The organism is Sphingobium sp. V4, from assembly GCF_029590555.1.
Classification (GTDB): Bacteria; Pseudomonadota; Alphaproteobacteria; order Sphingomonadales; family Sphingomonadaceae; genus Sphingobium.
On the sequence record NZ_CP081001.1, the window covers coordinates 1,797,423 to 1,912,765 of the forward strand.

A 115,343-nucleotide genomic window follows, 5' to 3' on the forward strand; every position below is an offset into this window, starting at 1 on the left:
GCCATGCGCGGTTTCCGATCTTTTCAGGCGCCAAACCCGACATCGAACGGATCGAGACGATCTGGACGGAATGTCTGGACGATTATGGCGGCCCCTGGCTGTTCGGTGACGCGCCGACGGTAGCCGACGCCATGTTCGCGCCGGTCGCGCAACGCTTCCTGACCTATGCCGTGCCCGTCACACAGAAATGCGCCGCATATTGCCAGACCATCAACAGCTGGGCGCTGATGCGGGAATGGATCGAGGCGGCGCGGGCCGAGCCGGAAGAGATGGCGGAGCTGGAAATCGAGTTCTGACGCCCCCTTCCCCCTCCGTCATGGCGGGGCTAAGGCATCGCCATGACGATACGCACCCTTGCCCTGGCCCTTGGCCTGACCGCCGCCCTGCCTGTCCAAGCCGAGACCATCGAGCCACAGCGGCTCGAACAGTCCGTCCGCACGCTGGCCTCCGACCTGTTCGAGGGACGCGCGCCGGGCACCATCGGGGAAGAGCGGACGATCGGCTATCTGGTGGCGCGCTTCGAGGCGCTGGGACTGGAACCGGGCGGCCCTGACGGCCAGTGGGTCCAGACCGTACCACTGCTTCATACCCGGCTCGGGAAGGCCGAAACGCTGGGCCTGACTCAGGGAAGCGCGACGACGCCATGGACCTTCGGCAGCCAGGTCTATCTGTCCACCCTCCAGCCCAGGGACCATGTCGCACTGGAAAAAGCGCCGCTGGTTTTCGTCGGTCATGGCGTGTCCGCACCCGAACGGGGCTGGGACGATTTCAAGGGCGTCGACCTGAAGGGCAAGGTTGCAGTCTTCCTGATCAACGATCCCGACTTCGAGGCCACCGAGGGGGAAGATGCCGTCGGCAAGTTCGGCGGGCGGACCATGACCTATTATGGCCGCTGGACCTACAAGTTCGAGGAAGCGGCACGGCGCGGCGCGGTCGGCGCACTGATCGTGCATGACACGCCAGGCGCAGGCTATGGGTGGAACGTGGTCGTCAGCCCCGGCGGCGAAAATTACGACCTTGTGCGCGCTGCGGACAAGCTGACCAGCCTCCAGGTCCAGGGCTGGATCGAGGGCGAGACCGCAAGGACGATGTTCGCCGGCGCGGGGCTGGATCTGGCGGCGCTGCGCCGGCAGGCGAGAAGCCGGACCTTCAGGCCGGTGGAACTGAAGGGTGCGGCCTTCTCCGCCGCCTTCCCTGTCAGCCAGGAGGTGGTGAAGAGCGCCAACGTCCTCGCCCGCATTCCCGGCGCCAGTCGGCCGGACGAAACGGTGATGTATGGCGCGCATTGGGATGCCTATGGCAAGGGCGCGCCCGACGCGCAGGGGCGCATCTACCGCGCCGGCGCCAATGACGACGCGCTCGGCATAGCGGCGATGTTCGAGATCGCGCGCGCGTTCAAGGTCGGACCCGCGCCCGACCGGTCGATCCTGTTCGCGGCCTGGACGGCGGAAGAGCGCGGCCTGCTCGGTTCAGAATATTATGCCTTCAATCCGGTCTGGCCGCTGGACCGGACCGTCGCCAACCTGACGATCGACATCCTCCAGACCGCAGGCAAGGCGAAGGACGTGATCCTGGTCGGCAAGGGACAGAATGGGCTGGAGGATGATCTCGCACGCTTTGCTGCGCAGCAAGGCCGCGTCGTGACGCAGGAAAGCCTGCCCGAACGCGGCCTGTTCTATCGCGCCGACCATTTCTCCATGGCCAAGCGTGGCGTGCCGGTGCTGCTGCTGATGGGCATCGCCGGCGCTTCCGATCTGGTCGAAGGCGGTCGCGCGGCCGGACAGGCGTGGGTCGATGCCTATACGGGCAAATGCTACCACCAGGCCTGCGACGCGGTGGACGAGACGTGGAAACTGGACGGCGCCGCGCAGGACGTGGACCTGATGCTTGCCATTGGCCGCGATCTGGCCGGATCGACGCGCTGGCCCGATTGGAAGGCCGGCTCCGAGTTCAAGGCGATCCGCGACAAGAGCGCGGCGGCGCGTAACTGATCCGGCCTCCGTTCGTTTCGACTGAGGGGATGGTTTAGCCGAGCCGATACAGCGCGCTGCCATGCGGCGGCAGGGTGGCGCTCACCCGCTCTGCCTGCCGACCAAGCGCCTTGCCTTCCCACAGGTCGCGCACGGCGACCGGCCCGGACAGTCCGAGGTCGCGCAGCCTGATCCCCACGTCGCGCCGCTTGTCCCCGGGATTGAACAGGGCGAGATAGCGGTCGCTGCCGCCGTCCGCGATCGCCGACCATACCCGGACGCCGTCCTCGACGAAATGCGGGCAATTGCCGTTGCTCGCCTGATTGACGGCCAGCACCTCCCGATTGGTCAGCAACGCCAGGGTCGCCGCATCCAAATGGCGCAGGTCGCCGCCCATGATGAGCGGAGAGCGCGCGATCGCCCAGAGCGTCATCAAGGTTCGCTGCTCGTCCGGGGTGAAGCGCGTGTCGCGCTCGCCCAGCGCCAGGCGGCCCAGGGGCAGCATGTCGGCGTCTGGCCAACTCCCCGGAGCACGGTACGGCGTCCAGTTTTCTAGCCGCGTGAACTGCGCCTCCAGCATCGCCCAATCGTCCCAGAAATCGTCCGAGATGCGCCACATCTGTGCGAAGCGACGGACATGGTCGCCCCGGATCACCGGCGTTTCGCCGGGCGAGAGGCTGAGGATGATGGGGCGGCCGGTGGCGACGATGGCATTGTGCGCCGCCTCGACCTCCGGCGCATGAGCGTCATAGGGGCGGCTCATATCGTCCATCTTGACGAAATCGACGCCCCAGTCCGCATAGAGGCGGAAGATGCTGTCATAATAAGCCTGAGCGCCCGGCCGCGTCATGTCGACCCCATACATGTCCGGATTCCAGGAACAGATGCTCGTAGGGTCCGCGATGTCAGCCGCGCGGTAGCGGGTGCCCTGGATCGGCAGGTTCGCCTCCACCGCCGCGCGCGGGATGCCGCGCATGACATGGATGCCGAATTTCAGGCCAAGCGCATGGATGTCCCTGGCCAGCGGTGCGAACCCCATGCCTCCCCCGCTGGAAGGAAACCGGTTGGGCGCCGGAATCATCCGGCCATAGGCATCCATTGCGGGCCTGGGGCTGGCATTATAGGTGTAGCTGGATGCCTCCGGTTCATACCATTGGATGTCGACGGTGAAGATGTCATAGCCGAAAGGCAGCAGCTTTTCCGCCATGATATGCGCGGTTTCGCGCGCCTGCGCTTCGGTGATGGTGGTCGCAAAACTGTTCCAGCTATTCCAGCCCATCGGCGGACGAGGCGCCAGCGGCCCGCGCTTGCCCGGTTGCGTTTCGCCCGCGCGCGCCACGCCGGCGATCGCAAGCCCTGCCATGCCGACGCCAAGCAGATCGCGGCGGCTGGCCTTCCAAGTCATTCTCGTCATTTGTCGGAGTTAATAGGAAGAATGGCGCGAGATCAAGAGGGCGGACCGTTCCCGACCCACGACGATCAGGCTTGGATGCCCGCCAGCCACTCAGCGATCATCGCGCGCCCAGCCGCCACCGCAACGGGACCGTGCAGATCATGATCCTCGCGCAGGGCAATGCCGCACTGCTGCGCAACGTCGAGATCGGCCCAAAAATGCGTCAACCAATCCTCGAAACGGGGATCTTCGCCCATTTCGGCGTGGAATTGCAGGGCCAGAAGGTTAGTCCCACGGCGGAATGCCTGATGGGCATATTTCCGGGTCGACGCCAGAAGTTCGACCCCTTCGGGCAGATCGAACGTGTCGCTGTGCCAGTGGAGGACCGGCACGTCGGCGATATGACGGAGCGGCGATGCGGTCCCGGCGCCGTTCATCATGACGGGCGCGAAGCCCAGTTCCATATGTCCGCCCGGATAGACCCGCGCGCCCAGCGCCGCTGCGATCATCTGGCTGCCGAGACATACGCCCAAGGTCGGACGGTCGGCGGCGAGGCGCGCCGAAAGCTTCTCGATCTGGAGGGGAATCCAGGGGTGTCGATCCTGTTCATAGACCCCCATCGGACCGCCCATCATGATCAGCAGGTCTGGATCGCACAGGTCGACATGCGCGAAATCCGGGCTGGCGACATCGATGCGGTCGATATGGTAGCCCGCCGCCTCGATCGGCTGGAGATACCCTGCCGCGCCTTCGCGCGGCACATGACGGACGATCAATGCTCTTTTCATTGCTGATTCGGAGGCTAGACAATCGCGCGTGCCGCCGCCACCCCAGCCCTTCTTGACGACCGGCAATCAGCGCTATCTCCGGTCTTGCGTAAAGCAAAAGGCTTCCCCCTATGGCAGAAGCCTTTTGCCTTGCGCCAGCGCGTCAGCCGATCAGGCGGCCAATTTGCGCAGCACATATTGGAGGATGCCGCCGTTCAGGAAGTAATCCAGTTCGTTGACGGTATCGATCCGGCACAGCGCGGTGAAGGTGAAGGTCGAGCCGTCGGCGCGCTTTACGATCACGTCCACATCCTGGCGCGGCTTGAGGCCCGCGACATTCTGGATGGTGAAGGTTTCGTCGCCCGTCAGGCCGAGCGTATCCTTGTTCTCGCCAGCCTTGAACTGCAGCGGGAGCACGCCCATGCCGACCAGGTTGGACCGGTGGATGCGTTCGAAGCTCTCAACGATGACCGAGCGGACGCCCAACAGGTTGGTCCCCTTCGCCGCCCAGTCGCGAGACGAGCCGGTGCCATATTCCTTCCCGCCGATGACGACCAGCGGCGTGCCGTCGGCCTTGTGCTTCATTGCCGCGTCGTAGATCGGCAGGACTTCGCCCTCATAGCGGGTCATGCCGCCCTCGACGCCGTCCAGCATCAGATTCTTGATGCGGATATTGGCGAAGGTGCCGCGCATCATGACTTCGTGATGACCGCGACGCGAGCCATAGCTGTTGTAATCGGCCTGGGCGACCTGATGCTCGCTCAGCCATTTGCCCGCAGGGCTGCTCGCCTTGATCGAACCTGCTGGCGAGATGTGGTCCGTGGTGATCGAATCGCCGAAGATGGCGAGCGGTTTGGCTTCGATGATGTCGGTGACCGGCGCCGGGGTCATGCTAAGACCCTCGAAATAGGGCGGGTTGGCGACATAGGTGGAACCAGCGCGCCACTTGTATGTGTCCGAACCTGTCACGTCGATCGCCTGCCAGTGCGCGTCGCCCTTGTAGACATTTGCGTAGCGCGCCTGGAACATCGCGCGGTCCATGCAGCCCGCCATGGTCGAGGCGACCTCGTCATTGGTTGGCCAGATGTCCTTGAGGTAGACGTCATTGCCGGCCGCGCTGACGCCGATCGGGGTGGTGATGAAATCCTCGATCACCGTTCCCTTGAGCGCATAGGCGACCACAAGCGGCGGGCTGGCGAGGAAGTTGGCGCGCACGTCGGGCGAGACGCGGCCTTCGAAATTGCGGTTGCCCGAAATGACGGCCGCGGCGACCAGCCCATTCTCGTTGATGGCGGCGCTGATCGCGGGCGCCAGCGGGCCTGAGTTGCCGATGCAGGTGGTGCAGCCATAGCCGACCAGGTTGAAGCCGATCGCGTCCAGATGCTCCTGAAGCCCGGCCTTGTTGAAATAGTCGGTGACCACCTGCGAACCCGGCGCGAGCGACGTCTTGACCCAGGGCTTGGGTTTGAGGCCCAGTTCGTTCGCCTTCTTGGCGACCAGGCCCGCCGCGACCATGACGCTGGGGTTCGACGTGTTGGTGCAACTCGTGATCGCGGCGATGGTGACGTCGCCGTCGCCGATATCGAAATCCTCGCCCGCGACAGGCACGCGCTGCTGCGCCTTCTTGTAGGTGTTGGCCATGTCGGCGTTGAACACGTCATCGACGTCCGGCAGGGCGACGCGGTCCTGCGGGCGCTTGGGGCCGGCAAGGCTGGGGACGACGGTGGCAAGGTCCAGTTCCAGCGTGTCGGTGAAGACGGGCTCGATCGATGGATCGATCCAGAAGCCCTGTTCCTTGGCATAGGCTTCGACCAGCGCGATATTTTCGTCGGTCCGGCCGGTCAGGCGCATATAGTCCAGCGTCTTGTCGTCGATGCCAAAGAAGCCGCAGGTTGCGCCATATTCCGGCGCCATGTTGGCCAGCGTCGCACGGTCGGCAAGCGACAGGCTGGCGAGGCCGGGACCGAAATATTCGACGAAGCGACCGACCACGCCGCGAGCGCGGAGCATCTGGGTGCAGGTGAGGACCAGGTCGGTGGCGGTTACGCCCTCCTTCAATTCTCCGGTGAACTTGAAGCCTACGACCTCGGGGATCAACATGGAGACGGGCTGACCCAGCATCGCCGCTTCCGCCTCGATACCGCCCACGCCCCAGCCGAGCACGCCCAGGCCGTTGACCATGGTGGTGTGACTGTCGGTGCCAACGCAGGTGTCGGGATAGGCGACGGTGACGCCGTCCGGGCCGGTGCTCGACCAGACGGCCTGCGCAATATTCTCCAGGTTCACCTGGTGGCAGATGCCCGTGCCCGGCGGCACGGCGTAGAAGTTGGCGAGGCTCTTGCTACCCCATTTCAGGAAGTCGTAGCGCTCCATGTTGCGCTGATATTCGATTTCCACATTCTGCCCGAACGCCTTTGGCGTGCCAAATTCATCGACCATGACCGAATGATCGATGACGAGGTGGACGGGCACCTGCGGGTTGATCTTGCTGGCGTCGGCGCCCAGCGCGTTCATCGCGTCGCGCATGGCGGCGAGGTCGACCACGCACGGCACGCCGGTGAAGTCCTGGAGCAGCACGCGAGCGGGGCGATACTGGATCTCGCGCTCGGCCCTGCCTTTGTCATTCTGCCAGTCGACGATCGCCTGGATGTCGTCGGTGGTGACGGTGACGCCATCCTCGAAGCGAAGCAGATTCTCCAGCAGCACCTTCATCGAGAAGGGCAGGCGCGAAACGTCGCCAAGCTTCGCTGCGGCCTTCTTCAACGAATAATAGGCAATATCCTTGCCGCCGACATTGAGCATGTCTCGCGTGCCGAGGGTGTCCTGTCCGATTGCGGTCATAAGATGTGCGTCTCCTCGCATGGGTCCGGCCATGCGGAAGGAAGCGTCGCGTTCCCACCAGAAGCCACCATCAGGCAACAAGGTGGAGGGAGGCGCCCCAACCGATGGTCGAAGCAGGTGTGTCCCGATGAGCGGTGGCTTACAGATTGCCACCGCCGAGTCAAATGGACAAAATGGTCGGAAGAGCCTTTGTTTCCGTCATTTTCACTTACTGAAAATGGTTCGCACCGATCGGCACGACTGGCGCGGGTTCATTGTACGCAGGACCAAGAATTCAGCCTTCGTCCGACAGCCCCCATCGTGCTCACACGCGCGACCGGGCCATGGTCTTTTCGATCCGTTCACTGATGCAGGGCGGGCCTTGCGGCACGCCATCGCATTTGTGCCCCCCTGCAAGAGAGCGGCCGAAAATTGGAAAGGGAGCGATGATGGCGCCCTCACTGCGCGAACCACCCCCGGCAGGGAATGGTTCGCGTCAGCCTGTCGGCAGATTTAGGGTGTCGACTCAGGCCGCCTGGGGCGGTGCGAACTTGGTCAGGTCGATACCGGCGACCGCGCTCTTATACTCGTCCATGTTAGGCGTGCGGCCCAATATGGTCGACAGCACGACGAGCGGGGTCGAGGCGAGGAGCGATTCACCCTTTTTATTCGCCGTGTCTTCCACGACGCGGCCCTGGAACAGGCGGGTCGAGGTGGCGAGGACGGTGTCGCCCTTGGCGGCCTTTTCCTGATTGCCCATGCACAGGTTACAGCCCGGACGTTCGAGATAGAGCGTATTCTCATATTCGGTGCGGGCCGCGGTCTTCGGCGCGACGTCGTCGAACTCGAAACCGGCATATTTCTTCAGCACGTCCCAGTCGCCTTCGGCCTTCAGTTCGTCGACGATGTTGTAGGTCGGCGGAGCAACAACCAGGGGCGCCTTGAACTCGACCTTGCCTTGCGCGGCTTCGATGTTCTTGAGCATCTGCGCCAGGATCTTCATGTCGCCCTTATGCACCATGCACGAGCCGATGAAGCCCAGATCCACCTTCTTCGTGCCACCATAATAGGACACCGGCCGGATGGTGTCGTGGGTGTAGCGCTTGGACACGTCGGCGTTGTTCACGTCCGGGTCGGCGATCATCGGCTCGTCGATCAAGTCGAGGTCGACCACGACTTCCGCAAAATATTTCGCGTTGGCGTCCGGGGCCAGCGCGGGCTTCTCGCCCGAACGGATTTCGGCGATACGCGCATCGGCCTTGGCGATCAGGCCGCGCAGAGTTCCGGCGGCGTTTTCCATGCCCTTGTCGATCATGATCTGGATGCGCGACTTGGCGATTTCCAGCGACTCGATCAGCGTTTCGTCCTGCGAGATGCAGATCGACGCCTTGGCCTTCATCTCGGCCGTCCAGTCGGTGAAGGTGAAGGCCTGATCGGCCAGCAGCGTGCCGATATGGACTTCGATGATGCGGCCCTGGAACACATTTTCTCCGCCGAACTGGGCCAGCATCTGCGCCTGGGTCGCGTGTACGACGTCGCGGAAGTCCATATAGGGCTGCATCTTGCCCTTGAACGTCACCTTGACCGACTGCGGGATCGGCATGGTCGCCTCGCCGGTGGCCAGCGCCAGCGCGACAGTGCCCGAGTCCGCGCCGAAGGCCACGCCCTTAGACATGCGGGTGTGGCTGTCACCGCCGATGATGATCGCCCAGTCATCCACGGTGATGTCGTTCAGCACCTTGTGGATCACGTCCGTCATCGCATGATAGACCCCCTTGGGGTCGCGCGCGGTGATCAGGCCGAAATTGTTCATGAACGACATCAGCTTGGGGATATTGGCCTGCGCCTTCTTGTCCCACACCGACGCCGTGTGGCAGCCCGACTGATAGGCGCCGTCAACCAGCGGCGAGATGACGGTGGCCGCCATCGCTTCCAGTTCCTGTGCGGTCATCAGGCCCGTGGTGTCCTGCGAGCCGACGATGTTGACCTTCACGCGCACGTCCGATCCGGCGTGCAGCACCTTGCCCGGCGTCACGCCCACGGCGTTGCGGTTGAAGATCTTTTCGACCGCGGTCAGGCCAACGCCATCGACGCTGATTTCCTTGTTGGGCGCGAAAACCGGGGTCGCTTCGACGCCGAGCGTTTCGGCGGCAAAGGTCTGGAGCTTCTTGCCGAAGACGATGGCATAGCTGCTGCCCGCCTTCATGAACTCCATCTTCTGCGGGGTGAAAGCGGAAGCGACGTCGACCAGTTCGTTGCCGGCCTCGTCCGTCAGCTTCTTGTTCCTGACGTCGATCTTCAGGACCGTGCCGGTCGCGACCGAGAATTTCTCCTCCAAGACAGGATTGCCGTCATTATTGAGGATAGCCTTGCCATCAGGGCCGGTCATCTTGGCCCAGTTCTGGAGGTTGATGCCGATACCGCCGGTCACGTCCACGGTGGTCGCGAAGATCGGCGAAATGCCGTTGGTGCCAGCGACGACCGGCGCGTAGTTGACGAAGGGAACATAGGGGCTCTGCTGCTTGCCGGTCCACAGCGCAACGTTGTTGACGCCCGACATGCGCGAGGAACCAACACCCATCGTGCCCTTTTCAGCGATCAGCATGACGCGCTTGTCGGGATGCTGGGCTTTCAGCGCCACGATCTGCTGCTGCGCTTCGGGCGAAATCATGCACAGGCCGTGCAGTTCGCGGTCGGAGCGCGAATGCGCCTGGTTGCCGGGGGACAAAAGATCGGTCGAGATGTCGCCTTCGCCCGCGATGAAGGTCACGACCTTGATCTCGTCTTCGACATCGGGAAGCTTGGTGAAGAACTCGGCCTTGGCATAGCTTTCCAGCACGTCCTTGGCGACAGGATTTCCCGACGCATAGGCGTCGCGCAGGCGGAACATGTCGGCATCGTAAAGGAATACCTGAGTCTTCAGGACTTCACCCGCCTGAACCGCAATCGCTGCGTCATTGCCCAGTGCGAGGTCCAGCAGCACGTGGATCGACGGACCGCCCTTCATGTGCGACAACAGTTCGAGCGCAAACGCCGGCGTGATTTCAGGGACGATCGCTTCGCCCAGAATGATCTGCTTGAGGAAAGCCGCCTTGACGGCCGCCGCGCTCGTGGTGCCCGGAAGGGTGTTGTAGATGAAGAATTTCAATGCATCCGGGCGATGCGCGCTACCCGAATCCTGGACCAGGGCGATGATTTCAGTGAGCAGTGCGCCGTCGTCGATCGGCTTGGGCGCAAGTCCCTGAGTTTTTCGGCTGTCGATCTCGGCCAGATAATCCAGGTAAATGCTCATCTTCTTCCCAACGTCATAAAGGGTACGGACTCGACGCGCAGCGCCACTTGCCGACTTTTATGCCCGGTCTGGGAGCTGACGCGCCCCGGTAGGCCAACCGACACGAATTGGCAAGTCGCCGCAGCGCAGCAAAAATGGGGTCGATGATTGATGGTTCGATCGCGGTCAGCGCGCCCTTTCCGCGACGACCCAGGCGTCGATCTGGCTTTCCAGAACGGTGAGCGGGACCGCCCCCTGCGCCAGGACTGCATCGTGGAAACGACGCAGGTCGAACTTCGTCCCCAACGCCTCCTCAGCCCTTTTTCGCAACTCGCGAATCCTGATCTCGCCCAGCTTGTAGCCCAGCGCCTGCCCCGGCCAGCTGATGTAGCGATTGACCTCCGCATCGATGTTGGCGTCCGAAAGGGCGCTGTTGGCCTTCATGAAGGCGACTGCCCTGCCCTTGTCCCAGCCCTTGGCGTGGATACCGGTATCGACCACCAGCCGGCAGGCCCGCCACATCTCGTAAGACAGGCGGCCCATCATCTTTTCGGGCGTGTCATAGAGGCCCATCTCTTCGCCCAGATATTCGGTATAGAGCGCCCAGCCCTCCACATAGGCGGTGAAGCCGGCAAGATATTTGCGGAAGGGCGGCAGCGGCAATTCCTGCTGGAGGGCGATCTGGTTGTGATGACCCGGCACGGCCTCATGCGCGGTAAGTGCGGGCAATTCCCAATAGGGACGCTGGTCCAGTTTCGACGTGTTGACCCAATAGGTGCCGGATATCCCTGCTTCCGGCGCACCCGGGCCGTAATAGGCGGTCGTGGTCCCTTCGGCCTCGGCGGCGGGAATGGGCTTCAGCCCGTAGGGCAGGCGCGGAAGGGTCGCAAAATAGCGGGGCAGCAGCCCGTCAATCACCTTCGCCTGGCGCGCTGCGACGCGCAACAGTTGCTCGGGTGTTTTCGCATAATAGGATGGATCGGTGCGCAGATGCTGGATATAGGCGGCGCGGCTGGGATAGCCGGCCCTGCTTGCGATCTCGTCCATACGCTTGCCGATGCGCGCGACCTCGTCCAGGCCGATTGCATGGATCTGGTCGGGCGTCAGGTCAGTGGTCGTGTGCGCCCTCACGCGGCTGGCATACCAGGCCGCCCCGCCAGGTAGCGACGATGCGCTGTCGCTCTTGCGGCAGCGGGGCAGATAGTCCTTCACGAACAGATCGTGCCATTCGCGATATTCGGGCATCAGCACGTCTCGGATCAGCGTGACGGCGCGGGTCTGCATCGCGCTCCAGTCGGCATCGCTGATGTCGCGCGGCCGGGGCCGTTTGAACGGCTCGTAGAAGCGCGTCTCCTCTGGCTTGCCGTCGACGATGCCGCTGATGGTTTTCGCGTAATTTTGCAGCACCGAACAGGGCTGGACATAGCCGCCCCTGATCGCCTGCCGCGTGATGGCGAGCGCGTCGCCATTCTGCTTCGGGTAAAGGGCCAGGCGCTTCAGATAGCTGTCATAATCGGCGCGATTGTAGAAAGGCAGGCCGTCAGCCATGCCCGAAAAGCCCTGATGCCAGCCATAATAGGTCGTGAACAGCATCAGCCGTTCAGCAGGATGCCGGTCGCCGTCAATGTCGTCGCGCAGCATCCACAGCAGCACGTCCCGATTGACGCGGTCAGTCGCGTCCAGCCCTTGCGCCGGTATCGCCTCCAGCCGCGTGACAAAGCCCCGCTCCGCGCTGATGTGCGCGTCGCGCGCGGCGAGCGACATATCGTAGATGCGGTCGTCATAGTCGCGCACACCGCGCGCCGTCGCCTCGACCGGATGGGTGGACAGATACCAGGCCCAATGGTCATCGATGACTTTGGTCAGTTGATCGTGCGGCGTTTGTGCGTTTGTCACCACCGGCGACGCGACAGCGATCAGGAAAGACAGAATCTTGCGCATGGGCGCAATAGATCGCTCGCAACAGGGCGTTTGGCAAGAGGGTCAAGCCGCCGCCACGCCCTCCGCCTCGACAATGCCGTCACCAGCGTAGAAGCCGCGCACCCGAACCCGCTTTTCCACATGGTCGACCGGCACGCGCAGGAGAACGAGGCGATAGCTGCCGCCCAGATCGCGTTGAAGCAGGAAGCCCGCCTCGTCGCGCAACAACCTGCCGGTCTCGTCCACTCCGGCGCCGATCTCCATCATGATGGTCAGTCTATCGCGTCCTTGATGCCCTTGCCAGCCAGGATTCCCAGGACGAGGAACAGAACAAACATGGCAATCGCAATGAAGAATAGAATCTTGGCGATGCCGACGAAGGCGCCCGCCGCGCCGCCGAAGCCAAGCAGCGCCAGCACGGCGGCGATGACGAGGGAGATGATCGCGAGCTTGATCACAGAATTATCCTTCCGATGGGAATGCAATGCCTTCCCAACGGCCGGCGGGGGAGGCATGTTCCCGCCCCCGAACGGATCAGACCCAGCCTTCGAGCACCTGGTTGGGTGGGCGATGGCCGTCGACCCAGGTGCGGATATTGGCGATGACACGCGCGCCGGTGGCGTCCCGGCCCTCGAAGGTGGCCGACCCCATGTGCGGCAGGAGGGTGACGTTGGAAAGCGCCAGCAACCGCGGGTTCACCGCCGGCTCATGGGTATAGACATCGAACCCCGCTCCGGCGATCCGGCCTTCTTCCAGAGCGACGATGAGCGCGTCCTCGTCCGTCACCTCGGCGCGCGAGGTGTTGATGATATAGGCGTCCGCGCCCAGCAGCGCGATGCGCCGCGCGTCGATCATGCCCCGGCTGTCGGCGTTGAGCGGACAATGAATGGACAGGATGTCACTGCTGGCCAGCAGCATGTCGAGTTCGCCATGCCATACCGCCTCCAGTTCCTGCTCCACCTCGAAGGGCAGCCGGTGCCGGTTGTGATAGGCGATGGACAGGCCGAAGGCGCGGGCGCGACGGGCGACGGCGCGACCGATGCGGCCCATGCCGATGATCCCCAGCTTCTTGCCGCCGATCCGATGGCCGAGCATCCCCGAAGGACTCCAGCCGCGCCATTCACCGGTACGCACCAGCTTCTCGCCTTCCGCCAGCCGACGCGGGACGGACAGGATGAGCGCCATGGTCATGTCGGCAGTGTCCTCGGTCAGGACGCCCGGCGTGTTGGTGACGATAACGCCCTTCCGGCGCGCGGCGGCGAGGTCGATATGGTCGACGCCGCTGCCGAAGCTGGCGATCAGTTGCAACCGGTCGGGCGCGCCCTCGATCAGCGAAGCATCGATCTGGTCGCTGATGGTGGGCACCAGAACGTCGCACTGGGCCATGGCGCGGGCCAGTTCGGTGCGGCTCAGCGCCACATCGCCGACATTGAAGCTGGCGTCGAACAGTTCGGCCATGCGCGCCTCCACATTGGGAGGCAGGCGGCGCGTGACGATGACGCGCGGCTTGGCGGGGCGCGGTTTTCTGGCCATGGACTAGGCCGCTATTCCCCGTCGCGGCGCGGGTCAAGCGGATATGGCGGGCCAGGCCATCGAAACACTGTCCCAGCGACGCGCAACAGGTTATGGGATGGCCATGGGTGACATGGGCAATGGATTTGGGATGAAGCGTTTGTGTTTGGGTGCGGGCGCTGCGGCGGCGCTGGCCGCGGCTGGCGCGACCCTTGCGGCCCCGGCCAAGCCGGTGCCTTACTGGGCCTCTCTGTCCCAGGACGAAGCGCGGATGCGCGTGGGCCCGAGCCTGGATTACCCGTCCAACTGGGTCTATCGCCGCCGGGATTTGCCGGTGAAGGTGGTGCAGGTACTGGGCCTGTGGCGCAAGGTCGAAGACCCCGATGGCGCGCAGGGATGGATGCATGTCCGGCTGCTGAGCGACACGCCCACCGCGATTGTGCGAGCGGAGACGGCGCCTCTGCATGCCTCCCCCAGCGACGGCGCGCCGGCCCTGTTTCGCGCGGAGCGAGGCGTGGTCGGGCGGCTGTCCGATTGCTCGGCTGGCTGGTGCACCTTCGACGTGCATGGCCAGCGCGGCTATGTGAAGGCGGCCGATATCTGGGGCGCGACCGACAAATAGACACGGCGGCCCGCAACGCTCCCCGTGATGCAGGGATCAGGCGTCGGCCCAGCGCCGCAGCAGATTGTGATAGACGCCGGTCAGGCGGATTACCTCGTCATGGTCCTGGCCCATCGCGGCCGCCACGCCCTGCACGCTGCGGTCTAGGTCGAACAGCATCTGTCGCGCGCCATCGTCGCGGATCATCGACTGGAGCCAGAAGAAGCTCGCCACGCGCCGCCCGCGCGTCACCGGCTCGACCCGGTGCAGCGAGGAAGAGGGATAGAGCACCGCATGGCCGGCGGGCAGCTTCACCTGCTGCACGCCGAAATTCGTCTCGATCGTCAGTTCCCCGCCATCATAGGCGTCCGGCGCCTCCAGAAACACGGTGATCGACAGGTCGGATCGCACGCGAAAGCCGGTGCCCACCTGAATGCGTACCGCATTGTCGACATGAACGCCGAACGCCTGCCCGCCGGCATAGCTGTTGAACAGGGGCGGAAAGATTTTGAGCGGCAGCGCGGCGGCGATAAAAAGCGGAGAGCGTCCCAGCGCATCGAGGATCATCTGCCCTGCCCGCTTCGCCGCGTCGCATTCTTCGGGCAATTGCAGGTTGCGCTTGGCGAGCGCGGACTGGTGCCCAGACGTGACATTGCCGTCCACCCAGTCGGCGGCATCGATGATGGCGCGGATGTCGGCGACACCCTGGGCGTCGATCAGATCGGGTATGGCAATCAGCATGGCAAAGGCATGTCCGTCAGGCGGCGTCGGTCCGCAGGATGAAGGGGATTTCGACCACGCCCTTGACCCGCACCGGCTGGCCGCTGCGCAGGATCGGTTTCCAGCGCCAGTTCTTGACCGCGTCGCGCGCAGCATTGTCGAGCCGCGAAAAGCCGCTGCTCTGCGACACGCTGATACTCTCGACGGCACCGTCCAGCCCCAGGATTAGCGTTAGCACGACCGTGCCCTGCTCGCGCTTGCGCCGGCTTTCGACCGGATAGCGGGGCGGCTTGCCCGCCACCATCTGGGCGCCGAGGTCGCCGGCCTGGACGATGCCGGGCGCAACCGGTGGCGCGACGGGCGCCGGCGGACCTGGCACGGAGACGGCGACCGGCACAGCTGCCGGTACCGGAACTGGATCAGGCGTAGTCTGTACGGGCACGGGCGGTGCGGGCGTCTGCACGATCGGCGGAGGCGCAACGACCTGCGGCGTGGAGGGCGGCGGTGGCGGGGCCTGCGCGGCCGGGGGCGGAGGCGGCGGCGGGCTGAGATTGACCACCGTCAGCTTGGCTTCCTCCACGCGTTGCACATGATTACGCACCTGGACCAGCGCGCCGATCGCCACCGCGTGGAGCATCAATATGGCTGCAATGGCGGGCAGATTGGGACGGGACCGGGCGCGATAACGTCCCACCGGCGGGGGCGCTGCCGGCTGCACCAGCGATACCGACGGAGCGGAAACCGGATCGAGCGCCGGTTCCGTCGTGGCCATCTGGTCGTCGATCGGCTGGCTTGCGGCTTGCAGCATGGAAGCGCCTCCCTTTCCGCGCCCATAACGCGAAGCCTAATGCGAATCAATTGCGCCTTGTCAAAATGGCAAGGTTCGGACGGGCGGCGACCCGAGGAGGGATGGCCATCGGCCAAGGAGTGTATCGCCGCCCGCCCGTCACCCCGGCCGGGACGAGGCCGGGGAGATGGTTTCAGTCGTTACAGCTTGTAACCCAGCGTCAGCACCCAGGACCGCCCCTCTCCCGGATTGGCCCAGCCATTATTGCGAATGCTGGTATAATATTTCTCGTTGGTGAAGTTCTGGACGTTGAGCTGGGCGCTGAACCTGTCCGTGACCGGATAGGACAGCATCGCCCGGTGGACGAGATAGTCATCCGCCTTGTACATCGTCGCGCCGGTCACGTTGGTCAGGTACCAGCTACCCTGATAGGTCAGACCATAGCCCAGTTCCAGGCCAAAGGGCAGCTTGTAGGTGGTGAAGAGGCTGCCCGAATGTTTCGGGTTGTTGGTCATCGGATTGCCCGCCTGGGTGTCGATCACGCCCTGCGACTTCTGATAGTCCGAAATGCTCTGGATCACCTTGGTATCCAGATAAGTGTAGTTGGCGAAGATCGTCCAGGCATCGCTGATATTCCCCGTCGCGCCGAGGGACACACCATCCACCCGATTGCGACCGTCATTGACCGGCAGGGCGCCGATCAACGGATCGTTGCTGGCGACGCGGTAGTTGGTGCGTTCGTTACGGAAGAGAGCCGCCGTCAGTTGCAGCTTCGCGTCAAACAGGTCGATCTTGCCGCCAATCTCATAATTGACGGCCTGTTCGGGCTTTGCCTCACAGGCGTTGTTGACGCCGCCGGTCCCTGTGATCAGCAGGCCGCAGCCCGAGCGGACGGTCGTCGCGGTCGGGGTCTTGCTGTTGCCATAGGCGATGTAGAGGCTGGCATTCTCCACAGGCTTGTAAACGAGGCCGATGCGGTAGGAGAAGAGATTGTCGGTCGCGTTCTGCTGCGCCCCGGTGGTGTAGGCGCCGCCTGCCGCGGGCGTGGCAATCGTGTCGGCACGGAAACGGGCGCGATTATGCTCCCAGCGCACGCCGCCGTTGATCTCGATCTTCTCGACGATCTTGACCGCCGCGAAGGCATAGGCCGCGATGTTGAACAGGTCGCCGTCCTGATGGGCGGTGCGGGTCGGGTTGACCGGGCCGGCATAGTCGGTCGGCACGCCGATGATGATCGGCGTCATGGTCGGCGTCGTGCCATCGGCATTGCGCTGCACATTGCCGCTGTCGAGGAGATAATCCTCCTGCAACATCGAGGTACCCAGCACCAGCGAATGGCCACCGGGGATGGAAAATGTCAGGTCCAGTTGGTTGTAGAGCGTCTGGTTCTCGGAATTGCGGAACGTGCCGCGCGGACCGCCGGGCAGGTAGATGCCGGGGGTGGAGCAGGATGCGCCAGCCTGGGTCCGGCCGTTCGACAGGCAGTAGGTACCGCCCTGGGGCGGATTGACGACCAGATTTTGTTCGACCCGCTGCCAGCGCGACAGGTTGCGGATCGACAGAAGGTCGCTGAACTTGTGGTCGAAGATCGCCGTTGCCTGGTCGATCGTCTGATCCTGCCGGTCCATGTTCGCATAGCCCAGATAGGCGCTGTAGGGCACGCCGGGCAGCGCACCGTCATAGACGCCATTCTTGTAATAGGGCACGCCGTAGAGCGGCGTATTCTTGTCCTCCTGATGCGTGTAGAGCAGTGTCAGCGAAGTCGGGCCGTCTACGCCGAACTTGACCGAGGGGGCCACGCCCCAGCGCTCATAGCGATCCACCTGACGGGCCGGCACGTCATTTTCATGATACATGGCGTTGAGCCGTACCGCGACGAAGTCCGACACCCGTACATTGCTGTCGATGGTCGCACGATAATAGTCGGACGTGCCGACGCCCGCCTGCACCAGCGTCTCATCATAGCCCTTGGGTCGCTTGGTGACGATGTTGATGCTGCCGCCGATCGAACCGGAACCGCCGTAAACGGAGTTGGCCCCGTTGGTGACCTCGATCTGCTCGACATTGAACGGGTCGGTACGGCTATATTGCGCGCTGTCGCGCACGCCATCGATGCTGATGTCGGTATTGGCGCTCTGGCCGCGCAGATTGATGCTGTCGCCATAGCCGCCGCCACCTTCGCCCGCGCCGAAGGTGATGCCCGGAATGGTGGACAGCACGTCGCGCAGGGTGAGAAGATTTTGCTTTTGGATGGTCTGGTTGCCGATCACCGTGATGGTCTGCGGCATGTCCAGCAGCGGGCGCACATATTTGGGCGATTCCGGCTTTTCCACCTTCACTTCGGATTCGTCGATCGCGGTGTCGGTCACGGTCATGCCGCCCAGCTTGGGCCCCCGATCGGCCTCTTGGGCATGACCGGCTGCGGCGAAGGCCAGCGCACCGACGCAGCCGAGCGCCAGAAATGATGTCGATGCAGTCTTATTCATGGAGCGGACTCCCCCTCTGTTTTGATTGGGGCGCCTGCTATTGCGAATCGTTCTTATAGTCAACGCTAATGCGAATAATTCTTATAATTGTGATGGAAGCCCATGATCGAAAAGCCAGCATCGGATCGCGCTCGCCAGGTTCGGCGCCGGGTCAGCCGCCAAACGCGCGACGTCGATGCGCGCGATCAGGGCGTTGACCGGCACTTGCTCGTGGGCGGCGACGCGGCGCAGCGCATCCCAGAAAATCGGTTCAAGGCTGATCGCCGTCTGATGACCGGCGATGGTGACGCTCCGCTTCACCGGCGGAGCGAAGGGCGGCCCGGAGGATCGCACAGGACCGCCCTGTTGCATCAATACATATGCTGGCCGCCGTTGATCGACAGCGTGCTCCCGGTCACGAAGCCGCCATCCTCGCTACAGAAGAAAGCGACGCCTCGGGCGATTTCATGGGCCTGGCCGAGGCGGCCGACCGGGATCTTGGCGACGATCTTTTCCAGTACCGGGGCTGGCACCGCCGCGACCATGTCGGTGTCGATGTAGCCGGGCGCGATGGCGTTGACGGTCACGCCATATTTCGCGCCCTCCTGCGCCAGCGCCTTGGTGAAGCCGTGAATGCCCGACTTGGCGGCGGCATAGTTGACCTGACCATATTGGCCAGCCTGTCCGTTGATCGAGCCGATATTGACGATCCGGCCCCAGCCGCGCTCCCGCATTCCGCCGAAGGTCGCCTTCGCCATGTTGAAGCAGCCGCCCAGGTTGATCCGCATCACTTCGTTCCAGTCGTCGAAGCTCATCTTGGCGAGCACGCCATCGCGGGTGATGCCGGCATTGTTGACGACAATGTCGACCGGGCCGAGCGCTTCGGCAACCTGTGCGCAGCCGTCGAGGCAGGCCTGATGATCGCCGACATCCCATTTGAAGGACGCGATCCCGGTCGCGTCGGTGAAGGCCTTGGCCTTTTCCTCATTGCCGCCATAGTTGGCAGCGACCTTATACCCCAGATCCTTGAGCGCCAGGCTGATCGCCTCGCCGATGCCCCGCGTTCCGCCCGTCACGATCGCCACTCTCGACATATTGGCCTCCTCTTCCAACCGGGGTCAGTCCATCCAACCCGAAAGCTCGCGGCTCATCAGCCTCTGGTACAGAGTGATAGCTTCCGGCGATGCGTTTAGACAGGGCAAATAGGCAAAATTTTCGCCACCATGGGCCAAAAAAACATCTTTCGCACGCAGGGCGATTTCCTCTAGGGTTTCAAGGCAGTCCGCCGCGAATCCGGGCGTCACGACCGCAATATTTCTGACACCGTCATTTACCAATTTGGCGAGCGTCGCCTCGGTTTCCGGTTCAAGCCATTTGGCCCTGCCGAAACGCGACTGGAAGCTCATATGAACGGGCAGCGCCAGCGCCTCACGCAGCAGGCGGACGGTCTTCACCGACTGGCAATGATAGGGATCGCCCAGGTGCAACGTCCGTTCGGGCATCCCGTGGAAGCTGGCGAGCAGGGCGTCGGGGCTGAAATCCAGCGTCGCCAGATGGCCTTCGACCGAAGCCTTCAGCGCGCCGATATAGGCCGGATCGTCATGATAAGGCGGTAGGGTGCGGAGGGCTGGTTGCCAGCGCATTGCCTTCAGCGCCGCGAAGGCCGCGTCATTGGCGGTCGCGGTCGTCGCGGCGCTATATTGCGGATAGAGCGGCGCGAGCAGGATGCGATCGCAGCCTGCCGCCTTCATCGCCGCCAGCCGGTCCGATATGGCGGGATTGCCGTAGCGCATCGCCCAGTCGACCATGACTTGGGGCATCGCCTGTTGCAGCGCCTGCGCAGTCGCGCGGGTATGGACGGCGAGCGGCGACCCCTCCCCGGTCCAGACCTGTTGATAGGCATGGGCCGATTTCTTCGGCCGGGTCGTCAGGATGATCCCACGCAGGATCGGCTGCCAAAGGAGCGGCGGGATTTCGACCACACGGCGGTCCGAGAGAAATTCGCCGAGATAGCGCCGCACCGATTTCGGGTCGGGCGCGTCGGGCGTGCCGAGGTTGATGAGCAAGACGCCGACCTTGGGCGTCGGGATGGGCGGATGATCGCTGGGCAGGGTCATGTCGTTCCCAAAAGAGGCAGGCTGCGCAATCGCTGGCCTGTCCAGGTGTAGAGCGCGTTGGCGACGGCGGGCGCGACCAGGGGCGCAGCAAGATCGCTGACGCCGGTCGGATCGGCGGTGCTGCGGATCAACTCGACCGTGACTTCGCCGATATCGGCAAGCCGCGGCAGGTTCATGCGGCCGAGGATCGCGCGGGTGGGAAGGCCACGCTCATAGGGCACGGAAGCCCCCATTGCATAGGCAAGGCCGTAGACCAGTCCGCTTTCGATCTGCTGGCGGGCGATGTCGGGATTGACCTGATCGCCGGCATCGACGGCAGCGACGATCCGGTTGACGGTGAGCCGGTCGCCGCTCATCGCGGCCTCCACCAGGATAGCGGCATAGGCGCCTCCCATCATGTGCGTCGCGATCCCCTGCCCGCTGCCGGCGATGCCGCCCTGCCATCCGCCCATGGCGGCTGCGGTCGAGAGGCAATGGGCAAGGCGCGGATTGCCGCCCAGCATCTGTATCCGGAAGGACATGGCCTCCATCTTCGCCAGATGGGCGAGTTCGTCGATGAAGCTTTCGGTGACGAAGGCACTGGGCAGATGCGCGTTACCGCGCGTGAAACCGACGGGAAGGCCGACATCGGCCGGGTAATGATCGACCGCCCAGTTGGGAATGGAATAGGGCGGCGCCATGCCGGCTACGGCAAGCCGGGTGGCCTTGTTCGCCGCCCCCTCCGCCGCCTCGTGCGGCAGCCTGCCATCGGCGATGCGCGCCCAGGTCTGGGTCATGGCGCAGGGCGTGGCGACCTTTGCCAGCCAACCCTCGATCGCGCCGTTGCGGCCGAGCCTGGCCGCCATGCGGGCATGGACAGGGGCGCTGGGCCGGTCCTGGATCACATCCTCCAGCCGCGACCATTGCAATTGCACCGGACGCCCCATGTCGCGGGCGATGAGCGCGGCCTGCACGCCCGCGTCCCAATCCATCCTGCGTCCGAAGGAACCGCCGGCGTGAAGCGGGTAGAGCGTCACCGCGCTGTCGGGCAGGTCCAGCGCGGAGGCAATGGCGCTGCGAGCGAGGCCGGGCGCCTGCGTAGCCATCCATATTTCCGCGCCCTCGTCGCTCACGCGGGCGGTGGCACACATGGGTTCGAGCGCCAGGTGCAGGCCCGCATCGACCTGATATTCGCTGGCGAGGATGGTTGCGCCCTCGAATATCGGAGCCAGATCGCCCTGCGAATAGAGGCGGCGGCCGGCCGCCCCGGAGAAGGCAGTTTCGAGCGCCTCCCCGATCCCGTCGCTGCTGACTGGACGACCGCGAAGGGTGAAGACGGGATCGGCCAGGTCCAGCGCCTTGTTGGCCGCCCACCAGTTGCTCGCCACCGCCGCGACCCAGCGTTCCTGCTTTACCAGCTTGAGGAACCCCGTGACGCCGCCCGCCGAACGTTCATCCAGTCCGGCCAGCACGGCGTCGCCGATCGGCCCCTGCCGGATCGAGGCATAGACCATGTCGGGAAGCCGGATGTCCGCGGCGAAATTATGGCTGCCGTCAATCTTGGAAGGCGTGTCGAGGCGAGGCAGATCCTGCCCCGAAAGCCGCCCATCCTGCCCCTGTCGCAACGGCAATATATCCGGCAGGTCGAAGTTCACACCGTCGCTGGCGACATCGCCGATCTTCATCCGGCGCTCCCCGCCGTCGGAGATGATGCCGTCCTGAATGTCGCAGCTTTCCCACGGAACGCCCCAGCGCGCCGCCGCCGCCTTGCACAGCAGGACGCGGGCGGCCGCGCCCGCGTCGCGATAGGCGTCATGGAACATCGGGATCGACGTGCCCCCGCCCGTCAGCATCAGCGCGCTGCGCGTCGCATATTGGCCGATCGCCCAGTCGCCCGCACTGCCCAGCAGCCGCGTCCAGTCGCTCGCCAGCCATTCGCGCGCCAGCAGGCTGTTGGCATAGAGCGGGCTGACCGGCGCGGCCTGCACCGCGACCGTGCGCCAGTCAGCGCCCAGTTCGTCTGCCAATATCTGCGGCAGGACGGTGGTAACGCCCTGCCCCATTTCAGTCTGGGGGACGATGACGATGACCTGCCCGGACCGGTCGATCTTGAGGAAGGCGTTGACGATCGTTTCGGTCGGACCAGCGTTAAGATTGGGCTTGTAGCTGCGCGGCCAGGCGCCCCAGGCGACCATCAGCCCGGTAGCCGCCCCGCCCCCGACCAGCAGGGTCCGCCGGCTGATGCCCCCACGCCCACCGACGTTCCTGTCCGATTGCTTCCGCGGTAAGCGCGCCATATCCGCCTGATAGTCGGGCCTTTGCGCGCTGACTAGGACTATTCAGCAGAAATCGGCGCAAGTCCGATCCGGGGAATCTCGATCGCCGGGCAGCGGTCCATCACCACTTTCAAGCCCGCCGCCTCCGCGCGGGCGACGGCAGCCATGTTGATGACCCCGATCTGCATCCAGACGGATTTCGCACCGATCGCGATAGCCTCGTCCACTGCCTCGCCCGCCGCGCCGCTGCGGCGGAAGATATCGACCATGTCGATGGGCACGCCGATGTCCGACAGGCGACCCCAGACGAATTCGCCATGGACATGCTCACCAGCGATCTGCGGATTGACCGGCAGGACGCGATAGCCATGATGCTGGAGGAAGCGCATCACGCCATAGCTGGGCCGGTCCGGCCGGTCGGATATGCCGACCAGCGCGATATTGCGGGTTTCACCCAGCAGCGTGGCGATGTCCTGCGGATCGGTGAGCGGCATGGCGATCTCCTTCGCGGCAAGAGATGGGAAGTCGCGGGGTGCTTGCAAGACATTCCCCTGTCGCTGCGGCTGGGACAGTCCCGCCCGAAGCCTTGTTCGCGCTCGACCTGTCGGGATTCCAACGCGCGGGCGCTTGTCGTGGCGGGAGACCCGCGATCAGGCAGCCCGGCCCAACCAGTCCGCCACCTTTTCCGCGATCGCGCGGAAGGCGTCGGCATCCGGGCCTTCGCCGGCCGCCGGGGGATCGCCCGCGTCGGAACGGCGGCGAATGTCGATCGCCAGCGGGATGCGGCCGAGGAAGGGCATGGACAATTTCCCCGCGGCGCTTTCCGCGCCGCCCTGCCCGAAGGGATCCGAGATTTCGCCGCAATGGGGACAGGCATAGCCGGCCATATTCTCGACCAGGCCCACCATCGGAACGCCCGCCTGATGGAACAGGCTGACCGCGCGGGTGGCGTCGATCAGCGCCAGATCCTGGGGCGTGGAAACGATCACCGCGCCGGCGGGCTTGTGCTTCTGCACCATGGTCAACTGGATGTCGCCGGTGCCCGGCGGCATGTCGACGACCAGCAATTGCGTGTCGCCCCATTCCGCGTCGATCAGCTGCGTCAGCGCATTGCCCACCATCGGTCCACGCCAGGCGAGCGCCTTGCCCGGTTCGACGAGATGCGCCATCGACAGCATCGGGATGCCGGCGACGCCGGTGACGGGGACCAGCTTCTTGTCGCGGGCGACGGGCTTGCTGTCCTCGCTGCCCATGAGTTTCGCCTGCGAAGGGCCGTAAATGTCGGCATCGACCAGCCCGACCCTGATCCCCAGCCGATGGAGCGCAACAGCGAGATTGGCCGACAGGGTCGACTTGCCCACCCCGCCCTTGCCCGAGGCGACGGCGAGGATGCGCAAGGGCGCCGTCCCGCCGTGGCGTTCGGCGGTCATGGCGATGCGGACATCGGTGACGCCCGGCACCGTCAGGCCGCCTTCGCGGATCGCAGCGGCGAGGCCGTCGCGCTGTTCGGGGGACAGGCCGCCCACGTCGAGCGCAAGCGTCATCACGCCATCCTTGACGCGCGGGGCGCTGGCGCGGCCATCGGTCAGGGCGGTCAAACGGGCGGCAAAATCGGCAAGATCGGTCATGGCGACGCCCTGTAGGAAATAATCGCGGCCATTGGCACTGTTTTTCGTGAATAAGCCTTCCTATAGAAGATGCCATGAGAAGAATATTCGGGTGGATGCCCGCGATCGCAGCGATGGTCCAAGGCCCATGGGGCGGCAAGAATGACGGACCGGACGGGGACGGACAGAAGGGCGGCGGCGACAGCGGCCCCCGCAATCCGTGGACCCAGCCGGGCAAGCCCGGCGCGCCCAAGGGGCCTTCGGCCATTGAGGAGCTGCTGCGCCGGGGCCGCGAGAGCTTCGGCCAGGGCGGTGGCGGTCAGGGCGGCGGCTTTGGCGGCCTGCCCCCCCGCGCCAGCGGCAAGGCACTGTGGCCGATCGCCATCGGCCTGCTGGTTGTGCTGTGGCTGGTGCTGACCAGCTTCCACCGGGTCGGGCCGCAGGAGCGCGGCGTCGTCACCTTCCTGGGCAAATATAGCCGCACCCTCTCTCCCGGCATCAGCCTGACCCTGCCCGCCCCTTTCGAGGCGGTGACGACGGTCGATGTCGAGGAGATCCGCGCCATCGACATCGGGTCGGTGAGCGCGGAGAGCGAGAATCTGGTGCTGACCGGCGACCAGAACATCATCGACCTCGCCTATTCGGTGCGCTGGAACATCCGCAACCCGGAACTCTATCTGTTCCAGCTGTCCGACCCGGATTCGACGGTGCGCGAAGTGGCGGAAAGCGCGATGCGCTCCGTCCTCGCCAGCGTCAGCCTGGACGACGCGCTGGGCGCGGGGCGCACCAGCATCGAACAGCAGGTCGAGCAGCGGATGCAGGAGATTTTGGACGGATACCGGTCGGGCATCCGCATCCAGGGCGTCGCCATCAAGCAGGCCGATCCGCCGACTGCGGTGAATGACGCCTTCAAGGCGGTGTCGGCCGCGCAGCAGACCGCCCAGACCTACCTCAACGAAGCGCGCGCCGCCGCCCAGCAGGTGACGGCCAAGGCCCAGGGTGAGGCGGCGGCCTTCGACAAGGTCTACGAACAATATCGGCTGTCGCCCGACGTGACCCGCCGGCGCATGTATTATGAAACCATGGAGGGCGTGCTGTCCAACGTCGACAAGACCATCGTCGAAGGCAATAATGTAACGCCATACCTGCCCCTGCCCGAAATGAAGAAGCGGGCGCAGCCGGCGGCTGCCGCCGCCGCCAGCAGCACGGAGGGCCAGTGATGCCGATCCTGCGCCATCCCGTCGCCCTGGCCATCACCGCGCTGATCGCGCTCATCATTCTGGGCAGCACGATCGCGATCGTGCCCGAAACCCGCCAGGGCGTGATCGTCCGCTTCGGCGAGCCGAAGGCCATCGTCAACCGCTATCGCGCCAATGAGAGTTTCGGCCAGACCGGTGCCGGCATCATCGTCCGGGTGCCGTTCATCGACCAGATCGTCTGGATCGACAAGCGCGTGCTGTCGGTCGAGATGGAGCGGCAGCAGGTGCTTTCGACCGACCAGTTGCGGCTTCAGGTCGACGCCTTCGCCCGCTACCGCATCGTCGATCCGCTGCGCATGTACATCGCCGCAGGAAGCGAGGAACGGGTGTCCGACGCGCTGCGCCCGATCCTGGGATCGGCGCTGCGCAACGAACTGGGCAAGCGGCCCTTCGCCGCCCTGCTCTCGCCCGAACGCGGCCAGGTGATGCAGAATATCGAAACCGGCCTCAACCGCGTCGCCCGCCAATATGGCGCGGAGATCGTGGACGTGCGGATCAAGCGCGCCGACCTGCCCGACGGCACGCCTCTGGAAAGCGCCTTCACTCGGATGCGTACCGCGCGCGAGCAGGAAGCCCTCACCATCCGCGCGCAGGGCGCCAAGCAGGCGCAGATCATCCGCGCCGAGGCCGACGCCAACGCCGCGCGCATCTACGCCGAGAGTTTCGGCAAGGATCCCGACTTCTACGATTTCTATCGGGGGATGCAGAGCTATCGCTATACCTTCTCGCCCGACCGCAGCGGGCAGACCAGCATCATCCTGTCGCCGGACAATGAATTCCTGCGCCAGTTTCAGGGACGGCGCTGATCGTTCCGGGATCATTACGGAACCAGCGCCATTCAATGAGGGTTAAGGCAAGGCGGCGCATGTCAGGATTTCCCCGGAGTCCCGCCTTCCATTTCCTGAAGACCAGAAGAGGACCGTCACGAGTGCGTTACGCTTATGCCATTACCGGCGCCCTGCTGCTCGGCGGCACCGCCATCGCCGTTACCACCAGCTCCAATGTCGGCGCGCAGGTCGCGCAGAATGAAGGGTTGCAGGCGGCGGCCCCGCAGGGCGCCCCGGCCAGCCTGGCCGACATGGTCGAGAAGCTGCAGCCGGCCGTCGTCAATATTTCCACCAAGCAGCGCGTCCAGGTGCAGAATCCCTTCGCCGGCACCCCGTTCGGCGAGCTGTTCGGCCAGCGCGGCGGCCAGCCCCAGACCCGTCAGGCCCAGTCGCTGGGGTCGGGCTTCATCATTTCGGCCGACGGCTATATCGTCACCAACAATCATGTCGTGTCGGCCGGCGCCGAAGGCGCGACGGTCGAGCAGATCACCGTCACCCTGACCAACAAGGAAGAATTCACCGCCAAGCTGGTCGGCCGCGATCCGGCCACCGACCTGGCCGTGCTCAAGATCGAATCGTCCAAGCCGCTGCCCTTCGTCAAGTTCGGCGACAGCACCAAGTCGCGCGTCGGCGACTGGGTGGTGGCGATCGGCAACCCCTTCGCCCTGTCGGGCACGGTGACGGCGGGCATCATTTCCGCGGTGCATCGCGGCACCGGCGGCACCTATGACAAGTTCATCCAGACCGACGCGTCGATCAACCAGGGCAATAGCGGCGGCCCGATGTTCGACATGCGCGGCAATGTGATCGGCATCAACAGCCAGATCCTTTCGCCGTCGGGCGGCAATGTCGGCATCGGCTTCGCCATTCCTTCGGAACAGGCGGCACCGATCGTGCAGACGCTGATGAAGGGCCAGGCCGTCAAGCGCGGCTATCTGGGCGTGCAGATCAGTCCGCTGGGCGAGGATCTGGCCGACTCGCTGGGCCTGGCCAAGAATCGCGGCGAGTTCGTGCAGGGCGTCGAACCCGGCAAGGGCGCCGAGAAGGCCGGGATCAAGGCGGGCGATGTCATCGTCAGCGTCGCCGGGCAGGAGGTCAGCCCCGACCAGAATCTGTCCTCGATCGTCGCAAGCCAGCCGATCGGGTCGCGGGTGCCGATCGTCCTCATCCGCAACGGTCAGCGCCAGACGGTGACGGCCGTGGTGGGCGAGCGCCCGTCCGAGGACGAGCTGAACAGCTTTGCCCCGCAGCCGGATGAGGATTTCAGCCAGCAGGAGCAGAATCCGGGCCAGGCGGCGCAGCAGTCGCTCGGCATTTCGGCGATCCCGCTGACGCCGGGCATCATCCGCCAGCTGGGCATCGCGGCCGACACGCGCGGCATCGTCATCACCGCCGTCGATGCGTCGACCGACGCGGGCACCAAGGGGCTGCGGCGCGGCGACGTAATCATCACCGCCAATAATCGTCCGGTGACGACCCAGGCGGAGCTGGACGCACAGGTCAAGGCGGTGGGCAGCCAGGGCCGCAACGCGATCCTGCTCCAGGTGCTGCGCCGCGGCCAGCAGCCGATCTTCCTGCCGGTGCGCCTGCGCGACAAGTAAGTGAAATTCCTCCCCTTGTGGGAGGAACAGATGTGCGTTTTATTCCGTCATCCCCGCCTTTGCAGGGATGACGGATTTTTTGTTGGGGAAGGATCGGGGATGAGCGACGGTATCTTCATCGGACTGGGCGCGCCGGAAAAGGATGGCGGCGTTCCCCAGACGCTCAACCTGCGCCGCGCCAACCGCCATGGGCTGATCGCGGGGGCGACCGGCACCGGCAAGACCGTGACGTTGCAGGGCATTGCCGAAAGTTTTTCAGCGCGCGGCGTGCCGGTGTTCATGGCCGATGTGAAGGGCGACCTGGCCGGCATCGCCATGGCCGGCTCCCCCACCGCGAAAAATGCCGACAAGCTGGTGGCGCGGGCGACGGAAATCGGCCTGAGCGATTACAGCTATGCCGACAATCCCGCGATCTTCTGGGATCTCTACGGGCAGCAGGGCCATCCGATCCGCACCACGGTGAGCGAGATGGGGCCGCTGCTGCTCGCGCGGCTGATGGGCCTCAACGAAACGCAGGAAGGCGTGCTGTCGATCGCCTTCCGATATGCCGACGAGGAAGGGCTGTTGCTGCTGGACCTGGGCGATCTTCAGGCGATGCTGGCATGGTGCGCGGAGAATGCGGATGACCTGTCGGCCCGCTATGGCAATGTCACCAAGGCGAGCGTGGGCGCGATCCAGCGGCAGCTGCTCCAGCTCGATTCACAGGGCGGCGACCATTTCTTCGGCGAGCCGGCGCTCGACATACATGATTTCCTGAAGGTCGACGATCAGGGGCGCGGCTATGTGAACATATTGGCCGCAGACAAGCTGATGCAGAGCCCGAAACTCTATGCGACCTTCCTGCTGTGGCTGCTGTCCGAACTGTTCGAGACGCTGCCCGAAGTGGGCGACCCGGACAAGCCGGTGCTGGTCTTCTTCTTCGACGAGGCGCATCTGCTGTTCGACGACGCGCCCAAGGCGCTGACCGACAAGATCGAGCAGGTCGTGCGGCTGATCCGGTCCAAGGGCGTGGGCGTCTATTTCGTGACCCAGAACCCGATCGACATTCCCGAGGAAGTGGCGGGCCAGCTGGGCAACCGGGTGCAACATGCGCTGCGCGCCTTCACCCCGCGCGACCAGAAGGCGATCAGGGCCGCCGCCGAGACGTTCCGCATCAACCCGGACCTCGACGTGGAGACCGCGATCACCGAACTGAAGGTGGGCGAAGCGCTGGTGTCGCTGTTGCAGGAGGATGGATCGCCGGGCATCGTCCAGCGCACGCTGATCGCCCCGCCCCGATCGCGGCTGGGGCCGGTGGAGGCGAAGGAACGGGCGATCATCCAGTCCATCTCCCCCTGCGCGGGCACATATGACGAGACGGTCGACCGGGAGTCGGCGGAGGAGATACTGGCGGCGCGCGGCAATGCCGCGGCGGCGGCCGCGCAGGCGAAACAGGCGCAGGCCGAGGCGGAAAAGGCCGCCGCCGCGCAGGCCAGGGTGGAGGCGAAACAGCGCGAGGCGGACCTGAAGGAGCAGGCGCGGCGCGACGCGGCCGCGGCGCGGGAAGCGGCGAAGCCCTCCTCCCTCGACAAGGCGGTGCAGTCGGCGGCGCGATCCGCCGCTTCCTCGGTCGGGCGGCAGGTCGCCAACGAACTGGGCCGCGCGGTGTTCGGCGGATCGAGCCGCCGATCCTCCTCGGGCGGAATCGCCGGCAAACTGGTGCGCGGCATATTGGGCAGCCTGTTCAAATAGGGTAGGATGGCGCGCCGGCAGGGAGGCGGCGCGGCATGAAAGCGACTACGATCTGGACAGGTGTGGCGATGTTGGCGACCAGCCCCATCCATGCCCAAATGGTTATTCATCCCCGCAACATCGTGGGCGCCGCGATCGCCAGCGACATCGTGCGCGACCGGCAGGCGGAGCGGGCGGCGCGGCGCACCCCCTATGCGGCGCCCGGCCATGGCCCGATCGCAACCGCCACCGCCGCGCGCGACGCCTGCGCGGCCAAGGCGCTCGACCAGGCCGGCCCGGACGCGAAGCTGATCGGCAAGGCCCGCGCCAGCAGCATGTCGACCGGATGGGAAGTGGAAGGATTGATCGCCCTGCCCGGCGGCGGCGACCTGCCCTTCGTCTGTTCGGTGCGCAACGGATCGGTCAGCGGCGTGTTGTTGCGGCGGTAGGAGGGCAACGGGGCGCGGATGGCCGGGATGCGGGCTGTCGTGGCATAGGGAGCATGGGCCGGTTTGCGCCACAATAGGACGTTGAGCGGCATCATCAGACCTTCCAAAAGCGGTCGTTTAATCTGCTGATGGCGGACGACTAGGCTGGCGCGTTCGCGATGGCTTCGAAAACCACCGGTAGCGCAACGGGGCAGAAAAACGTGTGCTCGGATAAGACATGCTCTATAACCGCCTTCAGGAGTTCGCCCTTACCTCGGTTCTTCCATTTGTTAAGCGCCGGAAATTTCTCTGCCAGAGCAGTTTCGAGTGCATGATCGTCGGTTTCGAGATACGCGCGCAAGACCTTCCCCTTTGCCCCGCCAAGATAGGACACTTCGACGCGGTCTATCTCGTTGGGGAAAACTGCTATCTGGATCGCATCGATCAGTCGTTGAAGCTCTACAGGCCCAAGGCTCAGCGCCCCCGTAAAGCGGTCGATGTCCTGAAGCCCCTCTGGCAGGCGTCGCTCTTTCATCAGAAGCAAGGCTACCAGAAGTGGGTCGAGAAGAACGTTCTCAATACCATTTCGCTCGCCACCAGCCACGACCTTGATCCGATCTGTGGAAACGGCTTCCCCGTCCCAATCGATAATGCCGAAGATTGATGAGTTGCCAAGCTCAGTTAGGCGATCGACCGTCTGTTTGACGATTGTGCAGCCAGCATTGAATTCACCGTTGTTTTTGTCGCGCAGTCCCGTCGAAAGGAAGTTTAGCTCGCGCTCGCATCGAGTGTGCGCCTTGATTAGCGCGTAAACACTTTCATAGATCGCGGCATCGGTGTCACTTTCCGCGAATACTTGACGGCGGCCCGAATAGTTTATCGAAAGCGTTGGAACACCGAAGGTTAGCCCATTGAGGGCGTCCTGCTTAGAAATTTTTGTCAGTCCTGAGTGTCCATCCTTCATTTCAAACAAAGATTCATCAGGCGCGAGGGCGACAGTAGTAGGTGAGTGGGTCGTTATTATGCAGTAAAGACCTTGCTCCTCAACCAGGCCGTGCTGGACGGCTCCAAGCCACCTATTGACCATTTCAGGGTGAAGCGAAGCGTCCATCTCGTCCAACAAAAGAATTTGTGGTCGTGACACCGATATGAAGTGATCATCGTAATGGAATGAAGAGACTGCAAATTGCAGTAGGACTTTCTCACCCGAGGAGAGGTTTTGCGGATTTACAATATGGTCGGTTCCAACCTTCTTAAGGTTTACAGTGACCGGATCGAAATTGAAGAGGCTGGGCGGCGTAACTTCGTAGGGCAGACCGAACGCAGCGAGAGTTTCGTTTATCTGCTCCCATGGCGGGCCACCAAAGCTCGCAATAAAATTTTCTTCGCTCATGGCCAACGCTGTACCGAGTTCGGCGTCGCCTATTCGTAGAAGCCGGTTCTGGACCAGAGCGTCGCGATATTTGCCGAACAAGAGCGGCAGGTTTGTGGAGAACTGATCCGTATTGCCCCATGGCGCGAACAGTTTCATCTGCGTCATGTTGACCTGCAGCGGGGGGATGCCGAGTTTCACCGCGACCCGCTTCGCGACCTCCTGCATCTGCGAGGGTTGCATTCCCCGATGGCCTCGCATCATGGGCGAATTTTTGTGGTAGGGTGTTATGAATGCTTGCTCCGCTGCCGCAAATATACTTTCGATCCGACCGGCATCCGTCTCACCGAGCCTATGGGCGACCTCCGTCGCTCCAAGCCGCCAAACGTCTTCTCCTGGCTGCAATATCAACGCGAGCTGCTGGTTGGCTGCTTCATCGAGTGCTGCGCGCTGCGTCGCCAATATTTCTAGCCGTGTTTGCTCGAAAGTCCCCATCATCAAGGTCGAAGGATCGAGCCCGTTTTGCGCGCCGTTATAAGCCTGTCCTAGGTCAAGGACGCGGCCGTCCTGGCCAAGCAGCTTTATGTGCGGATTGATGTTACCGATAGCGCCGGGCTGGGTCGCGACCACCGAATTAGCAACATGGCCGCTGGCGATAGCCTGTAACAGGTGGCTCTTTCCGCTGCCGTTAAGTCCTACAATCACGGTGAATGGGGGAAGCTCGATATCGGGAAACGCCGATAAGGATAAATGCGGTTGTTTGAACGAAAGCAGCACTCAACGAATCCCCGACTTCAGGTTGTGCCGCAAGTCTATAGGAAGCCCTGATCAGAGAAAGCATCTTTGGTCCATGTTGCATGGCAGTGGGCGGGTTAGCGGGCGCGAATGGTTGCTTTTCCAATTTGGCAACATCGCAGCGGCCAGTCCGCATTCGGCCATTAACGGCCAATGATGGCCGGCAAAGCAAATCTTGTCGGGGCCGGGGCGGCGTGGTGGTTGCCACCGCGCAGCAAGCGCCGCTAAAGCCCTGATCATGACGGCTTCCCTCCCGCATCGGCATCCGCTGCGCTTCGCCAATTTCCGGGCTTATCTGGTCGGCCGCCTGGCGGCCGTGCTGGCGCAATATGGCATGATGATCGTGCTGGGGTGGCAGGCCTATAATATCGCGCGGGAGACGATGACGACGGCGGGCGCTTCGGCGCAGCTGGGCCTGATCGGACTGGCGCAGTTCCTGCCGCTCTTCTTCCTGACCCCGGTCACCGGATGGGTGGCGGATCATTATGACCGGCGCCTCATCACCCGGCTCACGCTGACGATGCTGACCGCCGCGTCGGCGTTGCTCGCCTTCGCCACCCATCAGGGCTGGGTCAGCCTGCCGCTGATCTTCGGCATCGCCATGATCGTGGGCATCGCCCGCGCCTTCAACGGTCCTGCCTATGGCGCGCTGGCCCCCAATCTGGTGCCGACCGAGGTGCTGCCCAACGCGATCGCCATTTCCGCCGTCGTGTGGCAGGCCGGCATGATCGCCGGGCCGGCGCTGGGCGGCTATGCCTATGCGGCGACGCCCTGGGGCGCCTATGCGCTGGCCGCCGCGCTGTTTGCGGTGGCGCTGGTGGCGATGCTGATGATCGGCAAGGTGCCGCAGCCGCCGCGCGACACCAGCCGCCACCCGGTCCGCCAGATGATCGACGGGCTGACCTATGTGCGGGGCAACCGGCTGGTGCTGGCGACGATCACGCTGGACCTGTTCGCGGTGCTGCTGGCGGGGGCGACGGCGCTGCTGCCCGTCTATGCGCGCGACATATTGCATGTGGGATCGGCGGGGCTGGGCCATCTGGCCGCTGCGCCGGGCATCGGCGCGGGGGTGACGGCGCTCTGGTTCTCGTTCCGGCCGATGAAGCGCGAGGTGGGCTTGAAGATGCTGGGCGCGGTCATCCTGTTCGGCGTCGCCACCATCATCTTCGGCTGCACCGCCTTCCTGCCCCGCGGCCTGGCCATGGAGGTCGGCATCGGCGCGCTGGTCGTGCTGGGCGCGGCCGACATGGTGTCGGTCTTCGTGCGCCAGTCGCTGGTGCAGATCCACACGCCGGACGCCATGCGCGGGCGGGTGTCGAGCCTGTCCCAGCTCACCATTTCCGCCTCCAACGAACTGGGCGAGGCCGAATCCGGTTTCCTCGCCGCGCTGGTCGGCCCGATCGCGGCGGTGATCGGCGGCGGCGTTGGCGCTATCATCATCACCCTTATTTGGGCGCGACTCTTTCCCGAATTGCGCCTAGCACGTAGCTTCGATCCACCCGAAATCGGACGAGCGGAGATCAGCCAGGAGAAGCCCTCATGAAAGCTGCCACGATTCTCGACACCATCGGCAACACGCCGCATATTCGCGTCAACCGGCTGTTCGGCGACGCACCGGATGGCACGGAAGTCTGGATCAAGTCCGAACGGTCGAACCCCGGCGGGTCGATCAAGGACCGCATCGCCCTCGCCATGATCGAGGCGGCCGAAGCATCGGGCGAGCTCAAGCCCGGCGGCACCATCATCGAGCCGACTTCGGGCAATACCGGCGTGGGCCTGGCCATGGTCGCGGCGGTCAAGGGCTACAAGCTGGTGCTGGTCATGCCCGAAAGCATGTCGATCGAGCGCCGCCGGCTGATGCTGGCCTATGGCGCGAGCTTCGACCTGACCCCGCGCGAGAAGGGCATGAAGGGCGCGATCGAGCGCGCGCTGGAACTGGTGGCGCAGACCCCCGACAGCTGGATGCCCCAGCAGTTCGAGAACCCGGCCAATATCGACGTGCATGTCCGCACCACGGCGCAGGAAATCCTGGCCGACTTCGCCGACGCGCCGATCGACGTGCTGGTAACGGGCGTCGGCACCGGCGGCCACATCACCGGCGTCGCGGAAGTGCTGAAAAAAGCATGGCCGGGCCTGAAGGTCTATGCGGTCGAACCGACCCTGTCCCCGGTCATCAGCGGCGGCCAGCCCGGCCCGCACCCGATCCAGGGCATCGGCGCGGGCTTCATCCCGGCGAACCTGCACACCCAGCTGCTGGACGGGGTGATCCAGGTCGATCCGGCCGACGCGAAGGAGTATGCGCGCAAGGCCGCGCGCGAGGAAGGGATGCTGATTGGCATATCATCGGGCGCGACGCTGGCGGGAATCGCGCAGAAGCTGAAGGAACTTGCCCCCGGCAGCCGTGTTCTGGGCTTCAACTATGATACCGGTGAACGCTATCTGTCGGTGCCGGACTTCCTGCCCGAATAAGGAACCAGAATACAGGTATGACCGGCAACCCCTATTCTTCACGGCCGCATCCGGCGATGTGGCTGGTGTGGCTGTTGCTGTTCGTCGGTCTCCCCATGGTGGTGTCCGGCTGGGAAAGCCGGCCGCACCATGATCGTGGCGCGCATTTCGGCCGGACGGACGCGGGAACGACCCGCCTGCGCCGTCCAGTCACGCCGCCCCCTTTGGTAGAGCCGGTCAAGGTCTTCGCCCTGGATGCCGATCGGGCGCGCGACCTGAACGCCAGGATTCCCTTCTCCCGCGATCCCAATCCCGCCGCCCGGCCATTCCTCTTCCGTGGATCGGAGATCGACCTCGCGCGGGCGACCGACTGCCTTGCCGCCGCCCAGCTTTACGAGGCCGGCGACGATGCGGTGGGCGAGCAGGCCGTGGCGCAGGTGGTGCTGAACCGGGTGCGTCATCCCGCCTTCCCCAAGACGGTATGCGGCGTCGTCTTCCAGGGGCAGGAACGGGCGACCGGTTGTCAGTTCACCTTTACCTGCGACGGCGCGCTGGCGCGCACGCCCTCTACCGGCGCCTGGGAACGGGCGCGGGAGATTGCCCGAGGCGCGCTAGCCGGCAAGGTGTTCAAGCCGGTCGGCCATGCCACCCATTATCATACCGACTGGGTCGTACCCTATTGGAGCAGCAGCCTGGACAAGGTCACTGCCGTCGGCACGCACCTCTTTTTCCGCTGGCGCGGCTGGTGGGGCACGCCGCCGGCCTTCCGCCGCAGCGACGAGCCGGGCGAACCGCTGATCGCCAAGATCGCGCGCCTGTCTCCGGCACATCTGGGCAGCCCCTTCCCTGTTCCCGGCACAATGACGCCCACCGGCGACAGCGCCGAAGCAATGGTCGCGCAGGCACGGAAGGCGATCGGCCTCGACCTCATCGGGAAGACCGTTGCCGGCGTGCGCCTGATTGCGCTGGCCGATGCGCGTAGCTTCCTCGTGGAATTACCCCGCGGCAGCCGCCCCGAAAGCTGGCCGATGAGCGCTCAGACCTTCTGCGCGGGTCGGCCACAGTGCCGGATCATGGGCTGGATCGCGCGCGACGCGCCCAAGGAGCTGCCGCTGACCCTCGACAATCTGGTGGCCATGCGCTTCTCCTATATTCACGATCTGCGGCATGGCTTGCAGCGCGCCCTGTGGAACTGCACGGCCACGCCGCGCGCAAACAAGGCCGAATGTATGCGCGATCGGCTGCCCGTGGTGGCGCCGGCGCCTCCGGCCACGGCGAGCGTCCCACCACTGAGCGGCGTGCGCCGCGACGATCGGTCCGACCGGATGGTGACACCGGCCAGCTCTGCCCCCGCCGCTACCGGCACAGCGACAACGGTTCAGCCACTTGGTTCAGGTTCCTGAGCCGGGAAGGAAAAGTAGCGGGTTTTGACTCACTGTTCGTCATGTTATTTTATAACAATCTGGCAGTGGGGCGTGATGATTACGCGGCGAGGCTTACTGGGACGGGCTGGCGGCATTCTTGGGTCGACATTGGGCAGCGGGCTGATGTTGAAAGCCGCTGCGACAGCCTCTCCGATCGGCGGCGATGGCTGGCCAGACGATCCGCCCTTCCGTTTTGCCGGCGACATGACCGATTTCGAGGCGGCACAGCGGGGGTTGCTGCCGCTCTATGACGTCAATCGCGATGTCGCGACCTTTGACGCAGCCTATTATGGTGCGATGACGCGGCCGGTGCAGGCAAGCTATGAGGCCCATTCCCGCTGGGTAAACCAGAATCATGCGCTTTTCCTGCGCAATGGTGCGCCCGGCCATCCGCGCGACGGGGAGTTGGACCGGTCGCGCGCGGCGGTAGCAAGGCTGCTCGGCGCATCGACCGGGGAAATTGCGCTGGCGGGCGGCGGGACCGAGGCGCTCTATGCGCTGATCGCCAACTATGCACTGCTGAAGGCGGGCGATGCAGTGATTTACGCCGATGTCGACTATGACGAGATGCAATATGCCTGCGACTATCTGGAACAAAGCCGGGGCGTGCGGATCGTCCGCTTCAGCCTGCCCGAACCGCACAACGAAGCCAATATCCTGGCGGCTTATGACAGGGTATTGACGGACACCCCACGCGCCAGACTGCTGCTGCTCACGCACCTGTCGAACCGCAACGGGCTGGTGCCGCCGGTGAAGGCGATCGTCGCCATGGCGAGGGCACGCGGGGTAGACGTGATCCTGGACAGCGCGCAGGCGTTGGGACATATCCCCTTCACCGTTGATGATATCGGCGCGGACTTCATTGGCTTTTCGCTGCACAAATGGTTGGCGGCACCGCTGGGCACCGGAGGCATCTATATCCGTGAGGAAAGGTTGCGGGACATAGCGCCCTGGCTGGGCAACCGCATCCATGGGCCGGAGGATATTCGCGCGCGCATCCCGACTGGAACCGTCGATTTCGCCGCACGGCTGACCGTGCCGCGCGCGATCGAGGTGCATGAGGCGATCGGCGCCGAAGCCAAATATCGCCATCTGCTCAGGTTGCGCGACTACTGGATCGATCGTGTCCGCGACATCAGGGGACTGGAAATCCTGCTCCCGGAGACCGCCGGTCGCCATGGAGCGGTGATGGGCTTTCGCCTGCCCGGCATGACCGGACCTGACGATGCGAAAACGGCAGCCAAACTGTTCCTGGAAAAATATGGGCTGCTACTGGTGGCGAAGGCGGGGCTGGCGTCGGGACCGGTGCTGCGCGTTACACCCGCGCTGTTCAACACCAGCGCGGAACTGGACCGGCTGGTCGCGGCGATCCGGGCGGAGCGCGCCCGGTTCGCCTGAAACGCTGAAGTCCGATGCGCGGACGTCAGGATGAAAACGGGCTGGACGCAGTGATCTGGCGCCGGCTCTTCCTCGCGACAAGAGCGGCAGGCCTGCTCCTCTCGCTCTTCACCATTCATAGGCCTTGGGCAGTGCGCCTTCGGTGGGTGTGGCGTAACGGTCGCGCAGCTTGGTCTGGCGGTTTTCGACCGGCTGCTGGACACCGTCGATCCAGACCGCGACCGGGGCGGAAGTCATTTCGAGCGGATCGCCGTCCCAGATCACCACGTCGCCCGCCTTGCCGGGCTTGAGCGAGCCGATCCGGTCGCCCAGACCCATCGCCTCGGCCGGGGCGGAGGTGATGGTGCGCAGCGCCTGGCCCCAGCTGAGCCCGGTCGCGCCGGGCACTTTGGTCAGCGCGACCATATTGCCCGCCTGCTGCGTCGCGTGACGCAGTTGCAGCGCGTCGTCGCCGGTCAGCATGCCCATCGAAACGCTGACGCCAGCCTTCACCATGCGACCGACATTGCTCTGGGTCGCGGCCAGTTTCTCGAAACTGGAGGGCAGGTCTTCCAGGCCCGCGGTGATGACCGGCACCCTGGCGGCCGCGATCCGGGGGGCGACCATCCAGCCTTCGGTCGCGCCGGCGAGAATGAGCTTGAGCGCCGGAAAGTCCTGGCGCAGCGCCAGAACAGCCAATATGTCGCGCGCGCTTTCGGCGTGGACCATGAGCGGCATCGCGCCGGTGACGACCGGCACCAGCGCCTGCGCGTCGACGCGGTTGAGGAGCGCATCCTTCGAGTAGCCGTCATAGGTGGCGGGCGCTTTCGCATAGTCCTGCGCTTGCGCCAGCATCATGCGGAAGGTGAGGATCATCGCCGCGCGGCTGCCGCCCGCCTCGCCCGCGCCCGCTTCGCCCATTTCGACATATTGGAAAGCGCGCGCCTTGGTGATCGGATCGAGATCGGCGCCCAGATCGACCACTGCACCCTGGCCGGCGAAGATGTTGGTGCCGGTCGCCGGTGCGACCACCGCGCGGGTGATGCCGGCGGTGCGGCTGACAGCGATGGGGTTGGCGAGCGGGTTGATCGCCGGCGCGACGTCGATCGCGGCGGAGAAGGGCGAGCGGGCGCTGGTGTCGTTGGTTTCCTTGACCGCCGGCACTTCGGCGAGGCCGATGCGCGAGAAGCCCGAGACGAGGCCCGGCGTCACCCATTTGCCGGCGGCGTCGATCGTCTTGGCGCCCGGAGGGACCGCGACGCCCGCGCCGGCCGCAACGACCTTGCCGGCGCTGATGACCACCGTACCGTTCCTGATCGGTTCGGAGCCGTCGCCGATCGCCAGGGTCGCGCCGGTGATGGCGAGGGATTGCGCCAGGGCCGGATGAGAAAACGCCAAGGCCAACACAGCAAGAGCCGTGCGTTTCGAGCCTGGTCGAGAGACTGGAGAACCGGCCTTGGCGCTTATCGACTTCGCGCGAAGCGAACGGAGGTCTTTTGGCACGTTCATTTCACGTCTCCCGCGCCGATCTGGCCCAGTTCGAAGTCGACCACAGGCCGCAGCTTCGGATCGGCGCTGTCATAGAGCAGGGCGCCGTCGATCCAGACCTTTTCGGGGCGCGTATAGGTGCTGAACGGGTTTCCGTTCCACAGGACGACATCGGCCATCTTGCCGACCTTCAGGCTGCCGGTCCGGTCGGCGATGCCCATGGCACGCGCCGGGTTGATGGCGAGCCAGGTCCATGCCGTTTCGTCGGCTATGTCGATGCCCATGCGCCGTCCGGCGCCCAGCGCCTTGGCCGCTTCCTGGTTCAGGCGCTGGATGCCGTCCTGATCGTCGCTATGGACGATCGCGCAGGCGCCCGCCCGATGCACCAGCGGAACATTCTCCCTAATCCCATCATAGGCCTCCATCTTGAAGCCATACCAGTCGCCCCAAAGCGCCGAGCAGATGCCGTTGTCGCGCAGCAGGTCGGCGATCTTGTACGCCTCGACCGCGTGATGGAAGGTCGACACGCGGTAGCCGAATTCCTTGCTCATATCGATGACATTGGCCATCTCGTCCGCGCGGTAGCAATGATTGTGGACCAGGATCTTGCCTTCGAGCACGTCAGCGAGCGTTTCCATCGCGAGATCGCGGGTCTGGTCCTTCCCCGCTGCACGCTTCTTCTGATATTCCCGCGCCTTGATCCAGGTCTGGCGGTTGACCGCCATATTGCCCATGCGGGTGCTGGGTTCGCGGCCCTTGGCGCCATAGACGCGCTTCGGATTTTCACCGCAGGCCATTTTGAGGCCTTGCGGCGCGCCCGGGAATTTCATCCCCTGCATGGTGCGGGCGGGGACATTTTTGAGCGTGACGCTGCGCCCCCCGAACAGGTTGGCGGAACCGGGCAAGATCTGGAGACTGGTGACGCCGCCATTGGCGAGCGCGCGGGTGAAGCCGGCATCCTGCGGCCAGATGCTGTGTTCGGCCCAGACATGGGGCGTGACAGGCGATGTCGCTTCATTGCCGTCGGACAGCGCATCGACGCCGGGCGAAGGATAGTCGCCCAGATGACTGTGGATGTCGATCACGCCGGGGGTCACATATTTGCCGGTGCCGTCGAACACGGCGATGTCGGCCGGGATCGGCGTGTCCGGGCCGCCGATCGCCGTCACCTTGCCATCCGAGAGGAACAGGACGCCATTGTCGATGCGCCCCCCTTCCCCGTCGAAGATGGTCGCGCCACGGATCACCGTCGGACGACCGGGATAGGGCTTGTAGGTGGAAGGATAAGGATTTTCCGGTTCAGCCGATGACGCCTGCGTGGCGGGTGGCGGATCCTTTTCCTTCTTCGCCGCGACCGGCCCCGCGCTGCCCGCCAGCAGCGCCGCAACCAGCAGGAGCCTGCCGCCCTTGCTCATGCCCCGCTCGATCAATGTTTTTCCTCCGAACCGATGCTGTCGAGATGCATCATGCGTTTGACATAGGGCGAAACGAGCAGGACCAGCCCGCCCACGACGACGGCGAACCAGCCAATCCGCGTATAGATGTCCAGCACCTGGGTCACATTCCCCGCCTCGCCGCTGCCGGTCGCGCGGGCGATGAGACCCGCGATGAAATTGCCCGCCGCCATGGCGAGAAACCAGGTGCCCATGACGAGGCCGACCATCGACGACACCGACAGCCGCGTCATGGCGGACAGGCCGACCGGCGAGAAGCAGAGTTCCGCCATGGTGTGGAAGAGATAGATGAGGAAGACGAAGAGGACGGGGGTGAGATTTTCCCCCGCCATCGCCGCGCCCGCCACCAGCACGAGGAAGCCCGCGCCGCACAGGATGAGGCCTATCCCGAACTTGGCAGGCGAGGACGGCTCCAGCCGGCGCTTGTCGAGGAAGGTCCAGAGCAGCGCGAAGAGCGGGGCAAGCAGAATGATGAAGACCGAATTGACCGACTGGAACAGCGATGCCGGAACATCCCAGCCCAGGATGTTGCGGTCGACATTGCGATCGGTAAAGATATTGAGCGACGAGCCCGTCTGTTCGAACAGCCCCCAGAAAAGCGGGTTGAGCGCAATCAGGAAAAGCGCCGCGAACATGCGATCGCGGTCCACCTTGCCCAGCGTGCCGAGGGTGCGCCAGAGGATGTAGACGACAGTCAGCGCCGAAAAGCCGAGCAGCGCGTAGCCCAGCAATTCGGCATAGCGGATCACGAGCCAGATGCCGACGACTCCCAGCGCCGCGCCGAGATAGATGGTCCATTCCTGGCTGAGCCCCGTCGCCGTGGGCGCGCGCAACTGCTGCGGCGCGGGCGGCTCGCCCTTGCCCAGCAGCCAGGGCTTCAGCCACACGAACATGACGAGGCCGAGCAGCATCCCCACGCCTGCCGCACCGAAGCCCCAACTCCAGCCCCACAGCTCACCGAGCAGGCCGCAGACGATCGGCCCGAGCATCCCGCCCATGTTGATGCCCATGTAGAAGATGGAGAAGGCCGGGTCGCGGCGATGGTCGTCGCGCGGATAGAGTTCGCCGACCAGCACGGAGATATTGGCCTTGAGGAAGCCAGTGCCGACGATGATGCTGGCGAGCGCGAGATAGAAGCCGTTGAGAAAGACCGGGTCCTGTCCGCCCGGCCCTTCGGTGACGGCGATCAGGAAATGGCCGATCGCGATAAAAACGCCGCCGACCAGCACCGCCTTGCGCGGACCGAGGAATCGGTCGGACAGATAACCGCCGATGACCGGCGTGATGTAGACCAGCGACGTATAGGCGCCATAGAGAAGATAGGCCTTGTCCTCGCCGAAGAGGAAATGCTTGGTCAGGTAGAAGATCAGGATGGCGCGCATCCCGTAATAGGAAAAGCGTTCCCACATTTCCGCGAAGAACAACAGAAAGAGTCCACGCGGATGGCCAAGCCAGGTCTTGCCCGCTTGCGCCGTTGCCATGTCCGAGGTCGCCATGAGGCCCCTTTTATCTATTTTGTGCGTCGGGCCGCAGCGGCGCCGATCAGGATGGCGCGCAACCTAGGGCGGAACCGATCATCCTGTCAAAAGCCCGGCCCGCAATAGCTCTGCCCTTGCGTTGAGCGCAGCACCGCGCCATCTGTCGCGGCAATGTTCAACGATCTCTCCTCTCCACTCGCCCTGCTCCAGACCCGTCGCTCCGGCAAGCCCCGCGACCTGATCGCGCCCGGTCCCGACGACGCGCAACTCCGGCAGATATTGGAAGTGGCGCTGCGCACCCCGGACCATGGCAAGCTGGCGCCGTGGCGTTTCGTGATCGTGCCGCAGGACCGGCGCGATGCGCTGGCCGCCTTGCTGGAGCAAGCCTATCGCGCCGAAAAGCCCGACGCCGGGCGGCTGGAGATCGAGGCCATGCACCAGTTCGCGCGTCAGGCCCCGACCCTGGTGGTGGCGCTGTCGGCCCCCGTCGCGGGCAGCAAGATACCCGTTGGGGAACAGATATTGTCGGTCGGCGCCGCGATCATGAACCTGCTGCACGGCGCCCATGCGCTAGGCTATGCAGGCGGCTGGCTGACCGGCTGGCCGAGCTATAATGAGGATGTACGCGCGGCCTTCGGTGGCGAGGGCGAGAATATCGCCGGCTTCGTCTTCATCGGGACTCCGGGCCGGCCGCAGGAAGAGCGCCCCCGGCCAGATTATGACGCGATTGTCTCCACTTGGGACAGATAATTACGCAGGCAAAATAATCTGCGTAATGTCGTGACTTGACCCCCGCGGCTGTATTATGGCACTGATGCACCATGGCCGACGACTCCAAACCCGTCTATCTCCGCCTGCGCGAGATCATTGCCGCTTCCATCCTGGATGGGGAATTTTCCGATGGCGACCTGCTTCCGTCGGTGCGGGCCTTCGCAGCGGCGCAGGGCGCCAATCCGCTGACCGTGGCCAAGGCCTATCAAAGCTTTCAGGATGACGAACTGGTGGTCGTGAAGCGCGGCGTCGGCATGTTCGTCGCCGATGGCGCCACCCGCCGCCTGCGCAGTGCGGAGCGCGAGCGTTTCCTGGAGACGGTTTGGCCGCCGGTCGCGGCGCAGATCAAGCGGCTGGGGCTGCGGATCGACGAGCTCGACCTGGCAAAGGCGTAGATTTTACAACGCGGCAAGCGCCGCAAGCACTTCCTGACGCCCGGCGAATCCTGAGACGACTGCTGCGCGATTAAGCGCGAGCTTCGCTTCGCTCTTGCGTCCCGCTGCGGCATAGGCTTGGCCCAGATGCAATTGCAGCGCCGGCACGCCGGGCGCGAGCGTGACCGCCTTTTCAAGCAGATCGATGGCCGCCGGTCCCTTGTCCCCCGTGCGCAAAAGCACCCAGCCCAGCATGTCGGCGGTCATCGGATTGCCGGGCATCAGGCGATAGCCATGGGCGGCATAGGCGCGCGCAGCGGCGCGATCCCCGCTTTCCAGCGCGGCGCGGGCGAGGTCGGCCATCAGTACCGCGTCATTGTCGCCGATTTGCGCACGCAGGATGCGGAGCATCCGCAGTGCGCCGCGCCAGTCCCCCGCCTGAGCCGCGATGCCGGCGGCCAGGCGCAACGCTTCCCCGTCATTGGGATTTTGCGCGAGGAAGAGCTGCACCACCTGGGCGGCGCGCGCGGTATTGCCGGCGCGGCCCCATGCTGCGGCGAGCCGCAAGGCGGCGTCACGGTCGAAGCGGATGTTGGCGGCGGCCTCATAGGCGCGCGCAGCCTCCTGCAGCCCACCGGCAGCGGCGAGCGTATCGCCCAGGACCAGCCATGCGGCGGGTGCACCGGGATTGGCGCGACTGAGCAGGCGAGCGCGATCGACGGCCTCAGCCGCCCGGCCGGTGCTGAGCAGCGCACGGATATAGGGGATATTGTCGCTTGCCGTTGCGGCATTGGCGGGCGGCGGGCCACCGGCAAGCGCTGCGTCGCGGGGACTGGCGAAGGCATCGGCGGTGGCGCGCATCGGCCAGTCGGCGCGGGCGAGCATGTCGGCTGCCATGGCGCGCTGGCCCATGGCCTCCTGCACACGCGCGGCGAGCGTCAGCACATAGGGGTCGGCGTCGCGCTGGGCGACGATCGGCGCCAGCGTCGCGGCTGCGGCTGCGAAGTCACCGTTCAGATAGTGCGCCCGGCCGAGCAGGGTGCGCGCGGTGCGATTGTCCGGCTGCGCACCGACGAGGGGGCCGAGCGCCTCGATCGCCAGCACCGCATTGCCGCCATCCAGATGCAGCACGCCGCGAAGCAGGCGGGTCGCCGGCTCCTCATCGAGGCGTCCGCCCGCGCGTTCCAGCAGAGTGCGCGCGAGATCGCCCTTCCCGGCCCGCGCCGCCATGACCGCCTGTATCATCCAGGCGCGCGGATTGGACGGATCGAGCGCCAGGATGCGGCGCGTCAGGCTGAGCGCCCTGCCCGCCTGCCCCGCGTCGGCGAGCGTCGCGGCATAGGACTCAAGCGCCGGCACCGAATCCGGGTCGTTCGCCAGCGCCCGGTCGAACCAGGGCAAGGCGGCGGTCAGACCATATTGGGCGCGGGTCAGTTCGCCGCGCAGGGTGAGCGCCTTTGCATCGGTGGGCGCGAGCGCCACGGCCCGGTCGGCGGCCTGGATCGCGCCGCCCTGATCGCCGATCGCCAGGTAGAAGCGGCCGAGGTCGATCCAATTTCCGGGGTCGCCGGGAGCCCGCGTCAGAGCGCGTTGCAGCGCCGCGCGCGCACCACCGACATCGCCCAACGCGAGCGACGCGCGTGCAACCATGCGGGCCGCGGCGGCGGCGGAGGCGGCCGGCACGTCCGGCGCCCGCACTTCCCGCAGCGCCGCAGCGGGATCACCCTGAAGCAGCAGCGCCTGCGCCATCACCACGCGACCTTGGGCGGCGGGCCAGCCGAGCGCGCGCGCGCGTTCCGCCTCCGCCAGCGCGCCGGCGCCGTCGCCCAGTTCCGCCAGCGCACGGGCCTGCGCGGCGTGAGCCTGCGCGACACGCCCATTGCCCTTGATCGCGTTCATCAGCTCGATCCGGGCGGTACGGGCGTCGCCCCGGTCAAGCGCAGCAAGGCCACGGGCAAGCGCCGCGCTGCCGTCGCGCTCATGCGTGCGCCACTGCCACAGACCCGCGACGCCGAGCAGAAGCATCGCCGCGCCGGCGAGCAGGACGAGGCGGGAGCGGCGCATGGATCAGCCCTGCATCTGATATTGCTTGAGCAGATCGTAAAGGGTCGGGCGGCTGATCCCCAATATCTTGGCGGCGCCGGAAATATTGCCGTCGGTGCGGGCGATGGCGCGGCGGATGGCGCGGCGATCGGCCATCTCGCGCGCAGCCTTCAGATTGACGACATCGGTGCCTTCGACGCGATCATCGTCCAGATCGAGATCCGCGGCCGTGATCAACTTGCCATCGGCCATGATGATGGCCCGCTTCATGCGATTTTCCAGCTCGCGCACATTACCGGGCCAGGCCCAGGCATCGAGCGCCGCCAATGCGTCTGGCGCCAGCCCCTTGACCTGCGGGTTCATGTCGCGGGCGAAGCGGGTGAGGAAATGACGCGCGAGCAGCGCCGGATCGCCGGGCCGATCGCGAAGCGCGGGGATGCGGACGACGATTTCGGCGAGGCGATAATAAAGATCCTCGCGGAAAGTGCCGGCGGCGATCATCTCGTCCAGATTCTGGTGGGTGGCGCAGACGATGCGGGTGTCGACGGCAATCGGCTGGCGTCCGCCGATCCGCTCGATCACGCGTTCCTGGAGGAAGCGGAGCAGCTTGACCTGAAGCGGCAGCGGGATGTCTCCCACCTCGTCCAAGAAGAGAGTTCCGCCCTGCGCCTGCTCGATCTTGCCCGGCGTGGTCCTGATCGCGCCGGTGAAGGCGCCCTTCTCATGGCCGAACAGTTCCGATTCCAGCAGGGTTTCGGGGATGGCGGCGCAGTTTATGGCGACGAAGCCCTCCTTGCGCCGCGGGCTGGCGTCATGCAGTCCCTGCGCCAGCAATTCCTTGCCGGTGCCGCTCGCCCCGAGCAGCAGAACGGACACGTCGGCATGGGCGACGCGCTCGATCGTGCGAGCGACCTTCATCATTTCCGGCGCGCCGGTGATGAGGCGGCCCAGAACCCGGCCATCCTCCGGCGCGGTCTCGGCAAGACGGGCATTTTCCCGCTCCAGCGCATGGACATGGAAGGCGCGCCGGACGATGAGGCCGAGCTCGTCGATGTCCACCGGTTTCTGGTAGAAGTCGTAGGCGCCGCCCGCGATCGCATCCAGCGCGCTTTCGCGCGCGCCATGGCCCGACGCCACGATGATCTTCGTATCCGGCTTGATCCTGAGCATGTCGGCGAGCGTGGCAAACCCCTCGCTCGTGCCGTCCGGGTCGGGCGGCAGGCCCAGGTCCAGCGTCACGACATCGGGCGTTTCCGACCGCAACATCTCGATCGCTTCCTGACGGTCGCCGGCGATGAAGAGCTGGTAATCCTCATAAGCCCAGCGCAGCTGCCGTTGCAGGCCCGGATCATCCTCGACGATCAGCAATTTGGGGCGGGTATCGCTCATCAGGCGGCCTTTTCCTGTCTGTCTAACCGAGGCGCCAACGGCAGGCGCAGGGTGAAGCGGCTGCCCGCGCCGGGCTGGCTCTCGACTTCGATACGTCCACCCATCGCCTCTGCCAGGCTGCGGGCCTCGAACGCGCCGAGACCGAAGCCGCCCGCCTTGCTGGAGGAAAAGGGCTTGAACAGGTCTCGCCGGATGAACTCGGCACTCATGCCGCGCCCCCGGTCGACAATCTCCACGATCGCCTGGCGATCGTCGGCGGACAGGCGCAATTCGACCGGACTGTCCGGCAGGCTGGCGTCGATGGCGTTCTGCATCAGATGGGTCACGATCTGCTCAACGCGCACCGGGTCGGCAACCGCCATCGGCGCGGCGCCGCTGACATGCACGGGATGCAGCCGGGCGCGGGTCCGGGCGACCTGATCGAGCAGGTCGCGCAGAGCCATCGGGCGCGGTTCTTCGGGCCGGGCCTTGTTATGCTGCGACAGGCGGGCGAGCATGTCGTTCATCTTGCCGACCGATTCCCTCAGCGTCAGCACCATGTCCGCGCGAAACTCCGGATTGTCTGCATGACGCTCGGCATTGCGGGCGAGCAGGGACAATTGGCTGACGAGATTCTTCACGTCGTGGATGATGAAGGCGAAGCGGCGGTTGAATTCGTCGAAACGCTGCGCGTCGTCCAGCGCCTGTTGCCCCTGCGCCTCGCTGATATAGGTTGCCGCCTGCCGACCGGCCGCACGCAGCATGTCGAAATCCTCCCAGTCGAGACGGCGGTCCACCGGCGGGCGGGCGAGCAGGATCGCGCCGATCAACCGGCCATAATGGATGAGCGGGGCCAGCGCCCAGGCGCGCCGGTCCTGGCGCAGCCAGTCGGGCAGGCGATGGGCCTGATCCGCCTTGCCGAGATCGATGATCCAGGCGCTCTCCTCCAGCCGGGCGACCAGATCGGGCGGCAGCGTGGCTGCGTCAGGCAGGTCGCCGCTCCAGTTCCAGTGGGTTTCGAACGACAGACCGCCGCGCTCGTCGCGCAGCAGCAGGATGGCAGCGGGGGAATCGGTGATATCGGCCACCGCCTTCGCCACGCGCTGGCCCAGCGGCGCCGAGTCTTCGCCCGGACGTCCGATCGTCTCCCCGAAACGCATCCATTCGGTGCGATAGTCATAGCGATGCTGGAAGAAATGCTTGGCGACCTGCACCTTCCACAGCGCCCGCATTTGCGGCGAGGGCAGCAGCACCAGCGCGGTGACGGCGGTGAAGAAGACCGCGCCGATTTCCACCAGCCGGGCATAGGGTCCGGCGATCAGCTCGATCAGGAGCGCCGCGGCGGCCACCAGTATGACATAGAGGGCGATGGCGAAGATCGAGAGCGACTGCACTGCGAGCGCGCGCGACAGTTGCAGGCGGCCCGCCATGTCCCGGCGCATCCCGATTGCGATGACCGGCGCGAGCAACGCCATCAACAGGCCGCGCAGGGCGTAAAGTTCGTCCACCCGATGCGGAACCAGATAGCAGAGCAGATAGAGGTTGAGGTCATAGGTCCACATCGCCGCGAGCGCGCCGAACAGCAGAGCCACCCGCCCCCGCTCCCGCAAGGGCCAGGCGGTGTAGAGCTGGTGCACCAGCAGCAGGCAGCTGATCGCCGTCATCATCCGCAGAAACAGCGAGCCGGTGACGAGCGCATGGTGGATGTCGCTGTCCACCGGCAATTGCCGCCAGGTCAGATCGGTGAAGGTCTGGAGCAGTATGAGGCCGGCCGTTGCGGCATAAACCGCCGCGACCGCACCCATCGACCCCGAGCGGCCGGCCGGGCCGCGGCGGAGCATGACGAACATTGCGAGCAGCCATGCCGCATTACGGATGCTTTCGCCCAGGCCCGACAGCGGCTTCGACACGCCGCCGAAGGAGACGTAGAGCGCCCAGCAGGAGGTGAGCAGCAGCGCACCGGCGAGCATCCGCAGTTCCACGGCCTCCTCCCGACGCCGCAGCAGGAAGATGCCGAGCGCGGCGAACAGCACCGCCGCCAGCGCATGGCCCCAGTCGCCGACAAATTGGAGGAGGACGCCCACGACCCGGCCCTCAGCGCGCGCCGTCGGGCCAGAGGACGACCCGGACGGTCTGGAGGAGGATCAGCAGATCAAGGAAGGGCGTGTAATTTTTGGCGTAGTAAAGATCATATTCCAGCTTGTGCCGGGCATCCTCGATCGACGCGCCATAGGGATAGTTGATCTGCGCCCAGCCGGTGATGCCCGGCTTCACCATGTGGCGTTCGGCATAATAACGCAGATGCTGTTCCAGATCCTCCACGAACTGGCGGCGTTCGGGGCGCGGGCCGACGAAGCTCATCTCGCCCTTGAGGACGGTCCAGGTCTGCGGCAATTCGTCGATACGCAGCTTGCGCAGCCAGTAGCCCAGGCGCGTGATGCGCGGATCATCCTTTTCGGCCCATACAGCCTGTCCCGCGACTTCGGCGTCCTGGCGCATGGTGCGCAACTTCACGATCCAGAATTCCTGCCCGTAAAGGCCCACGCGCTGCTGGCGGTAGAAGGCCGGCCCCTTGCTGTCGAGCTTTACCAGCAAGGCGGCGAGCAGGATGACGGGGCCGGTGAGCAGCAGCAGCAGGGAACTGGCGACGATGTCGAACAACCGCTTGGCGATGCTGGAAATGCGCCGCCCCGCCGAAAAACCGTCGGAGAAGATCAGCCAGCTCGGATTGACGCTGGCGAGGTCGACGCGACCGGTCTCACGCTCCAGGAAGCTGGACAGGTCATTGACATGGACCCCCGTGGTCTTGATGCGCAGCAGGTCGGACATGGGAATGGCGTTGCGCCGCTCCTCCAGCGCCAGCACCACTTCGCTTGCGTTCAGACGCACGACGAAATCGGACAGATTGTAGACGGCGTTGCGGTTGATCGCTTCCTCGATCACCTGCGGCCCGTCATTCATCGCGATATAGCCGACGACGAGAAAGCCCGACCCCTTGCGACGCTCGAGTTCGCGAATACGGTTGGCGCGGTTCCCCGCGCCCAGAACGACCAGCCGCCGCTTGAACGCCTCTCCGCCCAGCATCGAACCGAGCATCAGGCGCACGACGAACAGCAGTGCCAGCGCGAGGCCCATGGCGTAGAGCGAGTTGGAGCGCCAGAGCGTCATGCCCGGCAGCAGAAAATAGAGGACGGACAGAAAGATCACGCCCAACGAGACGGCGACGAGCAGGCGCGCAAAGGCGAAGCGAATCGATTGCAGCGCTTCGGGACCATAGACGCCCACGGCGATCATCGCCGTCTGGATCGCAACCGCGAAGCTGAGCAGCGGTCCCATGCGAGTGGCGACATGATCGACGGTCATGCCGATTTGCTGCGCGCGCAGTATCCAGCCCGCTTCCGCCGCGCCGACCAGCAGCATGAAATCGAGCATGCCGAGCAGCAATACTGCGTGCGGCACATAATGTTTGAACAGCCTGATCATCGTCGCGCTTGCTTCCCGCCGTCGTCCGACCGCGAATCCTGGTGGCGCCGGATCGCGCCTTACACTGGCTGTAAGGAAATCCGACGCTGCGCATCCTGTCGGAAAATGACGAAAAAAGTCTGAATCAGGCGGTAAGGCCGTGAAAAATGGCGGACGATCCGCGATTTAGTTGCGGTTACGCAACGTATCGGCGGCGTTCCGGGCTGCATCGCCAACGACACCCGCAGCATCATCTACGGCGCCCGCCGCCTCCGTAACCTTGTCGGCGCGGCGATCTTCGCGCCGGTCATTGGTCAGGTAAAAGAAAGCAATTGCCAGGAGCAATGCCAGCGCCACCAACGCAAAGACCAGCCCGCTGCCGTGGGACCGCATTGGCGGCTCCCTGCGTCCCTGTGGCTCTTGCGATGCGAAGGGGTCTTCGACCATGTCGCTTCTCTCCTCCTGCGACCATCACGCGCCCTTGTGAAACGCTCCGGTCAATCTTCCGCCGCGCGTCTCTCGGCCCCGCGGCTCAGCCGATCCACATCCTCCATGATTTCGTCCAGCACGTCCGTGTCGGTCGTTTCCTGACTGCGGCGCGATGGCAGGTCGCCATTTTCCAATATCTGCTCCAGCGCCGCGCGACCCCGCGCGACCCGGCTCTTGATCGTACCGACGGCAACGCCGCAGATTTCGGCAGCCTCCTCATAGGCGAAGCCGCCCGCGCCGACCAGGATCAGCGCTTCGCGTTGCGGCTGGGGCAACTGGAGCAGGGCGCGCTGCATGTCGCTCAGTTCGACATGCTTGTCCTGTCCTGCCGGCGCGGCAAGAATGCGGTCGGCCGTCAGATCGTCCCAGTCTCCCCGGAAACGCGAGCGGCGCATCTGCGAGAGATAATGGTTGCGAAGGATGATGAAAGTCCACGCGCGCATGTTGGTGCCCGCCTGGAAGCGCGCCCGCGCGGCCCATGCCTTGAGCAGGGTTTCCTGCACAAGGTCGTCGGCCACATCGCGATTGCCCGACAGAGAGCGACCGAAGGCGCGGAGATGGGGAATGACGGCGGCCAATTCACGCTTGAAATCCGTGTCCGACAGCGCGGCCCGTTCAACCGCCTCGCCAACGTCTTCATCCATGGGAACAACCCCCGTGCTGGCTGCCGCCCTCGTCGCATGAATCGACGTCGTCAAAGCCATAAGTGTGCCTGTATCCTAAACCGATTGCCGTCAAAACCTAGTGTCCTGAACCTGCCCCGTCACATCCAGAGCAGAAACAGCATCGCTATGACCACCAGGGCTAAAGAAATGCCAAGAACATATCGAACGACATGTTCGGTGGAACCCGCCCGGGCTTTTTCGGTTGCGATGTGCTGTTCATGATCAACCATGGCACGTCTCCCGATCGTTACGGTTATTTAACGCCACCGCCGACCGGGAGTTCCGTCCCCTCCATAAAAGCTGGGGGTCAGGCAGGCGCGGTCGCTTCGTCGAAGAACAGCGCCTGGGAAATCGCCGCCTTCACCGTCGAGCGCTGGAACGGTTTGGTGATGAGGAATGTCGGCTCTGGGCGTTCGCCGGTCAGCAGACGTTCCGGGAAGGCGGTGATGAAGATCACCGGGACCGAAATCTCGGCGAGAATATCCTTCACCGCGTCGATGCCGCTCGAATCGTCGGCGAGCTGGATGTCGGCCAGCACCAGGCCGGGTGTTTCGGCCATGGCTTCGCGCACGGCATCCTCACGCGTCACGGCGATGGCGGTGACTTCATGACCAAGGTCGCGAACGATGGTCTCTATATCCATCGCGATGATCGGTTCATCCTCGATGATGAGAACCTTGGCGCGGGTCTGCGCCTCGATCTCCGAAAGCGCCTCCTCGACCAGCGCCTCTACATCGTTGCTGTCCAGGCTCATGAGATAGGCGACATCGTCGACCGTGAATCCTTCGAGCGCGGTCAGGAGCAGCGCCTGACGCGGCAGCGGGGTCAGACGGCCCAGCCGCGCCTGCGCGATCAACTCCCGCCCGTCGGCGGACGTCAGCGGCACATCGTCGAGATGCGAGGAGGACCAGATGGCGTGAAAGGTCTTGTACAGGCCCAGCCGGGGATCGACTTCGGACGGAAATTCCTCCGGCGCGGCCACGATCGCTTCCAGCGTCGCGCGGACATAGGCGTCACCATGCGCCTGGCTGCCCGTCAGCGCGCGCGCATAGCGCCGCAGAAACGGAAGATGGGGGTGCAGTTTCTGTCCAAGCGACATCGTCAAATCTTCTCCCTGCCCGATAACAGGCTTGCTTCTCCGGCCCGTGGACGGAGGGAGGGGAGGATGGAATGTCCATGCGTCGATGGCAACCCCCCGCCCTGCTCACCGTCATCCGGCCGTCAGCGTCAAAAAAACGCTTCACTCGTCGGAACCATCGAGTAACGGAATTGTTTCGCAGTCATATGGTTTTTTCAACGATATCGTGAGATTTCGCGACTATCATGGGGGTCAGCGAATTGACGTTCCCGCCGATTATCGCGATTACGGGCAGGCTGGCGTGATTGAGATTGCTTCAGAGGGGCAGATTTTGGTTTCTTCGACAACGGAACGACGGTCAGCGGGAGCAGGCGGGAAAGGCGGCGCGAAATCGTCCTCCCCGCGCAAGGGCCGCAAAGCCAGCCCCAAGGATGAAGGCCATGTGTCGCAGGTGCTTCGCACCGTCTATCAGCGCGCGGTGGATGAAGATATTCCCGCCGAAATGCTGGACCTTCTGAGCAAACTGGACTGACGACATCATGATTGGGGGCAGCCTTCCTCCGGCAGCCCTGTCGCTGACGGAACCGCTCTTCCGCTTCCTTCGCTCGACCGGTGTCAAGATGTTCCTCATCCTGACGCTGGCCTTGCTGCCCCTGGGCCTGATCGCCCTGATCGCCTCGCTCCAGGCGATCCGGACCGCCGATCTGGAAAAGGAAGCCTTGCTCCGCGTCGCCGTCACGCAGAGCGCCCGCAAGCTGACCGCGGACCTGCAATCGGACCGCACCGCACTCCAACTCACCATCAACAGCCTCGGCGCGGCCGACACCCTCATCTGCGACCGGCTTGACCTGTTCCTCAAGTCGAACGACCCGGAGGGCGGCCTCTATTATATCTACGACCGGGCCGGCCGGCGGATATGCGGATCGGACCGGGCCGAGCCGGAAGGACTGGACCGGCGCGAGCGCTTTTCCGGTCCCCACGCCCAGATATTGGGCGGCACGCCCTATCTGGTGAGCCGAGTAAAGAGCCGGGACAACCAACTGGTCGGGCTGATCTATTATTCCCGCGTGCATCTGGAAAGCGTCGCCGATCCGGCGACGGCGCTCCAGAACCGGCAGCTCAGCCTGCGCCAGGGCGACCGGCAGCTCATCATCAGCCGTCCGCGCGTATCGCCAGGCGACGGGCGCACCACCAGCCTGTCCGCCCGGCTGGAACCACCCGACATATTGCTGACGATGACGGTGCGCGATCCGCCGGCGACGGTGGCGCGCACCCTGTCGCTTTTCCTGCCACTGGTCATGTGGTTCGCCGCCGCCGCTATCGGCTGGTTCGTGGTCAACCGCTTGCTGATCCGTCCGCTGGTGCTGCTGCGCCGCGCAGTGGCCAGCTACCATCCCGGCGAGGTGCTGGAACCCATGCAGCGCGTGCGGACGCCGGCGCAGGAAATCGTCGCTCTGGGCGAGACATTTCGCGAAATCAGCGAGGATGTCGCCACCCATGAGGCGGAGATGGCGGAAAGCCTGGAAACGCAACGCAAGTTGACGCGCGAAGTCCATCACCGGGTGAAGAACAACCTCCAGATCATCGCCAGCCTGATCAACCTGCACGCCCGGTCGGCGCATGATCCCGAAGCGGTCGAGGCCTATGCGTCGATTCAGCGACGGGTCGATGCCTTGTCGGTCGTCCATCGCAACCACTTTGCCGAGCTGGAGGAAAATCGCGGTGTAGGCGTGCGCCCGCTGATCAGCGAACTGTCCGCCAGCCTGCGGGGAACGGCGCCGACCCAGGCGCGCCGCTTCGGCATCCAGATCGACAGCGACGACCTGCATATCAGCCAGGATGTGGCGGTTCCGGTGGCCTTCCTGGTCACGGAACTTGTCGAACTGGCGATGCGGCTTGACCCGCAGGGCAGGATGCACATTTCGGTGCAGTTGCAACCGGGCAGCGCAGATCGCGGCCTGCTCCATATCCATTCGCCGGCCCTGCGCGCCTCCGAAGACCTGGCCGGCCATATGGAGGATCGCTACGGCCGGGTGCTGACCGGCCTGTCGCGCCAACTGCGCGCGCCGTTAGAGCAGGACGGCGACGCGGGATCGTTCGCGATCGCCATCAATGTGCTTCCCTGACGGTCAGACCCGACGATAATCCCGCCGGAAGTCGGAAGCGAAGCTCGCGAGGCGACCAGCGGCGATGCTGTCGCGCAGACCCTGCATAAGTTCCTGGTAGAAATGGATATTATGCTGGGTCATCAACATCGCCCCCAGCATTTCGCCCGCCTTCACCAGATGATGGAGATAGGCGCGGCTCCAGGTCGCGCAGACGGGGCAGCCGCAGCGCGGATCGAGCGGCCCCATATCCTCCGCGAACTTGGCGTTGCGGATGTTCAGCGGCCCGGCCCAGGTGAAGGCCTGGCCGTTGCGGCCCGATCGGGTCGGCAGGACGCAGTCGAACATGTCGATGCCCCGTTCGACCGCGCCTACGATATCGTCGGGCTTGCCCACCCCCATCAGATAGCGCGGCTTGTCCACCGGCAGCATGTCGGGCGCGAACTCGAGTGTGGCGAACATCGCCTCCTGCCCCTCGCCCACCGCGAGGCCGCCAACGGCATAGCCGTCGAATCCGATTTCGACCAACTTTTCAGCCGAGATACGGCGCAGATTTTCATCGAGCGAGCCTTGCTGGATGCCGAACAGGGCGGCGCGTTCCGCATGGTCGCCGCCGGCGTCGAACCCGTCGCGCGAGCGCTTCGCCCAACGCATCGACCGTTCCATCGACCTGGCCGCCTCCTCATGGGTGCAGCCGTTCTTGGTGCATTCGTCGAAAGCCATGACGATGTCGCTGTCGAGCAGCCGCTGGATCTCCATGGAGCGTTCGGGCGTCAGCATATGCTTCGACCCGTCGATATGGCTGGAAAAGGCGACGCCCTCCTCGCTCATCTTGGTGAGGGCCGACAGGCTCATCACCTGATACCCGCCGCTGTCGGTGAGGATCGGCCGGTCCCAGCCCATGAAGCCGTGCAGGCCGCCGAGCCGCGCCATGCGCTCGGCGCCGGGGCGCAGCATGAGATGATAGGTGTTGCCCAGGATGATGTCGGCGCCGGTCGCGCGCACTTCGGCAGGGCGCATCGCCTTGACCGTGGCGGCGGTGCCCACGGGCATGAAGGCGGGAGTGCGGATTTCGCCGCGGCGCATCTGGATCGCGCCGGTGCGCGCCTTGCCGTCGGTGCCGTGGATCGAGAAGGAAAAACGAGGCTTGGTCATCGCCGCCCTCTAGGAGCGAACGCGCCCGCGCACAAGGATCGCGGGGGTATCAACCGGCCCTGCGAACCCCGTCGAACAGCGCCATCGCGTCGATATTGAAACCCCTGACGCGGCGATAGGGACCGATGAAGCGCAGGCAGTCGGCCGAAACGCGCAGCGGCCAGGCAGAGCCGGCCTCATCATGCAGCATCAGCGTGACCTGTTTCCGCGAGGGGGAGCGTCCGTTCATGGAAAAAGCAGTAAGAAACAAAGGTTAACAAAGCCCTTTACCGGCCCCGCCAAGACCTCCGCCAGAGCGACGCTTGTGGCAATTGCGCCACATTATCTCCGATTTGGCGGCATTTGGGGCTGCCCCTTTGCAACAGTTCGGAATAAAAATGGTTAACGCACTATTCAGCCTACGCCGGTTGATTGCATCCTGCCATCCAGCCTGTTCAGTTCATGCTTGATGAAAAAACGGGGGCGCAGATGATTGATTCAGGACGGTTTAATCCTTCACGCGAGGCGTCCGAAATGACCGCGGGCGACTATGCGTCAGAGCGCTTTCCGGCAGACATTTCCGCTGCGGAAACCTTGCTTCCGGACGACAGCGCCCAGTCGACCTTGTTCGATCTGGGTCAGATCGACGTTCGCTGGGATGCGGATCTGGCGACGCTCTGGGCCTTCATGACGCCGATCGAACGGCCCAATTCCAACCTGGGCCTGATTCGCGACACCATGGCCTGGCAGCGCGAGAGCCGCCGCGTGTTCGGCGACAAAGGCGGAATGCTCAAGTTCATGGTGCTGGGATCGCGCTTTCCCGGTGTGTTCAACCTGGGCGGCGACCTGGAGATGTTCGCCGAGTGCATCCAGCGCCGCGACCGCGAGACGCTGCTGAAATATGGCGTCGCCTGCTGCGAGATCGTCGACCGCATCTGGCACTGCAACGACATGAACATCATCAATATCGGCCTGGCCCAGGGGGACGCGCTGGGCGGCGGGCTGGAGGCGCTGATGTGCTTCGACGTCATCATCGCGGAACGGCAGGCCCGTTTCGGCCTGCCCGAAGTGCTGTTCGGACTCTTCCCCGGCATGGGCGCCTATTCCATCCTGCAACGCCGCGTGGGACCGGTGCTGGCGCGGCAGATGATCGCCGATGGACGCATCTACACCGCCGACGAGATGTACGACATGGGTATCGTCACCCAGGTGGTCGAGACCGGCGAAGGCGAAGCCGCGACGGCCCGCTGGATCAGGGACCATATGGCGCATCATGCCGGCTATGTCGGCATCAACCGCGCCGGACGCCGGGTCAATCCGATGACTCTGGCCGAACTGACAGACATCGTCGAGATGTGGACGGAAACGGCGCTGTCGCTGTCGGATCGCGACCTGCGCATGATGCGGCGGCTGGCGGCTGCGCAGACGCGGTTGCGCTGAACAGTGAGGCCACGCCGCTTCAGGCGCGGCGGCGGCGCGTCTGGACGATCGGATCGGGGCGCTCTGCGCCCTCCAGCGGGCCGGCGGCGATCATCTCTGCGATGCGTTCGCTGGGCACGGGGCGGCTGAACAGATAGCCCTGGACATTGGTGAAGCCGGCTTCCCGAGCGTGGTGCAACTGATCCTGCGTCTCGATGCCTTCGGCCACCGTGTCCATCGACAGGTCGCGCGCCAGATTGCCAATGGCGCGCACGATCGCGCGATCCTCTGCATTGGCGCTGACCCCGGCCATGAAGCTCTGATCCACCTTGAGCGTGTCGAACCGATAGGACCGCAGATAGGAGAGCGAGGAATAGCCGGTGCCGAAATCGTCGAGCGCCAGGCGCAGGCCGATGCGCTGCAATTCGCGCAATATCGCATTGGTCTGGCCGCTGTCGTCCAGGAAGATCGACTCGGTGACTTCCAGTTCCAGTCGGCGCGCCGACAGCCCGGTTTCCAGCAGCGCCGCGATCACATGATCGGGCAGTTCCTCCGACTTGAGCGATGCGGGGGAGATGTTGATGGCGATCCGCGCCTCGCCCGGCCAAGAGGCGGCGGCAATGCAGGCCTGACGCAGCACCCAGCCGGTCATCGCCTCGATCATGCCGATATTCTCCGCGATCGGGATGAATTCCGAGGGCGGGATCGGGCCGAGCACGGGATGGTCCCAGCGGAGCAGCGCTTCGCAGGCGTCGATTTCCCCGGTCGCCAGGTCGACGATCGGCTGGAACAGCAGCTTCAGTTCGCCAGCGTCGAGCGCGCGGCGCAGGCCCGTCTCGATCTCATGGATGCGGTTGAACCGTTCCTTGAGGGACCAGTTGAAGCTGGCCGAGCGGTTGCGACCTTCGCCCTTGGCTTCGTAGAGCGCGAGATCGGCGTGCTGCATCAGCTCGTCCATGTCGCGCCCGTCCTGCGGCGCGACGGCATAGCCGATCGAGGCTGTCACCTGGAGATGATTGTCGCCCAGGTCGAAGCCATGGGCGAAATAGGTGATGAGTTCCTGGGCGATGCCGGCGGCCGTCACCCGGTCCGTATCGGGGCAGATGATGACGAATTCGTCGCCGCCGAAGCGCGCGATCCGTCCCCTTTCCTGCACGACCTCGTTCAGTCGTTCCGCCACGGCTCGCAACAACTGGTCGCCGACCATATGGCCCAGCGAATCGTTGATTTCCTTGAACCGGTCGAGGTCCATCCACAGGATCGCGACCGCATCGTTGCGCTTCTGGCTGGTCTGGAAGATTTCGCGCAGGCGCATCTGCATCGCCATGCGGTTTTCCAGGCCAGTGAGGCTATCGAACCGGGCGAGCCGCTCGAACTTTTCGGCCAGCAACGACTTGTCACGCTTGCCCAGCAGCGCCTGGACGACGATGCGATGGGTGGTCGAGCTGATCTCCGCGAGGCCCAGCACCATCATCACCATCGCCACCGACAGGACGCGATAGCCGGTCGATGCTTCGAGCCAGAGGCCGGTGGCCGTGGGGAGCAGGGTCAGGCAGACCTGCCCGATCGCGATCTGGACACGGCCGGCATTTCGGCCGGAAATGCCGCCGGCATAGCCGGTCGCCATGGATACGGTGAGCATGTGGATGACGCTGTTGTCCGATCCGATCAGCGTCACGAAAGCCATGAGGCCCAGCAGCCCGGCATAGGCCCAGGCGCCCAGTTCATAGGCAAGTTCCCAGCCGCGCGAGGCGACGGCCGTGCCACGCACCAGTTGGCGATGGAAGAAGACGGCGGAGATGACGCGCAGCGTGGCGACGATGCAGAGCAAGGTGACGACGCCATGAATCGCCGCGCCGTCGGACAGGCTGGCGACGACCAGTCCCACCGCCACGCCCGTCACCGCACCGATCGTCAGCGAGGCCGGCGACGCATAGAGCGATTCGATCAGGCTGCGACGCACGTCCGCATCCTGCGCCGGTCGCTGCACCCATTTTTCCAGCAATGTCTTCAGGGCGCGCAAATCGGCAGGTCTCCAATTCCACCCGGTCTTCGCATTTTCCCTTTATTTTTTCGTTAACCGGAACGGCAGGGCGAAAAAACCGACACCGAACTGGACAGGTAAAACGACCTCGCCAAGGCTTTACGCGCCGCCTGGTTCACCCAATCATCATCAGGCTGGCATTGCCGCCAGCGGCCGTGGTGTTCACCGACGTCGACTGCTCTTCCAGTAGCCAGTCGAGGCAATAGCCATGGCCATGATCGTCGGCATGGACCGATACGATCGGGCCGGGCAGATCAGCGACGCACTGCGCGGTCGCCGCGATCTTGGCAGCGTCGCCCTCGACCAGCGCGGCGGCATAATGGCCGGTCGCGTCCGTGCCGAAACAGGCTGCAACCTCGGCGGGCAGGCCCGGCGGGATGGTCATGCCCTGCACCACGCCATGATTGCCGGTGGCGAGGACGGCCGCCATCTGGCGGAACAGCCCCTGCCGCGTGGCGGGGCGCAGCAGGATGCGGCCGCGCGGATGCAGCGCGTAGAGATTCCTTTCCCCCACCGGACCGGGCAGCGCCAGTTCGACGCCGAGCGCCGACGCATCGCCGGTGCGGCGGGCCTGGATGGCGGCCTCCCCCTCCCCCTGTGCGTCGAGCCAGTCGGCGAAGGCATGGAGCGGGGAGCGCAGATGGCTGACGCGCTCCGCGAACACCGGGGGGGTGGCGACCAGACGGCCGAGATAGAGCGGCCCGCCCGCCTTCGGCCCGGTCCCCGACAGGCCACAGCCGCCGAAGGGCTGGACGCCGACGATCGCGCCGATCACATTGCGGTTCACATAGATGTTGCCGACCCGCACCCGGCTCGTCACGCGGGCGACCGTCTCGTCCAGCCGGGTATGGAGGCCGAAGGTCAGGCCATAGCCCGTGGCGTTGATCTGATCGACCAGTGCGTCCATCCGGTCGCGCCGGAAGCGCAGGACATGGAGGACGGGACCGAAGACCTCGCGGCTCAGGTCCGCGATGCTGTCGATCTCGATGATCGTCGGCGGGACGAAGGTGCCGTGCCTCGCCTCGGCGGGCAGCACGCTCTGCTCCACCTTGCGACCGAGCGCCGCCATGGCGTCGATATGGGCGTTGATCGCATCGCGCGCTTCAGCGCTGATGACCGGGCCGATATCGACCTTGAGCGCGTCGGTGCGGCCGATCCGCAATTGCGCCAGCGCGCCCTTGAGCATGGTCAGCGTCCGGTCGGCGACATCCTCCTGCAGGCAGAGAATGCGCAGCGCCGAACAGCGCTGGCCCGCGCTGTCGAAGGCAGAGGCGATGACGTCGGCCACCACCTGTTCCGCGAGCGCGGAGGAATCCACGATCATCGCATTCTGGCCGCCGGTCTCGGCGATCAGAGGGATCGGCCTGCCGGCCTGCGACAGGCGGGTCGAAAGCTGGCGCTGAATCAGGCGGGCGACCTCTGTCGAACCGGTGAACATGACGGCGGCGGTCTGCGGCGCGGCCACCAGCGCCGCGCCGATCCGCCCGTCGCCGGGGAGCAGTTGCAGCGCGTCGGCGGGCACGCCGGCTTCGTGCAGCAGGCGGACGGCTTCGGCGGCTATCAGCGGGGTTTCCTCGGCCGGCTTGGCCAGCACCGGATTGCCCGCAACCAGCGCGGCCGCGACCTGACCCGTGAAGATGGCGAGCGGGAAGTTCCAGGGGCTGATGCAGGTCACGGGGCCAAGCGCGACCTGCGCGGGGCCGAAGGTGCTGCGGGCCTGCGCCGCATAGTAGCGCAGGAAGTCGATCGCCTCCCGCACTTCGGCGATCGCATTGGGCAGCGACTTACCGGCTTCGCGGACGATGAGCCCAAGCAGGACCGGCATCCGCGATTGCATCGAGTCGGCGGCGCGATCCAGCGCGGCGGCGCGATCGGCGACCGGGCTGTTGGGCCAGCGCGACGCGGCGGCGCAGATGGCCGCGGCGCGCGCTTCCTCGGCCGTTGCTTCGGTGACGCGCCCCACCACGTCGCGATGATCGGCGGGATTGAACACGGTGTGCGACGGGTGCATGCGGCCTTCCGGCGCGGCGGTCCAGGCGATCGTGGCGCTATGCCGCAACGCTTCGCCCAGGCTGGCGAGCGTCGTTTCATTGCTGAGGTCGAGGCCGTCCGAATTGCGGCGGTCGGGATAGAGATGGGCCGGCAGCGCGATCTGGTCGTGGCGATTGCCGGGATGGGCCATGGCGCGCACGACATCGACCGGGTCGGCGATCATCTCCTCCACCGAGACTTCGGGATCGGCGATGCGATTGACGAAGCTGCTGTTCGCGCCATTTTCCAGCAGGCGGCGAACGAGATAGGCCAGCAACGTTTCATGCGTGCCCACCGGCGCATAGATGCGGCAGGGGCGGTTCAGCTTGCCCGCACCGACTACCTGTTCGTAGAGCGGCTCGCCCATGCCGTGCAGGCACTGGAATTCATAGTCGCCGATCGCGAAATCGGGGCCGGCGAGATGGTAGATGGTGGAAAGCGTCTGGGCATTGTGCGTCGCAAATTGCGGGAAGACGGCGTCAGACGCGGCCAATAGCTTTTGCGCGCAGGCGACATAGGCGACGTCGGTATGGACCTTGCGCGTGTAGACCGGAAAATCGGTCAGGCCATCGACCTGTGCGCGCTTGATCTCCGCGTCCCAATAGGCGCCCTTGACCAGCCGCACCATGATGCGGCGATCGGCGCGGCGGGCGAGATCGATGATCCAGTCGATGACGAAGGGGCAGCGCTTGCCATAGCCCTGCACCACGAAGCCAAGGCCGTTCCAGCCGGCAAGGTCGGGATCGGTGGCGAGGCTTTCCAGCAGATCGAGCGAAAGTTCGAGCCGGTCGGCCTCCTCCGCGTCGATGTTGAGGCCGATGTCGTAGCCTTTCGACAATAGCGCCAGCTGCTTCACGGCGGGGAGCAGCTCGCCCATGACACGATCCGCCTGCGCCCGGACATAGCGCGGGTGGAGGGCCGACAGCTTGATCGAGATGCCCGGCCCGGCATAGATGCCGCGCCCGGCCGATGCCTTGCCGATGGCGTGGATCGCCTGTTCATAATCGGCATAATAGCGCTTCGCGTCGGCGGCGGTGGTTGCCGCCTCCCCCAGCATGTCGTAGCTGTAGGCGAAGCCCTTGGCCTCCATGTCCTTCGCGCGCTTCAACGCTTCCCTGATCGTCTCGCCGGTGACGAACTGTTCGCCCATCATCCGCATGGCAAGGTCCACCCCGCGGCGGATGACCGGTTCGCCGGCACGGGCGACGAGGCGGGTCAGCGCCGCGCCCAGGCCGCGATCATCGACGCTGCCGACCAGCTTGCCGGTGACGACCAGCCCCCAGGTGGCGGCGTTGACGAACAGCGACTTGTCGCCGCCCAGATGCGAGCCCCAGTCGCCGTCGGCGATCTTGTCGCGGATCAGCGCGTCGCGCGTCGCGGTGTCGGGGATGCGCAGCAGCGCTTCGGCAAGGCACATCAGGGCGACGCCCTCCTGGCTGGAGAGCGCATATTCCTGCACCAGCCCTTCCACGCCGCTACCCTTGTGATTGGCGCGCAGCGCGGTGACGAGGGTGCGGGCGGTATCCGCAATGGCAGCCCTCGTCGTTTCCGGCAGGGTCGCTGCGGCGATCAGCGGCGCCAGCGCCTCCGCCTCGTCGCGGCGATAGGCGGCAGTGATCGCCTCGCGCAGCGGGGTGGGCTGGCGGATGGCGGGGGCGAAGGCGGCAAAGGGGGGCTGGTCGGTCATGCCGGTCAGAATAATCCAACTCCTTATGTCGTTCCGCCTTATCCAGACCCATGAATCGGACGAAGTGACTTATTACATGGCCCCTGCTAGGCAGATGGCATGGAAAATATGCCAAAATCCGTCGAACTGGATGATTTCGACCGGCGGATCATCGCCGCGCTGGTCGATGACGGCCGCATGACCGTCACCGATCTGGCCGCCCAGGTCGGCCTGTCCAAGACGCCCTGCCAGGTCAGGCTGAAACGCTTGCAGGAGGCAGGCGTCATTCGCGGCTTTCGCGCGATCGTCGATCCGGCAAAACTGGGGATGGACCATATCGCCTTTACCGAGGTGAAGCTGTCCGACACGCGGGAAGCGGCGCTGGGCGAGTTCAACGCGGCGGTGCGGCGCATCCCGGAGGTCGAAGAATGCCATATGCTGGCGAGCAATTTCGACTATCTGCTGAAGGTTCGGACGGCGGACATCCGGCGATACCGCATCGTGCTGGGCGAAAAGATCAGCGCCCTGCCCCATGTCGCCAGCACATCCACCTTCGTCGCGATGGAGACGGTGCTGGAGGCGGGGCACAAGAGGGTCAGTCGAAAAGGCTGAGCGGAATGGCATCCCCCATCGCCCGATAGCCCCCCGGCGAGGGATGGAGCGCATCGCCGCCGTCAAAGGCGGGCAGCAACCGGTCGGGCCACGCCGGATCGCGGGTCACGCGGTCGAAATCCACTACCGCGTCGAAATGGCCCGGCGTCCTGATCCACGCGTTCACCGCCTGCCGGTCCGCCTCATTGCGGGCATCAGCATGATAATAGTCGTTGCCGACGAAGGGCATGACGGTGGCGCCGATCACCTTCACGCCCCTGCCATGGGCGCGGGCGATGATCTGACGATAGGCGCCGATGATGCGGGCGACATGCGCCTTGTGCGCGCCCTCGCCAACCGGCGCGTCGCGGGTCAGGGTGCCAAGGTCGTTGATCCCTTCCAGCAGGATCAGGTGGGTGACGCCCGGCTGGGCCAGCACGTCGCGGTCCAGCCGCGCCAGCGCATTGGGACCAAGCCCGTCGTCGAGCAGGCGGTTGCCGCCGATCCCTTGGTTGACGACGGCGATATCGCGGCGCTTGGGATCGGCCTGGAGCCGCTCCGCCAGCCGATCGGTCCAGCGATCATTGCCATTGGTGGTGGACCCCTTGCCATCGGTGATGGAATCGCCGAGCGCGACGATCAGCTTCGAGGGCAAGCAGCGTTCGACTTCCAGCCCGGCGAGATGGAACCAGTGATCGAAGCTGACGGCCCCAGCCATCGCCGGATCGGTCAGATGATCGCCCGGCAGATGCCAGGAGGTGGCGCGCGAGCCGGGATGCGCGGTCTGTTCCGGCTCGCCATCATAGCGGATCGAGACGGCGATATGATCGAGCGCCCTGGCCGGCAGCGCGACCGGATCGGACAGATAGTCCGCGCCGGGCGGGATAATGACCTCCGGCGCGCCGTCGAAGCGGAGCGAGATGAGCGTCGCGGGATCGACCGTGGGCGCGGCAGCGACCTTGGCGCGGGCGATGCTGGCGCCGGCGATGCGGAGCGGCCTGGTGCCGGCCAGGTTGGAGAAGCGGACGCGGAGCCGGTCGCCCGACACGGAGGGACGGACGATCTGGCGCAATGTCCTGTCGGCCAGCGTCCCGGCGGGCAGTTCCGCATCGCCGGTCGGGCGGAACTGCGACGAGGCCCAGCCCGCCACCCAGGCCGGCGTGCAGGTTCTGGCCTGAGACGGCGCGGCGAGGAGGACAAGCGGCAGACAGAAGAGAAAAGAGAGACGCATCGTCGCCTTCCTTTGCAGGGTCATCAGGGGGTCATGGCCACGAAGTTCACACCGTCGCTGGCTTCGCATTTCCGGGCTTTTCCCTGGAAATGCGGCGGCGGCGCGGCGGCGACAGGCCAGGGACGTCACGGCCACGCGCCCCCGAGGCGCCTTGCGGGTCAGGGCGACGCGACAGCGACGCGCCCCCAGGGTCACGCCGACGCGCCGCCCAGGTCACGGGGCGGGTCGCCGCCGCGTCTATCGGGCCAGCAGAGAGCCAGAATTTGATGGAGCCATGCCGGGTCATGGAACGGGACAGATCAGATAAAATCCAACATTGGAAGCACTGTCCTTTCAAGAAAAAGGGCCGGCGTTGCGGCCGGCCCTGTCAGGTGTCCCTGGGGGAGGATCAGAAATTGGCCCGGATGCCGGCCATGATCGTGCGGCCGGGATAATAGACCGAATAAGCGGCATTATCATATTCGAAGGTGGTGCGGATCGGCTCGTCGGTGATGTTGAGCGCATCGAGCGTCAGGCGCACGCCATTGTTGAGGAAGGGCAGCTGATAGCCGGCCGACAGGTCGAGCTGGCCGCGGGCGTCGGACCGCAGCGACGCATTCTGGATGCCGTTCTGCGGCCGGTTGACCGCAATCGACTTGTCGTTCCAGACATAGTTCAGGCTGACCGACAGCCCGCCATTTTCATAGAAGCCCTGAAGATTGTAGGAATATTTCGACACGCCGGTCGCCACGAGGCCCGACGAGGAGGACTGGTCGAGATAGGTGCCGTTGGCCGAGAAGCCGAGCCCCTTGACCAGGAAGTCGAGCGGCTGGACCCAAGTCAGTTCCAGACCCTTGATCTTGAGATCGCTCAGGTTGACCGGCCGGTTGACGGTGATCGGCAAGTTGCTGACCGAAACCCCTGTCGCCGCCGCGCGATCGTTCAGGGCATTCTGCTGGGTCGACAACAGGCTGTCGAACGGAATGTTGAGCGAGCCGAACGACACTTCGTTCGAGGTGGTGACGGTGAAGCCCTGGATATTCTTCATGAATGCCGAAAGGCCGACATAGCCGATGCCGCCAGTGTAGATTTCACCACCCAGATCGTAATTGTCCGACGTGTAGGGCTTCAGGTCGGGGTTTCCGGCGGTCGCCATCAATGCCGAAGGATCGGAGAATGTGATGCCCGGCAGGATCTGGCCCGCGTCGGGACGGGTCATCGTCCGCGACGCCGAAGCGCGCAGCTTGACATTGTCGGCGACATCATAGGTCAGGTTGATCGACGGCAGGAAATTCTCGTACTTGGACCGCGACGTGATATCGACGATGGTGGTGCCGACCTGGCTTGGCCCCACCACTTCCTGATCGGTGCGGGCGTAGCGCATACCGGTGTTGATGTGCAGATCGCGACCCGCGATGGTGGTGACGCCGTTCAGCTCGAAATAGGCCCCCCACACCTTTTCATCCATGTCGCCCGTGGCGCCGCCAGTGACGGCCCCGCGCGTTTCCGGCGCACTGTCGCGATAGCTGGCATAGTTGGTCGCCTGCTTGATGGCATTGAAGTCAGGCACGATGAAGCCGGCTGTCGAAGAGCTTTTGAGATATTGGGGAATCTGGCTGGTAGTGATCGAGCCGGTGGCGCCGGTGCAGCCGGTGCCACAGACGGACAGCTGATAGGGCGAACTGTTGTCATAGGCGCGGATCGAGCGGGTCGCCTGGTCAAAGGCCGCGCCGACCTTCACGTTGAACAGATCGTCGCCATAGGTGACGTCCAGATGCGCGCCCTTGGTTTCCGTCTTGCGCCGCACCAGCTGGATATTCTGGCGATACCATTGCCAGCTGCCGTTGTTCGGATCGTTCAGGTCGAGATTGGTGGTGATCGACGGGTAATCGCCGCCTGTATTGTCATAATAGACGTCCACGCCCGACTGCGGCGTCGTCTGGAACGCCCAGGTCGGCTGTTCGCGGAAGAAGCGGCTCTTCGAATAGTTGGCGGAAAGATCGACCTTCAGATCGTCGGTCGGCTGCCAGCTGAGGCTGGGGTTGATGTTCCAGAATTTCGTCGTCTGCTTGAACAGGCTGGCTTCGAGGAAGAAGGACGAATTGGCGAAGGTGCCGCTGGTCACGACTCCATTGTCATCGACGGTCAGGTCGATCGGGATCATGCCGCCGGTCGACTGCGCGCTGGTGCCGGGGCCGGAATTGCGGACCTGCCAGTTCATGTTGACCTTGGTATAGTCGCGCTGCGACCTGGCCCAGATGCCGTCCAGGGCAAAGTGCAGTTCGTCACTGGGGCGCCATTCGAGCGACGCCAGGGCCGAGATGCGCGAGCGGGTGCCATCGGTCAGGCTGGGGCGGCCGAGGCGGGGGATGAGCGCGGTGCTCAGCTGGTCGCGGGTCAGGCCCGAGGTCGCGACCACATCGACCGGCTGGCCGGCGACGAGGCCATGGCCCGCGTTGCGCGGGACGACCGACGCCCAGGAGAAATTATTGCCGCCCGGATCGCCGGCACCGAGATTGCCGTCGGTCCAGCCGACCGATTCAAAGCCGTTGACGCGGGTCTTGGTCTTGACCCCGGCGACACCGAGCAGGATGCCGAACGTGTCGGTGGTGTGACTGGCGACGATCGCGCCGCGCGGGGAAATCTTGTCGTTATTGTCGGTATACTGGCCCTGCGCCACAACGGTGACATGGGTGCCCGGCTTGTCGAAGGGACGCGCGTTGCGCAGGTTGACGGTGCCGGCGATGCCGCCTTCCAGCGTCGAAGGCGACGGGCTCTTGGCGAGGTCGAGACGGGTGAAGAGTTCGGACGGGAAGAAGTCGAGATCGACTTCGCGGTTGGCGCTGCCGCCGTTGGTGCCGCCGTCCGACGCGACCTGAAGCTGCGAGCCGTTGAGCAGGACGCGGGTGAAGCTGGGGCCGAGGCCGCGGATGGCGACCTGCGTGCCTTCGCCGTTGATGTCGCGGTTGAGGCGGACGCCCGGCATCCGGTTCAGCGTTTCGGCAAGGTTTGTGGCGGGCAGCTTGCCGATATCCTCGGCGAAGATGGAGTCGCCGAAGGCGACCGCGTCCTTCTTGGCATTGGTCGCGCTCTGGAGCGATCCGCGGATGCCGGTCACGACGATGTCAGCGACGTCGCTATCCTGCGGGGCGGCGGCGACGGCATCGGCCTGCGGCGCGGCATCCTGCGCGACGACGGCCTGGGCCAGCGTCAGCGAACCGAGCGCCGAAGCGGCGAACAACGCAATACGAAAATGATGGTGGCGTGAAGACATGGTCATTCCCTCTCCCTGAGCGCCGCCCCCGACTCTCCGGTGGGCTCCAACTGGTAGCGCTATCAATTTCACTTCATTAAACGCCGCGTGCTTTTTGTCAAGATATGCGCATGGCGTTTATGGTAACGGTATAGTCCGGTTATCGGCCCCGGCGTGCGGCGGCGATCTCGACCTGCGCGTCTGCCAGCCCGGCGCTGCGGGCGCGCACCACGATACGGCCGGATCGGGCGGGATCGCCCTTCACGATCACCAGGGCGAGTCCGTTGAACGCATCCCGCTGATGCGAGGGGAAGGCGGTCATGTCGGTCGGATCGCCATTGTCGGTGGCGACGATCTCCCCCGGCCCCTCGATCGAAAAGTCGATCTTCTGCTTGGCGGCGGGGACGACATGACCGTCCTTGTCCAGTATCTTGAGCGTCACGAAGCTGAGGTCGCGGCCGTCGCTGGCGATGGCGGACCGGTCGGCGGTCAGCGACAGCCTGGCCGCTGCGCCCACCGTGCGGACGGTCTCGGTCGCCCAGGGCTGACCCTTCTTCCAGGTGACGACCTTCACCTCGCCAGGTTCGTAGACGACATAGTCCCAGCGGAAGCGATATTCATAGTCGCGCTTCTTCACCCTGCCCTGCGACTTGCCGTTGACGAACAGTTCCGCCTCGTCCGCAGAGGAGAAGACATGGACGGGGGTGATGTGGCCGACACGATCAGGCCACGTCCAGTGCGGCAGGATATGGGCGAATTTCAGGTCCGGCCGCCAGCGCGCCTGATAGAGCCAGAAACGGTCCTTGGGGAAACCGGCGAGATCGACGATGCCCGAATAGCTGCTGCGCGAGCTATAATAGGGCGTGGGTTCGCCGAGATAGTCGAACCCGGTCCAGACGAATTCGCCCGCGACGTAAGGGTTCTGGTCATCGGCCGCCCAGACACGATCGGGCGAGGAGCCGAAGTCGGCGGCGTGCATCTCGTAGGCGGACACCTGATGCGTGTCGGGATTGCCGCCCGACCAGGGGCGCACCGGACCGCTGATCGCGCCTGCGACGGGAAACATATATTCGCCACGGCTGGAGAGAGCGGAGGCGCTTTCGGTGGACAGGATGACCTTGTCCGGGAATTTCGCGCGGAAGGCCGGATATTGACCCACTATGCCGCGTATCCCGGCGCCCTGATAGTTGAGGCTGATGACGTCCATTTCGGCGGGCAGCGGCATGTCGGCCTTGGCGAAGTTCATTGCGCTGGTGGCGGGACGGGTCGGGTCTTCCTCATGGGCGATGGCGACCAGTTCGCGGCCGATCTTCGCGCCGGCCTCCCCGTCATATTGTTCGCCGACCTCGTTGCCGATGCTCCACAGGATGATCGAGGGGTGGTTGCGGTCGCGACGCAGCATGGCGCGGGCGTCGGCCTCATGCCAGTCGGGGAAGATCAGGTGGAAATCGTGCGGCGTCTTCTTCTTTTCCCAGCTGTCGAACACTTCGTCCATCACCAGGAAGCCCATCCGGTCGGTGAGTTCGAGCAGTTCGGGCGCCGGCGGATTGTGGCTCATACGCACGGCATTGGCACCCATGTCGCGCAGGATTTCGAGCTGGCGCTCGGCGGCGCGGGCGTTGAAGGCGGCGCCCAGCGCGCCGAGATCATGATGATTGTTGACGCCGCGCAGGGGGATATGCTCGCCATTGACGATCACGCCCTTGTCGGGATCGAACCGGATGTCGCGCACGCCGAAGCGGGTTTCATAGCTGTCGATGACCTTCCCGCCCTGGGTCACGGTGGAGATGGCGAGATAGCGGTTGGGCGCCTGCGTGGGTGGCGGTCCCCAAAGGCGCGGATTCGACAGGATGGTGGAGCCGTTCAGCACCGCCTTCGCCCCGGGGGCGATGGTGGCGGACTGGCGGGCGATGCTGGCGACAGGGCCGCCGATGCGCTTGCCCTTCGCGTCGAGCGCGTAAAGGGCGGTCGCGACCTCGACCTGCGCCTGGGTGTCGCCGTCATTGTCGAGGGTCAGGCTGAGGTCGACGGTCGCCTGCTCCTTGCTGACTCTGGGCGTGCGGACGATGCTGCCCCACTGGCCGACATGAACCTTGTTCGTGGTGGTCAGATAGATGTCGCGATAGAGGCCGCCGCCCGGATACCAGCGCGCCGAGGCGGCCGGATTGTCGAGGCGGATGGCGAGCTGGTTCCTGGCCCCCGGCAACGCATAGGGCGTCAGGTCGAGGCGGAAGCTGTTATAGCCATAAGGCCAACCGCCGACGAGCTTTCCGTTGAGCCAGACGGTGGCGTAGGACATGGCGCCTTCGACATCGAGGAAGATCGACTGGCCTTTCGCGCTGGCGGGAATGTCGAGCGTCTTGCGATACCAGCCGATGCCCCAGCTGGGCAGGCGGCCCATGCCGCCATAGGGGCCTTCGGTGATGAAGGGGCCCGTGATCGCCCAGTCATGCGGCAGGTCGACAGGGGTCCATGCGCTATCGTCGAAATTCGCCTGCACATAGGACACGTCGCCGCCGGGATTGCCTGCGGGGCGGACATGATGCTTGGCCGGATCGTTGATGAAGGGATTGGCGCTGGGAAGGATCCAGGGCTTCAGGACTTTCGCGCCGCTGTCGTCCACCTTCACGGCGGCGTCGGGGCGCGCGTCGGCCAGCTTGCCGTCGCCCGTATCCTCGATCGGTGGGCGCACGTCATAGCGCAGGTCGGTGGTGAGGCCCGCCGGGTCGCCTTTGGTGAAGCGCCAGTCCTTGCTGATGGACATGCTCTCGCGCGGCGACGTGGCGGAGGCGACCGGGGTCAGCAGGCAGGATGCCAGCAGGAGCGTGCGGATGGGCTTCATGGCGCGCCTTTCGCTTTCAGAGCCGGGCGAGCGCCGCGCGCGCGCCTTCGGTTTCGAGGATGGCGAGCCAGCGAACGAGTGCCGCACGGAACGGCGCGCTGGTCGCGAGGTCGGGCGGCACGACCGCGTCGAAGGCGAGGATTGCCGCAACGCGGTCCTCGGTCGATGCGGCTCCGGCGAGTGCGGCGGCGATGGCATCGGCCAGCGGATCGTCTACCTTGTGCGCCGCGCCTTGATCGTCCACGCCCGCCTGCCAGCGGACCCAGGTGGCGACGGCGAGCGACAGGGCGTCGATCCCCTGCCCTGCCGCCAGCCGCGCGGCGATGCTGTGGAGCAGGCGCTGGGGCAGCTTCTGCGAGCCGTCCATCGCGATCTGGCGCGTGCGGTGGCGCAGCGTCGGATTGTCGAAACGAGCCATCAGCTCGCGGCGATAGGCGGCGACGTCCAGCTCCGGCGGGGGCGACAGGGTGGTTTCCGCCTCGTCCCACAGCGCCTCCACGAACCGCCGCGCCTCGGGCAGGGCCAGCACTTCATGGACATGGTCGATGCCAGCGAGGCCGCCCAGATAGGCGATGCCGCTGTGCGATCCGTTGAGGAGGCGCAGCTTGGCTTCCTCCCACGGGGCGACCGCCTGCGTCACCTGAACCCCGGCGCCGAATTCGGGGCGCGGGCCGCAGAAACGGTCCTCGATCACCCATTGCAGGAAGGGCTCGGTCTTGACCATCGCCTGATCCTCGACGCCGATGCGCGCGGTGAGCGTGGCGATGTCCTCCGCCGTGGTCGCCGGGACGATTCGGTCGACCATGGTCTGGGGGAACGCCCCCTCCCCCGCGATCCAGTCGGCCAGCCCGGCGTCATGGCGACGGGCGAGCGCGATCACCGCGTCGCGCAGCCGCGTGCCATTGTGCGGCAGGTTGTCGCAGCTGATCGCGGTGAAGGGCGGCAGGCCCGCCGCGCGGCGCATGGCCAGCGCCGCGACCAGATAGCCGGGCGCGGTCTGCGGGCTTTCCAGCGAGGCGATATCGGCAACGAGTTGCGGGTCGCTTTCTATCAGCGCGCCGGTCGCAGGGTCGAGCTTGTAGCCCTTCTCCGTGATGGTCAGCGTCACCATATGGGTGTCGGGCGACGTTAGCGCGGCGAGCAGCGCCTGCGGTTCTTCCGGCGCGACGATGACGCGCTGGACCGCGCCGATCACCCGCGCCTGCTCGGCTGCCCCGTCGCGCACCAACATGGTGTAGAGGCCGTCCTGCGGCGCCATCTGGTCGCGCACGGCGGGCGAGCGCAGCGACGCGGCGGTGATGCCCCAGCGCAGGTCGCCCGCGTTCAGGGCATCGTCGAAGACGACCGCCTGATGCGCGCGATGGAAGGCACCGATGCCGATATGGACGACGCCGCATGTCACGGCGGCGCGGCCATAGGCCGGGCGGACGACATCGGCCGGCAGCCCGGCCAGTGTGGCGGAGGACAGGCGGGTCACAGCTTGTAGGCCGTTTTCACAAGGTCATAGGCCAGCGCGCGCGCGACATCGAACGCCTCATCCTCCTCCAGCCGATGTTCGGCGACAAGCTGGGCGAGCCAGCCGCAATCCATGCGGCGTGCGACGTCATGGCGCGCCGGAATGGAGAGGAAGGCGCGGGTGTCGTCGTTGAAGCCGACCGTATTGTAGAAGCCGGCCGTCTCCGTCGCGCGCTCGCGGAAACGGCGCATCCCTTCGGGACTGTCGTTGAACCACCAGGGCGGTCCCAGCTTGAGCGCGGGATAATGACCCGCCAGCGGCGCGAGCTCGCGCGAATAGACATCCTCGTCCAGGGTGAAGAGGATCAGGGTCAGGCGCGGATCATTGCCATAGAGATCGAGCAGCGGCTTCAATGCCTGCACAAACTCGCCGGCGGTCGGTATGTCCGCCCCCTTGTCCCTGCCAAAGCGCGCGCGCACCGCGTCATTATGGTTGCGGTGGACGCCGGGATGCAGCTGCATCACCATGCCGTCGGCGATCGACATGCGCGCCATTTCGGTCAGCATATGGCCGCGAAACTGCTCCGCTTCCTCGCGCGTGGCCGGGCCGGTCGTCACCCTGGCATAGAGCGCCTCGATCTCCGCGCGCGGCAGGTTCGCCGTGAAGGCGGACGGGTGGCCATGGTCGGTCGAGGTCGCGCCCGCCGCGCGGAAATCGGCGCGGCGCTTTTCATGGGCGCGGAGGTATCCGGCATAGCTGCCTGCATCCTCGCCCGCCATGGCGCAGAAACGCTGCACATTGTCGATGAACTTGGGATCATCGGGGTCGAGCACCGGATCGGGGCGATAGGCGGTGACGACCTTGCCGCCCCAGCCGGATTGCCGGATCGCGCGATGATGGTCGAGCGGATCGAGCGGCCCTTCGGTCGTGGCGATGACCTCGATATTGTAACGCTCGAACAGCGCGCGCGGACGGAAGGCGTCGGTCTTCAGCGCGGCGTCGATGATGTCGTAATAATGATCGGCGGTTGCCGGCTCCAGCCGCACGTCTATGCCGAACGCCTCGGCAAAGACCCAGTCCAGCCACATGCGCGAGGGCGTGCCGCGGAACAGGTGATAGTTGGCCGCGAAGCGATGCCAGATGGCGCGCGGATCGCTTTCGGTCGCACTGCCGTCGATGGTGGGCACGCCCAGTTCGTCCAGCCTCACGCCCTGGCTGTAGAGCATACGGAACACATAATGGTCCGGCACGATCAGCAGGTCGGCGGGATTGGCGAAAGGCTCGTCATAGGCGAACCAGCGCGGATCGGTATGGCCATGGGGGCTGACGATCGGCAGATCCTTGACCGTGGCATAGAGCCTGCGGGCGATGTCGCGCGTGGTCGGGTCCGACGGGAACAGGCGATCAGGGTGAAGGCGAAGCGGTTTGGTCAAGATCATGCTCCTAGGCCGGCTGTGCCACCGGTGGCAACGACCTGATAGCGCGGAATTATGAGATGAATAGTCAAAAGTGCGACGAGATAGGCGCAGGACGCCACCGCGAAGATCGGACCATAGCTGCCGACCGTTTCCAATATGGTGCCGGCGAATTTCGCCATCAGCATCCCGCCGATCGCACCGGCCAGGCCGCCAAGCCCCACGACCGACCCGGCCATCCAGCGCGGGAATACGTCGCCGGGCAGCGCATAGAGATTGGCGGAAAAGCCCTGATGCCCGGCGCAGGCCAGGCCGATCAGGCCGACCGCCACCCACATGGACGGCGCATGGGTGGCGAAGGCGATCGGCACGGCACAGAGGGCCGCGAGCAACATCGCGCTCTTGCGCGCGCGATTGACGCTCCAGCCCCGGCCCATGAAGCGTGAGGAGGCCCAGCCGCCCGCCACCGAACCGACATCGGCCAGAAGATAGACGGCGATCAGCGGCGGACCGAAGTCCAGCATCTTCACGCCATATTGCTTGTTGAAGAAATCGGGCAGCCAGAAGAGGAAGGTCCACCAGACCGGATCGATCAGGAAGCGGCCGGCCATATAGGCCCAGGTCTGGCGATGGCGGAACAGTGTCGCCCATTTGACGGGGCGGCTTTCCTCGACCGGATCGGTTTCGATCCAGGCCAGTTCCTCGGCCGTCAGGCTCTTCTTTTCGCGCGGACGACGGTAGAAGGTCAGCCAGGCGGCGAGCCAGACCACGGTCAGCAGGCCGGTCAGGATGAAGGCCCAGCGCCAGCCCATGGTGACGGCGATGATGGGGACGACCAGAGGCGTCAGGATCGCGCCGACATTCGACCCGGCATTGAAGATGCCGATGGCGAACGCCCGTTCCTTCTTGGGGAACCATTCATTGGTCGCGGCGATGGCGGCGGGGAACGTCCCCGCCTCCCCGATCGCCAGCGGAATGCGCGCGAACAGCATCCCGGCGGTCGAGGTGAAGAAGATGTGCGCGACATGCCCGAGCGTCCACAAGGACACGGCGATGGCATAGCCCGCCCGCGCGCCGACCCGGTCGATCAGGCGACCGAAAAACACATAGGCGATGCCATAGCCCGCCTGGAACCAGATGGCGAGGTCGGCATAGCCGCGCTCGCTCCAGCCATAGCGGGCCTGAAGATCGGGCTTCAGCGTGGGCAGGACGAGGCGGTCGATATAGCTGAGCACCACCGCCGCGAACAGCAGGCCGCAGACGATCCAGCGGACCTTTCCGGAGGGTTTTGAGATGGTGGTCATAGCCCGCTCCTCCCAGGAGAGGGAAGGGGCCCGCGGCCGCAGGCCGTGGGAAGGGTGGGGAGGAGGTGCAGATCGCCCTCACCCTCCCGCCGCTGCGCGGCTCCTTCCCTCTCCCGTTGGGAGAGGGACAGTAGGCCCAACATATCCATCACCAATTATACATGGTGCCGTCTTCGAGCCGGTTCACCGGCAGGAAGGCGCGCTTATATTCATATTGGGCGGCCAGTTCCTCATCGAGATCGACGCCCAGCCCCGGCTTGTCACCCGGATGCATCATGCCGTCGGCGAATGTATAGGCATGGGGGAAGACCGCATCCGTCTCCTCGGTGTGGCGCATATATTCCTGGATGCCGAAGTTCGGCACGCTGAGGTCGAAATGCAGCGCGGCGGCCATGCACACCGGCGACAGGTCGGTCGCGCCGTGGCAGCCGGTGCGGACCTGATACAGGTCGGCGAGGTTGGCGATCTTGCGCAGGTGGCTGATGCCGCCGGCATGGACCACAGTGGCGCGGATATAGTCGATCAGCTGGTTCTGGATCAGTTCGCGGCAGTCATGGATCGAGTTGAAAATCTCGCCCACGGCCAGCGGCGACGTGGTGTGCTGGCGGATCAGCCTGAAGGCTTCCTGATTTTCCGCCGGGGTCGCATCCTCCAGCCAGAAGGGACGATAGGGTTCGAGATCCTTGCCGAGACGCCCCGCCTCGATCGGGGTCAGGCGGTGGTGGATGTCGTGCAGCAGATGAACGTCCCAGCCCAGCGCCTCGCGCGCGGCCTTGAACAGTTCGGGGACGACCCGCAGATATTTGCTGGTGTTCCAGACATTTTCGGTCGGCAGGTCGGCGTCGGCCGGCTCGTAGAAATATTTGTCCTTCGACACGCCATAGGTCGATGCCATGCCGGGGACGCCGCACTGGAGGCGGATCGCCTTGTAGCCCTGCCGCTGATATTCCAGGGCGACATTCACCGTATCCTCGATCGTCGTGCCGTTGGCATGGCCATAGACCATGACGCCTTCACGACTCGCGCCGCCCAGAAGCTGATAGACCGGCAGGCCCGCGACCTTGCCCTTGATGTCCCAGAGCGCGGTGTCGACGGCGGCGATCGCCGACATGGTGACGGGGCCGCGACGCCAATAGGCGCCCTTGTAGAGATATTGCCAGATATCCTCGATCCGGTGCGCGTCCCGGCCGATCAGGCAGGGAATGACATGATCGGTCAGATAACTGGCGACGGACAGTTCGCGGCCGTTGAGCGTCGCGTCGCCCAGGCCGTAAACGCCTTCAGCCGTCTCGATCTTCAAGGTCACGAAATTGCGGCCGGGCGACGTGACGATCACCTTGGCGCCGGTAATGATGGGCATCGGACACTCCGTAAATTGGTAAAGCCAATATCTATGCAATCTGCCTTTTCGTCAATACTGGCCTGACCAATCAGACGATTTCCAGCGTGACAGACTGGAGCGCGGCGCTGTCCGGCCCGACCATGATGTCGAACAGGCCCGGTTCGACCGCCTCCTCCATGTCGAGATTCCATAAGCTGAAGGCGTCGGGGCCGAGCGCCAGACGCACGGTCCTGCTCTCGCCCGGCGCAAGCGTGATGCGTTCGAAGCCCTTCAATTCCTTGATCGGCCGGGTGACGCTGGCGGTCTGGTCGTGGACATAGAGCTGGACGACTTCGTCCCCTGCCCTTGTCCCCACATTGCGGACATCGACCTCCACCGTGACGGTCCCGCCCACGCCGATGCGCGGCGCGGAGAGACGTGGCTTTCCGATCTCGAACTTCGTGTAGCTAAGGCCATATCCGAAGGGGAAAAGCGGCGAGATATCCTCGAACACATAGCCGCGCCGGGCCGATGGCTTGCGGTTGTAGAAGATCGGGATCTGGCCTGCGTCGCGGGCGACAGTGACGGGCAGCTTGGCGCCGGGGTTGACGTCCCCGAACAGGATGTCGGCCATGGCGGTGCCGCCCTCCTGCCCCGGATACCAGCATTCCAGCAACGCGTTGGCGCCATCGACCACGGCGGGATAGCTGGGCGGCCGTCCGTTGATGGCGCATACGACGACGGGCTTGCCGGTCGCCTTCATCGCGGCGAACAGGTCATTCTGTTCACCGACGAGGTCAAGGCTGGTGCGGTCGCCCAGATGGTTGACGGCGAAGCCTTCGCGGCTGGTCTGTTCGGTGTCGCCAATGGCGAGCAGGATGATGTCCGCGCCATTCGCCACCTCGACCGCCTCCGCGATCAGCTGGCGGTTCTTCGACGGGTCGGCCAGGAACACATCGTCCACCGATCGGTCCTCGCTCTGGGTGATGAATACGCCCTGTGCATGGACGACCTCCGCCTTGCCCTTGAGCTTCGCCTTGACGCCATCGAGCAGCGAGACGGCCTGGCGCGGGAAGGAGGAATAGCCGCCCAGCCGCGCGATGGCGGCGTTGGGACCGATCACCGCGACGCGCTTGTGCGCGCCGGCGCTGAGCGGCAGCGTGCCGTCATTCTTGAGCAGCGCGATCGATTTGTGCGCGGCTTTCAGGGCCAGCGCACGCGCCTCCGCATTGCCGGTCAGCGCGTCATAGTCACGACGCGGCCATGGATTTTCGAACAGGCCCGCGCGGAACTTGAGCGTCAACATGCGCGTGCAGGCGATGTCGACCGCTTCGAGGGGCACTTTTCCGCTGCGGACCTGTTCCACGAGCGTCCGATAGGTCATGCCATCGGGCAGCTCGCAATCGACCCCGGCGCGAAGGGCGGCGCGGGCCGATGCCTCCGGGTCGGGCTGGACATGGTGGATGGTGTCGAGTTCGTGGACCGCGCCATAATCGCTGACCACCGCGCCGTCGAAATGCCATTCGCCGCGCAATATGTCGCCAAGCAGCCATGTGTTCTGATGCGAAGGGACGCCGTCGATTTCATTATAGCTGGGCATGACGGCGGCGATGCCTGTGCGCTGCACCACGGCGCGGAAGGGCGGGAAGAAATTTTCGCGCAATTCGCGCTCGCTGATCGGCGCGGGGGCGATATTCTCGCCGCTCTGGGGCTGGCCGTGGCCGGTCATATGCTTGAGCGTGGCCATGACCTTGTCCGGGCCGAGTTGCTTGCTCTCGCCCTGGAGGCCGAGCACGGCGGCGACGCCCATTTCGCCGCAGAGATAGGGGTCTTCGCCGAACGTTTCCTCGATCCGGCCCCAGCGCGGATCGCGGGCGATGTCCACCACCGGCGACAAAGCCAGATGGACGCCGCGCGCACGGACTTCGCGGGCGATGACCGACTGGACATCCCGCATCAATTGGCGGTCGAAACTGCCCGCCAGGCCGATCGCCATCGGGAACATCGTGGCGTCGGTCGCCATGTAACCGTGCAGCGATTCTTCGTGGAAGAGGACCGGGATGCCGAGGCGCGTTTCCTCGATCGCCCATTTCTGGACGGCGGTGACGAAAGCGACCGTGTCGGCAGGCGTGCGCCAGCGCGCGCCGACGCCGCCCGCCTGATTGGAGCCATTGGGCGCGCCGCGTCGGTCGGACGGCCGCGTGATCTGGCCGAATCCGGCGGGATAGGCCCTGCTTGCCTTGCCCGGCGAGAAGGTGAGGTCGTCCATGATGTCGGCCTTGGTCGCCCAGAGCGCGATGATCTGGCCGACCTTCTCCTCCAGCGTCATGCGCGCGAGCAGGTCGCGCACGCGCAGGTCGATGGGCGCGGACGCATCCTTGTAGAGCGGACCGCCCTTCCCCTTTGCGACCGCCGGAGCCGCCGCGAAGAGCGACGTGGAGGCGAGCAGGCCGAGCGCCTGGCGGCGGGCAAGACTCATGGCGTCACCGTCAGCGTGGCGGACTTGAGCGCGACCGAGCTGTTGCCGGTCATGATCTCGAAATCGCCCGGCTCGACCACGCGCTGCATATGGTCGTTCCACATCCACAGGCTTTGCGGGCTGATCGTGAAGGTGACGGTGCGGGTTTCGCCGGGTTTCAGGGTGACGCGCTGGAAGCCTTTCAATTCCTTGATCGGCCGGGTCACGGAGCTGACCTTGTCGCGGATATAGAGCTGGACGACCTCGTCGCCCTCGCGCTGGCCCGTGTTGCGGACATCGACCGAGACCGTCGTCTTGCCGCCCGTGCCGATGCGGGTCGCGGCCAGACGCGGGGCGGACAGGTCGAAGTTCGTGTAGCTGAGGCCGAAGCCGAATGGATAGAGCGGGTCGGTGGTGTCGAACAGATAGCCGCGCCGCGCCGAGGGCTTGGCATTGTAGAACATCGGCAGTTGCCCGACCGAGCGCGGCACGGTGACGGGCAGCTTGCCGCCGGGGTTAACATCCCCGAACAGCACATCCGCCACGGCATTGCCGCCCTGCTCGCCCAGATACCAGCCTTCGAGGATGGCGTTGGCCTGCTCGCTGACCTTCACGGTCGAGGCCGGACGGCCGTTGATGAGGACGACCGTGATCGGCTTGCCCAGCGCCTTCAGCGCATCGAACAGTTCCTGCTGCTCGCCGACCAGATCCAGGCTGGGTCGGTCGCCCAGATGATTGTCGGCCCAGCCTTCGCGGCTCGACTGTTCGGTGTCACCCAAGGTCAGGACGATGCGGTCGACATTGCGCGCGGCCTCCACCGCCTGCGCGATCAGCTTGCGGTTTTCGGCGGGATCGGACTTGGTGACGCTGTCTTCCCACCAGTCGTCATTCTCGGTGATCTTCACGCCCTGCGCGAAGACGATGTTGGCTTTGCTACCGACCTTCGCCTTGATCCCGTCGAGGATCGACACCGTATGCGGCGGCTGGCCATAATAGCCGCCCAAACGCGCGACGGCGGCGCTGGGGCCGATGACCGCGATCGTGCCTTCTGGCTTCAGCGGCAGCATCCCGTCATTCTTGAGCAGGGTGATGGAGCGCTGCGCCGCCTTCAGCGCCAGCGCGCGCGCCTCCGCATTGTTGGTGATCTTCTCCGACGCGGCGGCGTCGGCATAGGGATTCTCGAACAGCCCGGCCCGGAATTTCAGTTCCAGCATCCGGCGCACGGCCAGATCGACCTTCGCCTCGCTGACCTTGCCCTCGCGCACCAATTTGCCCAGCGTCGCATAGGAGAGGCCATCGGGCAGGTCGGCGTCCACGCCCGCGTCGAGCGCACGGATCGCGGCCTCCTCCAGATTGGCGGCGATATGGTGGATGCTCATCAGCTGGTCGACCGCCGAATAATCGGACACGACCGCACCCTTGAAGCCCCATTCCTCGCGCAGCACGTCTTCGAGCAGCCAGCGATTGGCATGGCTGGGGACGCCGTCGATTTCATTGTAGCTGGCCATGACCGCTTCGATGCCGGTGCGCTTGACCACCTGTTCGAAAGGCGGGAAGAAATTCTCGCGCAGTTCGCGCTCCGACACCGGCGCGGGGCCGACATTGGTGCCGCTTTCCGGCTGGCCATGGCCGGTCAGATGCTTGAGCGTGGCGAACACCTTGCCATCGCGCAGGTCGCGACTGCGGCCGACGCCCTGCAAGCCTTCCACAGCCGCAACGCCCATCTCCCCGACCAGATAGGGATCTTCGCCATAGGTTTCCTCGATCCGGCCCCAGCGCGGATCGCGGGCGATGTCGACCACCGGGGACAGCACCATCGGCACGCCACGGACACGTATTTCCCGCGCGATCACGCTGTTGACCTCGCGCAGCATGTCGGTGTCGAAGGAGGACGCCATGGCGATCGACTGGGGGAAGCTGGTCGCGCCGACGGCCGCATAACCGTGCAGCCCTTCCTCATGGAAGAGGATCGGGATGCCGAGCCGCGTCTGCGTCGTCGCCCATTTTTGCAGGGCGTTGACGAGTGCGACCGTCTGGCGCGGATTGCGTCCTGGTGCGACCCGAGGACTGACGGCACCCTTCGCGTCGGAAGGACGGGTGAAATGACCCATGCCGTTGGGATATTGCGCGGCGAGCTTCGCGGGATCGAGTTGCAGCCGGTCGTCGAAAATCTTGACCTTGTCGAGCCAGACGGTGGTGATCTGCGCGATTTTTTCGTCCAGCGTCATGCGCGAGAGCAGATCGTCCACACGCGCCTCCACCGGCGCATTGGCGTCCTTGTAGATCGCCCTGGCCGATGCGGCGGCAGTCGGCGCGGCCTGAACCGGCGCGCAGGGCAGCGCCACGCCAAGCGCCAGCGCCGATACGGCGCAGAGGATTTTGCTGCTATGGTTCACGAAACCCCTCTCCATTTTTCCGGTGCGGCGATCTTTATGCTTGCCGCGACCAAACTGATAGCGTTACCATTGCTCGGACAAAGAGACTTGTCAATGCCCGTCGAACGGGCTTTTGACATCGAAGCCAAGGGAGAGGGTCGAGTGATAGCGCGCCTGTTTTGCTGGATGATTGCCGTGACCGGGGCGCTGCTGTCGCCCATGGCGCAGGCCGAGGACGGCTATGATCTGTGGCTGCGCTATGCGCGCGCGGATCAAGCCCGCAGCGCCGATCTGGCGGCCCATGCGACCGCCATCGTCGCCCCCGGCAACAGCCCGACCCTGACCGCCGCCACCGCAGAATTGCAGCGCGGCGTCGCCGGTATGAGCGGCGCGGCGCCCACCCTGTCAGCAATAGTTCAGCAAGGTGCGCTCTGGCTGGCGACCCCCGCCTCCTCCCCTGCCCTGCCGATCCGGACCGAGGGGCTGGGCAACGAAGGCTATGCGATTCGCTCGACCCAGATGGAGGGCAAGGCCGTCACCCTGATCGCTGCGAACAGCGACATCGGCCTGCTCCACGGCGCCTATCACTGGCTGCGGCTGGCGCAGACCGGCGCACGACTCGACGCGATCGACATCCGCAGCGCGCCCAGAATCGGGCTGCGCCTGCTCAACCATTGGGACAATCTGAATGGCACGGTCGAACGCGGCTATGCCGGCGCATCGATCTGGGACTGGTGGCGCCTGCCCGACTGGAAGGGGCCGCGCTATACCGACTATGCCCGCGCAAACGCCTCGATCGGCATCAACGGCACCGTCCTCAACAATGTGAATGCCAAGGCGGACAGCCTGACCGCGCCCTATATCGCCAAGGCGGCGGGGCTGGCCGATGTCTTTCGTCCCTATGGCATCAAGGTCTATCTGTCGGTCAAATGGACCGCGCCGATGGAACTGGATGGCCTGAAGACCGCCGATCCGCTCGATCCGGCGGTCGCCGCCTGGTGGCAGGCGAAGGCGGACGAAATCTACAGGGCGATCCCCGATTTCGGCGGCTTTCTGGTGAAGGCCAACAGCGAGGGCCAGCCGGGGCCGCAGGATTATAACCGCACCCATGCCGATGGCGCGAACATGCTGGCGGCGGCGGTTAAGCCGCATGGCGGCATCGTGATGTGGCGCGCCTTCGTCTATGCCCATGACAATCCCGACGACCGCGCGAAACAGGCATACACCGACTTCAAGCCGCTCGACGGCCGGTTCGCGGACAATGTGATCGTCCAGGTGAAGAATGGCGCGATCGACTTCCAGCCGCGCGAACCCTTCCATCCGCTGTTCGGCGCGATGCCGAAAACGCCGCTGATGATGGAGTTCCAGATCACCAAAGAATATCTGGGCCAGTCGACGCACCTCACCTATCTCGGCACCCTGTTCGAGGAGACGCTGGACGCGGACACTTATGCCAAGGGCAAGGGATCGACGGTCGCCAAGGTCATCGACGGATCGCTGGATGGCCACGAACTGACCGGGATCGCCGGCGTCGCCAATATCGGCGCGGATCGCGACTGGAGCGGGTCGATCTTCAACCAGGCGGACTGGTACGCGTTCGGACGCCTCGCATGGGATACCAGTCTGTCGGCGGAGAGCATCGCGAAGGAATGGGCGGAGATGACCTTCTCCCCCGATCCGAAGGTCGTGCAGCCGGTCGTCACGATGATGATGGGATCGCGGGAGGCGGCGGTGGACTATATGACCCCGCTCGGCCTCACCCATGTCATGGATACCGGCCATCATTATGGTCCCGGGCCCTGGGTGTCCGATCTGGCGCGGCCAGAATGGAACCCGGTCTATTATCACAAGGCGGATGCGAACGGCATCGGCTTTGACCGCACGAAGACGGGCAGCGATGCCGTAAGCCAATATGCGCCGCCGGTCGCGAAGATGTGGGGCAATGTGAAGACCACGCCGGAGCGCGACCTGCTCTGGTTCCACCATCTGTCCTGGGATCATCGCCTGCGATCGGGCGAGACGCTGTGGGATGGTCTCGTCCATCGCTATGACCGGGGCGTCGCCTATGTCGCCGACATGCAGACGCGATGGGCGGCGCTCAAGCCCCATGTCGATGCGGAGCGTTTCGCGCAGACGCAGACCTTCCTGACGATCCAGCATCGCGAGGCGCTATGGTGGCGCGACGCCAGCATCGCCTATTTCCAGTCGCTGTCGAAGCGCCCCCTGCCCACCGGATCGGCCGCGCCCGCCCATGACCTGAACTGGTACAAGGCGCAGCGCTTCCCCTATGCGCCGGGGCATAACTGATATTTTGCTTCCATCGGCTGTTGTCGCTACCATTTCGATAACGACATCACCCCGCAGAAGGGCCGACATTGACCGATACGCGAACCTCCCGCCGCCAGCGCAACGCCCCCACCATCAACGATGTCGCCCGCCATGCAGGCGTGTCCCCCATGACGGTGTCGCGCGTCATAAATGGCGAGCAGGTGGTGAAGGCCGAAACCCGCGCCAAGGTGGAGGAGGCGATCAAGGCGCTCAACTATGCGCCCAGCGCCGCCGCGCGCAGCCTGGCGGGGGGGGACGAAACGCGGATCGGCCTGCTCTACAGCAACCCGTCCTCGTCCTACCTCAGCGAGTTCCTGGTCGGCAGCCTGGACCAGGCGAGCCGCAGCGGCATCGACCTGGTGGTCGAGAAATGGGACGAGCAGACATCGGTCCAGTCGGTGGTCGACCATCTGCTGCGTGGGCGGATCGACGGCGTCGTGCTGCCCCCGCCGCTCTGCGACCTGGAGGAGATGGTGGAAGCGCTGGCCGCCGCCGATATTCCCGCCGTGGCGGTAGCGACCGGCCGCCCACCATCGGATCTGTCCGCCGTCAGCATCGATGACCGCCAGGCCGCCTATGAAATGACCCGGCATCTGATCGCGCTCGGCCATGCGCGCATCGGCTTCATCAGGGGCAATCCCAACCAGACCGCCAGCGCGCGCCGCTTCGAGGGCTATGTCGCGGCTTTGCAGGAAGCCGGGCTGGCCATAGAGGACGAACTGATCGCGCAGGGCTATTTCACCTACCGGTCAGGACTGGACGCGGCCGAGCATATTTTGTCGCTGATCGATCCGCCGACCGCGATCTTCGCCAGCAACGACGACATGGCCGCCGCGACCGTGGCGATCGCGCACCGCAACGGGCTGGACGTGCCGGGCGACCTCACCGTCTGCGGTTTCGACGACAGCTCGCTGGCCACGACGATCTGGCCGGAACTGACGACGATCCGCCAGCCGATCAGCGCCATGTCGCGCGCGGCGGTCGAACTGCTGGTGCGGCGGGTGAAGGGCCGCCGAGGTCAGAAGACTGGCGAGGCCGAGCATCTGGTGCTCGACCATGCGCTCATCCGCCGCCAGTCCGATGCCGCGCCGAGGGTGCGGCCGCGGATGGGCGGCAGGTAATTCCGCCCGTCTTGCGGCTTACGCCTCGCCGAACACCCGCCGGAAGATCGTATCGACCTGCCGGAAATGATAATCGAGGTTGAACTTGTCCTCGATCTCCTGTGCGCTGAGCGCGGCGGCGACATCCTCGTCGGCCTTGAGCAATTCCATCAGCGACAGCTGGCCGTCCGACTCCCAGACCTTCATCGCGTTGCGCTGGACGTAGCGATAGCTGTCCTCCCGGCTGACGCCCGCCTGGGTCAGCGCCAGCAGCACGCGCTGCGAATGGACGAGGCCGCCCATCTTGTCCAAATTCTTCATCATCCGCTCAGGGTAGACTAGCAGCTTGTCGATCACGCCGGTCAGACGGCCGAGCGCGAAGTCGAGGGTGATGGTCGCATCGGGACCGATGTAGCGCTCGACCGACGAGTGCGAGATATCGCGCTCATGCCACAGCGCCACATTCTCCATCGCGGGCATGGCATAGCTACGCACCATGCGGGCGAGGCCGGTCAAATTCTCGGTAAGCACCGGGTTGCGCTTGTGCGGCATGGCCGACGACCCCTTCTGGCCGGGCGAGAAATATTCCTCGGCTTCCAGAACCTCGGTGCGCTGGAGATGGCGGACCTCGACGGCGAGGCGCTCGATCGAGCTGGCGATCACGCCCAGCGTCGCGAAGAACATCGCATGGCGGTCACGCGGGATAACCTGCGTCGACACCGGCTCGATCGCGAGGCCCAGCTTTTCGGCGACATGTTCCTCGACGCGCGGGTCGATATTGGCGAAGGTGCCGACCGCGCCCGAAATGGCGCAGGTCGCGACTTCCTCGCGCGCCGCGATCAGGCGCGTCTTGCAGCGGCTGAATTCGGCATAGGCTTCCGCCATCTTGAGGCCGAAGGTGACCGGCTCGGCATGGATGCCGTGGCTGCGACCGATGGTCGGCGTCAGCTTGTGCTCGAAAGCCCGGCGCTTGATGACCTCCAGCAGCTTGTCGAGGTCGTCGATCAGGATGTCGGCGGCGCGGGCCAGCTGCACGGCAAGGCAGGTGTCGAGCACGTCGGAACTGGTCATGCCCTGATGCATGAAGCGCGCTTCGTCGCCCACCTGTTCGGCCACCCAGGTGAGGAAGGCGATGACGTCGTGCTTGGTGACCGCCTCGATCGCGTCGATCGCGGGCACGTCGATGGCCGGGTTGGTCGCCCACCAGTCCCACAGCGCCTTGGCGGCGGACGGCGGCACCACGCCCAGTTCGCCCAGCTTCTCTGTGGCGTGCGCCTCGATTTCGAACCAGATTTTGAAGCGGGCTTCCGGTTCCCAGAGGGCGGTCATTTGCGGGCGGGCGTAACGGGGGACCATGGGCGAATCCTGATTGGCTGGATGGGAGTCGCCGCGCCGACTAGCAGCACCTTCCGGCGCTAGCAAATCGCGCACGCCCTGCCGTGCGCCCGCACCGTTTCTTCGCAATTAGCCCAAGCAAAAAAGTCGAACCGAGCCATTTCGCAAGATGAATGGCGCCAGATGAACGAGCGTTCAGGAACAATAGCAGGGACTCGACTATTATTCCGTAACGAATTCAGGAGTCGGGCATGAATGCTCTGCTTCGCAAGAAGGTCGCTCAACAGGAGGTCGCAATGATCCGCACATTTTTGTTCACGACGGCTTTGGTCATCGCAGCTCCCGCCATGGCGCAGCAGACGCCGAGTGCCGATCAGGGCGCCACCCCCAACGCCCCGCAATCGGCGCAGCCGGCAGTGCCCGCAACGCCCGCGCAACCCCAGTCGTCCGCGCCGGCAACCCCAGCCACGCCCGCCCAGCCCGCGACACCCGCCAATCCGGCCGGCTCGGTCGCGTCGATAGTGGACAGCGAATTCCCGGCCTATGACGCGAACAGCGACGGCCAGCTCGACAAGTCCGAATTCTCGCGCTGGATGCTCGCGCTCAAGGACCAGGAAATGAAGGCTACGGGCAAGACGCTGCCGGCGGACCAAGTGACGGCCTGGGCCGACGGCGCCTTTACCAGCGCGGATTCGGACAAGAGCACGACCGTCAGCAAGCCGGAACTGATCAGCTATCTGAGCGGCGGCGCAGCCTGACGCACAATGGAATAAACCCGCCTGTCACGAAGGGCGGATGAAGAGCCCGAAACGGGTCGCATCATGGGATGGCATGGACCGGACAGGGCCATGCCATCCCTTTTTGTGTCGGGATGACGCGAAAACCGCCATTCACCGCCCCCGGCACCGGGGCGCAGCGATCATGCGATATTCGCAGATCCCGCGGGTCGTCCGGCGGGAATCAGCCCTTCTTGCGGGCGTAGAGCAAGGCAGCGACGATCGCGGCGGAACCGATACCGACCGCAGTACCCATCCATACGCCCTTGCCCGCGGACTTGCGTGCGGCGACGGCGAGATCGGCCTTTTCATTGGCGGGCGTTGCGGGAGAAGCGGCGTCTGCGCCGGTTGCCGGCGCGCTGTCTTCGGTCTTGCTCATGGTCCTTGTAGCTATGCCCCAAAGCGGCGCCCCGGAAAAGACCGAAGGCGCGCCGGGCCTACGACTTTCCGCTGACGCGCCTTTTACGCAACACCCCTTGACTCCGCGCCCGGTTCCATGTTGGTAGCGCTATCAATTTACAACCATTCGCTTTAGGAGTTGATGATGCCGGGCGAAGTCTCCCTGCTCGATTGCCTGCCTGCCGACTGGCGCGGCGGCCTGTTCATCGGCCGCGTCCAGACCGCCGCCGGTCCCAGCCCGATCCTGGTGGCGGACGGAATCGCCCATGACATGAGCCGCGTCGCGCCCACCGTCGCGCAACTGGTGGAGGCGCTGCCGCTTTCGCCGGACGCGGGCGAGGCGCTCGGTCCGCTCGAAACGCTGGGCCTGCCGCTGCTCAGCCCGGTCGACCTGCAATGCGTCAAGGCGTGCGGAGTGACCTTCGCCCTTTCGGCGCTGGAACGCGTGATCGAGGAACGCGCACGCGGTGACGCCAGCGCAGCCGCCGGGATTCGCACCCGACTGGAGGAACGCGTGGGCGGATCGATCCGCGCGGTCGTGCCGGGCACTCAGGAAGCCGCCGCATTGAAGGCCGCGCTGATCGAGGATGGCCTCTGGTCGCAATATCTGGAAGTGGCGATCGGTCCCGACGCGGAAGTGTTCACCAAGGCGCCGGTTCTTTCGACCGTGGGCCTGGGCGCGGAGATCGGCATCCGCTCCGATTCCACCTGGAACAACCCCGAACCCGAAGTGGTGCTGATCGTGAGCGCCAAGGGCGAAGCTGTGGGCGCGACGCTGGGCAATGACGTCAACCTGCGCGACTTCGAGGGACGCTCCGCCCTGCTGCTCGGCAAGGCCAAGGACAATAACGCCTCCTGCTCGCTCGGCCCGCTCATCCGCCTGTTCGACGGTGATTTCACCATCGACGATGTGCGCAACGCCGAAGTCGGGCTGACCATCGACGGGCCGGAAGGCTATCGCCTGGAAGGCACCAGCAGCATGAACCAGATCAGCCGCGATCCGCTGGAACTTGTGCGCCAGACCCTGTCGGAGCATCAATATCCCGACGGCTTCACCCTGTTCCTGGGCACCCTTTTCGCGCCGGTGCAGGATCGGGACGAGCCGGGCCGCGGCTTCACCCACAAGGTCGGCGACGTGGTGGCGATCTCGACGCCGCGCCTCGGCAAGCTGATCAACACGGTGGTGACGTCGAAGGACGCCGCGCCATGGACCTGGGGGCTGTCCGCCCTGATGACCAACCTCGCAACGCGCGGCCTCCTGAAAGAGACTGCCGCATGACCGCCATATATCCGAGCCTGAAGGGCAAGCGCGTCTTCATCAGCGGCGGCGGCAGCGGCATCGGCGAAGGCCTGGTCGAGGCGTTCGTCGGCCAGGGCGCCCATGTCGCCTTCTGCGACATCGCCGTGGAGCCGAGCGAGGCTCTGGTCGCGCGCCTTTCCGGCGCGGCCTTCACGCCGATCTTCCACGCGGTCGACCTGCGCGACATCGATGCGGTGCAGGCGATGATCGGCACGGTCGAACGGCAACTGGGCGGGATCGACATCCTGATCAACAACGCCGCCAATGACGATCGCCACACGATCGAAGACGTGACCCCCGCCTATTGGGACGAGCGGATGGCGGTCAATCTTCGGCACCTGTTCTTCGCGGCGCAATCCGCGGTTCCGGCGATGAAGCGCGCGGGCGGCGGCGTGATCCTGAACTTCGGTTCGATCAGCTGGCACCTCGCCCTGCCCGAACTGGCGCTCTACCAGACCGCCAAGGCGGCGATCGAAGGACTGACCCGCAGCCTTGCCCGCGACCTTGGCCGCGACAATATCCGCGTCAACACCATCATCCCCGGCAATGTGAAAACGCCGCGCCAGGAAAAATGGTACACGCCCGAAGGCGAGGCCGAGATCGTCGCGGCGCAGTGCCTCGACGGTCGCATCCTGCCGCAGGATGTCGCCGCTCTGGCGATGTTCCTGGCGTCGGACGACGCCCGCTACTGCACCGCCCATGATTATTTCATCGATGCCGGCTGGCGCTGACATGCCGACCGCCGATCCGCAGAGCGTCCTGTCGGTCGGCGCGATGCTGGGCGAAGGGCCGGTCTGGGTGGCGCGCGACGCCGCCCTCTGGTTCGTCGACATCAAGGGGCACCGCATCCACCGCTACGACCCTGCACTGGACGTCGGGCGAAGCTGGGCGGGGCCGGAACAGGTCGGATGGATCCTGCCCACCGCCGACGGACTGTTCGCGGTAGGGCTGCAATCGGGCGTGCATCGCTTCGATCCCGCCCTGGATTTGACGGAGGGGGGCAGCTTTGCGCTGATCCACGCCCCCGAAGCGCATCTGCCCGGCAATCGCCAGAATGATGCCACCGTCGCGCCGGACGGCGCGCTCTGGTTCGGGACGATGGACGATGCGGAGAAGGCCGACAGCGGCTATTTCTACCGCTTCCATGACGGGCGCTGCATCGAAACCGGTCTGCCGGCGGTATCGATCACCAACGGCCCTGCCCTCTCCCCCGATGGCCGCATACTCTATCACACCGATACGTTGGGCAAGCGCATCTGGCGCACGCAGCTGGCACAGGACGGCACGGTCGGCAACACCACCCTGTTCGCCAAGGTCGAGGAAGGCGCCGGCTATCCCGACGGGCCGACGGTCGATGCCGAAGGCTGCCTGTGGACGGGCCTGTTCGGCGGCTGGGCGGTGCGCCGCTACGATCCGGCGGGCAAGCTGATGCGGGAAATCCGCTTCCCGGTGGCCAATATCACCAAGATCGCCTTCGGCGGCGAAGACCTACGCACCGCCTATGCGACGACCGCGCGCAAGGGGCTGGACATGACAGCGTTGACAGAACAGCCCCTGGCAGGCGATCTGTTCGCCTTCGACCCCGGCGTCGCCGGGCTGCCGGGGCATGTCGCGACGATATAAGAAAGCAGGAAGGAACAGGATATGACAGAGGGGAGCGCCGAAAGGGTCAATATGGCCTTCATCGCCGCGATCGTGGCCGTGGCGACGATCGGCGGCTTCATGTTCGGCTATGATTCGGGCGTCATCAACGGCACGCAGAAGGGGCTGGAAAGCGCCTTCGACCTCGGCAAGCTGGGCATCGGCGTCAATGTCGGCGCGATCCTGGTCGGCTCCTCGATCGGCGCGTTCGGCGCGGGCCGCATGGCCGACATCATCGGCCGGCGCGGCGTGATGATGCTGGCCGCCATCCTCTTCCTCGTCAGCGCGCTGTTGGCCGGCGCGGCCGGTTCCTCCGCCCTCTTCATCATCGCCCGCATCATCGGCGGCCTGGGCGTGGGCGCGGCGAGCGTCATCTCGCCGGTCTACATCTCCGAAGTCACGCCGGCCAATGTGCGCGGCCGACTGTCGAGCGTGCAACAGGTGATGATAATCTCCGGCCTCACCGGCGCGTTCGTCGCCAACTTCGTGCTGGCCCGCTATGCCGGCGGCTCGACCGCGCCGCTGTGGCTCGACTTCCCGGCCTGGCGCTGGATGTTCTGGTTGCAGGCGATCCCCGCCGCCATCTATTTCCTGGCGCTGCTCGTCATTCCCGAAAGCCCCCGCTACCTCGTCGCGCGGGGTCAGGAGGATCGCGCCCATGCGGTGCTGACCCGCCTGTTCGGCGCCGACGCCGCGACGCGCAAGGTGGCCGAGATCCGCGCCAGCCTGGCCGCCGACCATCACCGCCCCAAGCTCTCCGACCTGATCGACAAGGCCAGCGGCAAGGTGCGCCCGATCGTCTGGACCGGCATTGGCCTCGCCGTCTTCCAACAGCTCGTCGGCATCAACGTCGTCTTCTATTATGGCGCGACCCTGTGGGAAGCCGTCGGCTTTTCCGAGGACAACGCCCTCCAGATCAACATCCTCTCGGGCGTGCTGTCGATCGGCGCGTGCCTGGGCACGATCATGCTGGTCGACCGGATCGGCCGCAAGCCGCTGCTGCTGATCGGCTCGGCGGGCATGGCCGTGACGCTGGCGGTGGTCGCCTATGCCTTCTCCACCGCCGTTACCGGTGCGGATGGCGGCGTCACCCTGCCCGGCCATAATGGCCTGATGGCGCTGATCGCGGCCAACCTGTACGTGATCTTCTTCAACCTCAGCTGGGGTCCGATCATGTGGGTCATGCTGGGCGAAATGTTCCCCAACCAGATTCGCGGCTCCGGCCTTGCGGTCGCGGGCTTCGCCCAGTGGATCGCCAATGCCGCCATATCGGTCAGCTTCCCCGCGCTGGCCGTGTCGCCCGGCCTGGTGGTGACCTATACCGGCTATGCGCTGTTCGCGGCGATCAGCTTCTTCTTCGTCCGCGCCATGGTGCATGAGACCAAGGGGCGCGAGCTTGAGGACATGGTCGGCTGAGCACAGACATCATCCTGTTGCGGGCGGGGGCGCTGGAAGCGGCGCTCTCCCCCGCTGTCGGCGGTTCGTTGCTGCGTCTGGCGCTGGACGGGGTCGACCTGCTGCGCCGCGCGCCGGACGGCGCGGGCGATCCGCTGGCGATGGCCAGCTTCCCGCTCGTCCCCTATGCCAATCGCATCGCGGACGGCCGGTTCGCCTTCGACGGGCAGGACTATCAGCTGCCGCGCAATTTCGGCGATCATCCGCACAGCATCCATGGCTTTGGCTGGCAGGCGACATGGACAGAGAAGGCGACAGCCCCCGCCTCCGCCCGACTGGTGCATGAGCATGGCGGCGACGCCGGCTGGCCCTGGCCCTACCGCGCTGAACAACAGGTCGCGCTCACCCCGTCACAACTGTCCATGTCGCTGTCCATGACCAATGTCGGCGACGGCCCCATGCCGGCGGGACTGGGTTTCCACCCCTATTTCCTGGCCGATGGGGCCACGACCTTGCGCTTCGATGCGCGCAGCCTGTGGCTCTCCACCACCGACATGCTGCCCGCGCGCCAAGTTCCCGCCGATGCGCTGGGCGACTGGTCGCGGCCCGCGCCGGTGCACGGCAACAGCCTGATCGACAATGTCTATGGCGGCTGGACCGGCATCGCGACGGTCGAGCGCGGGGATGGCGTGCGCCTGACGCTGTCCGCCACCGGCGCGGACTGGCTGCATGTCTATCGACCGCCCGACAGCGCCGATTTCTGCCTGGAGCCGGTCAGCCACATGCCCGACGCGATCAACCGGGGCGGGATGGCGACGCTAGCGCCGGGCGACACCGCGCATCTTGCCATGACCATCGCCATCGACAAAATCGACCAGACGCTTCCGAAATGGGACGGGATCGCCTAAGCTGCCTCAAACCAGCAGCAAAGGGTCTAGCCTATGCAATTTCTGCGGACAGCCTTCTGGGTCGTCATCGCCGTGGCGCTCGCCTTCTTCTGCATGGCGAATTATGTCCCCGTGACCGTGCGTCTGTGGGGTGATCTGGTGATGGAAACCAAGCTGCCCGTCCTGCTGATCGGCGCCTTCCTGCTGGGCGCGCTGCCCTTCTGGGTCATGGCGCGGGCCACGCGCTGGCGGTTGAAGCGCCGGCTCGACAGCACCGAGCGAGCGCTGGTGGCGGCCACGGCCGCCTCCGCGCCGCCGCCCGCCCCCGCCCTTTCCGATCCGCCCGTGGTCACGACCGTTACGGACTCCCCCATCCCCTCTTCCAATGTTACAGGACCAGCATGAGCAGCCCCATCTATGTCGCCATCGACACGCCCGACCTTGCCAAGGCGCAGACGCTCGCCGGGCAGGTGCGGCATCATGTCGGCGGGCTGAAGCTGGGCCTCGAATTTTTCTGCGCCAACGGCCATCATGGCGTGCATGAGATGATGAAGTTCGGCCTGCCGATCTTCCTCGACCTCAAGCTGCACGACATTCCCAACACCGTGGCGAAGGCGGTGCAGGCGCTGCACCTGCTGGAGCCGGCGATCCTGACCGTCCATGCCGCCGGCGGCCGCGCCATGCTGGAGGATGCCAAGGCGGCGGCGGGCGTCAACACCAAGGTGGTCGCCGTCACCGTGCTGACCAGCCTCGACAATGGCGACCTCCTCGACATCGGCGTGGGTGGAAAGGCCGAAGATCAGGTCCGTCGCCTCGCCGACCTGGCGCAGAGCGCGGGCCTCGACGGCATCGTCTGTTCGGGCGAGGAAGTGGCGCTGGTCAAGCAGGGCTGGAATGACGGCTTCTTCGTCGTGCCGGGCGTCCGTCCTGCCGGCGGCGCGCTGGGCGACCAGAAGCGCGCGGTGACGCCGCGCCAGGCGCTGGACCGGGGGGCGTCGATCCTGGTGGTCGGCAGGCCGATCAGCCTGGCGGAAAATCCCGACCTGGCGGCACGGGAGATCGAGGCGACGCTTTAGGAGGATTGCGAGCAGAGGCAGACAGTTGAGCGCGGTGCGACGCGGGCCTACCGTCCCTCTTCGACCTCATCCCCGGCAAAGAAATGCTGGATCACATCGCGCGCCAGTCGCGCGGGGCGCAGGGTGTCGGCGTCGATGCAGCACCAGCTGGACTTGACCTCCGCCAGGACTTCCTCCCCGCGGCGGATCACCGTTTCATAGAAGGCGCGCGCGCCCTGCACCTTTTCCAGCAGGACGGTGGCAATCACCTCGTCATCGAGGAAAGTGGGCTTGCGATAGGTGATCTCATGCTTGAGCGCGACCCAGAGATGCTGGGCGACCGCCTCCGCCGGGGCCAGCGCACGCCAATGGTCCAGCACCGCATTCTGCACCCATTTCAGGTAGCTGGCATTGTTGACATGACCCATGAAGTCGATGTCGTCCGGCTCGATGCCGACCGGGTAGAGATGGGGAATCGCGTTACTCACAAGGATGTAAATAACACTGCCGCAAGCAGGCTGATAGAGGGGATCGGCGCCTCGCGCGCAAAAAGGCGGCCGATCCGACGACCGGCCGCCTCTTTCCGTCACAGCCTCCGTTCGCTTCGTGCGAAGCCGGAAAGCGGCCAGGACAGTTCTACCTGCCTCGGCCGGGTAGATCAGAAGCGCCAGCCTACGCTGCCGACCACCTGGTGGCGATCGGTATCGATGCCGAATTCATCGCTGGTCGCGCCATTGGCGAAGTCGATATGCGCGTCCTCATATTTGGAATAGCGATATTCGATCTTGGCGAAGGTGTTGGCGTTGATCGCCCGCTCCACGCCCGCACCGATGCGCCAGCCGTCGAGCTTGAAATTGGTGTCGGTTTCCTGGTTTGTGTCGCCGGCCAGCACGTCCAGCTTAGTGTTGGTGTAGCCGCCCTTCACATAGACCAGCGTCGCGGGGTTGGCGAGGATGCCGGCGCGCGCGCCAATATAAAGGTCGCGGCCCTGCTTCACGCGGCCGAAGCCGAACTGGTCGGAAAAGTCGGTTCGGCTGCTCTTGGCGGTCGAGTCGGTATATTCGCCCTCGACGCCGACGACGGCGCTGCCCAGATTAACGTCATAGCCCGCGCCCACGCCGTAGAGCAGGCCGTCGATATTCTGATCGTCATTGCCATTGTCATTGTCCACGTCGCTACCGGCCCCGGTGCGGTCATAGCCCAGGATCGCTTCGACGCGCGGGCCGGTGAAGGTCGGGCCGACATCCTGCGCGAAAACCGGGGTGGCGACAGTGGCGCCGGCCAGAAGGGTTGCGACCATCAACTTACGCATAGGGATTCTCCGTTCTCATTCTCTTCCCCCTCAGGGGGTGAGACGCTCAAGCCGGAAAAGCCGCGTTGGTTTCATGAACAGGAGATAAACATTTGATTATGTGCCATTAATGACACAAGACTGGCTCCGTTCGTCGCAACATTGTGGGGAACGGACGATGAACCGAAACGGCCTGCTCAACATTCCACCACATTGACGGCGAGGCCGCCGAGCGAGGTTTCCTTGTAGCGGCTGGCCATGTCCTCGCCGGTCTGGCGCATGGTTTCGATCACCGCGTCGAGGCTGACGATATGGCGCCCGTCGCCCTGGAGCGCGAGATAGGCGGCGTTGATCGCCTTCACCGCGCCCATCGTGTTGCGTTCGATGCAGGGAATCTGCACGAGGCCGCCGATCGGGTCGCAGGTGAGGCCGAGATTATGCTCCATGCCGATTTCGGCGGCATTTTCGACCTGCCCGTTGGTGCCGCCCAGCACCGCCGCCAGTCCCGCCGCCGCCATCGAGCAGGCGACGCCGACTTCCCCCTGACACCCCATTTCGGCGGCGGAGATGGACGCGCGCTTCTTGTAGAGGAAGCCGATCGCCGCGGCGGTGAGCAGGAAGCGACGCTCCCCGTCGCGGTCTGCGCCGGGCACGAAGCGGCGATAATAATGGAGCACCGCCGGGATCACGCCCGCCGCGCCGTTGGTCGGCGCGGTGACGACCCGGCCGCCCGCCGCATTCTCCTCATTCACGGCCAGCGCGAACAGGCTGACCCATTCGAAAATCTGCGCCGGTCCCAATGCATCCTGTTGCAGCCGCAGTCGCTGGTGGATGGCGCGGGCGCGGCGACGGACCTTGAGGCCGCCGGGCAACAGCCCTTCCTGCGCCAGTCCCCGCTCGATCGAGGCGGACATGGCGTCGATCACGCTGTCGAGAAAGGCGTTGGTTTCCTCCTGCGCACGCCAGGCGCCCTCGTTGCGCAGCACCAGGGTGGCGATCGACAGGCCGCTCGCCTCCCCCTGCGCCAGCATCTCCGCGCCGGAGGAGAAGGGAAAGGGCTGGACGACATTATGGCCGAGCGGCGTATCGTCGCTGACCGGCACGACGCCCGGCAGCACGGCGCCGCCGCCGATCGAATAATAATCGCGCACCAGCGGCTCGTCGCGCCCCGGCATCCACGCCGAAAAGCGCATCCCGTTGCTGTGCGCCTCCAGAAATTCGCCCATCCGGAAAAGGAGGTCGCGCGCCTCCTCGAACGGAACCCAGCGATCGACGGCGCTGCCCGCCTGGATACGGCCGTCGGTACGGATCGCGGCGAGAATGGCGGAGATCGCGTCGGGATCGATGCCCTCGGGTCGATGCCCCGACAGGCCGAGCAGGACCGCGATGTCGGTCGCATGACCCTTGCCGGTCAGCGCGAGCGAGCCGAACAATTCGCACTGCACCCGCGCGGGGATAGCAGGCAGCGTGTCCATGAACATGAGGGCCGCGCGCATCGGGCCGACCGTGTGCGAGCTGGACGGGCCGATGCCGATGGTGAACAGGTCCATCACGCTGATGGCGGTGCCGGCGTCGATACGGCTCTTGGTCAAAGTTAATAATCCCTGGATATGCGGACGTTGGCGCTCTGGCGCCCCAGCGTGGAGATGGCGCCCAGCAGCGAGAGCCAGCGCGTGACCTGATATTCGATACGCGTCGCCGAATAGCCCTGCCCGTCGGTGATGAGTTCCACATAGGTCTTGCGGGTCAGATATTTGCCCGCCGCGATCGACGTGCCCTGCCCCTGGGTCGGATCGGCGGCGATGATGCGCAGCCGGTCGAGGCCCGCCGCCTTGCGCACCGCGTTGATCGGGTCCAGCCCGCTTCCCCCCTGGAGAGAGCCGACCGCCGAAGCGAGCTGGAGCGCTTCGGGCGCGGACAGGTTGGTGATCGACGTGCCGAACAGGATGCGCGAGAGCAGTTCGTCCTGCGGCAGGGCCGGCGTGCTGGTGAAGCTGATGTCGGGGCGCAGCCCGGTGCCGCCGACATGGATGGTGGCGGACAGGTCGCTGACATCGGCTTCGGCGCTGATGTCGAGCGTCGGGTTGACCGGGGTCCGGCCATCGAACTGGATATGGCCTTCGCGCAGTTCGAAGCGGCGCCCGGCAAATTCATAGCCGCCACGCACCAGTTCCGCCCGGCCCGCGATGGCCGGGCTGGTCACGGTTCCGCCGATCGTCAGGTCGGCCCGCCATTCGCTGTCGAGGCCAAGGCCCGTGACGGTCAGGCGATTGCGTGCACGCGCCTTCACCGCCAGCGCCCAGGGCACGGTGGCGCGCTGCTGTTCGATCTCCTCGCCGCGCCGGTTGATCTCGACCACGCGCAGTTCCGGAATCTGCGCCACGGCGGCGGCGCGCCCCATGGTGAAACGGCTGCGGTTGAGCGTCAGGTCGCCGCCGATCGTGCCGCCCACCCCGTCCGATCGCAGGGTGATCGGCCCGGTGACGGTCGCGGCGATATCGTCGCGCTCCAGCAGCGCGGCATTGTCGGCCTGGAGCGCCAGGTCCATGCCGACGCCCGCTATGCCGTTGAAGGTGAAGCGGCCCGTGCCGTTGACCGTGCCGCCATTCTGCGCCGTCGCGGCGAAGCTGGAAATGACGAGCTGGGCACCGGAGAAGCGGCCCCGCGCCCGGACATCGCGCAGCCGCATGCCGGTGACGGGGCTGTTGATCGCGGCCTTGTCGGTCGCTAGCTGCCCGGTGATCAGCGGATCGCCCAGCGTGCCGCGCATGTCGGCCGTCACGCTGACCGGACCGCTGATGTCGACAATCTCGACGCCGGTGAGGCGCCAGAGCGTGTCGGCCGTGCCGCCAAAGCGCAGCTGCGCGAACAGCGGCGCGGCATTCAGCCGCTGCACCAGCCCGCCCTCGCGGCCAAGCGGCGTCAGCAGCGCCTGCCCCCGGCCGATCGTCTTGCCGTCGGCGACGAAGATCATCCGGGTCGCCAGCCGATCCGACGTCAGCGCGGCATTGACGCCGACATCGACCGGCCGTGAACTCAACGACAGGCCGGAGCGGGACAGGCCGCGAATGCGCAGTTCCGCCTTGCCGGTGGGAAGGCCGCCGCGCGGCTGGGCGTAGCTGAGCGATCCGGTCGCCATGCCGCCAAGGCCCAGATTGTCATAGGCGATGTCGAGCAGCGACAGTGGGAGCTTTTCCATGCGCGCTTCGATATGGGTCGATGCGCTGCCCAGTTCGCCAGCCAGTTGCAGTGATCCGCCGGCATAGCTGACCGTCGTCGGCGACAGGCGCCAGCCATCCTCGGTCCGGGTCAGCAGCGCCGCGCGATTGAGGCGGATGGGGCGCTTGTCGATTGTGCCGCCGGCCGACAGGCGGATGCGGTCGGGTTCGACCTGCGCCTCGCCCTGAAGCTCGAAGAGGCGGCCGCGCTGGCCCGACAGGCTGCCGCGTATCTGCCCCTTGCCATCGACCAGTTCGGCGTTTGCCGCGAAGCGGCCGAGCAGCGCGCCGCCCACGCGCAGCCCACGCGCCTGCGCCGTGGCCGTGACCGTCGTGCCGTCGGGATCGAGCAGGATAGTGCCGTCCAGCGTGCCGCGCCGCACCGCGATGATGGTCGGCCCCTCGAAACTGGCGTCATTGGCGGTGAGCTTGAGCTGCACCTGCTGCGCATCGTTCACCGGCCTGAAATTGATATAGCCGGTAACGGGGCCGAGCACGCCGAGCTGTCCGGCCAGTCCGCCCGCGACCGGGCGAATGTCGCCGCTGGCGGTGACGCCGGAGACGGCAAGATTGGCGACCCGCACCACCGCCTGCCCGCCCGGGGGCAGCAGAATCACGCCGCGCCCGGTGAACGGGCCGAGCGTCGATCCGCCATTGGCTGTGTAGCTGTAGCCGTTGGCGTCGGGGATCAGCTTCGCCCGCACGTCGCGCAGGCCCAGTGCGTCCATCGGCCGGGCCAGCAGCAGGTCGATGGTCGGGCGCTCGATCCGGCCGTCCAGCGTCAGGGTGACGGGGCCATAGCGGCCATGGCGCCCGCTGCCCTCCAGATGCAATGTCCCGTCGCGGTGGCGCAGACCCTGCCCCGCCAGCGTCAACAGCGGCGATTCGAGGCGCAGATTGCTGAGCGCCAATTGCCCGTCGGGCCGCAGTTCCAGTCCGCTGCGCGCGGTCGGCAGGCCGCCGCCCAGCGTGCGCAGGAAATCATTGTCGAGCCGCCGTACCCGCGCCAGCGCAGTGCCGCCAAGGCCGAAGCTGCCGTCGCGGCGCGGCACGGCCCGCAGCTTGGACGTCAGGTCGACAATGCCCAGCCCGCGAATGAACAGGTTGCTGATCTGCCCGTCCAGACCGAAATCATAACGGCCGGTCTTGAGGTCGGCGATCATCACCAGCTTGCCGCGCAGCTTGTCCGAACGGAACTGCATCGGATTGCTGACGATCTGCTGCCCCTTCAGTTGCAGCACGCCATCGAGCTGAAAATTGCGGACTATGCCCTCGACCAGTTCGCCTTGCCCGTCCAGCCGGCGCGCGCGCAGCCGGAGCGGGACCATAGCGGAGCCGTTGGCGGCCTGCCTGCCCTTACCTTCGGCCCGCACGTCGCGGATCACGGTCCTGTCGAAGGCCAGTTCGCGCGCCGTCAGCAGATATTCATAGCCCGGCGTGCTGAACGGACCGTCGAGCCGGATCTTCGCGGCGATGTCACGGCCACGCATGGTCCGGAGCAACGCCTGCGGCCGCGACAGTTTCAGGTCGATCAACAGATTGTCGAGCGCATTGTTGCGCAGGTCGATGGCTCCGTCGGCATCCAGGTCGAAGGCGGCGGAGCGCAGAGCCATCCTGCCGTCGATCACCCGGTCGACCATCGTGCCGCTGGCGCGTACCGACAGGCGCGGATCGGCCATGCGGCGCAACAGGCCATTGCCGGCGACAGCGGCCGTCTCGATCGTGCCGCGCGCCGAATAGGCACCGCTGCGCGCCGCCAGAACGAAGTCGGCGGCCGCATCCCCATCGACCATGGCTGCCAGCCGCCCGTCCCAGCGGCTCCAGCTGCCCTTGCCGCCGATGCGCAGATTGGCGTCCTGCTTCAGGCCCGCCATCGCCGCCAGCACACCGCCTTTCGGCGCATTGACGGTAACGTCCAGCTTGAAACGGTCGTCGTCCGGCCGGCTGTCGAGCGCGATCGTGAGCGCATCGCTGCCGTCGAGCGTCCGCGCCGCCAGGTCGATGATCGCGCGGCCGCCGCGAATGTCGGCATCCCCCGTCATCGTCGCGGTCTGGATACGGCCGGTGACGGCAGGCGCGATCGTCAGCCGGCCAACCGAAAACTGCATCAGGCGAATGTCGAAGCCCGGCAGGATCGGGCCGCGCCGCTGGGTCGGATTAAGCCGGGGCAGCTTGTGCAGCGTCGCCTGCGGAATGGCGAGCCGGTCGATGTCCAGCCGGTTGGACAGCCAGGCGAAGGGCCACCAGTCCAGTTCGACGCGCGGCGCATCCAGGAAGCGCCCCCTGGGATCGGACAGGGTCAGGTTGCGCAGTACCGCCTTGCGATAGATGCTGCCCTCGATCGCGCCGACATGGATGCGCAGGCCCGATGCCGACTTGATCGTGGCGATGCGGCCGGCAAGGTAGCGATGGCCGCCCGACGTGTCGAGCCAGGCCAGCGCGCCGACGACGACCAGCAACGCCGCCGCCAGCAGCCCCGCCACCCAGCGCTGCCAGCGCCCATCCCAGGCACGTCGATGGGTCACCAAAGGCGGCGGCGTGACGGTGGCGGGCGAAGGCGCGTCGTCGGCCATCAGAAGGCCTGCCCCAGCGAGACATAGACGGCGACCTTCGGATCACCCGGCTGGGGGTTGAGCGGCGTGCCGACATCGACGCGGATCGGCCCGAAATTGCTGTAATAGCGCACGCCCATGCCCGCGCCGATGCGCAGGTCGCGGAAGCGCGGCAGGAAGCTGGTCGAGATATTGCCCGCATCGACAAAGGGCACCACGCCGAAATTGCCGAACCGGATGCGGCTTTCGAGCGAAAATTCAGCCAGGCTCTTGCCACCGACCGGATCATCATCCTCGCCATAACGCGGGCCGATCGCCTGATAGCCATAGCCGCGCACCGACGCGCCGCCACCGGCATAGAAGCGCCGCGACGGCGCGATCTGGTCGACGGTCGAGCCCAGGATGGTGCCGAAGCGCGCCCGCGCGGCGACGACCACCCGCTCGCCCACCGGCTGGTAGACGCTGCCATCCACCTGTACCTTGGCATAGCCGAAGGTCTTGTCCTGGAAAGACAGTTCCGGGCTGATCCGGCCGCCCAGTCGAAAACCCTTGCTGGGATTGAGCAGGTCGTCGCTGCCGTCATAGGTCAGGCTGAGCGGCACAGCACCGATCAGGAAAGTCCGGCGCGCGCCCCCGGAAAAGGCGTCCGCTTCGTCCGAGGCGATCAGTTCCGCGCCGACGCGCCAGACCCAGTTCTTCTGGAACAGGATGTTGGTCTGCCGCTCCAGCCCGCCCGACAGGGTGATGGTGCGCGCATCATAGGCGTCGCGCTTGATGTTGCTGATCGACACCAGCCCGGTCAGCACATTGTCGCGGCGATGGAAATTGTTGCGGCGATAGGTGAAGGATGCGGTCTGCTCCTGCGTGCCGATCACCCCGCGCAGCGTCACCGCGCCTTCGGGCGGGAACAGGTTGCGATGCTGCCAGCTCACTTCCGCGCGATAGCCTTCGCCGGTGCCATAGCCCAGTTCGCCCGCGATCGTGCGCAGCGGCGCGGGGCGCATGTCGACCGCCAGATCGACATGCTCGCCATCGCCGGCATCCGTCGGCGTCAGCGTGACCGACGACACGAGGCCGGTGGCGACGATCGCGCGGCGCAGATCCTCGACGTCGGACGCCATATAGGTGTCGCCGGACTTGAAACGGGCGATTTCCTGCACATGATGCGCGCTGAACAGCGCGTCATCGTCCATGCGGATCGCCCCGAACCGGCGGAAGCCGCCCGGCGTGACGATGATATCGAGGTCGCCCTTGCGCTCCTCATGGTCGATCCGCACGTCCGGCTCGTCTACCTTCGCGAAAGGAAAGCCGCTTTCGGACAGGACGGCGGCCAGATTGTCGCGCCCGGCCAGGATCGCATCGGCATCGACCGGATCGTCGACCTTGGGCGGGAAGGCGGCGCGGAGTTTCGGCTCCTGCTCGCCGGTTTCCGCAAGCCCCGGAAGATCGACCGACGACAGCAGATAGCGCGTGCCCGGATTGATGTCGAAGCTGACCGCCAGCCGGTCGCTGCCCGCCGCAGGAGGCGCCACGCTGCCGCGGATGCGCGCGGCATAATAGCCCTTGGCACGCAGCAGGCGATCAAGCAGATCCCGGTCTTCCTTTATGCGCCGGTTGATCTGGGCGAGGTTGGCGGGCTTGTCCTGCCCCAGGCGCAGGGCGGACAGCTCATCGAAACGCTGGGTGAACTGGGCGTCCGCGATCGCATCGACGCCGGCCAGGACGACCGTGTAACGGCGCTCCTCGCCAGCGTCAGCGAAGGTCGCCGCATCCTCCACCGGTTCGACGACGGTCGACGCCGCCTCCCCGGACGGGTCGGACGGCGCGGCGGCGTTCTGGTCCGCGGGGTCGGCGGGCAGCGGATCGATCCTGTCGGGCTGCCCCATGTCCGGCCAGTCCAGACCGATGTCCGGCATCGCGTCGAGCGGCGCGTTCACGTCAGGTGCGGCTTCGGGGGGTGTCACTTCGGACGCGGGCGCCTGCTGCGCCTGCGCCATGCAGGGGGCGAGCAGCACCAACGGCGCTAGACAGAGCCGGGTGGGATGCGGGCGGCGGCCGTTAGTGCGGCGTCGGGTCCGCAAACCATGGGTCATGGCGAACGGTCTAGACCAACTTCGACCGCCATGGCCAGTCCAGAAGCGCGATAATGCGCCGCGCAATCAGAAAGCGGTGCTCAGACGATCGAGCAGCGCCCGCGCCGGGCCGGGACCTGATGGGCCGGACAAGCCGTCGAGTCTTTCCTGAAGCCGCATGACCCGATCGTAGAGATCCTGGCTCCCCTCGATCAGCGCGCGCGCAGCGAAGGGGAAATCGGCAGCCAGCGCCGGATCGGTGAGCGTGGCCCGCCCGAGCCGATATTTCTCGTCGCTGAGGTCGGCGGCGCCGATCTCTCCGCGCTGCCAGGCGCGCTGGCTGAGCAGCCAGGCGATGACATGCATCAGCCGGGTCGTCACCTTGAGCGATTCGCAGGCGAAGGCGACGCGGCGCAGCGGATCCTGTATCTCCTGCTCGTCCGGCGTGCCGCGATCGAAATAGGCCCGCGCCTCATCCGCCATCACCATGGCTTCCAGATAGAGGCCGTCGACGAGGCGCCGATGGAGGCCAGGATCAAGAAAGGCTGCGTTCTTCATGGGCAATGACTGACATAATAGTGCAATTCTGTCAGGTCCGTTAATCGCGCCCTGTCCCATTCGGGGGCGACGGACGCGCCGCGGACGAAAATTCGGGCGGGCCGATCAGGCGATGATGTCCGGAACCAGCTGGTCCTCCAGCAATGCGATCTCGTCGCGCAGGCGCAGCTTGCGCTTCTTGAGACGCGCGATCTGCATCTGGTCGCCGCCGCCCGCATCCACCAACGCCATGATGGCGCCGTCGAGGTCGCGATGCTCGACTCGCAGCAGCTCCAGACGGCGCATGATATCTTCCCGGCTCACCGTCCTGCTCTGACCCCATTTGCACCGAACGGCCCCTGATAGCGCCGGAGCGACAGACGGGCTACCGCAAATTCGCGGGCAGCCCATCGCAAAGGATCAAAGAGGGCGAGACAAGCCCCATGATTGGTGATTTACTTCGTCGTCCATCACCCTCGTAAGGAGATTGTCATGGAAAATAGCCACGTTTCAGCTCTTTCAGCCAAGCATGCCGGCCTTGAGGCCCGAATCAAGGCGGAATCGAGTCGGCCGATGCCCGACGCGATCCTGGTGGCCTCGCTCAAGAAGCAGAAATTGCGGCTCAAGGAGGAAATGGCCGGGCAGCACTGAACAGGGCTGCCGCCCTTCCGGGAGGAGGTCAGGAACCGGCGGCGAAGACCGCCGGTCCGACCCCTCGACCAAAAGTATCAAAGAGCGGATCGACCGCACGAAAAGGCCCCGGAACCATCGGTTCGCGGGGTTTCTTATTGGCTGGCGCCGGATTTGCCGGCGACTGATATCAGCGCCGCATGCGAGGCGGCTGATGCGTGCGCAGATAATCCGGCATCTGCGGGGTCGCGCCGGACGTCACCGACCTGCGCGCGAGTTGCGGATCGATCGGCGCATCGAACGCCACTCCGATCTTGTCCCCCCGCGACCAGGCCACGCTGCCGCAGACCCTGCCGACGCCGCGCAGGTCCAGTTCGATGCGGGCTCCGGCCGCCACGGGACGCTCGCAATCCGCCATCAGTCCGGTCGCGGACAGGTTGCGGATTCGGGCCTTGCCCAGATCCTCCCCCTCAGACGAAATGAGGCTGGTCAACAGGAACAGGCTGTCGCGCGGCGCGGATCGCGCCGGCCCTCGGTCGGAAATGCCCTGTTCGTCTTCCATGAAAAACCCGCGAATAGCTATCGTTCAGTCGCTGCCAAGCTATTCGCGGGAAATGGAAAAAAGGTTAATCGTCGCGAGAGACTTTTTCCTGCCGCTCGTGCCGCTCCTGCGCCTCGACGGTCATCGTCGCGATCGGTCGGGCTTCGAGCCGGCCCAGCGAAATGGGTTCGCCGGTCACTTCGCAATAGCCATATTCGCCATCGTCGATTCGGCGAAGCGCCGCGTCGATCTTCGAAATCAGCTTGCGCTGGCGATCACGGGTGCGCAGTTCGATCGACCAGTCCGTCTCGCTCGACGCCCGGTCGTTGAGGTCGGGTTCCCGCAGCGGTTCATTCTGCAGCACGGCCAGCGTGCCCTCCGCTTCGGCCAGGATCTGCTTCTTCCAGTCCCAGAGGCGCTGCCGGAAATATTCCAGCTGCAACGGATTCATGAACTCTTCGTCGGACGAAGGCCGATAGTCAGGGGGAAGCGTTACCGTCGATTTGGGCGGCTTACCGCCGTCTTTCTCGGAATTCAGGACCGATGCCATCTAGCTCTCCGACTCTTTGGCCCCGGCGCTAGAAGTTCCGGGGCGCCCATGACTTTTCATTGAGCGCGCCTCATAACCATGGGTGCGGGGCGACACAAGCGGACATTCAAGGACTTGTATGCCTTGCGGCACGATTCTGTCGCATCGGGACGGCGGACGGGCCGGAAGCCTCGACGGGCGACGCGCATGTTCATGGGCTGGCACGCGGGCGTTCCATAGTGGGACGTTAACCATATCCCTTGAGAAGACAGGCGGATTTCCCTCGACTAGCACCCCGGATTCAGGGTTAACGACATTGCAGTTAACCCTTTCTTTTGCGTTCATGCGCTTAGAGAGTTCCCGTTCGCTCACCGCCAATATCGGATTGGCCAGGGGGCGGGGGACAACAGGACAAGAGTGGACCCTATGTCGGTACGGATGGCATTGGCTAAATTATGCGCCTGCACCTGCGGCGGAGCGATCATCGGCGGCGGCGCCGTGCATGTCGCCGAAAGCGCGCGCCCGGCCGTGGTCCACAGCAGCAAGAGCACCAAGGCCGCGCCCAAAAAACGCTACGCCGTGCGGACCGTGCAGCGCAAGGTCGTCAAGACCGTGACCGCCTGCGCGCCGCAGACGGTGACCGTGACCAGCCAAGCCGCGCCGGTGCCCCTGCCCGCACCCGTCCCGATGGCGGAAATGCCGATGATGTCGGGCGGCGGCGGTGCCGTGCCGGTCGTCATGGGCGGCGGTGGCGGCTTTGGCGGCGGCGGTTTCTTCGGCGGCTTCTTCGGTGGCGGCGGCAGCGGGGGCGGATCGGTGGTGATCTCCTCGACCAGCAGCTCGACCGGCGGCATCAGCAGCTCGACCAGTTCCACGACGGGCGGGGTATCGACCTCCACGGGCGGCGTTTCGACGTCAACCGGGGGCGTGTCCACGTCGTCGGGCAATGTCTCGACCTCGTCGGGCGTCAGCAGCAGTTCGTCATCGTCCAGCTCCAGCTCGTCCTCTTCCTCCTCGTCCAGTTCCTCGTCGAGCAGTTCGAGCGGCGGCAAGCCGGACAAGCCCGATCATCCCGGCTCCACCGGCGGCAGCAGCGGCTCTTCCAGCAGTTCATCCTCGTCCAGCGGATCGTCCTCATCGGGTGGATCGTCGAGCTTCGGCAGCACCGGCAGCTCTTCATCCTCGTCGAGCAGCAGTTCCTCGTCCAGCTCGTCATCGAGCAGTTCGAGCGGCGGGTCGAGCAGCACCGGCGGTACCGACGTTCCGGCTCCACCGATGGTGCTGCTCTTCGGCGCGGCCGCGGTGGCGCTGGTCGCGCGCCGCCGTTTCGCCGAACGCAAGGCGAAGGCGACGGCCTGAAACACGATACCGGTTCCCTCTTCGCGAGGGGTCAAGGAGGGCGGTTCCGGGGGGCCGCCCTTTCTTGCATCCGGCGACCGGTCAGCGGCGATCAGATGGCGGCGATCAGCTTCTCGATCTCCGGCACCGGATGCCCGGTCAGATCCTTGGCGATCTCGCCCACCAGCCGATCCTGCACCACCTTGTGCAGATGCTTGCGCATCTCGCCCAGCGCGGCCGGCGGCGCGACGATGATCAGCTTCTCATAATCGTTGGCGAAGGCGCGGCGCTTGAGCAGGTCGGCCGCCTCGGCCGCAAAGCGCTGCTCCTCCAGATCGTGAAAATTCACCCGCTCCATGGCGCTGCGGTGGTTGCCGACCGAATTGAAGGAGCGCCCCGGCGCGTCGGAAGCCTGGTTCCGGTCGGGCGGATTGTCCTGCACCCGCACTTCTTCCGCCTCCAGCTGGGGGAAGGCGCGGTCGCCCTTGTTGCGGAAGAAGAGCAGCTTGCGCCCGTCCGCCACCAGTACCATCGCGTCATGATCGATCAGCATCGCCTTCTCCTTCAGCTTTTCGGTGATGCCGTACCAACGGACGGTGGCGCGCAGGGTTGCGCGGCCCGTCGCACAGCGGCATAGGGCTGGCCCATGCACGACATCCGCTTCATCCGCGAAAACCCTGCCGCTTTCGACGCCGCCCTCGCCCGGCGCGGCCTGGCGCCGCTGTCCGCCGACATATTGGCGATCGACGAGAAGAGCCGCGCCATCAAGACCGAGTTGCAGCAGGGCCAGGCCCGCCGCAACGAGGCGAGCAAGCTGATCGGCCAGGCCATGGCGGCCAAGGACATGGAGAAAGCCGAAGCGCTGAAGGCCGAGGTCGCCGCGCTCAAGGACCGGATGCCCGCACTTGAAACGGACGATCGCGACACCGGTGAGGCGCTGACGGCCATGCTCGCCGCCATCCCCAACCTGCCTGCCGACGACGTGCCACAAGGCGCGGACGAAGCTGAAAACGTCGAACTGGCCCGCTGGGGAACGCCCCGCACTTTCGACTTCGCGCCGCAGGACCATGCCGATTTCGGTCCGGCGCTGGGTCTGGATTTTGAGGGCGGCGCACGCCTGTCCGGCGCGCGCTTCACCGCGCTGCGCGGCCAGATGGCGCGGCTGCACCGGGCGCTCGCGCAATATATGCTCGACACCCAGGCCGCGACCAACGGCTATGAGGAAACCGCCGTCCCGCTGCTGGTCCGCGACGAGGCGCTGTTCGGCACCGGGCAATTGCCCAAGTTCGCCGAGGATCTGTTCAAGACGACGGACGGCCGCTGGCTGATTCCTACCGCCGAAGTCTCGCTCACCAACCTGGTGGCCGATCAGATCGTGCCGGCCGACAGCCTGCCGCTGCGCCTGACCGCGCTGACGCCCTGCTTCCGCTCCGAGGCGGGGTCGGCCGGGCGCGACACGCGCGGCTTCATCCGCCAGCACCAGTTCGAGAAGGTCGAGCTGGTCGCCATCTGCGCGCCCGAGGACTCGGCGACCGAGCATGAGCGGATGGTCGCGGCGGCTGAGGGCATATTGCAGGCGCTGGGCCTGCCCTATCGCAAGATGCTGCTCTGCACCGGTGACATGGGCTTTGGCGCGCGCAAGACCTATGACCTCGAAGTCTGGCTGCCGAGCCAGAACACTTATCGCGAGATCAGCTCCGTCTCCAATTGCGGCGACTTCCAGGCGCGGCGCATGAATGCGCGCTTCAAGCCGGAAGGGGCGAAGCAGACCATGTTCCTGCATACGCTGAACGGATCGGGCCTCGCCGTGGGCCGCACGCTGGTGGCGGTGCTGGAAAATTACCAGCAGGCCGACGGCAGCGTCATCGTTCCGGACGTGCTGGCGCCCTATATGGGCGGCGTGACGAAGCTGGAAGCGAAGTAACAGATTTCCGTTCGCAACGAACGGATAAGGAGTGTCCGTTCATGCGTATCCTGCTCACCAATGACGACGGCGTTCACGCCCCCGGCCTCAAGGTGCTGGAGGAGATCGCGCGCCGCTTTTCCGACGATATCTGGATCGTCGCGCCCAGCGAGGAACAATCGGGCGCCGGCCATAGCCTGACCCTCACCCGCCCGCTGCGCATCCGCCAGCATGGCGAGCGGCATTACAGCGTCACCGGCACCCCGACCGACGCCGTGATGATGGCGGTCGGCCATCTCATGAAGGATGCCCGGCCTGACCTGATCCTGTCGGGCGTCAACCGCGGCGCCAACCTGGCCGAAGACGTAACCTATTCGGGCACGGTCGCAGCGGCGATGGAGGGGGCGATCTCCGGCATCAAGTCGATCGCATTGAGCCAGGTCTATGCGCGCGAGGGCATGGGCGACGCCGTGCCCTTCGCCGCCGCGACGGCCTGGGGCGAACAGGTGCTCCGCCCGCTGATCGCCATGCCCGCCAGCCCGCGACTGCTTTTCAACGTCAATTTCCCGGCGATCGATCCGGCAGCCGTGAAGGGCATCCGCGTCGTGCGGCAGGGTTTTCACGATGTCGACCGCACGCGCATCGTCGAAGGCACGGACCCGCGCGGCTATCGCTATTTCTGGTTCGGCCTGGGCACCAGCCAGTCGGTGCCGGAGGGGACCGATCTCGCCGCGATCGCGGAGGGTTATGTGACCGTGACGCCGCTGCACTATGACCTGACGCAGGACAGCGCGATGGCAGCGACGGCGGCACTGTTCGATTGACGGCCGCGCTGCTGTAAAAGGCTGGCAAGTCCGGCACGATCGGGTAAATGAGGGGCGATGCAGCGCCTGCCCTTGTCCCTCGCCATTCCCTGTGTTTCGCTGGCGCTGGCCGCCTGTATTCCCGCCGAAGCGGAGCATCCGGCCCCCGCCCCGGCCGGGACGCCCGCCCCGCCGCCGCACAAGCGCGTGGATGCGCCGGGCGTGACGCTGGCCGAACCCGAACCGGTCTGGACCGCGCAGCAGGTCGTGGCCAATGCCCGGACCGTCAGCGCCTCCACCTATGTCGTCCAGCCCGGCGACACGCTGCGCGGCGTCGGCAATCGCACCGGCGCGGGATCGGAAGCGATCGCGCGCGCCAACGGCATCGCCCCGCCCCATGTCCTGCGCGCGGGGCAGCGCCTCTCCATCCCAGGCGGCCGCTATCATCTGGTGGCGGAGGGCGAGACCGGCATCGCCATCGCGGCGACCTATGGCGTGCCCTGGCGGCAGATCGTCGCGGTGAACGGGCTGGAGCAACCCTATGTCCTGCGTCGCGGCCAGCGCCTGCTGCTGCCGGGCGGCACGCCGGCCACCCCGCCCAGCCTGGAGCAGCGCGCCGCCGCCTTCCGCATCGACATTGACGATGTGCTGACGGGAGGCCAGCCTGCGGTGAAGGACAATGCCCCGATCGCCGTCGCCTCTTCGCGGCCCGACCCCCTGCCCGCCAACAGGCCGATCGCCCAGCCTGCAGCCTTCGGCGGCAGCTTCGCCTGGCCTGTCAGGGGGCCAATACTCTCCCGTTTCGGCCCCGGCGCGAGCGGCGCCAGGAATAACGGCATCGACATCGCCGCGCCCACCGGCACGCCGATCCGCGCGGCCGCGGACGGCGTGGTCGCCTATGCCGGGGACAAGATCGCAGTGTTCGGCGGCCTGGTCCTCATCAACCATGGCGGCAGCTGGGTCAGCGCCTATGGCCATGCCAGCCGGATCGACGTGGTGCGCGGGCAGAAGGTGCGACAAGGCCAGGTAATCGGCCTCACCGGTGACACCGGCTATGCCAGCAAACCCAAGCTGCATTTCGAACTGCGCAAGGACCGCACGCCGGTAAACCCCATTGGACAGCTTCCCCCGGCATGAGGATCCACCGGCCGCCTGCCTCCTCCCCCACGGCCGGTTTCCTGCGGCGACGCTCCTCCATGCCGATGTGGCTCGACCTGACATGGCGCGTGGGGCTGGTGTTCGGGCTGATCGCGCTGGTGCTGCTGCTCCACTGGGTCGGGCGCGATGGCCTCAAGGATAATCATGACGACCAGATCAGCTTCATCGACGTCCTCTACTTCACGACGGTGACCGTCACGACGGTCGGCTATGGCGACATCGTACCGGTCACGCCCGAAGCGCGGCTGTTCGAATCCCTGGTCGTGACGCCGATCCGCCTGTTCGTCTGGCTCATCTTCCTCGGCACCGCCTATAATCTCTTCTTCCGCAACATCATCTACAGGTGGCGCATGGCACGCATCCAGGCCGATCTGCACAATCACATCATCGTCACCGGGTTCGGCACCAGCGGGCAGGAAGCCGTCCACGAACTGCTGGCCCGCGGCACCGACCCGCGCGAAATCGTCGTCATCGACGGCAGCGAAAAGGCGCTGGCGCTGGCGGAGGAGCTGGGCTGCAACATATTGTGTGGCGATTCGACCCGCGACCGGACGTTGAAGGATGTCGCGATCCACCGGGCGCGCAGCATGATCGTGTCGGCGGGACGCGATGATACCTCCATCCTCATCACGCTGACCGCCCGGCATCTGGCCCCGCGCCTGCCGATCAGCATCGTCGTGCGCAACGAGGATAATGAACTGCCCGCGCGCCAGGCGGGCGCGACCACCGTCATCAACCCGGTCAGCTTCGCCGGGCTGCTGCTGGCGGGCAGCACCAGCGGCAGGCATGTCGCTGATTATATGGCCGACCTCGCAGCATCGGGCGGGCGGGTGAAGCTCAACGAACGGCTGGTCCTGGCGGAGGAGATCGGCCGCCCCCTGTCGGCGATCCGCACCGGCCTGGGCGTTCGCATCTATCGCGACGACCGCCCCATCGGTTTCTGGGAGGAGGAGGCAAAGCGGCTCCAGACCGGAGACGTCATCATCGAAATCGCGCAGGGCGACGATACCGGAACCAGCCGCCCGCCGAGCTGATTCCAGCACCCCGTGACATTTGGCGCGAAAATCCCTATGTGCGCGCCAATCATGGCAACCAAAATTCCCGAAGCGCCGAAAGTCGGCATGGTGTCGCTCGGCTGTCCCAAAAATCTGGTGGACAGCGAACGCATCCTCACCAAGCTGCGCTCCGACGGCTATCAGATGTCCGCCGACTATGCCGGCGCCGATGTCGTGCTGGTCAACACCTGCGGCTTCCTCGATTCCGCCAAGGAGGAGTCGCTGGAGGCGATCGGCGAGGCGATCGCGGAAAATGGCCGCGTGATCGTCACCGGCTGCATGGGCGATGAAGCCGCGTTGATCCGCGCCAAATTCCCGCAGGTGCTGGCCGTCACCGGGGCGCATCAATATGAGCAGGTGGTCAATGCGGTGCATGACGCATCGCCGCCCATCCCCAACGCCTTCGTCGACCTGGTGCCCGAAGGCGGGCTGAAACTGACCCCCCGCCACTACAGCTATCTGAAGATCAGCGAAGGCTGCAACCATCGCTGCTCCTTCTGCATCATCCCTTCGATCCGCGGCGACCTCGTCAGCCGCCGCGTCGACGCCGTGTTGCGCGAGGCGGAGAAGCTGGTCCATGCCGGCACGAAGGAACTGCTGGTCATCAGCCAGGACACGTCGGCCTATGGCGTCGACACGCGCCACGAGACGCGCCAGTGGAAGGGCCATGAAGTCCGCGCCCACATGACCGACCTCGCCCGCGAACTGGGCCAGCTCCGCACGGCGGAGGGCCAGGCGCCCTGGGTTCGGCTGCACTATGTCTACCCCTATCCCCATGTCGATCAGGTCATTCCGCTGATGGCCGAAGGGCTGCTGACGCCCTATCTCGACATTCCCTTCCAGCATGCCGCGCCGAGCGTGCTCAAGGCGATGAAGCGCCCCGCCAATGAAGCCAAGGTGCTGGACCGCATCCGCAAGTGGCGTGACATCTGCCCCGACATCGCGATCCGCTCCAGCTTCGTCGTTGGCTTCCCCGGCGAGACCGAGGCGGACTTCCAATATCTGCTCGACTGGCTGGACGAGGCGCAGCTCGACCGCGTCGGCGCCTTCCGCTTCGAACCGGTCGAAGGCGCTGCCGCCAATGATCTGCCCGGCGCCGTGCCCGAAGAGGTCAAGGAAGAACGCTATCAGCGGATCATGGAAAAGACCGCCGCGATCAGCGCCGCCAAGTTGCAGGCGAAGGTGGGCCGCGTCCTGCCCGTCATCCTCGACGAGGTCGGCGAACCGGACGAAGACGATGGCAGCATCGGCGCGACCGCACGCAGCCAGGCCGACGCGCCGGAAATCGACGGCAATGTCTTCCTGCGCGACGTGGGCGAAGGGCGGAAGCCCGGCGACATCTTCGACGTCATGATCGAGGATGCCGACGAGCATGACCTCTACGGCGTGCCGGTGGACAGCATCGCGTAACGATTGGCAAGCGGAGCGTCGGCGGCATAGTCTGCGCGCAGCACAGGGCCGAGTCGCGTGCCGGCCCTGCATCGCTGTGGGAGAGATGCCATGCCCCGTCGTGCCGTCCTTGCGTCCTGCCTTGTCATCGCGTCCGGCCTTGCCGCGCCCGCCCCGGCGCAGGACAAGAGCGTGCCCGAAGCGATCATCTACCGCGATCCGGGCTATCGCGGGCCTGCCGCGGCCCAGTCCCGCGCCGATCCCGACCTTCGCCTCGCCTGGCCGGTCCACAGCGTGCGCGTGCAACGCGGGACGTGGGAACTGTGCAGCCTGCCCAATTTCCGCGGCACCTGCTTCGCTACCAGCCAGAGCCTTGCGATCATCGGCAACCGGCTGGGCTTCGGCAATCGCCTCGGCTCGATCCGCCCGGCCCTGCCCGACGGCGGACCAGGTGGCGAATGGGGCGGCGGCAATCTGGCACCGGGGACCGGCCGGTCGCTGAGGGGGATGGCGGCGCAATTCTATCCGGATCCGACCTTGCGCGGGAAACGCGTCCTCGCCTGCCCACAGGGCGCGGCGACGAGCGCCTGCGCTGCACGGTCGGCCGACGAATTCTGCTCACGCTCGGGCTGGACCGCCGCCGCACGGGAAGCGATGGAGACGGTCAACCGCCGCGTGTACCTGGCCGACGTGCTGTGCAGCCGGACGGGCCGATAGAGCCAAGCGCTTGATCCGCAGCGTCATCGTGCCGCGATGAAGCCGTCCTGATATTCGGTCTTGATCGCCCCGCGCATCGCCGCATCGACCGGCAGCCGCACCTCATAGCTGCCCTCCGCATAGGGACCTGCGCTGTAGGGGCCGATCACCACCACCACGGCGTCGATCAGCTTGCCGTCCTTCGATGCGGGCACCAGCAGTTGCTCCATCGGATCGATGCACTGGGTGAAGTCGTCGTCCCCGCGCACCACCGGCGCACCGCGCTTTTCCGCGCGCTGATTGTCCAGTTCGGCGCAGAATCGATCCCTGATCGCGGCGGCAAAGGCGGCCGGGGTGGTCATCACCGCCTTGATACTGGTTTCCCGCTTGCGCGCCTTGTCCCACAGCAGCCCGTCATAACCGGTCATGCCATGCGCGCCGCCGGTATAGACATAGGTCTGCGACTGGAGCGACAGAAAGCGCGGCGTATCGGCCGCGACGGTCCATCGTGTTTCCAGGCTGTGCGGACGGAAGGGGTAGCCCGATCGTTTCGCCGACGCGCTGTCCTCCCGCGCCATTTTCAGCGCATCCGCCTTGGACGACGCCGCTTCCTTGCCGAATTTATCGACCAGGAAAGGGATCGCCGCCGCCTGCGCCGGATAGGCGTAGGCAAATTCGAGAAAGTCGGTCTTTTCCTCCTCCTCGAAGGGTTCGGCAGGCGGCGCCGGGGGTGGCGCGCCCGCCATGCGGTCGGCAAAGCGGGTGGCCGCGACATTGGCTGCTGCATTGTCCGCCGCGACGTCCTGCGCGGGGGAACAGGCGCCAAGCGCCAGCACCGCCGCCGATAGCAGCCCCCCGCCCCGCATCAATGCGCCTTGGCCGCGCGGCAGCGTTCGCCGATCGCCTTGCGCGCATAGTCGCTGTCGAGCGCACGGCCGGCATTGGACCAGCCCTCCGCGATCAGCGCGGCCTGGACCGCATTGCTATTGTCGAAACGGCCCGTGTCGGCCAGCGCATAGGCCCGCGCCCGCGCAGCCTGAAGACTGCGGTCGTCACCGTGAATCATGATCCTTCTCCTTCTCATTTTCTGCCCGCAAATCTAGGCTTCTCCGGCCCGCAGCGCAAAGGAAGAAAGGGCCGGTCGTGCGCTGCGGACGATGAAAATTTTGGCTTTCCATGGCCGATCTCTTTCCCCTACATCCGGCCCATGACCGAATTTTCCGACCTGCTCAAAGCGGACAACCAGCAGCCCGCCCGTTCGATCCACCTGGTCGAAACCAAAGGCGTCGAGGCGTGGCTTTCGACCCAGCCCGACCGGGTGCGTGCGCTCGTCGCGGCGCAGCGGTTCAAGGGCAAGGCCGGCGAGCAGGCGATCCTGCCGGGCGATGGGGACGAGTGGTCCGTGGTGGCGGGCGTCGCCAGCAAGGACGCGCTGGGCCCCTGGTGCCTCGCCCGCCTGGCCGAAACATTGCCCGAAGGCTGCTACAGGCTGGCGGAAGGTACGCCGGGCGCCGCGGCGCTGGGCTGGCTGACGGCGCAATATCGCTTCGACCGTTATCGCAAGGATGAGGCATCCACCGGCCCGCGCATATTGCTGACCGGCGGCGTCGCGCAGATCGACCCGGTCGTGCAACTGGCGACGGCGGTGGCGCTGGTCCGCGACCTCGTCAACACGCCCGCCGCCGACATGGGGCCGCCCGACCTGGAAGCCGCGGTGGAAAAGGTCGCCAGATCCTTCGGCGCGGCTGTCAGCGTGACGCGCGGCGATGCGCTGGAACAGGGCTATCCGATGATCCATGCCGTCGGCAAGGCGGCGGACAAGGGCTTTGCCCCGCGCCTGATCGAACTCACATGGGGCGATCCCGCCCATCCCCGCGTCGCGCTGGTCGGCAAGGGCATCTGCTTCGACAGCGGCGGGCTCGATATCAAGCCGTCGTCGGGAATGCGGCTGATGAAGAAGGATATGGGCGGCGCGGCCCATGCGCTGGGCCTGGCGCAACTCGTCATGGCCGCGCGCCTGCCGGTGCGGCTGCACCTGCTGATCGCGGCGGCGGAAAACGCCATATCGGGCAACGCCTTCCGCCCCGGCGACATATTGCGCACGCGCAAGGGGCTGACCGTGGAGATCGGCAATACCGACGCCGAAGGGCGGCTGGTGCTGGGCGACGCTCTGACCCGCGCCGGCGAGGAGAAGCCCGAACTGCTGATCGACTTCGCCACCCTGACCGGCGCGGCGCGCGTCGCGGTCGGCCCGGACCTGCCCGCGCTCTTCGCCAATGATGACGGGGTGGCGGCGGAGATGGCGGCGCTGGGCGCCGAGATCGACGACCCGACCTGGCGCCTGCCCTTGTGGGACGGCTATGCCGACATGCTGAAATCAGACGTGGCCGACATCAACAATGCCGGCGAAGGCGGTTTTGCCGGAGCGATCACCGCCGCGCTGTTCCTCAAGCGCTTCGTTCCCGAGGATACGCCCTGGCTGCACCTCGACACCTTCGCCTGGCGCCCGTCAGGCAAGCCGGGGCGGCCCAAGGGAGGCGAGGCGCTGGGGATGCGCGCGGCCTTCCGCCTGCTGCAAAGGCGATACGGCAGGGACGGTTAGGCGCTGCGACAAAGCGCCGATCCGTTACGCAACCGGATTGGCCATTGCGCGTTACGTCCACATGACCGCGCAG

95 protein-coding genes (2 of these 95 cut by a window edge) are annotated in these 115,343 nt (G+C 65.5%); 37 read left to right on the forward strand and 58 right to left on the reverse strand.

Annotated elements, in window-relative coordinates:
• Positions 1-296, forward strand: partial view of a glutathione S-transferase gene (locus tag K3M67_RS08975; protein ID WP_285831310.1) — the final stretch only. 361 nt of this gene lie to the left of the window's left edge; only the last 296 of its 657 coding nucleotides appear in the window; its start codon lies off the left edge, out of view; the stop codon is at positions 294-296.
• A 42-nt stretch (positions 297-338) separates the two neighbouring features.
• Positions 339-1,991 (forward strand): M28 family metallopeptidase, encoded by a 1,653-nt coding sequence (locus K3M67_RS08980; protein ID WP_285831311.1) that lies wholly within the window; start codon positions 339-341, stop codon positions 1,989-1,991.
• 34 nt (positions 1,992-2,025) lie between these two features.
• Here K3M67_RS08980 and K3M67_RS08985 read toward each other — a convergent pair whose 3' ends face one another.
• The 8 genes from K3M67_RS08985 to K3M67_RS09020 all read right to left on the reverse strand — a co-directional run bounded on the left by K3M67_RS08985 (position 2,026) and on the right by K3M67_RS09020 (position 13,674).
• Entirely contained in the window at positions 2,026-3,375 is a 1,350-nt protein-coding gene (locus K3M67_RS08985) for a glycoside hydrolase family 27 protein (RefSeq protein ID WP_285831312.1), read from the reverse strand.
• Positions 3,376-3,449: 74 nt separating this feature from the next.
• Complete coding sequence (locus tag K3M67_RS08990) at positions 3,450-4,151, reverse strand: glutamine amidotransferase (protein WP_066858481.1); 702 nt, start codon at positions 4,149-4,151, stop codon at positions 3,450-3,452.
• 150 nt (positions 4,152-4,301) lie between these two features.
• Positions 4,302-6,971: an aconitate hydratase AcnA gene (gene acnA, locus K3M67_RS08995; protein WP_285831313.1), complete on the reverse strand. Its 2,670-nt coding sequence runs from the start codon at positions 6,969-6,971 to the stop codon at positions 4,302-4,304.
• 505 nt (positions 6,972-7,476) lie between these two features.
• Positions 7,477-10,242 (reverse strand): bifunctional aconitate hydratase 2/2-methylisocitrate dehydratase, encoded by a 2,766-nt coding sequence (locus K3M67_RS09000; protein WP_285831314.1) that lies wholly within the window; start codon positions 10,240-10,242, stop codon positions 7,477-7,479.
• Between the two features lie 165 nt (positions 10,243-10,407).
• A complete protein-coding gene (locus tag K3M67_RS09005; RefSeq protein ID WP_285831315.1) occupies positions 10,408-12,162 on the reverse strand; it encodes a DUF885 domain-containing protein in 1,755 nt (584 codons plus the stop codon).
• Between the two features lie 42 nt (positions 12,163-12,204).
• The gene (locus K3M67_RS09010) at positions 12,205-12,408 is read right to left on the reverse strand and encodes a DUF5818 domain-containing protein (RefSeq protein ID WP_066858468.1); all 204 of its coding nucleotides are present in this window, start codon (positions 12,406-12,408) and stop codon (positions 12,205-12,207) included.
• 5 nt (positions 12,409-12,413) lie between these two features.
• Positions 12,414-12,599 (reverse strand): DUF1328 domain-containing protein, encoded by a 186-nt coding sequence (locus K3M67_RS09015; RefSeq protein ID WP_285831316.1) that lies wholly within the window; start codon positions 12,597-12,599, stop codon positions 12,414-12,416.
• Positions 12,600-12,675: 76 nt separating this feature from the next.
• Positions 12,676-13,674, reverse strand: a complete 999-nt coding sequence (locus K3M67_RS09020; protein WP_066858465.1) for a 2-hydroxyacid dehydrogenase — start codon at positions 13,672-13,674, stop codon at positions 12,676-12,678.
• A gap of 130 nt (positions 13,675-13,804) precedes the next feature.
• Between K3M67_RS09020 and K3M67_RS09025 the strand changes: the two genes are divergently transcribed.
• Positions 13,805-14,275 (forward strand): SH3 domain-containing protein, encoded by a 471-nt coding sequence (locus K3M67_RS09025; protein ID WP_285831317.1) that lies wholly within the window; start codon positions 13,805-13,807, stop codon positions 14,273-14,275.
• A gap of 36 nt (positions 14,276-14,311) precedes the next feature.
• Here the strand turns inward: K3M67_RS09025 and K3M67_RS09030 are convergent, their stop codons facing one another.
• The 9 genes from K3M67_RS09030 to K3M67_RS09070 form a co-directional block, all read right to left on the reverse strand.
• Positions 14,312-14,995 carry a Fe2+-dependent dioxygenase gene (locus tag K3M67_RS09030; protein ID WP_285831318.1) on the reverse strand — a complete coding sequence of 228 codons (684 nt, stop codon included), beginning with the start codon at positions 14,993-14,995 and terminating at the stop codon, positions 14,312-14,314.
• Between the two features lie 16 nt (positions 14,996-15,011).
• Complete coding sequence (locus tag K3M67_RS09035; RefSeq protein WP_066858458.1) at positions 15,012-15,782, reverse strand: energy transducer TonB; 771 nt, start codon at positions 15,780-15,782, stop codon at positions 15,012-15,014.
• Positions 15,783-15,961: 179 nt separating this feature from the next.
• Positions 15,962-18,247, reverse strand: a complete 2,286-nt coding sequence (locus K3M67_RS09040) for a TonB-dependent receptor (RefSeq protein WP_285831319.1) — start codon at positions 18,245-18,247, stop codon at positions 15,962-15,964.
• Between the two features lie 81 nt (positions 18,248-18,328).
• Complete coding sequence (locus K3M67_RS09045) at positions 18,329-18,598, reverse strand: ribbon-helix-helix domain-containing protein (RefSeq protein WP_066858452.1); 270 nt, start codon at positions 18,596-18,598, stop codon at positions 18,329-18,331.
• Positions 18,598-19,320 (reverse strand): acetoacetyl-CoA reductase, encoded by a 723-nt coding sequence (phbB, locus tag K3M67_RS09050; RefSeq protein WP_285831320.1) that lies wholly within the window; start codon positions 19,318-19,320, stop codon positions 18,598-18,600. The genes K3M67_RS09045 and phbB overlap by 1 nt, the downstream gene beginning before the upstream one ends.
• A 24-nt stretch (positions 19,321-19,344) precedes the next feature.
• Complete coding sequence (gene hemH / locus K3M67_RS09055) at positions 19,345-20,343, reverse strand: ferrochelatase (protein WP_066858446.1); 999 nt, start codon at positions 20,341-20,343, stop codon at positions 19,345-19,347.
• A complete protein-coding gene (locus K3M67_RS09060; RefSeq protein ID WP_285831321.1) occupies positions 20,340-22,619 on the reverse strand; it encodes a molybdopterin cofactor-binding domain-containing protein in 2,280 nt (759 codons plus the stop codon). Before K3M67_RS09060 ends, hemH begins: the two co-directional genes overlap by 4 nt.
• Before the next feature lie 38 nt (positions 22,620-22,657).
• Positions 22,658-23,092 carry a CoA-binding protein gene (locus tag K3M67_RS09065; RefSeq protein WP_066858440.1) on the reverse strand — a complete coding sequence of 145 codons (435 nt, stop codon included), beginning with the start codon at positions 23,090-23,092 and terminating at the stop codon, positions 22,658-22,660.
• A 156-nt stretch (positions 23,093-23,248) separates the two neighbouring features.
• Positions 23,249-24,226, reverse strand: coding sequence for an Mrp/NBP35 family ATP-binding protein (locus tag K3M67_RS09070; protein WP_285831322.1), 978 nt, complete (start codon positions 24,224-24,226; stop codon positions 23,249-23,251).
• 74 nt (positions 24,227-24,300) lie between these two features.
• Between K3M67_RS09070 and hflK the strand changes: the two genes are divergently transcribed.
• The 5 genes from hflK (at position 24,301) to K3M67_RS09095 (ending at position 30,051) form a co-directional block, all read left to right on the forward strand.
• Positions 24,301-25,425 (forward strand): FtsH protease activity modulator HflK, encoded by a 1,125-nt coding sequence (gene hflK, locus K3M67_RS09075; RefSeq protein WP_285831323.1) that lies wholly within the window; start codon positions 24,301-24,303, stop codon positions 25,423-25,425.
• Positions 25,425-26,270, forward strand: a complete 846-nt coding sequence (gene hflC / locus K3M67_RS09080) for a protease modulator HflC (RefSeq protein ID WP_066858431.1) — start codon at positions 25,425-25,427, stop codon at positions 26,268-26,270. Before hflK ends, hflC begins: the two co-directional genes overlap by 1 nt.
• A gap of 122 nt (positions 26,271-26,392) precedes the next feature.
• On the forward strand, positions 26,393-27,892 hold the full coding sequence (locus K3M67_RS09085) for a Do family serine endopeptidase (protein WP_066858428.1): 1,500 nt from the start codon (positions 26,393-26,395) through the stop codon (positions 27,890-27,892).
• A 99-nt stretch (positions 27,893-27,991) separates the two neighbouring features.
• Complete coding sequence (locus K3M67_RS09090) at positions 27,992-29,623, forward strand: helicase HerA-like domain-containing protein (protein ID WP_066858425.1); 1,632 nt, start codon at positions 27,992-27,994, stop codon at positions 29,621-29,623.
• A gap of 35 nt (positions 29,624-29,658) precedes the next feature.
• Entirely contained in the window at positions 29,659-30,051 is a 393-nt protein-coding gene (locus K3M67_RS09095) for a hypothetical protein (protein WP_285831324.1), read from the forward strand.
• Positions 30,052-30,190: 139 nt separating this feature from the next.
• On the opposite strand, the gene K3M67_RS09100 is transcribed toward K3M67_RS09095, so the two are convergent.
• Positions 30,191-32,179, reverse strand: a complete 1,989-nt coding sequence (locus tag K3M67_RS09100; RefSeq protein WP_285831325.1) for an AAA family ATPase — start codon at positions 32,177-32,179, stop codon at positions 30,191-30,193.
• A gap of 256 nt (positions 32,180-32,435) precedes the next feature.
• Here K3M67_RS09100 and K3M67_RS09105 point away from each other — a divergent pair, with 256 nt between their 5' ends.
• From K3M67_RS09105 to K3M67_RS09120, 4 genes are all read left to right on the forward strand, one after another.
• Positions 32,436-33,740, forward strand: coding sequence for an MFS transporter (locus K3M67_RS09105; RefSeq protein ID WP_285831326.1), 1,305 nt, complete (start codon positions 32,436-32,438; stop codon positions 33,738-33,740).
• Complete coding sequence (gene cysK, locus K3M67_RS09110; protein ID WP_285831327.1) at positions 33,737-34,666, forward strand: cysteine synthase A; 930 nt, start codon at positions 33,737-33,739, stop codon at positions 34,664-34,666. The genes K3M67_RS09105 and cysK overlap by 4 nt, the downstream gene beginning before the upstream one ends.
• Before the next feature lie 17 nt (positions 34,667-34,683).
• Positions 34,684-36,048 carry a cell wall hydrolase gene (locus K3M67_RS09115; RefSeq protein ID WP_285831328.1) on the forward strand — a complete coding sequence of 455 codons (1,365 nt, stop codon included), beginning with the start codon at positions 34,684-34,686 and terminating at the stop codon, positions 36,046-36,048.
• A gap of 75 nt (positions 36,049-36,123) precedes the next feature.
• Entirely contained in the window at positions 36,124-37,467 is a 1,344-nt protein-coding gene (locus tag K3M67_RS09120; protein WP_066862849.1) for an aminotransferase class V-fold PLP-dependent enzyme, read from the forward strand.
• Positions 37,468-37,575: 108 nt separating this feature from the next.
• On the opposite strand, the gene K3M67_RS09125 is transcribed toward K3M67_RS09120, so the two are convergent.
• Genes K3M67_RS09125 through K3M67_RS09135 form a run of 3 tightly spaced genes read right to left on the reverse strand, consistent with a single transcriptional unit; the run spans position 37,576 to position 41,884 of the window.
• Positions 37,576-38,955 carry an amidohydrolase family protein gene (locus K3M67_RS09125; protein WP_502958876.1) on the reverse strand — a complete coding sequence of 460 codons (1,380 nt, stop codon included), beginning with the start codon at positions 38,953-38,955 and terminating at the stop codon, positions 37,576-37,578.
• Positions 38,952-40,349, reverse strand: coding sequence for an amidohydrolase (locus tag K3M67_RS09130; RefSeq protein WP_066863006.1), 1,398 nt, complete (start codon positions 40,347-40,349; stop codon positions 38,952-38,954). The genes K3M67_RS09125 and K3M67_RS09130 overlap by 4 nt, the downstream gene beginning before the upstream one ends.
• Positions 40,350-40,360: 11 nt before the next feature.
• Entirely contained in the window at positions 40,361-41,884 is a 1,524-nt protein-coding gene (locus K3M67_RS09135) for a peptide MFS transporter (protein WP_285831330.1), read from the reverse strand.
• Between the two features lie 153 nt (positions 41,885-42,037).
• Here K3M67_RS09135 and K3M67_RS09140 point away from each other — a divergent pair, with 153 nt between their 5' ends.
• Positions 42,038-42,616 carry a nitroreductase family protein gene (locus tag K3M67_RS09140; protein ID WP_066862843.1) on the forward strand — a complete coding sequence of 193 codons (579 nt, stop codon included), beginning with the start codon at positions 42,038-42,040 and terminating at the stop codon, positions 42,614-42,616.
• Positions 42,617-42,687: 71 nt separating this feature from the next.
• Positions 42,688-43,032, forward strand: a complete 345-nt coding sequence (locus K3M67_RS09145; protein WP_066862839.1) for a GntR family transcriptional regulator — start codon at positions 42,688-42,690, stop codon at positions 43,030-43,032.
• Between the two features lie 3 nt (positions 43,033-43,035).
• Here K3M67_RS09145 and K3M67_RS09150 read toward each other — a convergent pair whose 3' ends face one another.
• The 8 genes from K3M67_RS09150 to K3M67_RS09185 form a co-directional block, all read right to left on the reverse strand.
• The gene (locus K3M67_RS09150) at positions 43,036-45,075 is read right to left on the reverse strand and encodes a tetratricopeptide repeat protein (protein WP_285831331.1); all 2,040 of its coding nucleotides are present in this window, start codon (positions 45,073-45,075) and stop codon (positions 43,036-43,038) included.
• A gap of 3 nt (positions 45,076-45,078) precedes the next feature.
• The gene (gene prsR / locus K3M67_RS09155; RefSeq protein ID WP_066862833.1) at positions 45,079-46,443 is read right to left on the reverse strand and encodes a PEP-CTERM-box response regulator transcription factor; all 1,365 of its coding nucleotides are present in this window, start codon (positions 46,441-46,443) and stop codon (positions 45,079-45,081) included.
• Entirely contained in the window at positions 46,443-48,506 is a 2,064-nt protein-coding gene (prsK, locus tag K3M67_RS09160; RefSeq protein ID WP_285831332.1) for an XrtA/PEP-CTERM system histidine kinase PrsK, read from the reverse strand. Before prsK ends, prsR begins: the two co-directional genes overlap by 1 nt.
• Before the next feature lie 10 nt (positions 48,507-48,516).
• Positions 48,517-49,905: a TIGR03013 family XrtA/PEP-CTERM system glycosyltransferase gene (locus K3M67_RS09165; RefSeq protein WP_066862829.1), complete on the reverse strand. Its 1,389-nt coding sequence runs from the start codon at positions 49,903-49,905 to the stop codon at positions 48,517-48,519.
• Positions 49,906-50,070: 165 nt separating this feature from the next.
• Positions 50,071-50,331 carry a hypothetical protein gene (locus tag K3M67_RS09170; RefSeq protein ID WP_066862827.1) on the reverse strand — a complete coding sequence of 87 codons (261 nt, stop codon included), beginning with the start codon at positions 50,329-50,331 and terminating at the stop codon, positions 50,071-50,073.
• 50 nt (positions 50,332-50,381) lie between these two features.
• On the reverse strand, positions 50,382-51,017 hold the full coding sequence (locus K3M67_RS09175; protein ID WP_066862824.1) for a sigma-70 family RNA polymerase sigma factor: 636 nt from the start codon (positions 51,015-51,017) through the stop codon (positions 50,382-50,384).
• Between the two features lie 119 nt (positions 51,018-51,136).
• Positions 51,137-51,268 (reverse strand): hypothetical protein, encoded by a 132-nt coding sequence (locus tag K3M67_RS09180; RefSeq protein ID WP_269747274.1) that lies wholly within the window; start codon positions 51,266-51,268, stop codon positions 51,137-51,139.
• A gap of 77 nt (positions 51,269-51,345) precedes the next feature.
• Positions 51,346-52,137: a response regulator gene (locus tag K3M67_RS09185; RefSeq protein ID WP_066862821.1), complete on the reverse strand. Its 792-nt coding sequence runs from the start codon at positions 52,135-52,137 to the stop codon at positions 51,346-51,348.
• Between the two features lie 85 nt (positions 52,138-52,222).
• Here K3M67_RS09185 and K3M67_RS09190 point away from each other — a divergent pair, with 85 nt between their 5' ends.
• Both K3M67_RS09190 and K3M67_RS09195 read left to right on the forward strand, forming a co-directional pair.
• Entirely contained in the window at positions 52,223-52,648 is a 426-nt protein-coding gene (locus K3M67_RS09190; RefSeq protein WP_232313869.1) for a NepR family anti-sigma factor, read from the forward strand.
• A gap of 7 nt (positions 52,649-52,655) precedes the next feature.
• Positions 52,656-54,242 carry a sensor histidine kinase gene (locus K3M67_RS09195; protein ID WP_443018171.1) on the forward strand — a complete coding sequence of 529 codons (1,587 nt, stop codon included), beginning with the start codon at positions 52,656-52,658 and terminating at the stop codon, positions 54,240-54,242.
• A 3-nt stretch (positions 54,243-54,245) separates the two neighbouring features.
• Here the strand turns inward: K3M67_RS09195 and tgt are convergent, their stop codons facing one another.
• Both tgt and K3M67_RS09205 read right to left on the reverse strand, forming a co-directional pair.
• Positions 54,246-55,376, reverse strand: coding sequence for a tRNA guanosine(34) transglycosylase Tgt (gene tgt / locus K3M67_RS09200; protein WP_066862818.1), 1,131 nt, complete (start codon positions 55,374-55,376; stop codon positions 54,246-54,248).
• Between the two features lie 49 nt (positions 55,377-55,425).
• A complete protein-coding gene (locus tag K3M67_RS09205) occupies positions 55,426-55,605 on the reverse strand; it encodes a hypothetical protein (protein ID WP_066862815.1) in 180 nt (59 codons plus the stop codon).
• 239 nt (positions 55,606-55,844) lie between these two features.
• Between K3M67_RS09205 and K3M67_RS09210 the strand changes: the two genes are divergently transcribed.
• Entirely contained in the window at positions 55,845-56,795 is a 951-nt protein-coding gene (locus K3M67_RS09210; protein ID WP_066862998.1) for a crotonase/enoyl-CoA hydratase family protein, read from the forward strand.
• 19 nt (positions 56,796-56,814) lie between these two features.
• Here K3M67_RS09210 and K3M67_RS09215 read toward each other — a convergent pair whose 3' ends face one another.
• Both K3M67_RS09215 and putA read right to left on the reverse strand, forming a co-directional pair.
• On the reverse strand, positions 56,815-58,797 hold the full coding sequence (locus tag K3M67_RS09215) for a putative bifunctional diguanylate cyclase/phosphodiesterase (protein ID WP_066862812.1): 1,983 nt from the start codon (positions 58,795-58,797) through the stop codon (positions 56,815-56,817).
• A gap of 136 nt (positions 58,798-58,933) precedes the next feature.
• Positions 58,934-62,536, reverse strand: coding sequence for a trifunctional transcriptional regulator/proline dehydrogenase/L-glutamate gamma-semialdehyde dehydrogenase (gene putA / locus K3M67_RS09220; RefSeq protein WP_285831333.1), 3,603 nt, complete (start codon positions 62,534-62,536; stop codon positions 58,934-58,936).
• A gap of 99 nt (positions 62,537-62,635) precedes the next feature.
• Between putA and K3M67_RS09225 the strand changes: the two genes are divergently transcribed.
• Positions 62,636-63,127 (forward strand): Lrp/AsnC family transcriptional regulator, encoded by a 492-nt coding sequence (locus K3M67_RS09225; protein WP_066862806.1) that lies wholly within the window; start codon positions 62,636-62,638, stop codon positions 63,125-63,127.
• Here the strand turns inward: K3M67_RS09225 and K3M67_RS09230 are convergent.
• The 9 genes from K3M67_RS09230 to K3M67_RS09270 form a co-directional block, all read right to left on the reverse strand.
• Complete coding sequence (locus K3M67_RS09230; RefSeq protein WP_285831334.1) at positions 63,111-64,337, reverse strand: SGNH/GDSL hydrolase family protein; 1,227 nt, start codon at positions 64,335-64,337, stop codon at positions 63,111-63,113. The two genes, K3M67_RS09225 and K3M67_RS09230, sit on opposite strands and share 17 nt — an antisense overlap.
• 388 nt (positions 64,338-64,725) lie before the next feature.
• Positions 64,726-67,590, reverse strand: coding sequence for a TonB-dependent receptor (locus tag K3M67_RS09235; RefSeq protein ID WP_285832919.1), 2,865 nt, complete (start codon positions 67,588-67,590; stop codon positions 64,726-64,728).
• A gap of 139 nt (positions 67,591-67,729) precedes the next feature.
• Positions 67,730-70,411, reverse strand: a complete 2,682-nt coding sequence (gene galB, locus K3M67_RS09240) for a beta-galactosidase GalB (RefSeq protein ID WP_285831335.1) — start codon at positions 70,409-70,411, stop codon at positions 67,730-67,732.
• A gap of 16 nt (positions 70,412-70,427) precedes the next feature.
• Complete coding sequence (locus K3M67_RS09245; RefSeq protein WP_285831336.1) at positions 70,428-71,888, reverse strand: mannitol dehydrogenase family protein; 1,461 nt, start codon at positions 71,886-71,888, stop codon at positions 70,428-70,430.
• Positions 71,885-73,306, reverse strand: a complete 1,422-nt coding sequence (gene uxaC, locus K3M67_RS09250) for a glucuronate isomerase (RefSeq protein WP_285831337.1) — start codon at positions 73,304-73,306, stop codon at positions 71,885-71,887. The genes K3M67_RS09245 and uxaC overlap by 4 nt, the downstream gene beginning before the upstream one ends.
• On the reverse strand, positions 73,303-74,586 hold the full coding sequence (locus tag K3M67_RS09255) for an MFS transporter (RefSeq protein WP_285831338.1): 1,284 nt from the start codon (positions 74,584-74,586) through the stop codon (positions 73,303-73,305). Before K3M67_RS09255 ends, uxaC begins: the two co-directional genes overlap by 4 nt.
• Positions 74,587-74,734: 148 nt before the next feature.
• The gene (manD, locus tag K3M67_RS09260) at positions 74,735-75,946 is read right to left on the reverse strand and encodes a D-mannonate dehydratase ManD (protein ID WP_285831339.1); all 1,212 of its coding nucleotides are present in this window, start codon (positions 75,944-75,946) and stop codon (positions 74,735-74,737) included.
• A 70-nt stretch (positions 75,947-76,016) separates the two neighbouring features.
• Complete coding sequence (locus K3M67_RS09265) at positions 76,017-78,386, reverse strand: glycoside hydrolase family 3 N-terminal domain-containing protein (RefSeq protein ID WP_285831340.1); 2,370 nt, start codon at positions 78,384-78,386, stop codon at positions 76,017-76,019.
• Positions 78,383-80,710 (reverse strand): glycoside hydrolase family 3 N-terminal domain-containing protein, encoded by a 2,328-nt coding sequence (locus tag K3M67_RS09270; protein ID WP_502958902.1) that lies wholly within the window; start codon positions 80,708-80,710, stop codon positions 78,383-78,385. The genes K3M67_RS09265 and K3M67_RS09270 overlap by 4 nt, the downstream gene beginning before the upstream one ends.
• Positions 80,711-80,902: 192 nt before the next feature.
• On the opposite strand from K3M67_RS09270, the gene K3M67_RS09275 reads away from it, so the two are divergent.
• Together K3M67_RS09275 and K3M67_RS09280 are read left to right on the forward strand one after the other, a co-directional pair.
• Positions 80,903-83,047 carry an alpha-glucuronidase family glycosyl hydrolase gene (locus tag K3M67_RS09275; RefSeq protein WP_285832920.1) on the forward strand — a complete coding sequence of 715 codons (2,145 nt, stop codon included), beginning with the start codon at positions 80,903-80,905 and terminating at the stop codon, positions 83,045-83,047.
• Between the two features lie 68 nt (positions 83,048-83,115).
• Positions 83,116-84,189, forward strand: a complete 1,074-nt coding sequence (locus K3M67_RS09280) for a LacI family DNA-binding transcriptional regulator (RefSeq protein WP_066862781.1) — start codon at positions 83,116-83,118, stop codon at positions 84,187-84,189.
• An 18-nt stretch (positions 84,190-84,207) separates the two neighbouring features.
• Here K3M67_RS09280 and purB read toward each other — a convergent pair whose 3' ends face one another.
• Positions 84,208-85,524, reverse strand: a complete 1,317-nt coding sequence (purB, locus tag K3M67_RS09285) for an adenylosuccinate lyase (protein WP_066862778.1) — start codon at positions 85,522-85,524, stop codon at positions 84,208-84,210.
• Between the two features lie 275 nt (positions 85,525-85,799).
• Between purB and K3M67_RS09290 the strand changes: the two genes are divergently transcribed.
• A complete protein-coding gene (locus tag K3M67_RS09290) occupies positions 85,800-86,261 on the forward strand; it encodes an EF-hand domain-containing protein (protein WP_066862986.1) in 462 nt (153 codons plus the stop codon).
• 202 nt (positions 86,262-86,463) lie between these two features.
• Here the strand turns inward: K3M67_RS09290 and K3M67_RS09295 are convergent, their stop codons facing one another.
• Positions 86,464-86,658 (reverse strand): hypothetical protein, encoded by a 195-nt coding sequence (locus tag K3M67_RS09295; RefSeq protein WP_066862775.1) that lies wholly within the window; start codon positions 86,656-86,658, stop codon positions 86,464-86,466.
• 165 nt (positions 86,659-86,823) lie between these two features.
• On the opposite strand from K3M67_RS09295, the gene K3M67_RS09300 reads away from it, so the two are divergent.
• The 7 genes from K3M67_RS09300 to pyrF are packed head-to-tail and all read left to right on the forward strand — an operon-like array spanning position 86,824 to position 92,977.
• Positions 86,824-87,957: a fumarylacetoacetate hydrolase family protein gene (locus K3M67_RS09300; RefSeq protein ID WP_066862983.1), complete on the forward strand. Its 1,134-nt coding sequence runs from the start codon at positions 86,824-86,826 to the stop codon at positions 87,955-87,957.
• On the forward strand, positions 87,954-88,709 hold the full coding sequence (gene xylB, locus K3M67_RS09305) for a D-xylose 1-dehydrogenase (RefSeq protein ID WP_066862772.1): 756 nt from the start codon (positions 87,954-87,956) through the stop codon (positions 88,707-88,709). Before K3M67_RS09300 ends, xylB begins: the two co-directional genes overlap by 4 nt.
• Position 88,710: 1 nt before the next feature.
• A complete protein-coding gene (locus tag K3M67_RS09310) occupies positions 88,711-89,601 on the forward strand; it encodes an SMP-30/gluconolactonase/LRE family protein (RefSeq protein WP_285831342.1) in 891 nt (296 codons plus the stop codon).
• Positions 89,602-89,622: 21 nt separating this feature from the next.
• On the forward strand, positions 89,623-91,035 hold the full coding sequence (locus K3M67_RS09315; protein ID WP_066862769.1) for a sugar porter family MFS transporter: 1,413 nt from the start codon (positions 89,623-89,625) through the stop codon (positions 91,033-91,035).
• A 17-nt stretch (positions 91,036-91,052) separates the two neighbouring features.
• Complete coding sequence (locus K3M67_RS09320; RefSeq protein WP_285831343.1) at positions 91,053-91,922, forward strand: aldose 1-epimerase; 870 nt, start codon at positions 91,053-91,055, stop codon at positions 91,920-91,922.
• A 33-nt stretch (positions 91,923-91,955) separates the two neighbouring features.
• Positions 91,956-92,306: a lipopolysaccharide assembly protein LapA domain-containing protein gene (locus K3M67_RS09325; protein WP_066862766.1), complete on the forward strand. Its 351-nt coding sequence runs from the start codon at positions 91,956-91,958 to the stop codon at positions 92,304-92,306.
• Positions 92,303-92,977: an orotidine-5'-phosphate decarboxylase gene (gene pyrF, locus K3M67_RS09330; RefSeq protein WP_066862763.1), complete on the forward strand. Its 675-nt coding sequence runs from the start codon at positions 92,303-92,305 to the stop codon at positions 92,975-92,977. The genes K3M67_RS09325 and pyrF overlap by 4 nt, the downstream gene beginning before the upstream one ends.
• Positions 92,978-93,024: 47 nt before the next feature.
• Here the strand turns inward: pyrF and K3M67_RS09335 are convergent, their stop codons facing one another.
• The 7 genes from K3M67_RS09335 to K3M67_RS09365 form a co-directional block, all read right to left on the reverse strand.
• Positions 93,025-93,444 carry an acyl-CoA thioesterase gene (locus tag K3M67_RS09335; RefSeq protein ID WP_066862975.1) on the reverse strand — a complete coding sequence of 140 codons (420 nt, stop codon included), beginning with the start codon at positions 93,442-93,444 and terminating at the stop codon, positions 93,025-93,027.
• A 170-nt stretch (positions 93,445-93,614) separates the two neighbouring features.
• Complete coding sequence (locus K3M67_RS09340; RefSeq protein WP_066862759.1) at positions 93,615-94,268, reverse strand: outer membrane protein; 654 nt, start codon at positions 94,266-94,268, stop codon at positions 93,615-93,617.
• Positions 94,269-94,444: 176 nt separating this feature from the next.
• Positions 94,445-95,839, reverse strand: a complete 1,395-nt coding sequence (locus tag K3M67_RS09345; RefSeq protein ID WP_285831344.1) for an L-serine ammonia-lyase — start codon at positions 95,837-95,839, stop codon at positions 94,445-94,447.
• Positions 95,840-95,841: 2 nt separating this feature from the next.
• Positions 95,842-100,038 carry a translocation/assembly module TamB domain-containing protein gene (locus K3M67_RS09350; RefSeq protein ID WP_285831345.1) on the reverse strand — a complete coding sequence of 1,399 codons (4,197 nt, stop codon included), beginning with the start codon at positions 100,036-100,038 and terminating at the stop codon, positions 95,842-95,844.
• The gene (locus tag K3M67_RS09355) at positions 100,038-102,110 is read right to left on the reverse strand and encodes an autotransporter assembly complex protein TamA (RefSeq protein ID WP_084439208.1); all 2,073 of its coding nucleotides are present in this window, start codon (positions 102,108-102,110) and stop codon (positions 100,038-100,040) included. Before K3M67_RS09355 ends, K3M67_RS09350 begins: the two co-directional genes overlap by 1 nt.
• Positions 102,111-102,176: 66 nt before the next feature.
• Positions 102,177-102,647 (reverse strand): DUF1465 family protein, encoded by a 471-nt coding sequence (locus K3M67_RS09360; RefSeq protein WP_066862750.1) that lies wholly within the window; start codon positions 102,645-102,647, stop codon positions 102,177-102,179.
• Between the two features lie 105 nt (positions 102,648-102,752).
• The gene (locus K3M67_RS09365; RefSeq protein WP_066862747.1) at positions 102,753-102,932 is read right to left on the reverse strand and encodes a YdcH family protein; all 180 of its coding nucleotides are present in this window, start codon (positions 102,930-102,932) and stop codon (positions 102,753-102,755) included.
• 186 nt (positions 102,933-103,118) lie between these two features.
• On the opposite strand from K3M67_RS09365, the gene K3M67_RS09370 reads away from it, so the two are divergent.
• Complete coding sequence (locus K3M67_RS09370) at positions 103,119-103,277, forward strand: YdcH family protein (protein ID WP_066862970.1); 159 nt, start codon at positions 103,119-103,121, stop codon at positions 103,275-103,277.
• Positions 103,278-103,446: 169 nt separating this feature from the next.
• Here K3M67_RS09370 and K3M67_RS09375 read toward each other — a convergent pair whose 3' ends face one another.
• The 5 genes from K3M67_RS09375 to K3M67_RS09395 form a co-directional block, all read right to left on the reverse strand.
• Positions 103,447-103,818, reverse strand: a complete 372-nt coding sequence (locus K3M67_RS09375; protein WP_285831346.1) for a PilZ domain-containing protein — start codon at positions 103,816-103,818, stop codon at positions 103,447-103,449.
• Between the two features lie 64 nt (positions 103,819-103,882).
• Positions 103,883-104,347, reverse strand: a complete 465-nt coding sequence (dksA, locus tag K3M67_RS09380) for an RNA polymerase-binding protein DksA (RefSeq protein ID WP_066862742.1) — start codon at positions 104,345-104,347, stop codon at positions 103,883-103,885.
• Positions 104,348-104,898: 551 nt separating this feature from the next.
• A complete protein-coding gene (locus K3M67_RS09385; RefSeq protein WP_066862740.1) occupies positions 104,899-105,387 on the reverse strand; it encodes a hypothetical protein in 489 nt (162 codons plus the stop codon).
• Positions 105,388-105,393: 6 nt separating this feature from the next.
• Positions 105,394-105,690 (reverse strand): hypothetical protein, encoded by a 297-nt coding sequence (locus tag K3M67_RS09390; RefSeq protein WP_157102617.1) that lies wholly within the window; start codon positions 105,688-105,690, stop codon positions 105,394-105,396.
• Between the two features lie 86 nt (positions 105,691-105,776).
• On the reverse strand, positions 105,777-106,217 hold the full coding sequence (locus K3M67_RS09395) for a host attachment family protein (RefSeq protein ID WP_285832921.1): 441 nt from the start codon (positions 106,215-106,217) through the stop codon (positions 105,777-105,779).
• A 93-nt stretch (positions 106,218-106,310) separates the two neighbouring features.
• Here K3M67_RS09395 and serS point away from each other — a divergent pair, with 93 nt between their 5' ends.
• The 6 genes from serS to K3M67_RS09425 all read left to right on the forward strand — a co-directional run bounded on the left by serS (position 106,311) and on the right by K3M67_RS09425 (position 112,689).
• Positions 106,311-107,588, forward strand: coding sequence for a serine--tRNA ligase (gene serS, locus K3M67_RS09400; RefSeq protein WP_066862734.1), 1,278 nt, complete (start codon positions 106,311-106,313; stop codon positions 107,586-107,588).
• Between the two features lie 41 nt (positions 107,589-107,629).
• Positions 107,630-108,391 (forward strand): 5'/3'-nucleotidase SurE, encoded by a 762-nt coding sequence (surE, locus tag K3M67_RS09405; RefSeq protein ID WP_066862731.1) that lies wholly within the window; start codon positions 107,630-107,632, stop codon positions 108,389-108,391.
• 57 nt (positions 108,392-108,448) lie between these two features.
• Positions 108,449-109,507 (forward strand): M23 family metallopeptidase, encoded by a 1,059-nt coding sequence (locus tag K3M67_RS09410; protein WP_066862729.1) that lies wholly within the window; start codon positions 108,449-108,451, stop codon positions 109,505-109,507.
• Positions 109,504-110,562, forward strand: a complete 1,059-nt coding sequence (locus K3M67_RS09415) for a potassium channel family protein (RefSeq protein ID WP_285831347.1) — start codon at positions 109,504-109,506, stop codon at positions 110,560-110,562. The genes K3M67_RS09410 and K3M67_RS09415 overlap by 4 nt, the downstream gene beginning before the upstream one ends.
• A gap of 36 nt (positions 110,563-110,598) precedes the next feature.
• Entirely contained in the window at positions 110,599-111,993 is a 1,395-nt protein-coding gene (rimO, locus tag K3M67_RS09420) for a 30S ribosomal protein S12 methylthiotransferase RimO (RefSeq protein ID WP_285831348.1), read from the forward strand.
• Between the two features lie 90 nt (positions 111,994-112,083).
• Entirely contained in the window at positions 112,084-112,689 is a 606-nt protein-coding gene (locus tag K3M67_RS09425) for a beta/gamma crystallin-related protein (RefSeq protein WP_285831349.1), read from the forward strand.
• 23 nt (positions 112,690-112,712) lie between these two features.
• Here the strand turns inward: K3M67_RS09425 and K3M67_RS09430 are convergent, their stop codons facing one another.
• Both K3M67_RS09430 and K3M67_RS09435 read right to left on the reverse strand, forming a co-directional pair.
• The gene (locus K3M67_RS09430) at positions 112,713-113,534 is read right to left on the reverse strand and encodes a DUF4163 domain-containing protein (protein WP_285831350.1); all 822 of its coding nucleotides are present in this window, start codon (positions 113,532-113,534) and stop codon (positions 112,713-112,715) included.
• Positions 113,534-113,734 (reverse strand): hypothetical protein, encoded by a 201-nt coding sequence (locus K3M67_RS09435; protein ID WP_066862717.1) that lies wholly within the window; start codon positions 113,732-113,734, stop codon positions 113,534-113,536. Before K3M67_RS09435 ends, K3M67_RS09430 begins: the two co-directional genes overlap by 1 nt.
• A gap of 141 nt (positions 113,735-113,875) precedes the next feature.
• Here K3M67_RS09435 and K3M67_RS09440 point away from each other — a divergent pair, with 141 nt between their 5' ends.
• On the forward strand, positions 113,876-115,270 hold the full coding sequence (locus tag K3M67_RS09440; RefSeq protein ID WP_285831351.1) for a leucyl aminopeptidase family protein: 1,395 nt from the start codon (positions 113,876-113,878) through the stop codon (positions 115,268-115,270).
• A gap of 61 nt (positions 115,271-115,331) precedes the next feature.
• On the forward strand, positions 115,332-115,343 hold the 5' end (the start) of the coding sequence (locus tag K3M67_RS09445; RefSeq protein WP_066862711.1) for a MarR family winged helix-turn-helix transcriptional regulator. 396 nt of this gene lie beyond the right edge of the window; 12 of the gene's 408 nt are visible here — the first part of the coding sequence; it begins with the start codon at positions 115,332-115,334; the stop codon falls past the right edge of the window.

Excerpts from the sequence above, each read along its gene's own strand:
- K3M67_RS09370 (WP_066862970.1), top strand. The coding sequence starts at position 103,119 with ATGGAAAATAGCCACGTTTCAGCTCTTTCAGCCAAGCATGCCGGCCTT.
- K3M67_RS09165 (WP_066862829.1), bottom strand. The coding sequence starts at position 49,905 with ATGATCAGGCTGTTCAAACATTATGTGCCGCACGCAGTATTGCTGCTC.
- hemH (WP_066858446.1), bottom strand. The coding sequence starts at position 20,343 with ATGACCCTGCCCAGCGATCATCCGCCCATCCCGACGCCCAAGGTCGGC.
- K3M67_RS09395 (WP_285832921.1), bottom strand. The coding sequence starts at position 106,217 with ATGCTGATCGATCATGACGCGATGGTACTGGTGGCGGACGGGCGCAAG.
- K3M67_RS09125 (WP_502958876.1), bottom strand. The coding sequence starts at position 38,955 with ATGAACGTGCCAAAAGACCTCCGTTCGCTTCGCGCGAAGTCGATAAGC.
- K3M67_RS09375 (WP_285831346.1), bottom strand. The coding sequence starts at position 103,818 with ATGGAAGACGAACAGGGCATTTCCGACCGAGGGCCGGCGCGATCCGCG.
- dksA (WP_066862742.1), bottom strand. The coding sequence starts at position 104,347 with ATGGCATCGGTCCTGAATTCCGAGAAAGACGGCGGTAAGCCGCCCAAA.
- K3M67_RS09145 (WP_066862839.1), top strand. The coding sequence starts at position 42,688 with ATGGCCGACGACTCCAAACCCGTCTATCTCCGCCTGCGCGAGATCATT.
- K3M67_RS09225 (WP_066862806.1), top strand. The coding sequence starts at position 62,636 with ATGGAAAATATGCCAAAATCCGTCGAACTGGATGATTTCGACCGGCGG.
- K3M67_RS09340 (WP_066862759.1), bottom strand. The coding sequence starts at position 94,268 with ATGCGTAAGTTGATGGTCGCAACCCTTCTGGCCGGCGCCACTGTCGCC.
- K3M67_RS09430 (WP_285831350.1), bottom strand. The coding sequence starts at position 113,534 with ATGCGGGGCGGGGGGCTGCTATCGGCGGCGGTGCTGGCGCTTGGCGCC.
- K3M67_RS09315 (WP_066862769.1), top strand. The coding sequence starts at position 89,623 with ATGACAGAGGGGAGCGCCGAAAGGGTCAATATGGCCTTCATCGCCGCG.
- K3M67_RS09265 (WP_285831340.1), bottom strand. The coding sequence starts at position 78,386 with ATGAGTCTTGCCCGCCGCCAGGCGCTCGGCCTGCTCGCCTCCACGTCG.
- galB (WP_285831335.1), bottom strand. The coding sequence starts at position 70,411 with ATGAAGCCCATCCGCACGCTCCTGCTGGCATCCTGCCTGCTGACCCCG.
- phbB (WP_285831320.1), bottom strand. The coding sequence starts at position 19,320 with ATGTCGAGAGTGGCGATCGTGACGGGCGGAACGCGGGGCATCGGCGAG.
- manD (WP_285831339.1), bottom strand. The coding sequence starts at position 75,946 with ATGCCCATCATTACCGGCGCCAAGGTGATCGTCACGTCGCCCGGCCGC.
- K3M67_RS09435 (WP_066862717.1), bottom strand. The coding sequence starts at position 113,734 with ATGATTCACGGTGACGACCGCAGTCTTCAGGCTGCGCGGGCGCGGGCC.
- K3M67_RS09230 (WP_285831334.1), bottom strand. The coding sequence starts at position 64,337 with ATGCGTCTCTCTTTTCTCTTCTGTCTGCCGCTTGTCCTCCTCGCCGCG.
- K3M67_RS09010 (WP_066858468.1), bottom strand. The coding sequence starts at position 12,408 with ATGATGGAGATCGGCGCCGGAGTGGACGAGACCGGCAGGTTGTTGCGC.
- hflC (WP_066858431.1), top strand. The coding sequence starts at position 25,425 with ATGCCGATCCTGCGCCATCCCGTCGCCCTGGCCATCACCGCGCTGATC.
- K3M67_RS09030 (WP_285831318.1), bottom strand. The coding sequence starts at position 14,995 with ATGCTGATTGCCATACCCGATCTGATCGACGCCCAGGGTGTCGCCGAC.
- K3M67_RS09070 (WP_285831322.1), bottom strand. The coding sequence starts at position 24,226 with ATGACCGATCTTGCCGATTTTGCCGCCCGTTTGACCGCCCTGACCGAT.
- surE (WP_066862731.1), top strand. The coding sequence starts at position 107,630 with ATGCGTATCCTGCTCACCAATGACGACGGCGTTCACGCCCCCGGCCTC.
- K3M67_RS09180 (WP_269747274.1), bottom strand. The coding sequence starts at position 51,268 with ATGGTTGATCATGAACAGCACATCGCAACCGAAAAAGCCCGGGCGGGT.
- K3M67_RS09040 (WP_285831319.1), bottom strand. The coding sequence starts at position 18,247 with ATGAATAAGACTGCATCGACATCATTTCTGGCGCTCGGCTGCGTCGGT.
- K3M67_RS09355 (WP_084439208.1), bottom strand. The coding sequence starts at position 102,110 with ATGACCCATGGTTTGCGGACCCGACGCCGCACTAACGGCCGCCGCCCG.
- K3M67_RS08990 (WP_066858481.1), bottom strand. The coding sequence starts at position 4,151 with ATGAAAAGAGCATTGATCGTCCGTCATGTGCCGCGCGAAGGCGCGGCA.
- uxaC (WP_285831337.1), bottom strand. The coding sequence starts at position 73,306 with ATGATCTTGACCAAACCGCTTCGCCTTCACCCTGATCGCCTGTTCCCG.
- K3M67_RS09025 (WP_285831317.1), top strand. The coding sequence starts at position 13,805 with ATGAAGCGTTTGTGTTTGGGTGCGGGCGCTGCGGCGGCGCTGGCCGCG.
- prsR (WP_066862833.1), bottom strand. The coding sequence starts at position 46,443 with ATGAGCGATACCCGCCCCAAATTGCTGATCGTCGAGGATGATCCGGGC.
- K3M67_RS09140 (WP_066862843.1), top strand. The coding sequence starts at position 42,038 with ATGTTCAACGATCTCTCCTCTCCACTCGCCCTGCTCCAGACCCGTCGC.
- xylB (WP_066862772.1), top strand. The coding sequence starts at position 87,954 with ATGACCGCCATATATCCGAGCCTGAAGGGCAAGCGCGTCTTCATCAGC.
- K3M67_RS09210 (WP_066862998.1), top strand. The coding sequence starts at position 55,845 with ATGATTGATTCAGGACGGTTTAATCCTTCACGCGAGGCGTCCGAAATG.
- K3M67_RS09205 (WP_066862815.1), bottom strand. The coding sequence starts at position 55,605 with ATGAACGGACGCTCCCCCTCGCGGAAACAGGTCACGCTGATGCTGCAT.
- K3M67_RS09440 (WP_285831351.1), top strand. The coding sequence starts at position 113,876 with ATGACCGAATTTTCCGACCTGCTCAAAGCGGACAACCAGCAGCCCGCC.
- acnA (WP_285831313.1), bottom strand. The coding sequence starts at position 6,971 with ATGACCGCAATCGGACAGGACACCCTCGGCACGCGAGACATGCTCAAT.
- K3M67_RS09360 (WP_066862750.1), bottom strand. The coding sequence starts at position 102,647 with ATGAAGAACGCAGCCTTTCTTGATCCTGGCCTCCATCGGCGCCTCGTC.
- K3M67_RS09350 (WP_285831345.1), bottom strand. The coding sequence starts at position 100,038 with ATGGCCGACGACGCGCCTTCGCCCGCCACCGTCACGCCGCCGCCTTTG.
- K3M67_RS09135 (WP_285831330.1), bottom strand. The coding sequence starts at position 41,884 with ATGGCGACCTCGGACATGGCAACGGCGCAAGCGGGCAAGACCTGGCTT.
- K3M67_RS09060 (WP_285831321.1), bottom strand. The coding sequence starts at position 22,619 with ATGGCGCGCTTACCGCGGAAGCAATCGGACAGGAACGTCGGTGGGCGT.
- K3M67_RS09415 (WP_285831347.1), top strand. The coding sequence starts at position 109,504 with ATGAGGATCCACCGGCCGCCTGCCTCCTCCCCCACGGCCGGTTTCCTG.
- rimO (WP_285831348.1), top strand. The coding sequence starts at position 110,599 with ATGTGCGCGCCAATCATGGCAACCAAAATTCCCGAAGCGCCGAAAGTC.
- K3M67_RS09120 (WP_066862849.1), top strand. The coding sequence starts at position 36,124 with ATGATTACGCGGCGAGGCTTACTGGGACGGGCTGGCGGCATTCTTGGG.
- K3M67_RS09365 (WP_066862747.1), bottom strand. The coding sequence starts at position 102,932 with ATGCGCCGTCTGGAGCTGCTGCGAGTCGAGCATCGCGACCTCGACGGC.
- K3M67_RS09065 (WP_066858440.1), bottom strand. The coding sequence starts at position 23,092 with ATGCCGCTCACCGATCCGCAGGACATCGCCACGCTGCTGGGTGAAACC.
- K3M67_RS09090 (WP_066858425.1), top strand. The coding sequence starts at position 27,992 with ATGAGCGACGGTATCTTCATCGGACTGGGCGCGCCGGAAAAGGATGGC.
- K3M67_RS09150 (WP_285831331.1), bottom strand. The coding sequence starts at position 45,075 with ATGCGCCGCTCCCGCCTCGTCCTGCTCGCCGGCGCGGCGATGCTTCTG.
- K3M67_RS09130 (WP_066863006.1), bottom strand. The coding sequence starts at position 40,349 with ATGAGCAAGGGCGGCAGGCTCCTGCTGGTTGCGGCGCTGCTGGCGGGC.
- putA (WP_285831333.1), bottom strand. The coding sequence starts at position 62,536 with ATGACCGACCAGCCCCCCTTTGCCGCCTTCGCCCCCGCCATCCGCCAG.
- K3M67_RS09175 (WP_066862824.1), bottom strand. The coding sequence starts at position 51,017 with ATGGATGAAGACGTTGGCGAGGCGGTTGAACGGGCCGCGCTGTCGGAC.
- K3M67_RS09235 (WP_285832919.1), bottom strand. The coding sequence starts at position 67,590 with ATGTCTTCACGCCACCATCATTTTCGTATTGCGTTGTTCGCCGCTTCG.
- cysK (WP_285831327.1), top strand. The coding sequence starts at position 33,737 with ATGAAAGCTGCCACGATTCTCGACACCATCGGCAACACGCCGCATATT.
- K3M67_RS09185 (WP_066862821.1), bottom strand. The coding sequence starts at position 52,137 with ATGTCGCTTGGACAGAAACTGCACCCCCATCTTCCGTTTCTGCGGCGC.
- K3M67_RS09170 (WP_066862827.1), bottom strand. The coding sequence starts at position 50,331 with ATGGTCGAAGACCCCTTCGCATCGCAAGAGCCACAGGGACGCAGGGAG.
- hflK (WP_285831323.1), top strand. The coding sequence starts at position 24,301 with ATGAGAAGAATATTCGGGTGGATGCCCGCGATCGCAGCGATGGTCCAA.
- K3M67_RS09095 (WP_285831324.1), top strand. The coding sequence starts at position 29,659 with ATGAAAGCGACTACGATCTGGACAGGTGTGGCGATGTTGGCGACCAGC.
- K3M67_RS09005 (WP_285831315.1), bottom strand. The coding sequence starts at position 12,162 with ATGCGCAAGATTCTGTCTTTCCTGATCGCTGTCGCGTCGCCGGTGGTG.
- pyrF (WP_066862763.1), top strand. The coding sequence starts at position 92,303 with ATGAGCAGCCCCATCTATGTCGCCATCGACACGCCCGACCTTGCCAAG.
- K3M67_RS08980 (WP_285831311.1), top strand. The coding sequence starts at position 339 with ATGACGATACGCACCCTTGCCCTGGCCCTTGGCCTGACCGCCGCCCTG.
- K3M67_RS09425 (WP_285831349.1), top strand. The coding sequence starts at position 112,084 with ATGCCCCGTCGTGCCGTCCTTGCGTCCTGCCTTGTCATCGCGTCCGGC.
- K3M67_RS09410 (WP_066862729.1), top strand. The coding sequence starts at position 108,449 with ATGCAGCGCCTGCCCTTGTCCCTCGCCATTCCCTGTGTTTCGCTGGCG.
- K3M67_RS09290 (WP_066862986.1), top strand. The coding sequence starts at position 85,800 with ATGATCCGCACATTTTTGTTCACGACGGCTTTGGTCATCGCAGCTCCC.
- K3M67_RS09300 (WP_066862983.1), top strand. The coding sequence starts at position 86,824 with ATGCCGGGCGAAGTCTCCCTGCTCGATTGCCTGCCTGCCGACTGGCGC.
- K3M67_RS09195 (WP_443018171.1), top strand. The coding sequence starts at position 52,656 with ATGATTGGGGGCAGCCTTCCTCCGGCAGCCCTGTCGCTGACGGAACCG.
- K3M67_RS09190 (WP_232313869.1), top strand. The coding sequence starts at position 52,223 with ATGGCAACCCCCCGCCCTGCTCACCGTCATCCGGCCGTCAGCGTCAAA.
- K3M67_RS09310 (WP_285831342.1), top strand. The coding sequence starts at position 88,711 with ATGCCGACCGCCGATCCGCAGAGCGTCCTGTCGGTCGGCGCGATGCTG.
- K3M67_RS08985 (WP_285831312.1), bottom strand. The coding sequence starts at position 3,375 with ATGACTTGGAAGGCCAGCCGCCGCGATCTGCTTGGCGTCGGCATGGCA.
- K3M67_RS09020 (WP_066858465.1), bottom strand. The coding sequence starts at position 13,674 with ATGGCCAGAAAACCGCGCCCCGCCAAGCCGCGCGTCATCGTCACGCGC.
- K3M67_RS09115 (WP_285831328.1), top strand. The coding sequence starts at position 34,684 with ATGACCGGCAACCCCTATTCTTCACGGCCGCATCCGGCGATGTGGCTG.
- serS (WP_066862734.1), top strand. The coding sequence starts at position 106,311 with ATGCACGACATCCGCTTCATCCGCGAAAACCCTGCCGCTTTCGACGCC.
- K3M67_RS09295 (WP_066862775.1), bottom strand. The coding sequence starts at position 86,658 with ATGAGCAAGACCGAAGACAGCGCGCCGGCAACCGGCGCAGACGCCGCT.
- K3M67_RS09045 (WP_066858452.1), bottom strand. The coding sequence starts at position 18,598 with ATGCAACAGGGCGGTCCTGTGCGATCCTCCGGGCCGCCCTTCGCTCCG.
- K3M67_RS09325 (WP_066862766.1), top strand. The coding sequence starts at position 91,956 with ATGCAATTTCTGCGGACAGCCTTCTGGGTCGTCATCGCCGTGGCGCTC.
- tgt (WP_066862818.1), bottom strand. The coding sequence starts at position 55,376 with ATGACCAAGCCTCGTTTTTCCTTCTCGATCCACGGCACCGACGGCAAG.
- purB (WP_066862778.1), bottom strand. The coding sequence starts at position 85,524 with ATGGTCCCCCGTTACGCCCGCCCGCAAATGACCGCCCTCTGGGAACCG.
- K3M67_RS09000 (WP_285831314.1), bottom strand. The coding sequence starts at position 10,242 with ATGAGCATTTACCTGGATTATCTGGCCGAGATCGACAGCCGAAAAACT.
- K3M67_RS09105 (WP_285831326.1), top strand. The coding sequence starts at position 32,436 with ATGACGGCTTCCCTCCCGCATCGGCATCCGCTGCGCTTCGCCAATTTC.
- K3M67_RS09035 (WP_066858458.1), bottom strand. The coding sequence starts at position 15,782 with ATGCTGCAAGCCGCAAGCCAGCCGATCGACGACCAGATGGCCACGACG.
- K3M67_RS09255 (WP_285831338.1), bottom strand. The coding sequence starts at position 74,586 with ATGACCACCATCTCAAAACCCTCCGGAAAGGTCCGCTGGATCGTCTGC.